The organism is Kitasatospora sp. NPDC127067, assembly GCF_042724755.1.
Lineage (GTDB): Bacteria > Actinomycetota > Actinomycetes > Streptomycetales > Streptomycetaceae > Kitasatospora > Kitasatospora lactacystinica.
Genome location: NZ_JBHXEM010000020.1, coordinates 1 through 102,941, shown reverse-complemented (window position 1 = coordinate 102,941; position 102,941 = coordinate 1). Strand labels below are relative to the sequence as shown.

The 102,941-nt window shown below is 73.1% G+C and carries 96 protein-coding genes; 51 read left to right on the top strand and 45 right to left on the bottom strand.

Annotation, left to right across the window (positions count from 1 at the left end; translation table 11 throughout):
* Positions 1-98: 98 nt before the first annotated feature.
* Positions 99-1,694, bottom strand: a complete 1,596-nt coding sequence (locus ACFWJ4_RS11795) for an MDR family MFS transporter (RefSeq protein WP_380542238.1) — start codon at positions 1,692-1,694, stop codon at positions 99-101.
* A 221-nt stretch (positions 1,695-1,915) separates the two neighbouring features.
* Here ACFWJ4_RS11795 and ACFWJ4_RS11790 point away from each other — a divergent pair, with 221 nt between their 5' ends.
* Positions 1,916-2,548 (top strand): TetR/AcrR family transcriptional regulator, encoded by a 633-nt coding sequence (locus tag ACFWJ4_RS11790; protein WP_380542235.1) that lies wholly within the window; start codon positions 1,916-1,918, stop codon positions 2,546-2,548.
* A 15-nt stretch (positions 2,549-2,563) separates the two neighbouring features.
* Here ACFWJ4_RS11790 and ACFWJ4_RS11785 read toward each other — a convergent pair whose 3' ends face one another.
* Complete coding sequence (locus tag ACFWJ4_RS11785; RefSeq protein ID WP_380542230.1) at positions 2,564-3,589, bottom strand: M23 family metallopeptidase; 1,026 nt, start codon at positions 3,587-3,589, stop codon at positions 2,564-2,566.
* A gap of 357 nt (positions 3,590-3,946) precedes the next feature.
* Between ACFWJ4_RS11785 and ACFWJ4_RS11780 the strand changes: the two genes are divergently transcribed.
* Complete coding sequence (locus ACFWJ4_RS11780; protein ID WP_380542227.1) at positions 3,947-5,173, top strand: threonine aldolase family protein; 1,227 nt, start codon at positions 3,947-3,949, stop codon at positions 5,171-5,173.
* Between the two features lie 100 nt (positions 5,174-5,273).
* Here the strand turns inward: ACFWJ4_RS11780 and ACFWJ4_RS11775 are convergent, their stop codons facing one another.
* The 8 genes from ACFWJ4_RS11775 to ACFWJ4_RS11740 form a co-directional block, all read right to left on the bottom strand.
* Complete coding sequence (locus ACFWJ4_RS11775; protein ID WP_380542224.1) at positions 5,274-7,619, bottom strand: immune inhibitor A domain-containing protein; 2,346 nt, start codon at positions 7,617-7,619, stop codon at positions 5,274-5,276.
* A 344-nt stretch (positions 7,620-7,963) separates the two neighbouring features.
* Positions 7,964-10,483: an ATP-dependent Clp protease ATP-binding subunit gene (locus tag ACFWJ4_RS11770; RefSeq protein ID WP_359910468.1), complete on the bottom strand. Its 2,520-nt coding sequence runs from the start codon at positions 10,481-10,483 to the stop codon at positions 7,964-7,966.
* Positions 10,484-11,120: 637 nt separating this feature from the next.
* Positions 11,121-11,474 (bottom strand): Lsr2 family protein, encoded by a 354-nt coding sequence (locus tag ACFWJ4_RS11765; RefSeq protein ID WP_359910471.1) that lies wholly within the window; start codon positions 11,472-11,474, stop codon positions 11,121-11,123.
* 91 nt (positions 11,475-11,565) lie between these two features.
* Positions 11,566-12,102 (bottom strand): amino-acid N-acetyltransferase, encoded by a 537-nt coding sequence (locus ACFWJ4_RS11760; protein ID WP_359910474.1) that lies wholly within the window; start codon positions 12,100-12,102, stop codon positions 11,566-11,568.
* An 11-nt stretch (positions 12,103-12,113) separates the two neighbouring features.
* Positions 12,114-12,551 carry a BlaI/MecI/CopY family transcriptional regulator gene (locus ACFWJ4_RS11755; protein WP_359910476.1) on the bottom strand — a complete coding sequence of 146 codons (438 nt, stop codon included), beginning with the start codon at positions 12,549-12,551 and terminating at the stop codon, positions 12,114-12,116.
* A gap of 297 nt (positions 12,552-12,848) precedes the next feature.
* Positions 12,849-14,405, bottom strand: a complete 1,557-nt coding sequence (gene lysX, locus ACFWJ4_RS11750; RefSeq protein ID WP_359910479.1) for a bifunctional lysylphosphatidylglycerol synthetase/lysine--tRNA ligase LysX — start codon at positions 14,403-14,405, stop codon at positions 12,849-12,851.
* A 96-nt stretch (positions 14,406-14,501) separates the two neighbouring features.
* A complete protein-coding gene (locus tag ACFWJ4_RS11745) occupies positions 14,502-16,286 on the bottom strand; it encodes a hypothetical protein (protein WP_380542221.1) in 1,785 nt (594 codons plus the stop codon).
* Positions 16,287-16,571: 285 nt separating this feature from the next.
* Positions 16,572-17,318, bottom strand: a complete 747-nt coding sequence (locus ACFWJ4_RS11740; protein WP_380542218.1) for a hypothetical protein — start codon at positions 17,316-17,318, stop codon at positions 16,572-16,574.
* A 162-nt stretch (positions 17,319-17,480) separates the two neighbouring features.
* Here ACFWJ4_RS11740 and ACFWJ4_RS11735 point away from each other — a divergent pair, with 162 nt between their 5' ends.
* Positions 17,481-18,035: a SigE family RNA polymerase sigma factor gene (locus ACFWJ4_RS11735; RefSeq protein WP_380542215.1), complete on the top strand. Its 555-nt coding sequence runs from the start codon at positions 17,481-17,483 to the stop codon at positions 18,033-18,035.
* 72 nt (positions 18,036-18,107) lie between these two features.
* Positions 18,108-19,031, top strand: coding sequence for a hypothetical protein (locus ACFWJ4_RS11730; protein ID WP_380542212.1), 924 nt, complete (start codon positions 18,108-18,110; stop codon positions 19,029-19,031).
* A 7-nt stretch (positions 19,032-19,038) separates the two neighbouring features.
* Here the strand turns inward: ACFWJ4_RS11730 and ACFWJ4_RS11725 are convergent, their stop codons facing one another.
* From ACFWJ4_RS11725 to ACFWJ4_RS11690, 8 genes are all read right to left on the bottom strand, one after another.
* Positions 19,039-19,827: a type III pantothenate kinase gene (locus tag ACFWJ4_RS11725; RefSeq protein WP_359910494.1), complete on the bottom strand. Its 789-nt coding sequence runs from the start codon at positions 19,825-19,827 to the stop codon at positions 19,039-19,041.
* Between the two features lie 46 nt (positions 19,828-19,873).
* Complete coding sequence (nadC, locus tag ACFWJ4_RS11720) at positions 19,874-20,842, bottom strand: carboxylating nicotinate-nucleotide diphosphorylase (protein WP_359910497.1); 969 nt, start codon at positions 20,840-20,842, stop codon at positions 19,874-19,876.
* 4 nt (positions 20,843-20,846) lie between these two features.
* A complete protein-coding gene (locus ACFWJ4_RS11715) occupies positions 20,847-22,517 on the bottom strand; it encodes an L-aspartate oxidase (RefSeq protein WP_380542209.1) in 1,671 nt (556 codons plus the stop codon).
* 15 nt (positions 22,518-22,532) lie between these two features.
* On the bottom strand, positions 22,533-22,982 hold the full coding sequence (panD, locus tag ACFWJ4_RS11710; protein WP_380542206.1) for an aspartate 1-decarboxylase: 450 nt from the start codon (positions 22,980-22,982) through the stop codon (positions 22,533-22,535).
* A 95-nt stretch (positions 22,983-23,077) separates the two neighbouring features.
* Positions 23,078-23,983: a pantoate--beta-alanine ligase gene (panC, locus tag ACFWJ4_RS11705; protein WP_380542203.1), complete on the bottom strand. Its 906-nt coding sequence runs from the start codon at positions 23,981-23,983 to the stop codon at positions 23,078-23,080.
* Complete coding sequence (locus ACFWJ4_RS11700; protein WP_359910508.1) at positions 23,984-24,961, bottom strand: DUF2520 domain-containing protein; 978 nt, start codon at positions 24,959-24,961, stop codon at positions 23,984-23,986.
* A gap of 111 nt (positions 24,962-25,072) precedes the next feature.
* Positions 25,073-25,762, bottom strand: a complete 690-nt coding sequence (locus ACFWJ4_RS11695; protein ID WP_359910511.1) for a response regulator transcription factor — start codon at positions 25,760-25,762, stop codon at positions 25,073-25,075.
* 81 nt (positions 25,763-25,843) lie between these two features.
* Positions 25,844-27,040, bottom strand: a complete 1,197-nt coding sequence (locus tag ACFWJ4_RS11690; protein ID WP_380542249.1) for a sensor histidine kinase — start codon at positions 27,038-27,040, stop codon at positions 25,844-25,846.
* Between the two features lie 165 nt (positions 27,041-27,205).
* On the opposite strand from ACFWJ4_RS11690, the gene ACFWJ4_RS11685 reads away from it, so the two are divergent.
* Together ACFWJ4_RS11685 and ACFWJ4_RS11680 are read left to right on the top strand one after the other, a co-directional pair.
* The gene (locus ACFWJ4_RS11685; protein WP_380542199.1) at positions 27,206-28,222 is read left to right on the top strand and encodes an SAM-dependent methyltransferase; all 1,017 of its coding nucleotides are present in this window, start codon (positions 27,206-27,208) and stop codon (positions 28,220-28,222) included.
* Positions 28,219-29,388, top strand: coding sequence for an NADH-quinone oxidoreductase subunit D (locus tag ACFWJ4_RS11680; RefSeq protein ID WP_380542196.1), 1,170 nt, complete (start codon positions 28,219-28,221; stop codon positions 29,386-29,388). The genes ACFWJ4_RS11685 and ACFWJ4_RS11680 overlap by 4 nt, the downstream gene beginning before the upstream one ends.
* An 80-nt stretch (positions 29,389-29,468) precedes the next feature.
* Here the strand turns inward: ACFWJ4_RS11680 and ACFWJ4_RS11675 are convergent, their stop codons facing one another.
* Entirely contained in the window at positions 29,469-30,380 is a 912-nt protein-coding gene (locus ACFWJ4_RS11675) for a hypothetical protein (RefSeq protein ID WP_380542193.1), read from the bottom strand.
* 227 nt (positions 30,381-30,607) lie between these two features.
* Here ACFWJ4_RS11675 and ACFWJ4_RS11670 point away from each other — a divergent pair, with 227 nt between their 5' ends.
* The 8 genes from ACFWJ4_RS11670 to ACFWJ4_RS11635 all read left to right on the top strand — a co-directional run bounded on the left by ACFWJ4_RS11670 (position 30,608) and on the right by ACFWJ4_RS11635 (position 41,945).
* A complete protein-coding gene (locus tag ACFWJ4_RS11670) occupies positions 30,608-31,126 on the top strand; it encodes a hypothetical protein (RefSeq protein ID WP_380542190.1) in 519 nt (172 codons plus the stop codon).
* A 26-nt stretch (positions 31,127-31,152) separates the two neighbouring features.
* Positions 31,153-33,906, top strand: a complete 2,754-nt coding sequence (locus ACFWJ4_RS11665; RefSeq protein WP_380542187.1) for a toxin glutamine deamidase domain-containing protein — start codon at positions 31,153-31,155, stop codon at positions 33,904-33,906.
* Positions 33,907-34,604: 698 nt separating this feature from the next.
* A complete protein-coding gene (locus ACFWJ4_RS11660) occupies positions 34,605-35,831 on the top strand; it encodes an SUKH-4 family immunity protein (protein ID WP_380542184.1) in 1,227 nt (408 codons plus the stop codon).
* 229 nt (positions 35,832-36,060) lie between these two features.
* A complete protein-coding gene (locus ACFWJ4_RS11655) occupies positions 36,061-37,023 on the top strand; it encodes a Ppx/GppA phosphatase family protein (RefSeq protein ID WP_359902714.1) in 963 nt (320 codons plus the stop codon).
* A gap of 594 nt (positions 37,024-37,617) precedes the next feature.
* Entirely contained in the window at positions 37,618-38,421 is an 804-nt protein-coding gene (locus tag ACFWJ4_RS11650; RefSeq protein ID WP_380542246.1) for a sugar phosphate isomerase/epimerase family protein, read from the top strand.
* Between the two features lie 46 nt (positions 38,422-38,467).
* Positions 38,468-39,274, top strand: a complete 807-nt coding sequence (locus ACFWJ4_RS11645) for a class I SAM-dependent methyltransferase (RefSeq protein WP_380542181.1) — start codon at positions 38,468-38,470, stop codon at positions 39,272-39,274.
* Between the two features lie 140 nt (positions 39,275-39,414).
* A complete protein-coding gene (ilvD, locus tag ACFWJ4_RS11640; protein ID WP_380351269.1) occupies positions 39,415-41,259 on the top strand; it encodes a dihydroxy-acid dehydratase in 1,845 nt (614 codons plus the stop codon).
* Positions 41,260-41,414: 155 nt separating this feature from the next.
* Positions 41,415-41,945, top strand: a complete 531-nt coding sequence (locus ACFWJ4_RS11635) for a hypothetical protein (protein ID WP_359902722.1) — start codon at positions 41,415-41,417, stop codon at positions 41,943-41,945.
* Between the two features lie 19 nt (positions 41,946-41,964).
* Here the strand turns inward: ACFWJ4_RS11635 and ACFWJ4_RS11630 are convergent, their stop codons facing one another.
* Both ACFWJ4_RS11630 and ACFWJ4_RS11625 read right to left on the bottom strand, forming a co-directional pair.
* Positions 41,965-43,254 carry a hypothetical protein gene (locus tag ACFWJ4_RS11630; protein WP_380542178.1) on the bottom strand — a complete coding sequence of 430 codons (1,290 nt, stop codon included), beginning with the start codon at positions 43,252-43,254 and terminating at the stop codon, positions 41,965-41,967.
* A 124-nt stretch (positions 43,255-43,378) separates the two neighbouring features.
* On the bottom strand, positions 43,379-43,828 hold the full coding sequence (locus ACFWJ4_RS11625) for a hypothetical protein (RefSeq protein ID WP_380542175.1): 450 nt from the start codon (positions 43,826-43,828) through the stop codon (positions 43,379-43,381).
* Positions 43,829-43,996: 168 nt separating this feature from the next.
* Here ACFWJ4_RS11625 and proC point away from each other — a divergent pair, with 168 nt between their 5' ends.
* Positions 43,997-44,824: a pyrroline-5-carboxylate reductase gene (gene proC / locus ACFWJ4_RS11620; protein ID WP_359902730.1), complete on the top strand. Its 828-nt coding sequence runs from the start codon at positions 43,997-43,999 to the stop codon at positions 44,822-44,824.
* 154 nt (positions 44,825-44,978) lie between these two features.
* Positions 44,979-46,154, top strand: a complete 1,176-nt coding sequence (locus ACFWJ4_RS11615; protein ID WP_380542243.1) for an MFS transporter — start codon at positions 44,979-44,981, stop codon at positions 46,152-46,154.
* Positions 46,155-46,182: 28 nt separating this feature from the next.
* Here ACFWJ4_RS11615 and ACFWJ4_RS11610 read toward each other — a convergent pair whose 3' ends face one another.
* The gene (locus ACFWJ4_RS11610; protein WP_380542172.1) at positions 46,183-46,644 is read right to left on the bottom strand and encodes a hypothetical protein; all 462 of its coding nucleotides are present in this window, start codon (positions 46,642-46,644) and stop codon (positions 46,183-46,185) included.
* Positions 46,645-46,882: 238 nt separating this feature from the next.
* On the opposite strand from ACFWJ4_RS11610, the gene ACFWJ4_RS11605 reads away from it, so the two are divergent.
* From ACFWJ4_RS11605 to ACFWJ4_RS11585, 5 genes are all read left to right on the top strand, one after another.
* Positions 46,883-48,079, top strand: coding sequence for an acetoin utilization protein AcuC (locus tag ACFWJ4_RS11605; RefSeq protein ID WP_380542169.1), 1,197 nt, complete (start codon positions 46,883-46,885; stop codon positions 48,077-48,079).
* Between the two features lie 214 nt (positions 48,080-48,293).
* Positions 48,294-48,503 (top strand): helix-turn-helix domain-containing protein, encoded by a 210-nt coding sequence (locus tag ACFWJ4_RS11600; RefSeq protein ID WP_045699258.1) that lies wholly within the window; start codon positions 48,294-48,296, stop codon positions 48,501-48,503.
* A gap of 190 nt (positions 48,504-48,693) precedes the next feature.
* A complete protein-coding gene (locus tag ACFWJ4_RS11595; RefSeq protein WP_003948845.1) occupies positions 48,694-48,792 on the top strand; it encodes a 30S ribosomal protein bS22 in 99 nt (32 codons plus the stop codon).
* A gap of 148 nt (positions 48,793-48,940) precedes the next feature.
* A complete protein-coding gene (locus ACFWJ4_RS11590; protein ID WP_380542166.1) occupies positions 48,941-50,071 on the top strand; it encodes an NAD-dependent epimerase/dehydratase family protein in 1,131 nt (376 codons plus the stop codon).
* Positions 50,072-50,078: 7 nt separating this feature from the next.
* Positions 50,079-51,086: a lysophospholipid acyltransferase family protein gene (locus tag ACFWJ4_RS11585; RefSeq protein ID WP_380542162.1), complete on the top strand. Its 1,008-nt coding sequence runs from the start codon at positions 50,079-50,081 to the stop codon at positions 51,084-51,086.
* Positions 51,087-51,231: 145 nt separating this feature from the next.
* Here the strand turns inward: ACFWJ4_RS11585 and ACFWJ4_RS11580 are convergent, their stop codons facing one another.
* The 3 genes from ACFWJ4_RS11580 to ACFWJ4_RS11570 form a co-directional block, all read right to left on the bottom strand.
* Positions 51,232-52,521, bottom strand: a complete 1,290-nt coding sequence (locus ACFWJ4_RS11580; RefSeq protein ID WP_380542159.1) for a DUF5667 domain-containing protein — start codon at positions 52,519-52,521, stop codon at positions 51,232-51,234.
* A gap of 265 nt (positions 52,522-52,786) precedes the next feature.
* The gene (locus ACFWJ4_RS11575; protein WP_380542240.1) at positions 52,787-53,623 is read right to left on the bottom strand and encodes an ECF subfamily RNA polymerase sigma factor, BldN family; all 837 of its coding nucleotides are present in this window, start codon (positions 53,621-53,623) and stop codon (positions 52,787-52,789) included.
* A 646-nt stretch (positions 53,624-54,269) separates the two neighbouring features.
* On the bottom strand, positions 54,270-55,307 hold the full coding sequence (locus ACFWJ4_RS11570; RefSeq protein ID WP_380542156.1) for an HAD family hydrolase: 1,038 nt from the start codon (positions 55,305-55,307) through the stop codon (positions 54,270-54,272).
* A 104-nt stretch (positions 55,308-55,411) separates the two neighbouring features.
* Between ACFWJ4_RS11570 and ACFWJ4_RS11565 the strand changes: the two genes are divergently transcribed.
* The 7 genes from ACFWJ4_RS11565 (at position 55,412) to hemB (ending at position 62,771) form a co-directional block, all read left to right on the top strand.
* Complete coding sequence (locus ACFWJ4_RS11565; protein ID WP_359902750.1) at positions 55,412-55,705, top strand: glutaredoxin family protein; 294 nt, start codon at positions 55,412-55,414, stop codon at positions 55,703-55,705.
* Positions 55,706-55,877: 172 nt separating this feature from the next.
* Positions 55,878-56,633, top strand: coding sequence for an exonuclease domain-containing protein (locus ACFWJ4_RS11560; RefSeq protein WP_380542153.1), 756 nt, complete (start codon positions 55,878-55,880; stop codon positions 56,631-56,633).
* Positions 56,634-56,734: 101 nt separating this feature from the next.
* Positions 56,735-57,637 carry a redox-sensing transcriptional repressor Rex gene (locus ACFWJ4_RS11555; protein ID WP_359902755.1) on the top strand — a complete coding sequence of 301 codons (903 nt, stop codon included), beginning with the start codon at positions 56,735-56,737 and terminating at the stop codon, positions 57,635-57,637.
* Between the two features lie 25 nt (positions 57,638-57,662).
* Positions 57,663-59,027 (top strand): glutamyl-tRNA reductase, encoded by a 1,365-nt coding sequence (locus tag ACFWJ4_RS11550; protein ID WP_359902758.1) that lies wholly within the window; start codon positions 57,663-57,665, stop codon positions 59,025-59,027.
* A gap of 41 nt (positions 59,028-59,068) precedes the next feature.
* Entirely contained in the window at positions 59,069-60,076 is a 1,008-nt protein-coding gene (hemC, locus tag ACFWJ4_RS11545; RefSeq protein ID WP_359902761.1) for a hydroxymethylbilane synthase, read from the top strand.
* Positions 60,073-61,722 (top strand): bifunctional uroporphyrinogen-III C-methyltransferase/uroporphyrinogen-III synthase, encoded by a 1,650-nt coding sequence (locus ACFWJ4_RS11540; protein ID WP_359902764.1) that lies wholly within the window; start codon positions 60,073-60,075, stop codon positions 61,720-61,722. The genes hemC and ACFWJ4_RS11540 overlap by 4 nt, the downstream gene beginning before the upstream one ends.
* Before the next feature lie 68 nt (positions 61,723-61,790).
* A complete protein-coding gene (hemB, locus tag ACFWJ4_RS11535) occupies positions 61,791-62,771 on the top strand; it encodes a porphobilinogen synthase (protein WP_380542150.1) in 981 nt (326 codons plus the stop codon).
* Positions 62,772-62,850: 79 nt separating this feature from the next.
* On the opposite strand, the gene ACFWJ4_RS11530 is transcribed toward hemB, so the two are convergent.
* The 3 genes from ACFWJ4_RS11530 to ACFWJ4_RS11520 form a co-directional block, all read right to left on the bottom strand.
* Positions 62,851-63,120, bottom strand: a complete 270-nt coding sequence (locus tag ACFWJ4_RS11530; protein WP_359902770.1) for a hypothetical protein — start codon at positions 63,118-63,120, stop codon at positions 62,851-62,853.
* Between the two features lie 212 nt (positions 63,121-63,332).
* A complete protein-coding gene (locus tag ACFWJ4_RS11525; RefSeq protein ID WP_380542147.1) occupies positions 63,333-63,677 on the bottom strand; it encodes a rodlet layer protein in 345 nt (114 codons plus the stop codon).
* A gap of 85 nt (positions 63,678-63,762) precedes the next feature.
* On the bottom strand, positions 63,763-64,107 hold the full coding sequence (locus tag ACFWJ4_RS11520) for a rodlet layer protein (protein WP_359902775.1): 345 nt from the start codon (positions 64,105-64,107) through the stop codon (positions 63,763-63,765).
* A gap of 299 nt (positions 64,108-64,406) precedes the next feature.
* On the opposite strand from ACFWJ4_RS11520, the gene ACFWJ4_RS11515 reads away from it, so the two are divergent.
* Positions 64,407-65,072: a hypothetical protein gene (locus ACFWJ4_RS11515; protein ID WP_380542144.1), complete on the top strand. Its 666-nt coding sequence runs from the start codon at positions 64,407-64,409 to the stop codon at positions 65,070-65,072.
* 59 nt (positions 65,073-65,131) lie between these two features.
* On the opposite strand, the gene ACFWJ4_RS11510 is transcribed toward ACFWJ4_RS11515, so the two are convergent.
* The 3 genes from ACFWJ4_RS11510 to ACFWJ4_RS11500 all read right to left on the bottom strand — a co-directional run bounded on the left by ACFWJ4_RS11510 (position 65,132) and on the right by ACFWJ4_RS11500 (position 66,245).
* Positions 65,132-65,509 (bottom strand): hypothetical protein, encoded by a 378-nt coding sequence (locus ACFWJ4_RS11510; RefSeq protein WP_380542141.1) that lies wholly within the window; start codon positions 65,507-65,509, stop codon positions 65,132-65,134.
* 113 nt (positions 65,510-65,622) lie between these two features.
* Positions 65,623-65,892: a chaplin gene (locus ACFWJ4_RS11505; protein WP_380542138.1), complete on the bottom strand. Its 270-nt coding sequence runs from the start codon at positions 65,890-65,892 to the stop codon at positions 65,623-65,625.
* Between the two features lie 110 nt (positions 65,893-66,002).
* Positions 66,003-66,245 (bottom strand): chaplin, encoded by a 243-nt coding sequence (locus tag ACFWJ4_RS11500; protein ID WP_380542136.1) that lies wholly within the window; start codon positions 66,243-66,245, stop codon positions 66,003-66,005.
* A gap of 496 nt (positions 66,246-66,741) precedes the next feature.
* On the opposite strand from ACFWJ4_RS11500, the gene ACFWJ4_RS11495 reads away from it, so the two are divergent.
* The 5 genes from ACFWJ4_RS11495 to ACFWJ4_RS11475 all read left to right on the top strand — a co-directional run bounded on the left by ACFWJ4_RS11495 (position 66,742) and on the right by ACFWJ4_RS11475 (position 72,487).
* Positions 66,742-66,981, top strand: coding sequence for a chaplin (locus ACFWJ4_RS11495; RefSeq protein WP_380542133.1), 240 nt, complete (start codon positions 66,742-66,744; stop codon positions 66,979-66,981).
* A 243-nt stretch (positions 66,982-67,224) separates the two neighbouring features.
* Positions 67,225-68,898: an RICIN domain-containing protein gene (locus tag ACFWJ4_RS11490; RefSeq protein WP_380542130.1), complete on the top strand. Its 1,674-nt coding sequence runs from the start codon at positions 67,225-67,227 to the stop codon at positions 68,896-68,898.
* A 200-nt stretch (positions 68,899-69,098) separates the two neighbouring features.
* Positions 69,099-70,388 carry a glycosyltransferase family 39 protein gene (locus ACFWJ4_RS11485; RefSeq protein ID WP_380542126.1) on the top strand — a complete coding sequence of 430 codons (1,290 nt, stop codon included), beginning with the start codon at positions 69,099-69,101 and terminating at the stop codon, positions 70,386-70,388.
* A 63-nt stretch (positions 70,389-70,451) separates the two neighbouring features.
* The gene (locus tag ACFWJ4_RS11480) at positions 70,452-70,943 is read left to right on the top strand and encodes a MarR family winged helix-turn-helix transcriptional regulator (RefSeq protein WP_380542123.1); all 492 of its coding nucleotides are present in this window, start codon (positions 70,452-70,454) and stop codon (positions 70,941-70,943) included.
* Between the two features lie 95 nt (positions 70,944-71,038).
* Complete coding sequence (locus ACFWJ4_RS11475) at positions 71,039-72,487, top strand: DHA2 family efflux MFS transporter permease subunit (protein WP_380542120.1); 1,449 nt, start codon at positions 71,039-71,041, stop codon at positions 72,485-72,487.
* Positions 72,488-72,545: 58 nt separating this feature from the next.
* Here the strand turns inward: ACFWJ4_RS11475 and ACFWJ4_RS11470 are convergent, their stop codons facing one another.
* Complete coding sequence (locus tag ACFWJ4_RS11470; protein ID WP_380542117.1) at positions 72,546-73,028, bottom strand: hypothetical protein; 483 nt, start codon at positions 73,026-73,028, stop codon at positions 72,546-72,548.
* Between the two features lie 439 nt (positions 73,029-73,467).
* On the opposite strand from ACFWJ4_RS11470, the gene hemL reads away from it, so the two are divergent.
* The 7 genes from hemL (at position 73,468) to ACFWJ4_RS11435 (ending at position 80,501) form a co-directional block, all read left to right on the top strand.
* Positions 73,468-74,796, top strand: coding sequence for a glutamate-1-semialdehyde 2,1-aminomutase (gene hemL / locus ACFWJ4_RS11465; RefSeq protein WP_380542114.1), 1,329 nt, complete (start codon positions 73,468-73,470; stop codon positions 74,794-74,796).
* A 74-nt stretch (positions 74,797-74,870) separates the two neighbouring features.
* Positions 74,871-75,521, top strand: coding sequence for a histidine phosphatase family protein (locus tag ACFWJ4_RS11460; RefSeq protein WP_359902904.1), 651 nt, complete (start codon positions 74,871-74,873; stop codon positions 75,519-75,521).
* A 164-nt stretch (positions 75,522-75,685) separates the two neighbouring features.
* Positions 75,686-76,303 carry a TlpA disulfide reductase family protein gene (locus tag ACFWJ4_RS11455; RefSeq protein ID WP_359902808.1) on the top strand — a complete coding sequence of 206 codons (618 nt, stop codon included), beginning with the start codon at positions 75,686-75,688 and terminating at the stop codon, positions 76,301-76,303.
* 2 nt (positions 76,304-76,305) lie between these two features.
* Positions 76,306-77,076, top strand: coding sequence for a cytochrome c biogenesis protein CcdA (locus tag ACFWJ4_RS11450; protein WP_359902907.1), 771 nt, complete (start codon positions 76,306-76,308; stop codon positions 77,074-77,076).
* A gap of 2 nt (positions 77,077-77,078) precedes the next feature.
* On the top strand, positions 77,079-78,845 hold the full coding sequence (locus ACFWJ4_RS11445) for a cytochrome c biogenesis protein ResB (RefSeq protein WP_380542111.1): 1,767 nt from the start codon (positions 77,079-77,081) through the stop codon (positions 78,843-78,845).
* A gap of 3 nt (positions 78,846-78,848) precedes the next feature.
* Complete coding sequence (gene ccsB / locus ACFWJ4_RS11440) at positions 78,849-79,976, top strand: c-type cytochrome biogenesis protein CcsB (RefSeq protein ID WP_380542108.1); 1,128 nt, start codon at positions 78,849-78,851, stop codon at positions 79,974-79,976.
* 138 nt (positions 79,977-80,114) lie between these two features.
* Complete coding sequence (locus ACFWJ4_RS11435) at positions 80,115-80,501, top strand: hypothetical protein (protein ID WP_380542105.1); 387 nt, start codon at positions 80,115-80,117, stop codon at positions 80,499-80,501.
* Between the two features lie 25 nt (positions 80,502-80,526).
* Here ACFWJ4_RS11435 and ACFWJ4_RS11430 read toward each other — a convergent pair whose 3' ends face one another.
* Positions 80,527-81,636 (bottom strand): ScbA/BarX family gamma-butyrolactone biosynthesis protein, encoded by a 1,110-nt coding sequence (locus tag ACFWJ4_RS11430; protein WP_380542102.1) that lies wholly within the window; start codon positions 81,634-81,636, stop codon positions 80,527-80,529.
* A 349-nt stretch (positions 81,637-81,985) separates the two neighbouring features.
* Between ACFWJ4_RS11430 and ACFWJ4_RS11425 the strand changes: the two genes are divergently transcribed.
* Positions 81,986-82,630, top strand: coding sequence for a ScbR family autoregulator-binding transcription factor (locus ACFWJ4_RS11425; protein WP_380542099.1), 645 nt, complete (start codon positions 81,986-81,988; stop codon positions 82,628-82,630).
* A 60-nt stretch (positions 82,631-82,690) separates the two neighbouring features.
* Here the strand turns inward: ACFWJ4_RS11425 and ACFWJ4_RS11420 are convergent, their stop codons facing one another.
* The 4 genes from ACFWJ4_RS11420 to ACFWJ4_RS11405 all read right to left on the bottom strand — a co-directional run bounded on the left by ACFWJ4_RS11420 (position 82,691) and on the right by ACFWJ4_RS11405 (position 86,314).
* Positions 82,691-83,302, bottom strand: a complete 612-nt coding sequence (locus ACFWJ4_RS11420) for a ScbR family autoregulator-binding transcription factor (protein ID WP_380542096.1) — start codon at positions 83,300-83,302, stop codon at positions 82,691-82,693.
* 221 nt (positions 83,303-83,523) lie between these two features.
* On the bottom strand, positions 83,524-83,733 hold the full coding sequence (locus tag ACFWJ4_RS11415; protein ID WP_359902827.1) for an acyl-CoA carboxylase epsilon subunit: 210 nt from the start codon (positions 83,731-83,733) through the stop codon (positions 83,524-83,526).
* Between the two features lie 104 nt (positions 83,734-83,837).
* Positions 83,838-85,439, bottom strand: a complete 1,602-nt coding sequence (locus ACFWJ4_RS11410; protein WP_359902830.1) for an acyl-CoA carboxylase subunit beta — start codon at positions 85,437-85,439, stop codon at positions 83,838-83,840.
* A gap of 452 nt (positions 85,440-85,891) precedes the next feature.
* The gene (locus tag ACFWJ4_RS11405; RefSeq protein ID WP_380351296.1) at positions 85,892-86,314 is read right to left on the bottom strand and encodes a PLD nuclease N-terminal domain-containing protein; all 423 of its coding nucleotides are present in this window, start codon (positions 86,312-86,314) and stop codon (positions 85,892-85,894) included.
* Between the two features lie 92 nt (positions 86,315-86,406).
* Here ACFWJ4_RS11405 and ACFWJ4_RS11400 point away from each other — a divergent pair, with 92 nt between their 5' ends.
* Positions 86,407-87,864: a menaquinone biosynthesis decarboxylase gene (locus tag ACFWJ4_RS11400; RefSeq protein ID WP_359902835.1), complete on the top strand. Its 1,458-nt coding sequence runs from the start codon at positions 86,407-86,409 to the stop codon at positions 87,862-87,864.
* Positions 87,861-88,757 carry a menaquinone biosynthesis prenyltransferase MqnP gene (mqnP, locus tag ACFWJ4_RS11395; RefSeq protein WP_359902838.1) on the top strand — a complete coding sequence of 299 codons (897 nt, stop codon included), beginning with the start codon at positions 87,861-87,863 and terminating at the stop codon, positions 88,755-88,757. Before ACFWJ4_RS11400 ends, mqnP begins: the two co-directional genes overlap by 4 nt.
* Positions 88,758-88,820: 63 nt before the next feature.
* On the opposite strand, the gene ACFWJ4_RS11390 is transcribed toward mqnP, so the two are convergent.
* The 3 genes from ACFWJ4_RS11390 to ACFWJ4_RS11380 form a co-directional block, all read right to left on the bottom strand.
* A complete protein-coding gene (locus ACFWJ4_RS11390) occupies positions 88,821-89,615 on the bottom strand; it encodes a hypothetical protein (protein WP_380542092.1) in 795 nt (264 codons plus the stop codon).
* Between the two features lie 132 nt (positions 89,616-89,747).
* The gene (locus tag ACFWJ4_RS11385; RefSeq protein WP_380542089.1) at positions 89,748-90,503 is read right to left on the bottom strand and encodes an alpha/beta fold hydrolase; all 756 of its coding nucleotides are present in this window, start codon (positions 90,501-90,503) and stop codon (positions 89,748-89,750) included.
* A gap of 129 nt (positions 90,504-90,632) precedes the next feature.
* A complete protein-coding gene (locus ACFWJ4_RS11380) occupies positions 90,633-91,859 on the bottom strand; it encodes an FAD-dependent oxidoreductase (protein ID WP_380542086.1) in 1,227 nt (408 codons plus the stop codon).
* Positions 91,860-91,960: 101 nt separating this feature from the next.
* On the opposite strand from ACFWJ4_RS11380, the gene ACFWJ4_RS11375 reads away from it, so the two are divergent.
* The gene (locus tag ACFWJ4_RS11375) at positions 91,961-92,779 is read left to right on the top strand and encodes a TetR/AcrR family transcriptional regulator (RefSeq protein ID WP_380542083.1); all 819 of its coding nucleotides are present in this window, start codon (positions 91,961-91,963) and stop codon (positions 92,777-92,779) included.
* 46 nt (positions 92,780-92,825) lie between these two features.
* Here ACFWJ4_RS11375 and ACFWJ4_RS11370 read toward each other — a convergent pair whose 3' ends face one another.
* The 5 genes from ACFWJ4_RS11370 to ACFWJ4_RS11350 all read right to left on the bottom strand — a co-directional run bounded on the left by ACFWJ4_RS11370 (position 92,826) and on the right by ACFWJ4_RS11350 (position 96,725).
* Positions 92,826-93,818 (bottom strand): ABC transporter permease subunit, encoded by a 993-nt coding sequence (locus ACFWJ4_RS11370; protein ID WP_380542080.1) that lies wholly within the window; start codon positions 93,816-93,818, stop codon positions 92,826-92,828.
* Positions 93,815-94,699 (bottom strand): ABC transporter ATP-binding protein, encoded by an 885-nt coding sequence (locus ACFWJ4_RS11365; RefSeq protein ID WP_380542078.1) that lies wholly within the window; start codon positions 94,697-94,699, stop codon positions 93,815-93,817. Before ACFWJ4_RS11365 ends, ACFWJ4_RS11370 begins: the two co-directional genes overlap by 4 nt.
* Positions 94,696-95,043, bottom strand: coding sequence for a GntR family transcriptional regulator (locus ACFWJ4_RS11360; RefSeq protein WP_380351318.1), 348 nt, complete (start codon positions 95,041-95,043; stop codon positions 94,696-94,698). Before ACFWJ4_RS11360 ends, ACFWJ4_RS11365 begins: the two co-directional genes overlap by 4 nt.
* Before the next feature lie 154 nt (positions 95,044-95,197).
* Positions 95,198-95,914, bottom strand: coding sequence for an MOSC domain-containing protein (locus ACFWJ4_RS11355; RefSeq protein WP_380542075.1), 717 nt, complete (start codon positions 95,912-95,914; stop codon positions 95,198-95,200).
* 67 nt (positions 95,915-95,981) lie between these two features.
* Positions 95,982-96,725, bottom strand: a complete 744-nt coding sequence (locus ACFWJ4_RS11350) for a cyclase family protein (RefSeq protein ID WP_359902864.1) — start codon at positions 96,723-96,725, stop codon at positions 95,982-95,984.
* Between the two features lie 91 nt (positions 96,726-96,816).
* On the opposite strand from ACFWJ4_RS11350, the gene ACFWJ4_RS11345 reads away from it, so the two are divergent.
* The 6 genes from ACFWJ4_RS11345 (at position 96,817) to ACFWJ4_RS11320 (ending at position 102,765) form a co-directional block, all read left to right on the top strand.
* Positions 96,817-97,491 (top strand): UbiX family flavin prenyltransferase, encoded by a 675-nt coding sequence (locus ACFWJ4_RS11345; RefSeq protein ID WP_380542072.1) that lies wholly within the window; start codon positions 96,817-96,819, stop codon positions 97,489-97,491.
* A 119-nt stretch (positions 97,492-97,610) separates the two neighbouring features.
* Positions 97,611-98,069 (top strand): Lrp/AsnC family transcriptional regulator, encoded by a 459-nt coding sequence (locus ACFWJ4_RS11340; RefSeq protein WP_030055719.1) that lies wholly within the window; start codon positions 97,611-97,613, stop codon positions 98,067-98,069.
* Positions 98,070-98,072: 3 nt separating this feature from the next.
* A complete protein-coding gene (locus ACFWJ4_RS11335; protein ID WP_359902870.1) occupies positions 98,073-99,035 on the top strand; it encodes a threonine/serine dehydratase in 963 nt (320 codons plus the stop codon).
* Between the two features lie 52 nt (positions 99,036-99,087).
* The gene (gene mqnE, locus ACFWJ4_RS11330; protein WP_380542069.1) at positions 99,088-100,251 is read left to right on the top strand and encodes an aminofutalosine synthase MqnE; all 1,164 of its coding nucleotides are present in this window, start codon (positions 99,088-99,090) and stop codon (positions 100,249-100,251) included.
* A gap of 127 nt (positions 100,252-100,378) precedes the next feature.
* Complete coding sequence (locus tag ACFWJ4_RS11325) at positions 100,379-101,695, top strand: L,D-transpeptidase family protein (RefSeq protein WP_380542066.1); 1,317 nt, start codon at positions 100,379-100,381, stop codon at positions 101,693-101,695.
* Positions 101,696-101,817: 122 nt separating this feature from the next.
* Positions 101,818-102,765: a beta-ketoacyl-ACP synthase III gene (locus tag ACFWJ4_RS11320; protein ID WP_380542063.1), complete on the top strand. Its 948-nt coding sequence runs from the start codon at positions 101,818-101,820 to the stop codon at positions 102,763-102,765.
* The last annotated feature ends 176 nt before the right edge of the window (positions 102,766-102,941 follow it).

The window sequence follows — 102,941 nt, the reverse complement described above, 5'->3', positions numbered from 1 at the left end:
CGAGCTGGGCGTCTCCCGGCTGCCCCAGTAAACGGCGCAACACGCCGGCGCCCCCGGGCGGACGAACCTCCCGGGGGCGCCGTCGTGTGCGGGGGCCGTCAGACGGCCGCCGCCTCCAGCGAGGACTCGGCCGGCTTCTCGCCCTTGCCGGTCCCGCGCAGCGGCACCTCGCGGAGGAACACCGCCGCGGCGATCGCGATCACGGCCACCCCGGCGCCCCACAGGAAGACGGTGTGCATGCCGTTGGACACCGCGTGGTGGTAGGCGTCCTGGATGGCCGGGTCCAGCTTGCGCAGCGCGGCCGGGCTCATCTGGCCCGGGTCCTGCACGCCGCCGCCGGCGGCGGCCTGCTCGCCGAGCCGCTCCTTCATGGTGTCGGTCACCCGGTTGTTGAACAGCGCGCCGAACAGCGCGACACCGAAGGAGCCGCCGATGGTGCGGAACAGGGTGGCGGTGGAGCTGGCCACGCCCATGTCCTTGAGCTCGACGCTGTTCTGCGCGACCAGCATGGTGATCTGCATCAGGAAGCCCATGCCGGCGCCCAGCACGATCATCCAGCAGGCGGAGGTGAAGCTGCTGGTCCCGGTGCCCATGGTGGAGAGCAGGATCAGGCCGGCGGTCATCACGATGGTGCCGATGATCGGGAAGATCCGGTACTTGCCGGTCTTGGTGACGGCCTGGCCGACCACCAGCGATATCACCAGCATGCCGAACATCATCGGCATCAGCAGCAGGCCGGAGTTGGTGGCCGAGGCGCCCTGGACGACCTGCTGGTAGAGCGGCAGGAAGACGGTCGAGCCGAACATCACGAAGCCGACGATGAAGCCGATGATCGAGACCAGGGTGAAGTTCAGGTTGCGGAACAGGCTGAGCGGGAGCATCGGCTCCTCGACCCGCTGCTCCACGTAGCAGAAGGCGATCAGCGAGGCGGCGGCGAGCGCGCCCAGGCCGAGGATCTCCTTGGAGCCCCAGGCGTACTGCTGGCCGCCCCAGGTGGTGATCAGCACCAGCGAGGTGATGCCGGTGGTGAGCAGGACGGCGCCCAGGTAGTCGATCTTGGCGGAGCTGCGGACCTTCGGCAGCTTCAGGGTCACGACGACCACGGCGAGCGCTATCACGCCGAGCGGCAGGTTGATGTAGAAGGTCCAGCGCCAGCTCAGGTGGTCGGTGATGAAGCCGCCGACCAGCGGGCCGCCGACGGTGGCGAGGGCCATCACCGCGGCGAACATGCCCTGGTACTTGCCGCGGTCGCGCGGCGGGACGAGCGCGCCCATGATCGACATGACGCCGACCATCAGACCGCCGGCGCCCAGGCCCTGCACGGCGCGGAAGCCGATCAGCTCGTTCATGTTCTGCGCCAGGCCGGACAGCGCCGAGCCCACCAGGAAGATCACGATCGAGGTGAGGAAGCTGCCCTTGCGGCCGTACATGTCGCCGAGCTTGCCCCAGATCGGGGTGGAGGCGGCGGTGGCCAGGGTGTACGCGGTGACCACCCAGGACAGGTGCTCGGCGCCGCCGAGCTCACCGACGATGGTCGGCATCGCGGTGCCGACGATCAGGTTGTCGAGCATGGCCAGCAGCATGGTGACGACCAGGCCGACCATGACGAGGCGGATCTCGCGGGGCGACCGCGGTTGCTCCTCCTCGGCCGTCCTGTCCTCCGGCGCCGGGCCGGTGGTTTTGGGCTGTGACATGAGAGGGGTCTCCCGGAGGGTGGTTCGGACGGAGCGTCGTGCCGTGCGGCGGCTCACTTACTTGTCGCCCGGCTAGTTTATCGATCGTCGGCACGGTAGGTTGTTTACTAGCCGGTCGTCAAGCCAGTTTCTCGACCGGCCTTCTGGGCAGGGAGAATGAGTCCGGGGCGGCCGCCGTCCCGGGGTCCGCAGTAGTCACCGACGCAGTCATGAGGCAGGCCATGGGCACTCCGCACAGCCCCCGCAGCGACACCCGGGCTCGCATCATCGAGGTGTCGCTGGAGCTCTTCTCCGAGCAGGGCTACGAGCAGACCTCACTGCGCGAGATCGCCGACCGCCTGGGCGTCACCAAGGCCGCGCTCTACTACCACTTCAAGACCAAGGACGACATCGTCCTGGGCATCGTCGAGCGGATGGCCGCGCCGATCGACGAGACCGTCGCGTGGGGCCGCCAGCAGGTCTGGAGCCCGGAGGTGCGCGACGAGCTGATCCGCCGCTTCGCGGACGGGATGGCCGAGCGGGCCCCGCTGCTGCGCTTCTTCCACGAGAACCAGCCCGCGCTGCGCGAGTCCCCGGCCGGGCTGGCCTTCAGGGATCGCATGATCACCATGATGCAGCTGGTGCACGGGCCGGACGCGGACTTCCACGACCGGCTGCGTGCCGCGATGGCGCTGTTCACCGTCCATTCGTCGCTGTTCCTGGTCAAGCAGGACAACGCGGACTGCGGTCACGCCCCGAACGTGTGGGGCGAGCGGCTGCCCCCCGCCGACCTGGACGAGGCGATCGGCGCGGCCCGGGACATCGCGCTGGAGATCGGCGCCCGGATCAGCCACCCCGCGCCCGGCGCCGGCTGAGGGCCGCGGGGCGGCTCAGAAGTTCGTGACGCCGTGCCCCGCGAGGTAGGCGATCGGGTTGACCACCGCGCCGTAGCGGTTGCTGGTGCGGATCTCGAAGTGCAGGTGCGGCCCGGTCGAGTTGCCGGTGCTCCCGGACATGCCGATCCGCTCGCCCGCGGACACCCGCTCGCCCGCCGAGACGGCGACCGAGGACATGTGGGCGTACTGCGCGAAGTGTCCGTCCGCCAGTCGCAGCACGACCTCCTTGCCGTACGCGCCGTCCCAGCCGGCCGACACCACGGTCGCGTCGCCGACCGCCAGCAGCGGCGTGCCCGGGGCGACCGCGAAGTCCACCCCGGTGTGGTACCCGGCCGCGTAGCTGCGGTTGGGCTTCCCGTACGGGTTGCTGGTCGGTGCGTTCGGCACCGGCGCCGACCATCCGGGAGCCGGGGCCGGCCCGGGATCGGGCGCGGGTCCGGGCTCGGGAGCCGGCTCGGCGGCGGCTTCCGGTTCCGGTGCCGGTTCCGGAGCCGGCGGGTCGAACGGCAGCAGGTTGGCCGCCACGGCCACGGACTGCTGCGCGGAGTCGCCGCCGTCGGGCAGCTTGTAGGCGCTGGGTCCGGCCACCTGGACCAGCCCCGCGCTCGGCACGTCCACCTTCGGCACGGTGAAGGCCGAGCTGCCCGGGGTGGTGGGCAGCACGGTCTGCGCCGAGGCCGAGCCCGGGGTGGCGACCAGCAGCACGCCGGCGAGCAGCACGGCGGCCGCTCCGGCCGAGACCAGCGCGTGGTCGTGCTCGGCCCGCTGCCGGCTGCCGGGCAGCGTGGTGTGCCGGGGCGATCCGAGCGTGCGCAGCGGCGCGGCGTGGGTACGGACGGCGTGGCCGAGCCGGGGCTGCCAGGCCGCGGCCCGGGCCGCCGTCCGGGCGGCGAGTGTGTGCAGCGGCACGGCATGGGTACGGACGGCGTGGTCGAGCCGGGGCTGCCAGGCCGCGGCCCGGGCCGCCGCACGGGCGGCGAGCCGGCGCAGGGCCGGCGCCAAGGGCGGGACGTTGGACATCGCTTGCCGTACCTCACGGGTCGTACGAGGGCAGCACGAAGGGCCCGTTCGGGCGCGTGCTGAGCGGGGGACCACTCAGGTGTAACGGTCACCGAGCGGAGTCCCAAACGGGGTGACGTACTACGGCGTGTAGTCGGCGTGGCGCCGGAGATTCAAACCGATGGAGTACCGATCATGAGATCCGATCGTCCAGGTCCGCTCCGGCGCGCCCGCCGGTTCCCCCGGGCGCGCTACTACCGCCGGTCGTACCGGGCCGCGGACCTGTGACCAGCGCCACGCGCGGCCCGGGTTTGGCGGGCTCGAACCGCTTTCGTGCGGACCGCTGACCGGTCCGGCCCGCTGCGGCACCATCGAGCCATGTATGGCAACAGGAGCGAAGACCCCGACGCCAGTGACCGCCCGAGCCTGCCGGACCGCCGCTTCGCCGCCCTGCGCGGCTGCGAGCGGCTGCTGTCCGGCGTCCGGCCGCAGAGCATCCGCGAACGCCTCGCCGACCTGGCCGGCCCGCTCCCGGACGCCGGCCCCGGGCCGGACACCGCTCCCGGGTCGGACGCCGCCGCCGGGCCGCACGCCGTCCCCGACCTGGACGGCCGCCCGGACCAGTACGGCGACGGCGTGGTCCGGACCCTGGAGCACCGGGTCGCCGAGCTGCTCGGCACCGAGGACGCGGCCTTCTTCCCGACCGGCACCATGGCCCAGCAGATCGCCCTGCGGATCCACGCCGAGGCGGCCGGCCCGCGCACCGTGGTCACCCACCCGCTGGCCCACACCGACCGGCACGAGCGGCACGCGCTCGGCGTCCTGTCCGGCCTGCGCAGCCTCTGGCCGACGACCGGGCCGCGCCAGCCCACCGCCGAGGAGCTGCGCGCCCTGGACGAGCCGTACGCCGCGCTCAGCCTGGAGCTGCCGCTGCGCGACGCCGGGTTCGTGCTGCCGGACTGGGCGGAGCTGGTGGAGTTGGCAGCGGTGGTGCGGGAGGAGCACGGTGCGGCGCTGCACCTGGACGGCGCCCGGATCTGGGAGTCCGCGGTCGCCCTCGGCCGGCCGCTGCCGGAGGTCGTCGCCCTGGCCGACTCGGTCTACGTCTCCTTCTACAAGACGCTCGGCGGGATCAGCGGCGCCGCGCTGGCGGGTCCGGGCGGCTTCGTCCGCACCGCCCGGGCCTGGCGGCACCGCTACGGCGGGCAGCTCTACCAGCAGTGGCCGTTCGCGCTGGCCGCGCTGACCGGACTGGAGCGCGAACTGCCGCGGCTGCCCGGGTACGTGGCGCACGCCCGGACGGTCGCTGCGGCGCTGGCCCGGGCGTTCGCCGCCGTCCCCGGCGCCCGGGTGCATCCGGCCCCGCCGCACACCCACCAGTTCCAGCTCTGGCTGCCGTACCCGGTCGGCGAGTTGGAGGAGGCCGGACTGGGGCTGGCCGAGGACACCGGGATCGGGCTGTTCGGCGCCTGGCGCGCGGGCGGGCCGCCCGGGCTGTCGATGACCGAGGTCACGGCCGCGGCGCCCGCCCTCGACTGGACCGCCGCCGACGTCACGGTGGCGGCCGCCGCCTTCCTGGACCGGCTGGCGGCCGGCCGGGCCTGACAAAGCGTCCGGCCCGCCCCCGCGCGCTGCGGGGACGGGCCGGACGTGGAGTTGTCAGAGCTGCCTGGTCACAGGCCGATCGCTACCCGGGGGGTGACGATCAGTTGTCGACCGGGCGGACCCGGATCCAGGTCTCCAGGTAGTTCGAGGACTCGTTCTCGACCTCGATGCTGGTGCCCGTCTTCGGGACGTCGACACCGGCGTACTGGTTGTCCTTGCTCCACCACGACTTCAGGTCGTTGAACTCGTCGACGCCCTTGGCCTTCGGGATGACGGTCTCGACGCCGGCCTTGTGCAGGGTCAGCGGGGAGACGCGACGGGAACCGAAGGTGGAGTCGAAGCCCTGGACGCGCGGCTTCATCAGGGCGCCGTCGGACCACTTCAGCGGGGCCGGGTGCGAGTCGACCGGCAGGACCAGGCCGTGGCCCGGGTGGGCGCTGACGTTGTTGTCGGTCTGCGACTCGTCCCAGAACCAGATCAGCAGGCCGGGCTGGTACGAGTAGTGCTCGACCCAGCCCGGCTTGTCGGCGAAGCCGAAGTTGTACGGGCCGGTCTTCAGGGTCTGGTCGAAGGACACGTACTGCCGGTTCTCCGCGATGTAGTACTGCGCGTAGTCCTTGGTGTACGAGCCGCTGAAGCGGGAGAACCCGTCGGCCACCCAGCCGTTGTCACCGTTCTCGACGTCGTCGCTGAACACGGTGGCGCCGTCGGCGACGACCGCGACGTTGTCCAGGGTCAGGCCGCGGAAGTGCAGGCCGCCGTCGCTGGTGTGGCGGTAGCGGAACTTGATCTTCTGGCCCGCGAAGGCGTCCAGGTTGAACGACAGGTCGCCCCAGGCGGCCACCTGGCCGCTGAGGGCCGGACGGCCGTTCTCGCGCGGCAGGGCGGTGCCGTTCCAGGTGCCGTCCACGACGGTCCAGTTCTTGCCGCCGTCGGTGGAGACCTCGCCGAACGCGTAGTCGAAGTCCTGCTCCAGCTCGTACCAGGCCTTGGCGTTGATGCTGGCCTTGGCCTTGCCGGTCAGGTCGATGTCGCGGGTGAGCGTGACGTTCAGGTTGTCGGCGCTGCCGCTCCACCACTCACCGGTGCCGCCGAACGGCTTGTTGATGTCGGTGGTGATGCTCTTCTTCGGCAGGTCGACGATCAGACCCTGCGGCAGGTTGCTGTTGTACTCCGCCGGGCCGATGTGGTGGGTCGACTCGGTGCCGGCCTTGGCGCGGTCCGCCTTCAGCCAGCCGAGCTGGTACTTGCTCCAGCCGTCGAGGTCGTTCGGCATGTCGCCGATGCTGTTCTTGCCCTCGCCGAGCCAGGAACCGGAGGACATCAGCGACCAGAAGCCGACCGAGTTGTCGATGCCCTTGCCGGCGGTGTCGTAGAGGTCCGGCAGACCGAGGTCGTGGCCGTACTCGTGGGCGAAGACGCCGAGGCCGCCGTTCTCGGGCTGCATCGTGTAGTCGCCGATCCACAGGCCGCTGCTGCCGACCTGGACGCCGCCGAGCTTGTTGCCCTCGGGACCGGCCGAGCCCTGCAGGTTGCCGTAGACGTACGAGCGGTGCGCCCACAGGGCCTTGGTGCCCTGCTTGCCGCCACCGGCCGACTTGTCCTCGCCGGCGTGCACGATCTGGAAGTGGTCGATGTACCCGTCGGGCTGGTTGAAGTTCCCGTCGTGGTGCGAACCGTAGCGGTCCCACTGGTCGTACGAGGCCAGGGTCGCCTTGATCTGGGCCTCGGTCTGACCCTTGGCCTGCTGGTCCTTGTACCAGATGTCCACGGCGTCGCGGATCAGGTCCTGGGCGCTGGCGCAGACGTTGGAGCCGCAGTAGTCGGAGCCGTACCGGGCCTCGTTCCACGGCACCCGGACCCAGTCCTGGACCACGCCGTCGACCGAGTAGCGGCCCGAGGACTGCTTCTCGTAGTAGGTCTTCAGCGAGGGCTTGTCCTTGGCGAAGTACAGGTCCTGGTAGTGCTGCTGGTTGTAGTCGGCCTGCCACTGGGTCGAGTTGTTGGTGGCCGGGTCCGGCTTCTCGATCTCGTTGTGCTTGGGGCCGGCCTCGCCGCCGTACTTGACCTTGCCGTCCGGCGTCTTGGTGGTGTTGTCCACCTGGTCACCGAAGTCGACCAGGATGGTGAAGATCTTGTCCGTGCGCTCGCGGGCGAGCTCCACGTACTTGTCCTTGCCGAGCTTCACGCTGGTGCTGCCGTTGTGCTGCTCGACCTCGGCGGTGCCGTTGAGCAGCTTCTCGGTGGCGGCCTTCTGCTCCGCCTCCACCTTCGCGGTCAGCGGGCCCGGAAGGTTGTGCTCGGTGTTCTGGACGGCTTCGGCCGGGTCCCGCGGGACCGGGGCCGAGCCGGCGGCGACGGCGGTGCCCGGGAACAGGCCCGCGCCGAGCGTGACTATGACCGCTGCGGCCGTGGCAGCCGCAGCGGTTCTCCTGGTGCTCTTCAACGTTGTGACGTCCTCCCCGACCGGGGCCCAGCTCTTGGCCAAAGCCCGGCAAACCAAAATGAAAGACAGGTGGACGTCATTTGATACAAGCGTGCACAGAAAAGATAGACCTTGACCGTGACATGGTCACGGCGCTATCCTCCGCGACTCCCTATCACCTGACCGTCTGTCAACCGTATGTTGGTTAAAGCTCGCTGAGAAACCGAGCGCACCCGTACCAGCCCATGCGGAAGCCGCCGTCCCGGTCCGTACCGGTGCCGACCGCGGAGGGGCCGGAACGCACCGAGCCCCCGGCGCGAACGCCGGGGGCTCGGTGGCTGTGAAGTTGTCTGTTAAAAGTTGGGTTACTTCGTCAGGTCCGGACCGGACGAGGCGACCGCGGCCGGGGTGTCCGCGACGGCCGACTTCTCCTCGCCGCGGAAGGTGAACTTGGCCTCCTTGCCCTCACCGTCGACGTCGACGACGACGATGTGGCCGGCCCGCAGCTCACCGAAGAGGATCTTCTCGGAGAGGTGGTCCTCGATCTCGCGCTGGATGGTGCGGCGCAGCGGACGGGCACCCAGGATCGGGTCGTAGCCGCGCTTGGCCAGCAGCTTCTTGGCCTCGACGCTGAGCTCCAGGCCCATGTCCTTGTCCTTGAGCCGCTCGTCCACCTTGTCGATCATGAGGTCGACGATCTGGATGATGTCGTCCTCGGACAGCTGGTGGAACACCACGATGTCGTCGACGCGGTTCAGGAACTCGGGGCGGAAGTGCTGCTTGAGCTCCTCGCCGACCTTCGCCTTCATCCGCTCGTACCCGGTCTGGGTGTCACCCGTGGCCGCGAAGCCCAGGTTGAAGCCCTTGGAGATGTCCCGGGTGCCGAGGTTGGTCGTCATGATGATGACGGTGTTCTTGAAGTCGACCACGCGGCCCTGGGAGTCGGTCAGGCGACCGTCCTCCAGGATCTGCAGCAGCGAGTTGAAGATGTCCGGGTGGGCCTTCTCGACCTCGTCGAAGAGGACGACGGAGAACGGCTTGCGGCGGACCTTCTCGGTCAGCTGGCCGCCCTCCTCGTAGCCCACGTAGCCGGGCGGGGAGCCGAACAGCCGGGAGACGGTGTGCTTCTCGGAGAACTCGGACATGTCGAGCGCGATCAGCGCGTCCTCGTCACCGAAGAGGAACTCCGCCAGCGTCTTGGACAGCTCGGTCTTACCGACGCCGGACGGGCCGGCGAAGATGAACGAACCGCCGGGGCGCTTCGGGTCCTTGAGGCCCGCACGGGTACGCCGGATGGCCTGGGAGAGCGCCTTGATGGCGTCCTTCTGGCCGATGACGCGCTTGTGCAGCTCGTCCTCCATGCGCAGCAGGCGGGACGTCTCCTCCTCGGTCAGCTTGAAGACCGGGATGCCGGTGGCGGTGGCCAGGACCTCGGCGATGAGCTCCTCGTTGACCTCCGCGACGACGTCCATGTCGCCGGCCTTCCACTCCTTCTCGCGCTTGGCCTTGGCCTGCAGGAGCTGCTTCTCGTCGTCGCGCAGGGACGCGGCCTTCTCGAAGTCCTGCGCGTCGATCGCGCTCTCCTTCTCGCGGCGCACGTCGGCGATCTTCTCGTCGAACTCGCGCAGGTCCGGCGGCGCGGTCATCCGGCGGATGCGCATCCGGGAGCCGGCCTCGTCGATCAGGTCGATCGCCTTGTCCGGCAGGAAGCGGTCCGAGATGTACCGGTCGGCCAGGGTGGCGGCGGCGACCAGGGCGGCGTCCGTGATGGAGACCCGGTGGTGGGCCTCGTAGCGGTCGCGCAGACCCTTGAGGATCTCGATGGTGTGCGGCAGCGAGGGCTCGGCGACCTGGATCGGCTGGAAGCGGCGCTCCAGTGCGGCGTCCTTCTCCAGGTGCTTGCGGTACTCGTCCAGGGTGGTGGCACCGATGGTCTGCAGCTCGCCGCGGGCCAGCATCGGCTTGAGGATGCTGGCGGCGTCGATGGCGCCCTCGGCGGCGCCCGCGCCGACCAGGGTGTGCAGCTCGTCGATGAACAGGATGATGTCGCCGCGGGTGCGGATCTCCTTGAGCACCTTCTTCAGGCGCTCCTCGAAGTCACCGCGGTAGCGCGAGCCGGCCACCAGGGCGCCCAGGTCCAGCGTGTAGAGCTGCTTGTCCTTGAGCGTCTCCGGGACCTCGCCCTTGACGATCGCCTGGGCCAGGCCCTCGACCACGGCGGTCTTGCCGACGCCGGGCTCACCGATCAGCACCGGGTTGTTCTTGGTGCGGCGGGACAGCACCTGCATGACCCGCTCGATCTCCTTCTCGCGCCCGATGACCGGGTCGAGCTTGGCCTCGCGGGCGGCCTGGGTGAGGTTGCGGCCGAACTGGTCCAGGACCAGGGAGGTCGACGGGGTGCCCTCGGCGGGCCCGCCGGCCGTGGCCGACTCCTTGCCGCCGCCGGTCTGGTAGCCGGAGAGCAGCTGGATGACCTGCTGGCGCACCCGGTTGAGGTCGGCGCCCAGCTTCACCAGGACCTGGGCGGCGACGCCCTCGCCCTCGCGGATCAGGCCGAGCAGGATGTGCTCGGTGCCGATGTAGTTGTGGCCGAGCTGAAGGGCCTCGCGGAGCGACAGCTCCAGCACCTTCTTCGCCCGGGGGGTGAAGGGAATGTGACCGGACGGGGCCTGCTGGCCCTGGCCGATGATCTCCTCGACCTGCTGGCGAACGGCCTCAAGAGAAATCCCGAGGCTCTCCAGGGCCTTGGCGGCGACGCCCTCGCCCTCGTGGATCAGACCCAGGAGGATGTGCTCGGTGCCGATGTAGTTGTGGTTGAGCATCCGGGCTTCTTCCTGAGCCAGGACGACAACCCGCCGCGCGCGGTCGGTGAACCTCTCGAACATCGTTTATCGCTCCTCAGAGCGGTCGGGCAGTTCGGGGTCCGTCCCCGCCCTGTCCTTCCGCATGCTAGTCCCGCTCAGCGGCGCGGCCCACGGATTCACTCCCCGGTAGAGGAGCGAGATGCTGCGCGACCAGCCGACACCAATCCCAACCTGATGCTGGGAAACGGTGTTCCCGCAGGCGGGCCGGATGCACCGGATTCCGCTACGCCATCGGCGAACACGCGCCGCCGGGGCGCGGCCGGAACCGTCAGGCCGGTCGCACATACTGCCCCTGGACGGGCCGAAGAACCCGTCCACCTGCATTCATACCCGGTATCGGGGCGGTTCTCGCGCAGTTTCCGCGGTGGCGGTGTTCGCCTGGCGAGAAGTCGGGCCGTGGTGACGGCGGTTCAACGGCGGCCGGGGCCGGGTACGCCGTCCCGGGTGTCCTCGTTACCGCTTCGCCCTTACAGCGTTGCACAGCCCGTGATTGTTCCGCCGCCCGAGCCCGTGCCCCGCAGGCCCCCGGTGCGGCGGCCCCGCGGGCACGCGCCGCGGGGCGCGGAGGAGACTCCTCCGCGCCCCGTGCGTGTGATGGCGGCGCCGCCTCCGGCCGCCGGGGCCCCGCACCCGCTCCGGCGGGCCTGCGGTGCCGGGATCAGGACGCGTTGGCCTTCTCGTAGGCCTCGCGGACGTTGCTCGGAACGCGGCCGCGATCGTTGACCTCCAGGCCCTGCTCCTTGGCCCACGCGCGGATCTTGGCGGTGTCCGGGGCACCGCCGCCGGACGGCCGCGCCGCGGCGCTGCGGCCCGGACGACGGGCACCGGCGAGCCGGCCGCTCTGCTTGCGGCCCTTCTCCACGTACGGCGCCAGCAGACCGCGCAGCTTGTCCGCGTTGGCGCTCTTCAGGTCGATCTCGTAGGCAACGCCGTCGAGCGCGAACGTCACCGTCTCGTCCGCCGAACCGCCGTCGAGATCGTCTTCAAGAATGACCTGCACCCTCTGTGCCACGGGCTTCCCTTTCCGCTAAACGACCCATTGCCTAAGGAAAGGAAAGCGCCTTTCTCCGGAAAACACAAACCCTTGACCCGGGTGGAGCGGCTCAGAGGTGCAGCAGCATGCGCGAGTTGCCCAGTGTGTTGGGCTTCACCCGCTCCAGGTCGAGGAACTCGGCGACGCCTTCATCGTACGAGCGGAGGAGTTCTTCATAGACATCCGTAGCGATCGCCGCCGGGTCTGTCGTACCATCATCGGTTTCCTGGAGCTCGCCGATCTCGACGAAACCGTGTTTCGCGAAGAACGCGACCTCGAACGTCAAGCAGAAAATCCGACGGACGCCCAGCCAGCGTGCCGTCTGCACCAGCTTCTCCAACAGCAGGTGCCCGATCCCGGTGCCCCGGACGACCGGATCCACCGCGAGCGTGCGGACCTCGGCGAGGTCCTCCCACATCACGTGCAGCGCGCCGCAGGCCACCACCACGCCGTTGTCGTCGCGTTCCGCGACCCAGAACTCCTGGACGGATTCGAACAGTGTGACTGTGGGCTTGTCCAGCAGAATGCCGTCGCGCGAGTAGGTGTCGATGAGCCTGCGCACTGCCCGCACGTCCGTGGTCCGCGCCCGGCGGATGGTGACCTCCATGGTCCCGGACGTTATCGCGCCGCTCCCGGTTCCGTCGCACCGGTATCGGGTCCGTCGTCCGCGGAATCCGCCCCGGTCGGATCGGGCGGGAACAGAGCGGCCACCCGCAAGGCGTCCCGGAGCGCTTCGCGTTGCTCGGGGGACATCAGGCCGAAGAAGTGCACCAGGGCCGCCGCCGGATTGTCGCTGGTGGCCCAGGCGTCGTTCATCAGTGCCGCCGTGTACGCCTCACGCGAGGAGACCGGTTCATATCGATAGGCCCGACCGACCCGCTCGCGGCGCAGCCAGCCCTTTCTGTGGAGCTTGTCCAGGACGGTCATCACCGTGGTGTACGCGATTTCGCGTTCCGACCGCAGATCCAGGAGAACCTCGCGAACCGTGACCGGTCGGTTCCACTGCCACACCCGGGTCATGATGGCGTTCTCAAGTTCGCCGAGTTGCCGGACCATAGTGCGGCCAGGATAGGGAGTGAATGGGGCAAATCTTGTGAAGTACGCCAAACCGGCGCGCCGCCACCCCCGGGAATCGGGAATGGCGGCGCGCCGGTCGTTCGGGGCGGCTGACGGCGTCGGTCGCGGGTTCCGCCCGCCGGTCCTCACGGGGCCTGTCGGCCCGCGCGGGATCAGTCGACGTCTTCCTTGGCCCGCTGGGCCCCGCCCTGGCTGCGGACGATGGCCCGCACCAGGAATCCGAAGCCGATCGCCATGACCAGCGGCGGCACGATCGCGCTGACGTAGTCCATCAGGTCACTCCTCCTCGGTCTTCTCCGCCGTCGCGGCGGAAGCCTTCGGCTCCGGCTTCACCAGCGGGAAGAGCACCGTCTCCCGGATGTTCTTGCCGGTCAGCAGCATGATCAGGCGGTCCACGCCGAGGCCGAGGCCACCGGTCGGGGGCATCGCGTACTCCAGGGCGCGCAGGAAGTCCTCGTCCACCTGCATCGCCTCGACGTCGCCGCCGGCCGCCAGCAGCGACTGGGCGGTGAGGCGGGCGCGCTGCTCGACCGGGTCGACCAGCTCGGAGTAGGCGGTGCCGATCTCGGTCCCGAAGATCACCAGGTCCCACTTCTCGGCCACGCCGGGCTGCGAGCGGTGCTGGCGGGTCAGCGGGGAGACCTCGGTCGGGTAGTCCTTGATGAAGGTCGGCCGGACGGCGTTCTCCTCCAGCAGGCGCTCGACCATCTCCAGCACGATCTGGCCGTGGCCCCAGTCCTTCTCGAACGGGATGCCATGCTCGGCGGCCAGCTTGCGCAGCTCCTCGACGCCGGTCTCCGGGGTGACCTCCACGCCCAGGTGGGCGGAGATGCCCGGGTAGACCGCGACCTCCTCCCACGGCTCGGCCAGGTCGATCTCGTGCTCGACGCCGTGCGCGTCCACGCCCTTGATGACCGTGGTGCCCAGTGCGTCCCGGGCCGCGTTGACGATCGTCTCGCGGATCAGCTCGGCCTGGGTGTCGTAGTCGCCGTACGCCTCGTACGACTCCAGCGAGGTGAACTCCGGGTTGTGGGTGGAGTCCGCGCCCTCGTTGCGGAAGTTGCGGTTGATCTCGAAGACCTTCTCGGCGCCGCCGACCACCAGCCGCTTGAGGTACAGCTCGGGGGCGATGCGCATGTAGAGGTCGATGTCGTACGCGTTGATGTGCGTCTTGAACGGACGGGCGTTGGCGCCGCCGTGCACCGGCTGCAGCATCGGGGTCTCGACCTCGATGTAGCCGCGGTCCTCGTAGGTGCGGCGGATCGAGCGGACGACCTTGCTGCGCAGGTGCAGGATCTCGCGGGCCTCGGGGTTGACGATCAGGTCCACGTAGCGCTGGCGGACCCGGGCCTCCGGGTCGGTCAGGCCCTTGTGCTTGTCCGGCAGCGGGCGCAGGCACTTGGCGGTGAGCTCCCAGCGGTCCACCATCACGGACAGCTCGCCGCGCTTGGAGGTGATCACCTCGCCCTCGACGCCGACCTGGTCGCCGAGGTCGATGTCGGTCTTCCAGGCCGCCAGCCGCTCGGCGCCCAGCTTGTCCAGCGAGAACATCACCTGGAGGTCGCCGGTGCCGTCCCGCAGGGTGGCGAAGCAGAGCTTGCCGCCGGTGCGGGAGAGGATCACGCGGCCGGTGACACCGGCCCGTTCGCCGGTCGCGGTGTCCGGCTCCAGGTCCGGGTGCTTGGCACGCAGGTCCGCGATGGTGGTGGTGCGGGGGAATCCGACCGGGTACGGGTCGACGCCGGCCGCCCGGAGCCGGTCCAGCTTCTCGCGCCGGACGCGCATCTGCTCGGGAAGGTCGTCGGTCGCGGGAACAAGGCTCTGATCGCTCACCCCACAAGGGTAGCCAGCCACACACGGTGCTCCGCGCCGGGATTCCCGCGGGGGAGGCCGTGACGGCGGCCTCCCCCGGGGAACGGACCGGTCGGGTCAGCCGTTTCGGCGGGCCCGGAGCCGGCGGGCGGTGACCAGACCGGCGGCGCCGAGCACCACGGCGGCGGCGCTCGTCGCGGCCAGCGGCAGGGCGGCGGAGCTGCCGGTGGCGGCCAGCGGGCCGCCGGAGGTCCGGACGCTCCCGGAGCCACCGGTGCCGGTGCCGCCGGTGCCCGTGCCGGTCTCCCGGACGGGGCTCGCGGAGTCCTTGTCGCTGAGGCCGGCCGGGACGACCGCGGTGGTCGGCGCGGGGGAGGGGTCGGTGACGGGCGCGGTGGTGGGCGTCCCGGTCGGGGTCGGGGCGGGGGTGCCGCCGGTGCCGGGGGTGGTGGCCGGGGCGGCCCGCAGGGAGACCTTCAGCAGGTCGTTGGCGGGGTTGCGGTCCCAGCTCATGACGGCGCTGGGGTGGCCCGGCTCGTAGTCGCTCGCCATGTTCTGCAGCGAGACCGTCGCGGTGAGCTCGTCGGTGCCCGCGGGGACCGAGAGGGTCAGCTTGTGGGAGTTGGTGGCGCCGGCCGGGATGAAGAACCCGCCCAGCCCCTCGCAGTTGAACTTGTTGAGCGGCTTGTCGGACTTCTGGCCGAGGACGTAGTCGTTCGGTCGGCAGGTCGACGGCAGGCCGGTGACGGTGACCCCCTCCGGGAACTGCACCTGGAGTTCGGGCGCGCTCTCGCCGCCGCTGCGGTCCATGATCGAGGCCGGGCCGCCGCTGACGGCGCCGAGGGTGAAGGTGCCGGTGGTGCCGGAGGCGTCCGGTGCCCAGGAGCCGTTCACCGCGAAGTCGGCGCCGTTGTCGGCGAGGACCTCCTGCTCGGTGGAGTAGGCGTTCATGTCGAGGCCGTCCGGGATCCCCTCGCCGGAGGTCGGCACCAGCACGGCGGGAGCGCCGGTGCCGCGCTGGAACGACATCCGCCGGCGCAGGTCCGCGGCGCTGCTGCCGCTCGCTCCCTCGGCGGGGAAGACGGCGTAGTCGGCGAAGGCGTAGCGGGCGTCCGCGCCCACGGTGAGGTCGAGGCCGTTCAGCTTGACGGCCTGGCCGGGGGCGATCTCGCCGTCGATGGTGCAGATGCCGTGCACGGTGGGCATCGGGGAACCGAAGCCGTGGCCCGCCCAGTCGCCCTTGTCCTTCGCGTACTCGCAGTTGGAGGGCCAGGTGGCCACGTCGAGGCCCGGGGTCAGGTAGACCTCGACGACCGCCCGCCGGGCCGCGACCTCGCCGTGGTTGGCGAAGGCGAGAGTCGACGGGAGCGTGCTGCCGACCTTGACGTCACGCTGCTCCGAGGGCTCCTTGGTGCGGAAGCCGGCACCGCCGATCTCCACCGGGATGTCGGCCTCGGCGGTCTCGGCGCCGGGGGCGCTGAGGGTGGCGTGGACGGTGCCGGTGGAGCCGGGGCGGACGCCCGCGACGGCGCTCAGCCACGGGTGGCTGGTGATGTTGATGTTCTCCAGGTCGAGGCGCCAGATGTCGCAGGTGATCACCTTGCCCGCGGTGGCGCAGCCCGGGACGTTGAGCGTGGCGAGCCCGTCGATGCCGGTGGTGTCGAACGCGAGTTTGGCGCCGGTCACGACGTCGGTGCCGGTCCGGCCGATCCGCAGGTGGATGTTCTCGCCGAACTGGGGCTGAGGGGCCGGCTGGGTCGAGATCTGGATCGTGCCGGTCGGGAAGATCCGGAGCTGGGTGCCTGCGGCGTGCGCCGGGACGGTCGCGGTGCCGGCGGCCAGGGCGGCCACGATCGTGGCCGTGCCCGCGCCGAGGATCCGGCGCGTGCGAGTCGAAAGCATGTGAATCCCCCGCGGTTGGAGTGGTGAGGCTCCGCACCCTAGGGATTGTTGAACGGTCGTCAACCCGGTTGATCAGTGGCCAATTCGCCCAGGACGGGATCGAACGGCCTGGTCATCGGGGTGAAGGTTATGAAGACGTGATCGACGGCGGCCGGCGGGATCGCGGCATTGTCGACACATGGACCGGCCTGCGGGCGATGGGCCGGCGTGCCGACGGAGGGCCGGCGCACGAACGGAGGGGAGACCGCGGTGGCGGTCTCCCCTCCGTTCGGCGGATGGGCCGGTTCAGCCGGTGCCGGTGGCGAGTTCGACGTCCTCGGTCTCCTCGGGGGACAGGTCGGCGGGCGGGGCGGGCCGGGCCGGGGGCTTGGGGCGGCGGCCGAACAACTCGGCGGGGGTGGGCATCCGGTGCGGACGGGGCGGGGTCTTCGCGGCGGCGGGCTGCTCCGGGCGGGACTCGGTGCTGCTCATGGTGGTCCGTCCTCCTACGGGGGTGGGGTGACTGTGCGGCGGTGCGGCGGGGCTCGGTACGGCCACCAGGTGGCGGGGCTGCCCGGTGTGGAGGGCGAGCCGTTCGCGGACGGCGGCCTCGGCCAGCGCGTGGCAGCGCCCGGCCAGCCGGGAGCGGCGGGCCCGCTCGCCCTGGCCGCAGGGCTGGCGGCTCAGCCCGCGCAGCGCGGTGAGGTCCTCGGGTCCGGGCAGGTACCCGTCGGACACCGCGTCCTCCAGCCGCTCCAGGTAGCCGGGGGCGCTGCCGGGCAGGGCGGAGCGGTAGCGTCCGAGGTCGGCGAGCAGGAAGGCGCGCAGTCGGCCGCCCTCCTGGACGGCCTCGTCGATCGCCTCGGTCAGGCGCAGGGCGTCCTGGACGTCCTCCGCCCAGAGTTCGGCGCCCGGCCCGGGGAGGGCCGGCCGGTCGGGCCGGAGGTGGACGGGGACGGCGGGGTGCAGGGCTTGGGCGAGGGCTCGGCGCAACACGCGGACTTCGTCGGCGCTGAAGGCCATACCGCCGCGCGATCCGTGTGGCGTAGGCATGGGCTGACACTACGTGAGGAATATCCGATTTGTCGGTAACGTCGCGCCGAACCACCCATGTTCGGCCTGGTGAAAAAACCTTTCGCCGCCACCTGTAACGCCATCCGGGGGCCAGCTGGTCATCCAGATGTCAGGGGAGAACGAGCGAGGGGGCCGGGCAGGATGCAACCGGACGGTCAGGGGAAGGCGTCCCGGAGCGGGCGGCGGGACGAGGACTTCCAGGCCTTCGCGGCCGCCCGCGCCAGACCGCTCTACAGGTCGGCCTGCCTGCTCGCCGGCGGGGACACCCACCTCGCCGAGGACCTGGTGCAGGAGGCGTTCGGGCGGATCTACGTCCAGTGGCACCGCACCTTCCCGTTCGGAGCCAAGCGCCGGATCGACAATCCGGCCGGGTACGCGCACACCGTGCTGGTGCGGGTCTTCCTCTCGCACCGCGGCCGCCGCTCCAGCGGCGAGCGGCCGGTCGACGCGGTGCCGGACGGCGAGGCCCCGCAGGGCGACCCGGAACTGCGGCTGGCCCTGGTGGACGCGCTCGGCCGGCTCGCGCCGCGCGACCGCGCGGTGCTGGTCCTGCGCTACTGGGAGGACCGCAGCGTCGAGGAGACCGCGGCGATCCTCCAGCTCACCCCGGGGGCGGTCAGGACCCAGTCCTTCCGCGCGCTCGGCCGGATCCGCACGTTGCTCGGCGGCAGCCTCGACGAGCTGGCCGAGCGCTGAGCCGGCCGGCACGGCACGGCGACGTCTCCGCACTACTCACGTCAACTCGATTGGTAGAGAGGTTGGTTCAGCATGTCCGCTGAGCACGACGGGCCCGACGAGCGGTTCGAGCAGTCCTTCACCGAGGCCCTCGGCCGGGCGGGCGGGTCCTACGACGCCGAGGCCACCCGGCTGGTCGACACCGGCTGGTCGTACGGGCGCCGGCTGCGCCGCAGGCGGCGGATCGGCACCGTGGCGGGCGTCGCCGCGCTGGCCCTGGTCGGGGTGGGCGCGGCCGGGATCGGCAGCCTGCTGCCCGGGCCCAGCCCGGTGCCGAGCGGCCCGGCGTCCGCCGGCTCGGCCTCCTCCGGTGCGGAGGTGGGCCCGCCGGTCTCCGGTCCGGAGTTCCAGCAGATGCTCACCGAACTGCTCCCGCCGGGGACGGTGCAGGTGGGCGAGGCGCGGGGGACCGAGAGCGACACCCCGCAGCTGCGGCTGGTGCTGGACGACGGGAACGGCCCGGTCCAGTACCTGTTCTGGATCATGCGCCGGGTCGGCGACACCACCTGCCCGCCCACGACGACCCCGGACGACACCTGCACCGAGGCCGACCTCCCGGGCGGTGAGCACCTGCGCATCTACCAGGCCGGGACACGCAGCGGCGAGCCGGCCGGCTCCAAGACCTGGTCCGCCAAGCTGTCCGGGACCGGGTACGAGCTGATGCTCCAGGAGTGGAACCGCAAGCCGCTGGACCAGGGCACGCCGATCACCCGTACCGACCCGCCGCTGACCCCGGACGGGCTCGCCGCGGTGGTGAAGGACCCGCGCTGGAAGAAGGTCGTGGCGGCCATCCCGAAGGACCCGCGGGCGGGCAAGCCGCTCCCGACCCCGCAGCCGGGAGCGACTCGGCTCACCATCCCGACGCCCGCGCCGACCGGCCTGACCACCCTGCTGCCCTCCGACGCGGTGGCGGGGGCCGCGTCGGCCCTGCCGGGCCTCCCGACCCCCGGCCGCTGAGCGCCGCTCAGCTCGCGGGGCGGTTGCGCTCGTACACCAGGCGCAGGCCGATCAGGGTCAGCCAGGGCTCGTGCACGTCGATGGTGGCGGCCTCGCCGAGGACCAGGGAGGCGAGACCGCCGGTGGCGATCACCTGGACGTCGTCCGGGTCCTTGGAGAGCTCCCGGGCCATCCGCTCGACCAGGCCGTCGACCTGCCCGGCGAAGCCGTAGAGGATGCCGGACTGCATGCCCTCGACGGTGTTCTTGCCGATCACGTTGCGCGGGCGGGCCAGCTCGATCTTGCGCAGCTGGGCGCCGCGGACGCCGAGCGCCTCGACCGAGATCTCGATGCCGGGGGCGATCGCGCCGCCGACGTAGTCGCCGCGCGCGTTGACGGCGTCGAAGGTGGTCGCGGTGCCGAAGTCGACCACGATGCACGGGCCGCCGTACAGGTGGTTGGCGGCCAGTGCGTTGACGATCCGGTCGGCGCCGACCTCCTTGGGGTTGTCCATCAGGACGTGCACCCCGGTCTTCACGCCGGGCTCCACGATCACCGCGGGGACGTCGCCGTAGTAGCGGCGGGTCACCTCGCGGAGCTCGTGGAGCACGGCGGGGACGGACGAGCAGATCGCCAGGCCCTCCACCGCGGCCTCCTTGACCGCGGTGTGGTTGCCCATCAACCCCTGCAGCAGCACCGCCAGTTCATCGGCCGTGCGGCGCGGATCGGTGGAGATCCGCCAGTGTTCCACCACGTCCTCGCCGTCGAACAGGCCGAGCGTGGTCTGGGTGTTGCCGACGTCGATGGTGAGGAGCATGGGCCGCTTTCTGCGAGTCGGGACGGGGCTGCGCGGGTCCGGACGGTCAGGCGCGCAGGTCCAGGCCGATGTCCAGGATCGGCGAGGAGTGGGTGAGCGCGCCCACGGCCAGGTAGTCGACACCAGTCTGGGCGACCTCGCGCGCGCTGGCCAGGGTCAGTCCGCCGGAGGCTTCCAGCTTCGCCCGGCCGGCCACCAGCGCGACGGCCTCCTTCAGCTGCCCGACGGTGAAGTTGTCCAGCAGGATCAGGTCGGCCCCGGCCTCCAGCACCGGCGTGATCTGCTCCAGGGTGTCCACCTCGACCTCGACCGGCAGCTCCGGGTACGCGGCCCGGACGGCCCGGAAGGCCTCCGCCACGCCGCCGGCCGCGACCACGTGGTTGTCCTTCACCAGCGCGGCGTCCGAGAGCGCCATCCGGTGGTTGGCGCCGCCGCCGCAGCGCACCGCGAACTTCTCCAGCGCGCGCAGGCCCGGGGTGGTCTTGCGGGTGTCCCGGACCACCGCGCCGGTGCCCTCCAGGGCGTCCGCCCAGGCGCTGGTCGCGGTGGCGATGCCGGACAGGTGGCAGAGCAGGTTGAGCGCGCTGCGCTCGGCGGTCAGCAGGTCGCGGGTGCGGGAGCGGACCGAGAGCAGCACCTGGCCGGCCTCGACCCGGTCGCCGTCCTCGACGTGCCGCTCGACCTCGAACTCCTCCTCGCAGACCAGCGAGACGACCGCCTCGGCGACCCGCAGGCCGGCCACCACGCCGGCCTGACGGGCGGTGAAGTCGGCGGTGGCGACGGCGTCGGCGGGCACGGTCGCCACCGAGGTGACGTCCTCGCCGCCGGCCAGGTCCTCGGCCAGCGCCAGGGTGGCGATGTCCTCGACCTCGACCGGGTCCAGCCCGGCCTGCTCCAGCAGCTCGGCCAGCTGCGGGTCCAGACCGGTCTCGTAGCCCTCGCCGTCGCCACAGGCGCAGCCGTCGCCGCAGCCGCCCTGGTCGGCCAGGGGGAGTTCCTCGTGGGAGTGGGTCATGGTTCTACTGCTCCTCAGGGGTGCTGACGGGACCGCCGGTGGCGGCGAGGGTGGTGATCAGGTGGCGCCGCCAGTGGGCGTCGTCGCGCTCGGGGAAGTCCTCGCGCCAGTGGCAGCCGCGGGTCTCCTCGCGCTGTGCTGCGGCCGCGACCAGGGCGGTGGCGACCAGCAGCAGGTTGGCGGCCTCCCAGGTCTCCACCCGGGGGTCGGCCGGCTTCTCCTCGGCGACGTGGGCGTAGGCCTGTTCGGCGAGGAGTGCGAGCCCGGCGGCGGTGTCGGCCATCGAGGCGGCGGAGCGCAGGATGCCCGCGCCGCGCGACATCAGCCGCTGGATCTCGGCGCGCGCCTCGGACGGGGGCAGCGGGACGGGCTGCGCGGCGCGCGCGGCGGCGACGTCCACCGTACGCTCGGGCAGCTCGCCGGACCGGTTGCGGCCGGCCAGATCGGCGGCGATCCGCTCGGCGAAGACCAGGCCCTCCAGCAGCGAGTTGGACGCCAGCCGGTTGGCGCCGTGCACGCCGGTGCAGGCGACCTCGCCGCACGCGTACAGGCCGGGGACGGTGGTGCGGCCGTGCCGGTCGGTGCGGACGCCGCCGGAGGCGAAGTGCGCGGCCGGGGCGATCGGGATCGGCTCGGTGACCGGGTCGATGCCGTTGGCGCGGCAGAAGGCGAGGATGGTCGGGAAGCGCTGCTCCCACATCTCGGCGCCGAAGTGCCGCCCGTCCAGGAACATGTGCTGGGCGCCCTGCTCCTGCATGCGCCGGGTGATCGCCTTGGCGACGATGTCGCGCGGGGCCAGCTCGGCCAGCTCGTGCTGTCCGACCATGAAGCGGACGCCGTCCGCGTCCACCAGGTGGGCGCCCTCGCCGCGGACCGCCTCGGAGACCAGCGGCTGCTGGCCCTCGGCCTCCGGACCGAGCCAGAGCACGGTGGGGTGGAACTGGACGAACTCCAGGTCGGTGACGGCGGCGCCGGCCCGCAGGGCCAGTGCCACGCCGTCGCCGGTGGAGACCGCCGGGTTGGTGGTGGCGGAGAAGACCTGGCCCATGCCGCCGGTGGCGAGCACCACCGCGCGGGCCCGGACGGCGCCGACACCGTCGCGCTGGCCCTCGCCCATCACGTGCAGGGTCAGTCCGGCGGCGTGGCCCGCCGCGTCGGTCAGCAGGTCGAGGACGAGCGCGTGCTCGATCAGCTCGATGTCCGGGTCGGTGCGGACGGCGGCGACCAGGGCGCGCGATATCTCGGCGCCGGTCGCGTCCCCGCCCGCGTGGACGATCCGGCGGCGGTGGTGGCCGCCCTCGCGGGTCAGCAGGATCTCGCCGTCCTCGCCCCGGTCGAACAGGGCGCCGGCGGCGATCAGCCGGCGGACGGCGTCCGGGCCCTCGGTGACCAGGGTGCGGACGGCCTCCTCGTCACAGACGCCGGCGCCGGCCACCAGGGTGTCGTCCAGGTGCTGTTCGGGGGTGTCCCCCTCGCCCAGGGCGGCTGCGACGCCGCCCTGGGCCCAGCGGGTGGACCCCTCGTCCAGCACGGCCTTGGTGACCACCATGGCCCGCAGGCCGGCCTTGCGGACGTTGAGGGCGACGGTGAGGCCGGCGACCCCGGAACCGACCACGACCACGTCGGTGGTGGCGGTCCAGCCGGGGGCCGGGGCGGTGAGGCGGTGCGTGGACATCGGTGGGTGGCTCCTTCAGCGCGAGGCGGCGTCGGCCGCGCCGTTGCCGCCACCGTACGCCGCGTCGCCGCGCAGCAGTCCGGTGCCCTCCTGGGCTTCGGCCGGGTCCCCGCCCAGGCCGGTGATCCGGTTCCGCTCGTCCACGAAGACGACCTTCGGCTCGTAGCCCTTGGCCTCGGCGGTGCCCATCTGCCCGTAGGCGATGAGGATGACCAGGTCGCCCGGGTGGACCAGACGGGCGGCGGCGCCGTTGATGCCGATCACGCCGGAGCCGCGCGGGCCGGCGATGGTGTACGTCTCCAGCCGGGCGCCGTTGTTGATGTCGACTATGTGGACCAGCTCGCCGGGGAGCAGGTCGGCGGCGTCGAGCAGGTCCTCGTCCACCGTGACGGATCCCACGTAGTGCAGGTCGGCCTGGGTCACGGTGGCCCGGTGGATCTTGGACTTGAGCATGGTGCGGAGCATTGCGGGTCACGCCTCCTGTGAGTGCATGCCGGAAGGGGGGTGGTGCCGGTGGTTCAGCGGTTCAGCGGACGATTCCGTGCTCGATGGTCATCCGCCTAGCGGCAGATGACGTGAACGTTGTCGATCAGGCGGGTGGCGCCCACCTTCGCGGCGACGGCCAGCACCGCCTCGCCCTGGAAGTCGTCCGCCGCCTCCGAGAAGTCGTGCGGGTCGATCAGGGCGAGGTAGTCCAGGGTGACGCCCTCGGCGCCGTCCAGGGCGGCCGAGGCGGCCTCGCGGACGGCCTTCGGGCCCTGCGCGGCGGCGTCCCGGCCGGCGAACAGGGCCTTGGACAGGGCGAGCGCCTGCGCGCGCTCCTGCTCCGAGAGGTAGCGGTTGCGCGAGGACCGCGCCAGGCCGTCCTCCTCGCGGACGGTCGGCACGCCGACGATCTCCACGTCGAAGTCCAGGTCGGCGACCATCCGCCGGATGATCGCCAGCTGCTGGGCGTCCTTCTCGCCGAAGAAGGCGAAGTCCGGGTCGGTGATGTGCAGCAGCTTGGCGACCACGGTCAGCACGCCGTCGAAGTGGCCGGGCCGGGTGGCGCCCTCGTAGCGCTCGCCCATCGGGCCGGCCGCCATGCGCACCTGCGGCTCGCCGTTCGGGTAGACCTCCTCGACGGACGGCGCGAAGACCACGTCGGCGCCGTTCTCCTCGGCCAGCCGCACGTCCTCGTCGAGGCTGCGCGGGTAGCGCTCCAGGTCCTCGCCGGCGCCGAACTGCAGCGGGTTGACGAAGACCGTCACCGCGACCCGGCCGTCCCGGCCGACCTGCTTGCGGGCGGCCCGGATCAGCGCGGCGTGGCCCTCGTGCAGCGCGCCCATGGTCATCACGACGGCGTTGTCCACCGGCTGCTCGTCCGGCCAGAACGCGGCCTCGAATTCGTCCACGGTGCGGGTCACGACGGCCCGGTGGACCTTGGGCGTCCGCTGGGGCTTGTTCGACTGCTTACCGCGTGCCATCTAGCGCTTCTCCTCGTTCAGTACGTCCAGCAGCGCCGCCGCCGACGTTTCGTCGATCGTCCCGTTGGCGAGCGCCCGCTGCGCGGTGGCGCGGGCCATCGCACGGTAGGCCGCCGGGATGTCCGGGGACACCGTACTGAGCTGCGCCAGGTGGCGCCGCACGGTGCCCGAGTCGCCCCGGGCGACCGGGCCGGTGAGGGCCGCGTCGCCGGAGCGCAGGCTGTTGTCCAGGGCGGCGCCGAGCAGCGGGCCGAGCATCCGGCCGGGCTCGGCGACACCGGCCGTGCGCAGCAGGTCCATCGCCTGCGCGACCAGGGTGACCAGGTGGTTCGCGCCGTGGGCGAGGGCGGTGTGGTAGAGCGGGCGGACCTCCTCGGGCACCCACTCGGGCTCGCCGCCCATCTCCACCACCAGCGCCTCGGCGACCGGCCGCAGCTCCTCGGGGGCGGTCACGCCGAACGGGCAGCCGGCCAGCCGGGCCAGGTCCACCGAGGTGCCGCTGAAGGTCATCGCCGGGTGCAGGGCCAGCGGCAGCGCCCCGGCCCGGGTGGCGGGTTCCAGGACGGCGACGCCGTGCGCGCCGGAGGTGTGCACGAGCAGCTGTCCGGGGCGGACCGCGCCGGTGGCCGCCAGCCCGGTCACCAGATCGGCCAGCGCGTCGTCCGGCACGGTCAGCAGCACCAGGTCGGCGGCGGCCAGCACCTGCGGCGGGGTGACGATCCGCACGCCCGGCAGCAGCGCCTCGGCGCGGCGGCGGGAGGTGGCGGACACCCCGGAGGCGGCGACCACGGTGTGCCCGGCGAGCTGCAGCGCCGCGCCCAGCGCGGGCCCGACCCGGCCGGTGCCGACCACGCCGACGGCCAGCCGGGCCGGGCGGTTGCCGGGATCGCCGGGAGCACCGAAGACCTGGTCGCCGAGACCGTCGGCGAGCGGGGCGAACTCGCCGGAGTCGGCGAAGCCGGACGGATTCACGTCCACCCTTGTCCTGCCTTGTCCTGAATGACCGTTCCAGTCCACTCGACGGGTACCGGACGTACCGCCCCAGTCTACGGGCGCGCCCGAACGCCGGAGCGGATACGCCTCGGCGGCTCAGTCGGTGGCCCCGGCCCGGATCAGCCCGGCCTCGTACGCCAGCACCACGGCCTGGACCCGGTCGCGCAGGCCCAGCTTGGCCAGGATCCGGCCGACATGGGTCTTCACGGTCGCCTCGGAGAGCACCAGCCGGGCCGCGATCTCGCCGTTCGACAGCCCCTGGGCGACCAGCAGGAACACCTCCCGCTCGCGCTCGGTCAGCGGGCCGAGGACGTCCGAGCCGGGCGCGCTCTGCGGAGTGGGCAGCACCTCGGCGAAGCGGTCGATCATCCGGCGGGTGGTGGTCGGGGCGACCACCGCGTCCCCGCCGTGCACCGCGCGGATCGCGGCCACCAGCTCGGTCGGCGGGACGTCCTTGAGCAGGAAGCCGCTGGCGCCGGCCTTGAGCGCGGCGAAGGCGTACTCGTCCAGGTCGAAGGTGGTGAGGATGAGCACGTGCGGGGCGTTCGGCAGCGGGCTGCCGTCCTCGGCCAGGCAGATCCGGCGGGTCGCCTGCACGCCGTCCAGCCGCGGCATGCGGACGTCCATCAGGATCACGTCCACCTCGGTGCGCCGCAGCTGCTCCAGGGCCTGCGCGCCGTCGCCCGCCTCGGCGGCGATCTCGATGTCGCCCTGCGACTGGAGGATCATCCGGAAGCCGGTGCGCAGCAGTTCCTGGTCGTCGACGAGCATCACGCGGATGGTCAAGGTGGGACTCCTTGGGGGGACGGACGGCGGACGGGGGGCTGGGGACTGGACGGGGCTGGGGGCGGGGGCTGGACGGAGGGGCTAGTGGGCCGTTCTGAGCGGCAGGACGGCGCGGATCCGGAAGCCGCCGCCGGGGCGGGGGCCCACGTCGAGGCTGCCGCTGACCATGCCGACGCGCTCGCGCATGCCGATCAGGCCGTGGCCGAGACCGTCCACGCCGCCGGCGGCCAACTGCTCGTCGGTGCTGCCACGCCCGTCGTCCTCCACCAGGACGGCCAGCTCGCGCTCGCCGAAGTCGACCGCGACCCGGGCGTGGACGTCGGGGCCGCCGTGCTTGCGGACGTTGGTGAGCGCCTCCTGGACGATCCGGTAGACGGTCAGCTCGACGCCGCGCGGCAGCTCGCGCGGCTGCCCGGAGGTGGCGTAGTCCACGTCGAGTCCGGCCGTGCGGACCTGCTCCAGCAGCTCCGGCAGCTCCTCGACGCCCGGCTGCGGCACGTACTCCTCGGCCTTGGTGTCGGAGGTGCGCAGCACGCCCAGCAGGCGGCGCATCTCGACCAGCGCCTGGCGGCCGGTGGAGGCGATCGTGCCGAGCGCCTCCTTCGCCTGCTGCGGGGAGTTGTCCAGGACGTACGCGGCGCCGTCGGCCTGGACGATCATCACCGAGACGTTGTGCGCGACCACGTCGTGCAGCTCGCGGGCGATCCGGGCCCGCTCGGCGGCGACCGCCACCTTGGACTGGGCGTCCCGCTCGCGCTCCAGCCGGGCGGCGCGGTCCTCCAGCTCGGTCAGGTAGGCGCGGCGCACCCTGGTCAGCCGGCCCCAGGCCCAGCAGAGGATGAACGGCGTGCTCATCAGCAGCGTGATCAGCGCCGCCTCGCCGAAGGTGTACGGGCGGGTGTGCGCGTCGCCCGCCCGGTCGAAGACCGTCTTCACCGGCTTCATCTGCCAGAACACCAGCGGCCCGGCGGCCAGGCCGGCCACCAGGGCCAGCCGGGAGGTCCACTTCTGGCCGAAGGCGGCGCCGGTGTAGGCGAAGACCAGGTAGGCGATCGAGGAGCCGCCCGGCGACACGTTCGCGACCACCTGGCCGACACCGATGCCCGCGGCGGCGGCCACCGTGAGGTCGGGGTAGCGCCGCCGGAAGACCATCAGCAGCGGCAGCAGCACCGCGACCAGGATCGAGGCGTCGAAGCGCCAGCCCTCGTCGAGGGAGGCGTCGTTCGGCAGCAGGCCGAAGAACAGCACCATCGACGCCCAGGCGGCGTCGACCACCATGGGGTGACGGCGGAGCCAGGCGTTGAGTCGATGCACGTGTCCAGCGTAGGCAGTCGCCCGGTGTGTCCAGGTCCGCCGGTAGGGCGATCCGTCCTACTCCGTAGGTCGGAGAAGCACCTGATCCGATGGGGAGGGGCGGTCCGGCGCCGGGTAGCGTCCCACCCCATGACTTGGATGCGGTGGGCGCCCGCCATGGAACAGGCCCTGTACGACCCCGGGCGGGGCTTCTACCGCAGGCCGGAGGGCCCCGCAGGGCACTTCCGCACCTCCGTGCACGCCTCGCCGAGGTTCGCCCGTGCGGTGGCCCGGCTGCTGCTGGAGGTTGACGCGGCCCTCGGTCGTCCGGAGGAGCTGGCCCTGGTCGATCTGGGGGCCGGGCGGGGCGAACTGCTCACCGGCGTCCTGGCCGAGCTGCCCGCGCAGGTGCTGGCGCGGCTGCGCCCGTACGGCGTGGAGATCGCCGACCGCCCGGCCGGACTGCCGTCCACAGCCCTGTGGACGGACGAGCCGCCGCGCGGGGTGACCGGGCTGCTGTTCGCCAACGAGTGGCTGGACAACGTCCCGCTGGACGCCGGCGAGGTCGACGGGGACGGGGTGCTGCGCTACGTCGAGGTGGACACCGCGACCGGGGAGCAGCGGCTCGGCGAGCCGGTGTCGGAGGCCGACGCGGCCTGGGCCGCCCGCTGGTGGCCGGTCGCGGAGCCCGGCGAGGTGGTGGAGTTCGGCGGCCCCCGGGACGCCGCCTGGGCGCGGGCCGTGGCCGGGCTGGAGCGCGGCCTGGCCGTCGCCGTCGACTACGGGCACACCGCCGGGCGGCGGCCGCCGTTCGGCACGTACGCCGGCTTCCGGGACGGCCGGGAGGTGGCCCCGGTGCCGGACGGCTCCTGCGACGTCACCGCGCACGTCGCGCTGGACGCCGTCGCCGCGCCCGCCCTCCACAGCCTGTGGACAACTCAGCGCGAGGCCCTGCGCGCGCTCGGCGTGAGCGGCGGGCGCCCGGCGCTCGCGCTGGCCACCAGCGACCCGGCCGGCTACCTGCGGGCGCTGAGCGGGGCGGGGGAGGGGGCCGAACTGACCGACCCGGGCGGGCTGGGCGGGTTCGGGTGGCTGGTACAGGCCGTCCGAATGTCGGAACCTGCGAGCCTGGCGCCCCTGCCGGGATGGCAGACTCTGGGGGCATGAGGGAGACCACGGTCGGCATCGGGGCGGGAGCCGAGAACTTCACCGGCGCGGCGGGCACCACCGACATGGTGCTCAACATCGGCCCGCAGCACCCGGCCACCCACGGCGTGCTGCGGCTTCGGATGCTGCTCGACGGCGAGCGCATCGTGAGCGCCGAGCCGGTGATCGGCTACATGCACCGGGGCGCCGAGAAGCTGTTCGAGGCCCGGGACTACCGGCAGATCATCATGCTGGCCAACCGGCACGACTGGCTCTCCGCCTTCTCCAACGAGCTCGGCGTCGTCATGGCCGTCGAGCGGATGCTCGGCATGGAGGTCCCCGAGCGGGCGGTGTGGATCCGCACCCTGCTCGCCGAGCTCAACCGGGTGCTCAACCACCTGATGTTCCTCGGCTCGTACCCGCTGGAGCTCGGCGGGATCACCCCGGTCTTCCACGCCTTCAACGGCCGCGAGGACCTCCAGCACGTGCTGGAGGAGGCCTCCGGCGGCCGGATGCACTACATGTTCAACCGGGTCGGCGGCCTCAAGGAGGACCTGCCGGCCGGCTGGCTCGGCCGGGTCCGCACCGCCGTCGCCACCGTGCGCTCGCAGCTGCCGGTCTTCGAGGACCTCGTCCTCGGCAACGAGATCTTCCGCGCCCGCACCGCCGGCGTCGGCATCCTCACCCGGGCACAGGCCGAGGCGTACGGCGTCAGCGGCCCGATCGCCCGGGCCAGCGGCCTCGACCTCGACCTGCGCCGCGACGAGCCGTACCTCGCGTACGGCTCCGAGGAACTGCGCCAGGTGCTCACCGTGGTCACCCGCGAGGAGGGCGACTGCCTGGCCCGCTTCGAGTGCCTGCTGGAGCAGACCCTCAACTCGCTGGACCTCGCCGACGCCTGCCTCGACAAGCTCGCCACGCTGTCGCCCGGCCCGGTCAACCAGCGGCTGCCCAAGGTGCTCAAGGCGCCCGAGGGCAGCACCTACGCGTGGACCGAGAACCCGCTCGGGATCAACGGCTACTACCTGGTCTCGCGCGGCGACAAGACGCCGTGGCGGCTCAAGCTGCGCTCGGCGTCCTTCAACAACGTCCAGGTGCTGACCGAGCTGCTGCCGGGGACGCTGGTCGCGGACATGGTGGCGATCCTGGGGTCGATGTTCTTCGTGGTCGGCGACATCGACAAGTAGGGCGGTGCCGGTGGGCGAGGGCGGTGCCGGCGGGCGGGTCGGTGCCGACCGGGTGGGCCGGTGCCGACCGGTGGGGCCGGTCAGTCCTTCGCCGGTCGGTCCTTCTTGGACTTCCTGACCGGGTCAGCCGGGTGCGGGGCCACCCTGCGGTCGCCCTTGGTGGCGATCCGCTCCTCGCACAGCCGGGCCAGCACCTCGTACCCCTTCCGTCCCATCAGCTCGGTGAGCTCGGGGCGGTAGCTGACGTACACCGCCTCCGCGCCCTGGTGCGCCGCCGGGGCACCGGTGCACCACCAGTGCAGGTCGTGGCCGCCCGGGCCCCAGCCGCGGCGGTCGTACTCGCCGATCGTGACCTGGAGGTAGCGGGTGTCGTCGGGGCGGTCGATCCAGTCGTAGGTGCGGCGGACCGGCAGCTGCCAGCAGACGTCCGGCTTGGTCTCCAGCGGCTCGCGGCCCTCCTTGAGCGCGAGCGCGTGCAGCGCGCAGCCGGCCCCGCCCGCGAAGTCCGGGCTGTTCACGAAGATGCAGGCGCCGCCGACCCGGCGGGTCTGGCGGTCGCCGTCCTCGTCCAGCATGGTGATGCCGCCGTCGGACGTGATCCGGCCCTCGGCGTCGGTGCCCTCGGCGAAGTTCTCCCACAGCTCGGGGGTCAGCCGGGCCGCGTGCCCCAGGACGCGCTTCTCGTCGTCCTCGTCCGAGTAGTGCGCGCCGAGCGTGCAGCAGCCGTCCGACTCGCCGCGGCCCTCGCGGATGCCGTGGCAGCCCTGGCCGAAGACGCAGGACCAGCGGGAGGTCAGCCAGGTGAGGTCGCAGCGGAAGACCTGCTCCTCGTCGGCGGGGTCGGCGAACTCGACCCAGGCGCGGGGGAAGTCGAGCGGGACCTCGTCGCGCGGGATCTCGCGCCGCAGGGTCGGCATCGCGAGATCGACGGGGGCGGGGGCGGCCTCGGGCTTCGCCTTGGACTTCTTCTTGGACGTTTCTGCTGGTGCCACCCGGCAAGGGTAGAGCTTTCGGCGGCGGGAGCGCGGTGGCGGGACCGGTGACGGGGCCCGAAGCGGGGCCGAAACGGGGCCGAAGCGGCGGGACCGACCGGCGTGAAGGCGGGGTGAAGAGGTCCGGCGGGCCCTGCGGGCGGGTCCGGAGGCGGGCCTACGATGGCGGCCGGTCCGCCACGGGCCGCTACGGGGCCGCTACCGGCCCGTGACGGGGAGGTACGGGGATGGCAGGCGGCAGCACCGGGGCGTCCGGCCGCACGGGCGGGGAGTTCGTCCTCAAGCCATGGGAACTGCACGGCGAGGGGCGGGAGTTCGAGAAGCTCGGCGGCGAGCTGGCGAAAGCCGTCACAGCCCTGGAGCAGGGCCTCGCCGCGCTCGGCGCGCCCTGGGGGACGGACCGGCCGGGCAGCGGCTTCGCCGCCGTGTACGGGCAGGCGCGCGGTGAACTCGTCGGCGGGCTGCGCGGGTTGGCCGGGAGGGTGACCGGGGTCGGGGCCGGGCTGCACACCATGGCCGCGCGGACGGCCGACGCGGACAGCTCGGCGGCGAGCGGGTTCGGGGCGACGGCGGTGCCGGGGGCGGCAGGTTCGGCGGCGCCAGGGCCGGCAGGCTCGGCGGTGTCGGGGCCGGCGGCGGTTCCAGGGGCGCCGGGGGCCTCGCCGGTGGCGCCCGCGGTGTACTCCGCGGCGCCGGGGGCAACCCCGGGGGCGGCTCCCGCCGTCCCCAAGGACATGTCGGTCTGACGGACCCGGCTCGAAGGGGGAAGCGCGTGTCCCGGAAACTGCCCGAGGAACTGGTCCCGGTGCTGGCCCGGACCGGCCAGCAGTGGCCGCAGGCCGACGAGGAGGGCCTGCGCAGGGCCGCCGGGGTCTGGCGCGAGTTCGGCAAGGAGGCCGACCGGCTCACCCGCCGCTGCGGCGAGTCCGTCCGGCGGGTCACCGCCGACAACTCCGGCCACGCGGTCGAGGCCTTCGGCACGTACTGGCAGAGCTTCAGCGCCGGCAACAAGGGCCACCTGGACGACGCGCACAGCGCGGTCGGGCTGGTCGCCGGGGCCTTCGACACCGCCGCGCGCGCCGTGGACACCTGCAAGGCCGAGATCGTCGCGACCCTGCAGCAGCTCGCCGCCGACCTCCAGCACGCCGAGGAGCAGGCGGCCAAGGCCAAGCAGACGGCCGCCGAGGTCGCCGCGGCGGCCGACAGCGACCCGGCGCGGAGCGGGGTGGTCGGCGGACTGGAGAAGGCCGTCGGCGGCTTCGCGTCCAAGCTGAGGAACACCGCCACCGAGCAGGTCGCGGCAGGCGTGGCGGCCGTCGCCGTCGAGGCCGCCGGGCTGAAGATCGGCGGACTGCTCGCCGAACTCGGCCGCGCCATGAAGGACGCCCTGTCCGGCGTGCTCAAGGAACCGGCCGCCGTCGCCCTGCTGAAGCTCGGCACCGCGCAGGGGACGGGGATCACCGCCGCCTCGTACCGCGGCGGCGCGTTCGACCCGCTCGCCGCCGGGCTGCCCGTCGCCCTCGGCGAACCGGGCGTGCTCGGCGCGGACGGCTCCGGGCTGGTCCTGCTCGCCGGGAAGGACGGCAAGCCGCTGGTCGGCGTGCCCGGGCTGACGGTCAAGGTGGACGAGCACGGCACGCCCGTCCTCGGCCAGGACGGGCAGCCGGTCATCCTCCGCGCCGACGGCACACCGGTGGCCGACGCCACCGGGCTGCTGGTCGTCCCCGGGGCGGACGGCAAGCCGGTGGTCGGGGTGGCGGACCTCGCCGTCCGGCTCGACGAGCACGGGCAGCCGGTGCTCACCGACGAGAACGGCAAGGCGGTCCGCGGGGTGCCGCTCGCCGGGCTGACGCCGGGGACGGGCGGGCCGGAAGGACCGGGGAGACCGGACGGGCCGGGTGTGGGTGGGACGCCCGGCGGGCCGGCGGACCCGAGGACGCCGGGCGTGGTGACGGTGGCCTCGGTCGCGGTGGCGGATCCGGGGGCGGTCGTCGGTGGGCCGGACGCGGCGGTCGCGGCGAACGTGACGGCCGGGGCGTCGGCCGGGGCGTCGGCCGGGGCGTCGGCGGGCGGGGCCGGGGGCGGGTACGCCGCCGCCGGGGGCCCGCCGGGGCAGCACCGGGCGACGGGGAGCGGGGGCGGTGACTGGTCGCCACCGGCGCCGTCCGCGGTCGCGCCGGTCCGGCAGGGCGGCGGGCCGGCGGTCCGGGCGGACGGGGACTACCCGCTCCAGGCGCCCGCGGCCTCCGCGCGCGGCGGTGGCGGTGGCGGTGGCGGTGCGGGTGGTGCGGGTGGAGGTGGGCCGGTGACCGTGCGGACGGACTCGGTGAGTGCGCCGGCCGCGCCCGTCACCGCGCCGTCCGCCGGTGGACCCGCGTCCGGTCCCGCGTACGGCCCGGCGTACGGACCGGCGCCGGACGCTCCGCCGCCGGTCCGGCCGGTCGCAGTGCCCGGGCAGTTCGGGACTCCGGTGTACGGCGGGTACCAGCCGGCCGGACCGGCCGGGCCCGTCGGCACCGTCGGGCCCGGGCCGCTGGCGGGCGCCGCCGGCGGGCCCGTGAACGTGGCGGCGCCGTTCGGCAGCGGTGTCGGGGCGGGCGGTGGGCCGGCCGTCGGCGGACCGCAGCCCGGCGCTCCAGTGGCCCGGACCCCGGCCGGTGCGGCACCGCACCCGGTCGTCGGACCGCCGCCCGTCCACGCCGCGCCGCCACCCCCGGCCGCACCACCGATCGTCGGGACCACCCCGGTGAGCGGCCGGCCCGAAACCCACCCGGTGGAGGCCCGGAGGCGGGAGAACGCGGCGGGACTCGCCGACCCGACCCTCGCCTGGGGCGCGGTCCCGGTCGCGACCGCCCACGCGATGGCCCTCCAACTCGCCCTGCGCGCACGGCGCGGAGCCCGGCCGGACGACCCGGCGGTCCGGCTGCGCAGCATCGCCGACAGCCGTCCGTACGGCCTGCCGGGCGGGCTCGCGCCGGTCGACCCGCAGCACCAAGCCGAACTCGAACGCCGCGCGCCCCGGGACGAGGACGGCCTGCCCGTCCGTCACCCCGACCCGGCGGCCGGCGGCTGGGCGGAGGCCGTCAACGACGGCGGCTACCGCGAACCGGGCCGGGCCAACAACAGCCTGGAGATCGCCCTCTCGGCGGTCGAGTGCCACACCGGCCGCCCGACCTGCGCGGCCCCGCGCATCCCCACCGACGGCGACGCCGGCGAACGCGGCGGCCGGGACCGCGCCGAACGCGAACTCGGCTCCCCCTTCCGGGACCTGGGCGACGGCGGCCGGGCCTTCGACCGCCTCGCCGACGACCTCCGCCGCGCCGGCCACGGCTCCCAGGCGCTACTCCTCACCCTCGACGCCTACGGCCGCCCGCACGCCTGGAACGCCGTCAACCACCAGGACACCGTCACCTACCTCGACCACCAGCTCGCCCGCCGGGCCCTCACCCCCCTCCACCCCGCCACCCACGGCCTCTGGGCCATCGCCCTCAACCCCGAAGGCCGCCCCCTCACCCCCACCCCCTGACCCCCCAGCGCAGGAAGTCGGCCCGTCCGACTTCCTGCGGAGAGGAGCCAGGGTGCCCCTCGGAAGGGGAGGAAGCGCGGAACTGGGAGCGGCGCGCAGGAAGTCGACCAAGCCGACTTCCTGCGCGGCCCGCCACGCTGCCCCTCAGCGGTGGAATGCGCGGTAACGGGAGGGGCCCGCGCGAGAAGTCGACCCCGCCGACTTCTCGCGCAGTTGGCCATGGTGCCCTTGCGGAAAGTGGGAGCCGCGTGGGAAGTCGGCCCCGCCGACTTTCTGTGTGCATTCGGGGTGGCTGGGTTCGGGGCTGGGAGAAATATGTAGACCGACCGACATATTCACCGGGGTGATGCGCGGGAAGTCGGTTGGGTCGACTTTTCGCGTTCGCGTGCTTGGGGTGTGGGGAGTGGCTGGGGCCCGTGCAGTTCGCCGTGGTGGCCCTGGAGGGGAGGGGGTGCGTGGGAAGTCGGCCCGGCCGACTTCTCGTGCATGAGGGGGGGCGCTTCAGGTGCTTGGTGCTTGGTGCTTGGTGCTTGGTGCGGGCGTGGGGCGCGGGCGTAGGGTCGCGGGTCGGGCCGGGATGGGCGGCGGGGAGTGGACGGGACGGGGGTGGCCGGGTGATTTCGCGGGCGCAGGCGGTGGAGGCGGGGCACCGGTGGGTCAATGGGGATCTGCCGCAGGGTGCCGGGGCGGTGCGGCGGGTGTGCACCCACGAGTTCGAGCTCGGCTGGGTGGTGTGGGCGGAGCCCGCCCGGGTGGTGGTCGACCCGCGGACGGGCGAGCGGCGGGCGCCCGAGGAGGTGGGGGCGGCCTGTGCCGTGGTGGACCGGGAGAGCGGACGGTTCACGGTGTGGCCCTCGGTGCCGGTGGACGAAGTGGTCGGGCTGTACCGGGACTTCGTGGGCGCCGGCGGCTACGATCCGACCCTCCCGCCGGCGACCGGCCGGGGTGCCCGGGCCGAGCTGACCTACCGGGACGGCACGGGTGAGGAGCGGTCGTTGGCCCTGCGCTCCGCGGCGGGCCTGCCGCACCCGGCGCTGCGCGGCTGGTGGTGGCTGCGCGAGCAGGGTGTGGCGGCCGAGGACGTGCTCGCCGTCCGGACCGACCTGCGGATGAGCGCCCTGCCCGGCGGCTACTGGTCGTACGCGCTGACCGCCGAACTGCCCCATGCCCGGATCGACTTCGAGCTGCCGTACGGCCCGCGCTTCGACCACCGGGCCGCCGCCGTACGGGCGCTGCCCGCGTCGCCGGACGGTCCGGCCCGCAACCGGGTGCCCTTCCCCCGCGCACCGGGCGGGGCACATCCGGCGGGCGAGGCGGCCGACGAGTCCGACACCGCGCTCGCCGCCCGGCTCGCGGAGCGGTTCGGCCCGGCAGGCGTCCAGCGCTTCGAGCCGGTGGACGTCGCCCGCGCCGAACTGCCCGGGGACGCGGCAGCGTTGCTGCTGGCGGTGGGCGTCCCGGTGGCCGTGCCTGGCTTCTTCGCGCTGCACCACCCGGGCACGGAGGCGATCGCCGACGGCACCCGCCAGGGCACCGTCCTGCCCCAGCTCGCCGCGCGGCTGGCCGAGTCCGGGCGCGGCACCCGGGCGGCCGAGCGGGAGCGCCTGGCGCTCGCCGGGCAGTTGGTGCTGGGGACGGACGGCTGGGCGCTGCTGGCCCTCGGCCTGGTGGACGGCGCCGTCCGGGCGGTGGACCCGGACTACGCGACCGTCCGTCACTGCAATGAGAGCCTGCGCGCCTTCGTCCGCTGCCTGGAGGTGTTCGCCGGCTGGTGGCCCGCTCTGCGCGGGCTCGACCCGGTGGCCGCGGGCGGGGCGGTGGACGCCCTGCAGCGCGCGCTGGCGGAGGTGGACGGCACGGTGTTCGCCGACCCGGAGAACTGGTGGGCCGTCATCGTGGAGCAGCTGTGGGACGGCCTGTTGTGACGGTCGGCCGTCACAACAGGTCGGCCGTCACCGGTACCGTCGCCCACCCACCCCGCCGGCACCCCGTCCGCCCGCGCGGCCACTGAGCGCCCGGACGGTCCGGGCGCGGACGACCCGGACCGCCGGATCGCCGCCGGATCGCCGTCGGCCCCGCCGCCCGGTCCCGGACCAGCGCGAATACCGTCACACCCCCTCTCACCAGGGTCCGCATCGCGTAGCGTGGAGAGTTATGCGACTCGGTGTGCTCGACGTAGGTTCCAACACGGTCCACTTCCTCGTGGTGGACGCCCATCCGGGCGCTGCCCCGCTGCCGGCCTACTCGCACAAGGCCGAGCTGCGCCTGGCCGAGCTGCTGGACGCGGACGGCGCGATCAGCGCGGCCGGCGTCGAGCGGCTGGTCGGCCATGTCGCCTCCTCGCTGCGGGTCGCCGAGGACAAGGGCGTCGTCGACATCCTCCCGTTCGCCACCTCGGCCGTGCGCGAGGCGGCGAACGGTGAGGAGGTGCTGCGCCGGGTGGCCGCCGAGACCGGCGTCGAGCTGCGCGTGCTCTCCGGGCAGGACGAGGCCCGGCTCACCTTCCTGGCCGTCCGCCGCTGGTTCGGCTGGTCCTCGGGCCGGCTGCTCAACCTGGACATCGGCGGCGGATCGCTGGAGATCGCCTGCGGCCTGGACGAGCAGCCGGACGTCGCCTGCTCGCTGCCGCTGGGCGCCGGCCGGCTGACCGCCCGCTGGCTGCCGGGCGACGTCGCCGACCCGGAGGTGCTGCGCGAGCTGAGGCGACACATCCGGGCCGAGCTGGCCGCCGTGGTCGGCGAGATCAACCGTCTCGGCCCGCCGCGGCACGCGGTCGCCACCTCCAAGACCTTCAAGCAGCTGGCCCGGATGACGGGCGCCGCCCCCGCCGACGCGGGCCCGTACGCCGACCGCCGGCTCACCCGCAGCGGGCTGGCCTCCTGGCTGCCCCGGCTGTCCGCGATGACCGTCGCCGAGCGCGCCCAGATCCCCGGCGTCTCCGAGGGCCGGGCCAAGCAGCTGCTGGCCGGGGCGCTGGTCGCCGACGCCGCGATGGACCTGTTCGGCCTGCAGGAGCTGGACGTCTGTCCGTGGGCGCTGCGCGAGGGCATCATCCTGCGCCGCCTGGACGCCATGGACAGCCCGGCCGACCGCCGCCGCCCGGCGCTCACCCCGTAGCCCGGCCGCGCCCGGGCGCCGGGCGCGGCGGAACGCCGGCCGTCGATCGACGGCGGCCGGGTCAACGTGCCGATGGTCACTGCGCCGGTCATCCCGCCCCGTTCGCAGCGTGCTCCGCTTACGCTGTCTCCCGTGGTGCAACCAGCGGGCGAGGACGGAACGCAGGAGGGCCGCACTCCCGGGAGCGGGCAGTCGCGGTCGGACGGTCCGCGCCGCCGGCTCGGCAAGGCGGTCACGGGCGCCACCGCCGCCCAGGCCGCCCAGCGCACCGCGAAGACGGCAGCGGCGAAGACCGCGAAGCCGACCGCGGCGGGTCCGGCGAACACGGCGGACACGGCGGACACGGCGAAGACGGCCATCGCACGGAAGCGCACCGCACAGCAGCAGACCGCACAGCAGCCCGCCACCGGGAAGAACACCCCGAACAGAGCCGCCGCGAAGCCCGTCCCGAAGGAGACCCGCACCGCCCGGGCCGCCGGCGCCGCCAAGGCCGCCGTCCAGTCCGTCCGCTCGGTCAAGGCCGCCAAGCGCGACGCCGCCCGCCCGCCGCTGCTGCGCACCACCGACCGGCTGGTGCTGCCCCGGCACCCGGCCCTGCACATCCCCGACACCAAGGTGGTGCTGTCCACCGCCTCGGTGTACCCGGCAAGCACCGCCGTGGCCTTCGAGCTGGCCGCCAAGCTCGGCTACGACGGGGTCGAGGTGATGGTGTGGAACGACCCGGTCAGCCAGGACATCGACGCCCTGCGACGGCTCTCCGACGCCCACCGGCTGCCCATCCTGGCCGTGCACGCGCCGTGCCTGTTGATCACCCAGCGGGTGTGGACCACCGACCCGTGGACCAAGCTGGTCCGGGCCCGGGCGGCGGCCGAGAAGCTGGGCGCGAGCGCGGTGGTCGTCCACCCGCCGTTCCGCTGGCAGCGCCAGTACGCCAAGGAGTTCGTCGAGGGCATCAACCGGATGGCGGGCGAGACGGACGTCCGCTTCGCCGTCGAGAACATGTACCCGTGGCGCTACCGCGACCGCGAGATGCTCGCGTACGCGCCGGGCTGGGACGTCACCGACGAGGACTACCGGCACTTCACGATCGACCTCTCGCACGCCGCCACCTCCCGGATCGACACCTTCGCGATGGTCGAGCGGATGGGCGACCGGCTCGCCCACGTCCACCTGGCCGACGGCAGCGGTTCCGGCAAGGACGAGCACCTGATCCCCGGCCGCGGCAAGCAGCCCTGCGCCGAGCTGCTGGAGCATCTCGCCCGCACCGGTTTCGACGGCCACGTGGTGCTGGAGGTCAACACCCGGCGCTCGGCCTCCCCCGCCGAACGCGAGGCCGATCTGGCCGAGGCCCTCGCTTTTACCCGCTTGCACCTGGCCACCCCCTCGCGCGTACGCTGAGCCGTCCGGCCGGATCGGGCGCGAACCGCCCTACCGAGGGGGAGAAGTGACGAACGATCAGAACGCCGGCGGGGCCGGCGGCTTCAGTGAGGTCCGCAACTTCCGCGAGCTGGCCGGGAGCTTCGGCGCGGTGGCCGCCGCGTACGACCGCGGCCGCCCCGGCTACCCGGAGGGGCTGTTCGACGAGCTGGAGCGGTTCTGGGGCCGCGGGCTCAAGGGCGCCCGGGTCCTGGACGTCGGCGCCGGCACCGGCATCGCCACCCGTCTGCTGGCCGCCCGCGGCGCGGACGTCGTCGCGGTCGAGCCCTCCGCCGGGATGGCCGCGCAGTTCCAGTCCGTCTCGCCGGACCTGCCGCTGGTCCGCGGCGTCGGCGACGACCTGCCGTTCCACGACGGTTCCGCCGACCTGGTCACCTACGCCCAGGCCTTCCACTGGACGCACCCCGAGAAGTCCGTCCCCGAGGTGCTGCGGGTGCTTCGGCCGGGCGGCGCCGTCGCGGCCTGGTGGAACGTCTTCGACGAGAGCGTCCCGTGGGTGCGCGCCCGGGACGAGCGGCTGTGGGCGGCGCTGTCGGGCCGCTACCACGGCTACCGCCGGATCGCCGAGCTGACGGTGCCCTTCGCCGCCGCCGGGCTGGAGGTCTCCCGTGCCGAGCTGCGCTGGCAGCGGCAGGTGCCGGTCGAGCAGGTGGTCGACAACCTCACCTCGCGCTCCTACTTCGCCTCGCTGGACCCGGAGCGGCGCGAACCGCTGCTCGCCGCCGAGCGCGCGGCGCTGCTGGCCGAGTTCCCGGACGGGCAGGTGGTCGAGCCGTACGTCCTGGACCTCACCGTGGCCGTCAAGCGGGACTGACCGGGGAGGCCCGCCGCCTGCCCGCATCGCGGACGGAGCGTCCGCCGGCCGGACGGCGGGCGTAGGCTCGGTACCCACAGCGGCCCCCGGACCCTCCCAGCAGCGGGGTGCCCGCGAGAGCCCCGAAGGAGTGGAGCACAGTGCCCGAGCTGAGGTCCCGTACGGTCACCCACGGTCGCAACATGGCAGGCGCCCGGGCGCTTCTCCGGGCGGCCGGTGTAGCCCGCGAGGACTTCGGCAAGCCGATCATCGCGGTCGCCAACTCCTTCACCGAGTTCGTGCCCGGGCACACCCACCTCCAGCCGGTCGGCCGGATCGTCTCCGAGGCGATCAAGCGGGCGGGCGGCATCCCGCGCGAGTTCAACACGATCGCCGTGGACGACGGCATCGCGATGGGCCACGGCGGCATGCTCTACTCGCTGCCCTCGCGGGACCTGATCGCCGACTCGGTCGAGTACATGGTGAACGCGCACTGCGCCGACGCCCTGATCTGCATCTCGAACTGCGACAAGATCACCCCGGGCATGCTGATGGCCGCGCTGCGCCTGAACATCCCGACCGTCTTCGTCTCCGGCGGCCCGATGGAGGCCGGCAAGGCCACCCTGGTCGACGGCACGGTGCGCAAGCTCGACCTGGTCGACGCGATCTCCCAGGCGGTCAACGAGAACGTCTCCGACGAGGACATCGCGATCATCGAGGAGAACGCCTGTCCCACCTGCGGTTCGTGCTCCGGCATGTTCACCGCCAACTCGATGAACTGCCTGACCGAGGCGATCGGCCTCTCGCTGCCGGGCAACGGTTCGGTGCTCGCCACCCACACCGCCCGCCGCGCCCTCTACGAGGACGCCGGCCGGACCGTCGTCGAGATCACCAACCGCCACTACGGCCAGGACGACGCCTCGGTGCTGCCCCGGGCGATCGCCACCCGCGCCGCCTTCGAGAACGCCATGGCCCTGGACATCGCCATGGGCGGCTCGACCAACACCATCCTGCACCTGCTCGCCGCCGCCCAGGAGGCCGAGCTGGACTTCGACCAGCGGGCCATCGACGCGATCTCCCGCAAGGTGCCCTGCCTGTCCAAGGTCGCGCCGAACGGCTCGTACTACATGGAGGACGTGCACCGGGCCGGCGGCATCCCGGCCATCCTCGGCGAGCTGTACCGGGGCGGGCTGCTCAACGAGGACGTCCACACCGTGCACGCCGACTCGCTCGCCGAGTGGCTCAAGACCTGGGACGTGCGCGGCGGTTCGCCCTCCGCGGAGGCCGTCGAGCTGTGGCACGCCGCCCCCGGCTGCGTCCGCTCCGCCGAGGCCTTCTCGCAGTCCGAGCGCTGGGAGTCGCTGGACACCGACTCCGCCAAGGGCTGCATCCGCAGCGTCGAGCACGCCTACTCGGTCGAGGGCGGCCTGGCCGTGCTGTACGGCAACCTCGCCGAGGACGGCTGCATCGTGAAGACCGCCGGCGTGGACGAGTCGATCTGGACCTTCAGCGGTCCGGCCGTCGTGGTCGAGTCCCAGGAGGACGCGGTCGAGGCGATCCTCGCCAAGCGGGTCAAGGAGGGCGACGTCGTCGTCATCCGCTACGAGGGTCCCAAGGGCGGCCCGGGCATGCAGGAGATGCTCTACCCGACCTCCTTCCTCAAGGGCCGGGGTCTGGGCAAGGCCTGCGCGCTGGTCACCGACGGCCGCTTCTCCGGCGGCACCTCGGGCCTGTCCATCGGCCACGCCTCCCCGGAGGCGGCCTCCGGCGGCACCATCGCGCTGGTCGAGGACGGCGACACCATCGCCATCGACATCCCCGGCCGCCGGATCTCCCTGGAGGTCCCGGACGAGGTCCTGGCGGAGCGCCGCCGGGCTCTGGAGGCCGCGGGCGGCTACCGGCCGAAGAACCGCGACCGGCAGGTCAGCCAGGCCCTGCGCGCCTACGCCGCGATGGCCACCTCCGCCGACAGGGGCGCCGTCCGCGACGTGTCCAAGCTCGGCTGATCCGGCCGGGCCCGCACGGAACGGCACCGGGGCCGTACAGAGCGGCACCGGGCCCGCACGGAACGCGGCCGGGCCCGCACGGAACGAGGAGGAGCCGTCCCACCGGCCGGGACGGCTCCTCCGCCGTGTGCGGCGGTCGGGTGATAATCGACGGCGTGAGCGAGCAGCCCCCCACCCCCGCCCCCACTCCCGTCGGCGCCCCCGAGCCGGAGCCGATCCGCTGGTTCGGCACCAGCTGGCTGAACCGGGACAACGGCTACTGGCCGCGCCGGGTCGCCGTGTCGATCGGCGCCCTGGTCGCGGCGGCCGCCGTGGTGCTGCTGCTGCGCTTCGGCATCGAGGGCATCGCCCTCTCCGACAACGGCACGTTCCTCAACGGGCTGCTGACCGCCGCCATCGCGGTCTGCTCGATGATGGCCGTGCGGCGCACCTGGAAGGTGCTCACGGAGGGCAAGGACCAGCTGACCGGCTGGATGGCCGAGGAGAAGTCGCTCGGCGCGGTCTGGCTGATCGGCGGGGCCGGCTCGCTGCTCGCCTACTTCGCCCGCAGCCTGGTCGAGGCCCCCGGCGAGGCGGTCCGGCGGGCCGCCTACGAGCGGGCCGTCGCCCAGTACGAGAAGCGCCAGGCGGGCCGCAGCCGCCGGCCCGACGCCAAGGCGCCGGGCCGGGCCAAGCGCAAGCGCTGACGCCTCCTGCCACCGGACCCTAGGTCCGGCTGACGCTGCCGCACTGGTCGGCCGGGGTGATGTCCTTGCTCCGGTCGTACGGGTCGGTGGTCGGGCCGCTCGGTGCCGGGTCGTGGCTGGTGAACTGCTGGAACTGCGGGTGCAGGAAGCCGTCGTAGACGTCGCAGGCGCTGTTGCCCGCGTCCCACTGGGTCTTGGCGAACACCAGCTTCTTCGCGTCGACCTTGTAGTGCTTCGGGTCGTAGAAGCGGACGTCGTCGACCTTGCGCACGATGGTGCGGGTCGTCCAGGTGTCGCCGTTGTCGGTGGCGGCGGCCCGGGTGACCAGGCCGACCGGCTTGGCGGTGCCGCCCGGCGCGGTGTCCGGGGTGCGGCGGCGGGACGATGCCAGCTTCTCCGCGTCCGGGCCCGGCTGCAGCGGGTAGACGAAGGTGAAGTCGGTGTGCACCAGCACGCCGCCGTCACCGTCCTCCTCGAAGCTGATCCGGCCCTGGACCTTGACGGTGGTGCCCACCAGGGCGGCCTCGCGCGGGTCGAAGCGGGTGAACCAGCTGGTCGGGTCGGTCTCCTTGGCGGGGTGGTCGAGGGCGGCGACGGCGTTGGCCCGTTCCTGGCGGTCGAGCATCGCCAGGGCGGCGTCCGGACGGGCCCCCGCGATCACCCGGGGGTCGAGGTTGGAGGCCGTCAGGTAGTCCTTGACCGACTGGAGCTGGGCGGCGACCTCGTCGGCCGAGAAGACGCCGACGGCCTTGGCCTCGGGCAGCACGAAGGCCTCCGGGCCGTTCGGCCAGCCCTCGGCGGGGGAGCCCTTCCAGGGGTGGTCCACGGTCGGCTGGTCGTCGGGGGTGGCCGGCGGTGCCGAGGTCGGCCTGGCGGTCTCCGGGGCGACGGTGGGTACCGGGGCGGCGGAGGAGTTCTTCCAGACGTGGTCCGAGAACCATGTGCGCAGCCCGTCGACGTTCAGGACGGAGAGCACCACCGCGACGGTCAGCGCCACGAGCACCGGTGCGCGCCAGCCGCGCCGGCGCGGGCGGGGGTTGCCCCACGGGTCGAGCGCGGCGGGCTTCGGCTTGCGCCCGAACCGGCCCTTGGGCGCGGACGGGCCGTCGTTGACCGAGCGGCGGCCGCCCGGGTCGACCGGCGGGGTGTGCTTCCACCGGGCGGACAGCATGCGGGTGCGCCCGCTCTGCTCCTTGACGGTGGCCCCGCGGACGAATTCCTCGTCCAGGACGAGGTCGGCGAACGGGTCCTTCCCGCCCGCCTCGCGGCCCGTCTCGGGGCGCGGTTCCGGATCTTCGGCTGTCGGCATCGCGCCAGTATGCCGACAGGGTGTGACGGTCCGTTGATCGGGGGCACACTTCATGGTGAACGCGTGTGCGTGATCCGTGGGATCGGTGTCGTTTGTCCGGAAACGGGCAGGTCGCGGGTGGCCGTCAGCCCTTGCCGCGGGCCTGCTTGACCGACCCGACCACCCCGGCGATCGCCAGCAGGAGGCCGGCCGGCAGCAGCGAGAGGAAGAAGGCGCCGAACAGGCCCTCGTCGCCGAGGAACAGCTGGGCCAGCGTGTTCAGCGCCAGCAGGCCGCCGGCCGCCGGGAGCGCGGACTGCCACGGGTGCTCGTTCGCCCAGCGGCGCAGTCGCCGGTCGGTGGTGTCGCGCCGCAGTCGGCCGCCGACGGTGCCGACCAGGAAGAAGAAGAACAGGCCCCAGCCGGCCGGTGAGGCCAGCATGCTCAGCGACCAGTTCCCGGAGATCGCCTCGATCCCCAGGGCCGTCGCCCCCACCACCGCACCGACCCCCGCGGCGGTCCGCCACGGGCCCACGGTCGCCGAGGCGACGGCGAGTTGCCGGTTCTCACGTCGGGACATTTCGTCGTGTGCCATGACTCCACGGTGCGCTCCCCGGAGCCGGGAGGCCATAGGGGAAACCCCCGAGTTCTCTCCCTAGGGGCAAGGGTCGTTCGGGTCCGTGGCGACCACGGGTCGGACGGTCCCCGCGTGTGCCGGTGGGCGGTGCGAGGATGGCCGCAGTACCGAGGCAAGGAGCGGACGATGGGCAGCAGCGCAGCACACGGACAGAAGATCGCCTTCCTGGGCACCGGCAAGATCGGGGAGGCCCTGCTCTCCGGTCTGCTGCGGGCGGGCAAGGATCCGGCCGATGTCCTGGTGACCGCCCGCCGCCCGGAGCGGGCGGCCGAACTCGCGGCCCGCTACGGCGTGGTGGCCGTCTCCAACGCCGAGGCCGCCAAGCTCGCCGACACCCTGATCCTGGCGGTCAAGCCGCAGGACATGGGCGCCCTGCTGGAGGAGCTGGCCCCGCACGTCGGCGCGGACCGGCTGGTGATCTCGGCCGCGGCCGGTGTCCCCACCGCCTGGTTCGAGGAGCGACTGGCGGCCGGCACCCCGGTGGTCCGGGTGATGCCCAACACCCCGGTCCTGGTGGACGAGGGGATGAGCGTCATCTCGGCCGGTTCGCACGCGGGGGAGGAGCACCTGGTGCGCGCCGAGGAGATCTTCAGCTCGGTCGGCAAGGCGCTGCGGCTGCCCGAGTCCCAGCAGGACGCGGCCACCGCGCTCTCCGGCTCCGGTCCGGCCTACTTCTACTTCCTGGTCGAGGCGATGACCGACGCCGGCATCCTGCTCGGGCTGCCCCGGCAGGTGGCGCACGACCTGATCGTGCAGTCCGCGATCGGTGCCTCGGTGATGCTGCGCGACTCCGGCGAGCACCCGGTGAAGCTGCGCGAGGCGGTCACCTCCCCGGCCGGCACCACCATCGCGGCGATCCGCGAGCTGGAGAACCACGGGGTGCGGGCCGCGCTGCTCGGCGCCCTGGAGGCGGCGCGGGACCGCTCCCGGGAGTTGGCCTCCGGCGGGAAATGACCGCTGCGCGACCCCTCCCGTAATCGCGGCGCGCCCCCTACGCTCTCGCCAACATCGTCCTACCGGGCGGTAGCGAGGTCTGCGAGGTCCGTGTGGAGTCCGCCTGGAGGTCCGCTTGAGTGCCGCACCGTCCGCAGGGCCCGTCCCGTCCGCCATGGCGCCCGGTCTGCGCGTCGGGCGGGCGGCGCTCGCCGTCAGCTTCCTGCTCCAGGGCGTCACCTTCGCCCTGCTGGTCACCTGCATCCCGGAGATCCAGCACCGGTACGGGCTGAGCGACGGGCTACTGCCGGTCTTCCTGGCCGCGGTGCCGGTCCTGGCCGGGGTCGGTTCGATCGTCTCCGAGCAGTTGGTGAAGCGCACCGGCGCACGGACCGTGCTGCGGGTGGTCCAGCCCGCCGTCTGCCTCAGCCTGGCGGCCGCCGGACTGGGCGGCACGCTGTGGCAACTCGCCCTGGCCCTCGGCGCGTTCGGGCTGCTGGTGGGCGCGCTGGACGCGAGTGTGAACATGCTCGGGGTGGGGCTCCAGCACCGCTACGGCCGCTCGATCATGATCGGCTTCCATGCGGCGTTCAGCCTCGGCGGCATCCTCGGCGCGGCCCTGGCGGGCCTCGGCTCGCACTACGACCTCGGGCTGCCGGTGCTGTTCGGCACGGCCGCCGCGGTGATCGCCCCGCTCGCCCTGCTGACCGGCGGCCTCCTCGCCGGCCCGGCCGAACTCGGCGACGCCGTCCGGGAGGCCGCGGAGGCCGCCGCCCGGTCCGTCCCCTGGCGTCCGCTGCTGCCGCTCTGCCTGGCGATGGCCTTCGCGTACATCGCGGACGCCTCGGTCTCCAACTACAGCGTCAAGTACCTCACCGACGGGCTGGGCAGCCGGGAGGACCTCGCCAAGCTCTCCTACCTGGGCTACATGGTCGCGATGCTGCTCGGCCGGGCACTGGGCGACCGCGCGGTGCAGCGCTTCGGCGCCGTCCCGGTGGTCCGTACCGGTGCCGCGCTGGCCGCGCTCGGCTTCGGGCTGGCCGCGGTCGCGCCCGACGCCTGGGCGGGCATCGCCGCCTTCACCGTGCTGGGCTTCGGCATCTGCGCGATCATCCCGCAGGTGTTCGCGGCCGGCGGCCGGCTCCTCCCGGCCGACTCCGACGCCGCGGTGGCCCGGCTCAACCTCTTCAACTACGTGGGGTTCCTGCTGGGTTCGCCGCTGGTCGGGGCGATCGCGGACGCCGCTTCGTACCGCTGGGCGCTGCTCGCCCCGATGCTGCTGGTGCTCGCCGTCCTGCCGCTGGCCGACCGCTTCGCCCCGGAACCCGCCCCGGCCCCCGCCGTCGGGTGACGGCGGGGGCGGTCGACGGGACGTGGGGTCAGCTGATCACGGTCTGGAGCTCGGGCACTCCGTAGGTCCAGCCCTGGTCCTTGGCCGTGCCGTTGCCGACCTGGCCGAACTCGTAGTAGACGTACGGCGCCCAGTTCAGCGTGTACGGCGCGGTGCCCCACGCCGGGGTGTCGGTGATCTTGACGGTGAGCGTGACGCTCTTCGTCGCCCCGGGCGCGATCGGCGCGTTGAAGTGGAAGTTGGCGCTGTTCCCGTTGATCGCGCAGTCGGAGGTGTCACCGGTGCAGCTGAGGACGGTGAACGCTCCGGCCTGCGTGTTGGCCGGCCAGGTCGGCTGGACGGCCTCGTAGGCGAAGTAGATGGGACTGGTCTCACTGTTGGTGAGCGACAGCGTCAGGGTCAGCTGGTCTCCCGCCTTCGCCGTCGACTTGTCGACCGCGAAGGTGGTGCCGCTGACCGCGGCGGAGGCCGGCTGGGCGGCGAAGAACACGCCAAAACCCAGTATTGCAGCGAGAATTACCCCAAGGCGTTGCACGCTGAATGGCTTCATGGCGGAGAGGATATGGAGTCGCAAAGCGTTTGTCTGCACCGCCTCAACACCCGCCTCCACAGCTGCCCCACAACTTCCGTAGTTTCATTGCGCACCCCACGCCCGGCGGCTCCCGCGAGTGCCGCCCGGGCGCGCCCTGACGGCGGTCCGGCCACCGCCACCCGCTACGGTGGAGGCCATGCCCGAAGCCGAGCGTGACACCCCCTGCGGCCTGCACCTCTTCTGGGACGAGGCCGTCACCGCCTACGACTTCGGCCCCGGCCACCCGATGGACCCGACCCGGCTGGCCCTCACCATGCGCCTGGTCGAGGCCCTCGGACTGAGCACCGCACCCGGGGTGACCGTCCGCTCCGCGCCGCCCGCCGGCGAGTCCACCCTCCGGCTGGTGCACACCCGGGAGTACGTCGAGGCGGTCCGGAACGCCGCCGCCCATCCCGAGCGCTCCGACCCGCTGCACGGACTGGGCACCGACGACAACTGGTCCTTCCCGGCGATCCACTCGGCCTCGGCACTGATCGCCGGCCAGTCCGTGGCCGCCGCCGAGGCGGTCTGGCGCGGCGAGACCCCGCACGCCGTCAACTTCAGCGGCGGGCTGCACCACGCGATGCCCGGCAAGGCCTCCGGCTTCTGCGTCTACAACGACCCGGCGCTGGCCATCGCCCGGCTGCTCGAACTCGGCGCCGAGCGGGTCGCCTACGTCGACGTGGACGTCCACCACGGCGACGGCGTCCAGGCGGCCTTCTGGAACGACCCCCGGGTGCTCACCGTCTCGCTGCACGAGCACCCCGCCACGCTCTTCCCGCAGACCGGCTGGTCGATCGAGACCGGCGGCGAGGACGCCCCCGGCTCCGCCGCCAACCTGCCGCTGCCCGCGGGCACCGGCGACGCCGGCTGGCTGCGCGCCTTCCACGCCCTGGTGCCCGAACTGCTCGACGCGTTCCGGCCACAGGTCCTGGTCACCCAGCACGGCGCCGACACCCACCTGGAGGACCCGCTCGCCCACCTCGCCGTCACCGTGGACGCCCAGCGGCTGATCGCCGAGGCGCTGCACGACCTCGCCCACCAGTACGCCGGCGGTCGCTGGGTGGCCACCGGCGGGGGCGGCTACGCCGTGGTGGACGTCGTCCCGCGCACCTGGACCCACCTGGTCGCCACCGCCGCCGCCCGGCCCGTCGACCCGGCCACCGAGACCCCCGAGTCCTGGCGCGCCGAGGTCTACCGCCGCACCCGCCGCCCGGCCCCGCTGCGGATGACCGACGGCGCCCGCCCCGCCTGGCGCGACTTCGACTCGGGTTACGATCCGGCCGACCGGCTCGATCAGGCCATCCTCGCCGCCCGGCGGGCGGTGTTCCCCCAGCACGGACTGCTGGCCTGAACCCGCCGCCCTGGTCAGGCCGTGCGTACGCCGGGCGGTGCCATCGGCCGATCGGCTACGTACTGCAACGGTCCTATCTCTCACCGTACGAGGACTGCACTTCCCCTCTTCCCACTGGTACCACCCATAACTACTCTGGGGATACACGTGTGCCGGTGGAGTCACCGGAGGGGAAGCCGGTGCCTTGCACACGGGTAAGGGTCGGGTGATGGTCATGAGTTCCGTCGAGCGCCCCCTTCAGGAAGTCGTCTTCCTGACCGTGGCGGAGGTCGCCGCGGTCATGCGGGTGTCCAAGATGACGGTGTACCGACTGGTGCACAGCGGAGAGCTGCCGGCCATCCGGGTCGGACGGTCCTTCCGGGTGCCCCAGCAGGCGGTGCACGAGTACCTCAAGGAGTCCTACGTGCGGCTCGAGAGCGCGTAGCGGCGGCGCGCGGGTGCGGGGTCCACACCGGTGGGCGCCGCACCCGTTCGCCGGGGATTTCCCCCGAGTTTCCCGGTATCGGGGAGCACGATTACGGCCTTAGCACCGTGGACGGTAGGCTAGGCCCTCACGTCAGTCGTATGGACTCCGTCTCTCACGGGCGAGAGTCTCAGTGAGCGAGGGTTGTTCCGTGGGCTCTGTCATCAAGAAGCGTCGCAAGCGTATGGCCAAGAAGAAGCACCGCAAGCTTCTGAAGAGGACCCGCGTTCAGCGTCGCAACAAGAAGTAAGCGCCCCCGGCCGCGCCTAGCGCGCCCAGCGCTTCCACCGCCCGCCCAGCCCCTCGTGGTCTGGGCGGGCGGTGTCATTTCACGGCCCGGCGGGGCGGCGCGGTACGGTGCACGCAGGCCGCTCGGGCCGGGGAACGGGGGCAACACCGTGGGCGTGGTCGTGCTCGTCACCGGCGTGGCGCGCCATCTCGGTGCCCGCTTCGTCGCCGAGGTCCGCCGCCGGCCGGGCGTGGACCTGGTGGTCGGCGTGGACGTGCAGCCGCCCCGACTGCCGCCCGAGGAGCCGGCCGGTCCGGCCGCCCCGGCCGCCCCGTACCGCTTCCACCAGCTCGACCTGCGCCGCCCTGCGCTCTCCCGGGTGCTCGCCGAGCACCGGGTGGACACCGTGGTGCACCTCAGCGTCAGCGCCACCGGCCTGGGCTCCACCAACCGCTCCGCGGTGAAGGAGTCCAACGTGATCGGCACCATGCAGCTGCTCGGCGCCTGCCAGAAGGCCCCCGGGGTGCGCCGGCTGGTGGTGAAGTCCACCACCGGCGTCTACGGATCCGCGCCCCGCGACCCGGCGGTGTTCAGCGAGCGGATGCAGCCCAAGGACCCGCCCGGCGGCGGCTTCGCCAAGGACGCGGCGGAGGTCGAGGGCTATGTGCGCGGCTTCGCCCGGCGCCGCCCGGACGTCGCGGTGACGGTGCTGCGCTTCGCCAACATCGTCGGCCCGGACGCGGACACCCCGCTCAGCGAGTACTTCGCGCTGCCCGTGCTGCCGACCGTGCTCGGCTACGACCCGCGGCTGCAGTTCGTGCACGAGGACGACGCCGTCGCGGTGCTCTGCCGGGCCGCCGACGAGCCCGCGCCGGGCACCGTCAACACCGGGACCTTCAACGTGGCGGGGGAGGGCGTCCTGCTGCTCTCCCAGTGCGCCCGCCGGCTCGGCCGGCCCACCCTGCCGCTGCTGCTGCCCGCGGTCAGCTGGATGGCCGTGCTGGCCCGGCAGACCCGGCTGGTCGACGTCTCGCCCGAGCAGCTCCGGCTGCTCACCCACGGCCGGGTGGTGGACACCGCGCGGCTGCGCGACACCTTCGGCTACCGCCCGGCGTTCGGCACCCCGGAGGCCTTCGCCGACTTCGCCGCCGCGCAGGGGCCGGGTCTGCTGCCGCCCGAGCGGCTGGCCGCCGTCACCGACCGGCTGACGGCCCTGCTCGGCCCGGAAGGGGCCGCCCCCGCGGGGCCGGCCGCCGGACCGGACGCCGTACCGAACCGCCCCCGCCCACCGAGGAGCTGAACCCGCGATGAGTGCCGCAGCCGAGAACGTGCCGGGCGAGGCCAAGGTCATCCCGATCGAGTCCGCCCCCAGCTGGACCTCGCCCGAGGGGCCGAAACTGGCCGACCGGCTCGCCGAGGCCGTCGGCGGCGTGCTGTCCGGGCCGCTCGGCCCGGCCGCCACCGGGTTGTTCGGCAAGGGCTGGGAGGGCCGTGCCGCCGAGCGGCTGGCCTTCCTGCGCCGCCGGGTGACCGGCGACTACGAGGTGGACGAGTTCGGCTTCGACCGGGAGCTCACCGAGGAGGTGCTGCTCTCGCTGCTGCGCCCGCTGGCCGAGAAGTACTTCCGGATCGACGTCCAGGGCGTGGAGCACATCCCGGCCGAGGGCGGCGCGCTGATCGTCGCCAACCACTCCGGCACGATCCCGCTGGACGCCCTGATGACCCAGGTGGTCATCCACGACCACCACCCCGCCCGGCGGCACCTGCGGATGCTCGCCGCCGACCTGGTCTTCGTGCTGCCCGGCGTCAACGAGGTGGCCCGCAAGGCCGGCCACACGCTGGCCTGCAACGAGGACGCCCAGGCCCTGCTGGAGCGCGGCGAGGTCGTCGGGGTCTGGCCGGAGGGCTTCAAGGGGATCGGCAAGCCGTTCTCCGAGCGCTACAAGCTCCAGCGGTTCGGCCGCGGCGGCTTCGTCGCCTCGGCGCTGCGGGCGCGGGTGCCGATCGTGCCCTGCTCGATCGTCGGGGCCGAGGAGACCTACCCGATGATCGGCAACGTGAAGACCCTGGCCCGGCTGCTGGGCCTGCCGTACGTGCCGGTCACCCCGACCTTCCCGTGGCTGGGCCCGCTCGGGGTGCTGCCGCTGCCGACCAAGTGGACGATCCGCTTCGGCGAGCCGATCGCCACCGACAGCTACCCGGCGGAGGCGGCGGACGACCCGATGCTGGTCTTCGACCTGGCCGACGAGGTGCGCGAGACCATCCAGCACACCCTTTACCAGCTGCTGGTGCAGCGGCGTTCGGTGTTCTTCTGACGGTGTTCTGCCGGCGGTGTTCTTCCGGCGGTGTTCGGCCTAGGAGGCCCGGGTCCTTCCGTGGAGCCGGGGCGCCAGGGAAGGACCCGGGTACGGCGGGGGCCCGGCGGATATCGCACTCCGCCGGGCCCCCACCGCCCTGCCGTCAGCCGCCCAGGATGCGCAGCCCGGGCAACAGGTCCGGGAGCAGCGGGGGCACCTCGACGCCCTGCGGCTGGGCCGCGTTCGGGGCGCCGGGCGTGGCCTGCTGCGGTGCCTGCTGCGGGGCCGCGTCGGCGCTCGGCGAGGGCTTGGTGCCGGTGAGGCCGCTGGTGAGGCCGCCGACCAGGCCGTTGACGGCGTCGGGGGCGCTGCTGGGCAGGGGGTCCGGCAGGACGCCGCCCCTGCCCCCGGTGCCGGAGGCGCCGGAGCCGGGGTTGGCCGGGGCGTGCTCGGGGGCGCCGGGGCGGTTGCCGGCGGAGCCCGGTGCCCGGTCGGCGCCGGCCGTGGTGCCGGATCCGGCCGCGGGGGAGCCGGCCGGGGAGCCGTCGGTGGAGTGGGAGGAGCCGTCGCCCGCTCCGGAGCCGGCCGCGCCACCGCTCTGAGCGGGGGGCAGGACCAGGCGCAGGGGCGCGACGTCCTCGCTTATGTCGTCGAAGAGGCGGTTCACCAGGTCGGCCTGCTGGGTGAGCTGGACGGGCAGTCGGCCCTGCAGCTCGCTCCACCGGCCGTCCTCGTCGTGGGCGAAGCCGGCCAGCGCCCGCATCGGGTCGAGCGAGCCGTTGCTGCGGTAGACCGAGCGCAGCAGCTCGCGGCCCCTGAGGGCGTCGGCGTGCATGTCGTCCAGGGCGCGGCGGACCTGTTCGACGGTGGCCGGGCTGAGGCCGCCGGCCGGGCCGGTGCGGCCGACCAGGGTCTTGGCCTCGCCGAGTCGGGTGGCCGCGTTGTCGAGCAGCAGTTCGCCGCGCTCGGAGTCGGAACCGGCGAAGTCGAGCCGGAGTCCCTCCAGCCCGCGCTTGAGGCCGTACAGCGTGTCCCCGGGGAGGGCGTTGGCGCTGGCCGCGGCGGCGCCGGTCAGGCTGCCGACGGCGAGCCCGGCGACCAGCCCGCCGATCGCGAACCGGCGGCTCCAGCGGCCGCGCGGCGCCGTCCGGATCGCCCGGTGGCGGCGCTGCCGGGGCACCGGGGTGCCCGTCCCGCCGGCGAAGGCCTGCTCGAACGCGGCCATCAGCTGGGCGCGTTGGACCGTGCGGACCTCCCGGTCCAGCACCGGCCCGGGCAGCGCCCCCAGCGCGTCGGTCAGACCGACCAGTTCGGCCATCGCGACCGGGCCGGCGCCGGTGGCGGCGGCGTTGTCCGATTCGGCGTTGGCCGCAGCGCGTTGCTCTGCCTGGTGGGCCTCCAGCGCCTCGGCGAAGGCCTTCGCCCGCCGGTGCTCCAGCACGTTTGCCGTCACGGGCCACACCTCCCTTCGTCGTTGTCGACACCCTGGCCTGCCGGACGGTTGCCCTGGCTGGCCAAAGCCACTCCATCGGGTGATAGGCCGCAATTCGACTTGACCGTACGCCTGGTGGGGGCTTGCACGTTGGCCAACGAGTGGTGCGGGCGGTCGGTTACGCACGGCTGATCATCGGACCGACCGTTCACCCTGACGTGTCGGCCGGGCGCGAACGGTGACGGCCGGCCGTGCCGTATGGCACCGGGGCCGTCCTCGGCACGGTTCATCGCGCGTCGGGCGGGAGCAGCCGGGCCAGGGTGCGGACGGCGCGGTACTGGAGGGTCTTGATGGCGCCCTCGTTCTTGCCCATGATCCGGGCCGTCTCGGCCACCGAGAGCCCCTGCAGGAAGCGCAGGGTGACGCACTCCTGCTGCTGCGGGTTGAGCCGGCGCACGGCGTCCAGCAGGGCGGCGTTGGAGAGCGACTCCAGCACCGACTCCTCCGGGCTGCGCTCGCACTCGTTGGAGTCCAGCATCTCGCCGGTGGTGACCTCCAGCCGGAAGCGGCTGGACTTGAAGTGGTCGGCGACCAGGTTGCGGGCGATGGTGACCAGCCAGGCGCCGAAGTCCCGGCCCTGCCAGGTGAAGGTGCCGATCCGGCGCAGGGCGCGCAGGAAGGTCTCGCTGGTGAGGTCCTCGGCGGTGGCCCGGCTGCCGACCCGGTAGTAGATGTAGCGGTAGACGGTGTCCGCGTAGTGGTCGTAGAGCCGCCCGAAGGCCTCGCTCTCGCCGGCCTGGGCCCGCTCGACCAGCTCCATGATCGGGTTGTGCTCGGTCTCGTAGCCGGGGTTGGGCGCCGTCCGGGCGCGGCCCCGGCCGGCGCCGGTGCTGCCGGTGCTGCCGGTGCGGCCGCGCGAGCCGGTGCCGGCCGAGCCGGCGGCGGTGGTGCGCAGCGCCGGGCCGGGCGGCTGGGGCTGGGGCTGGACGAACGATCCTCCAGCCGGCGCGAGTTGGGGCAGGACGGCGAACTGGCTGCGGAGCAGGGTGCGCAACAGGGTCAGGCCGGTGGAGATCTGCCGCTCGGCGGTCGGCCGACCGCGCAGGCCGGTGCGGGGGCGCAGGGACGCGGACGACGGGCGGGAGGGTGCAGGCGCGTCGTTCCGGACGGGTGGGTACACGGGACTCCCAGAGGCAGAACTGTGGACGGATCACCTCCGCCTGCGCGGAGAGCACTCCCCGAAGCGTCCGTTCGAGCGGGACGCGTGGTGACGTGCATCCAGGAGAGAATAACGCTTTGTGCAATGACAGCTACACCGTGTGGTCGAAGTGGTCGTTTGGGATCCATTTGTTGTGCATATTCGGCTGACACTGACCGGAGCTGTCATCGTTCATCCGGCTCAACGTGATCGAACAGGCGCTCAGGGTGACCAATTCGGCGGCCTGAGGGGCGGTTTCCCAGCCTTGGGGCTCGGCAACCCCTGACTTTCCCGGCCTGGCGAACGATCAGAACCGGTCACCGGGCGACAGGTTCGTGCAGGTGACTCGGACCACCCTGCGGTGCAGGGGAGTTCGCCCGTAAGAGGGGCCAGGTCAGAGGCCCTGTTGACGCCCGCTCACCCGCCGGGGCGAGCCCGTCCGGACGGCGTCCCGACGGCGTTCCGACGATCCGCCGACGACCTCCCGACCGTCTTCGGGCGGCCCTCGGGCGGCCCTCGGGCGCGCCCCCGGCGGCCTTCGGGAGCCCGCGCGACCCCCGGCGCGGGAGGTTCAGGAGCGGCGCCTGCGCCGGTTCAGCGCCACCCCGGCCGCCGTCGCGCCGGCCAGCACCCCGAGCGCGGCCGCGGCCGGCAGCCCCACCCGGGCCGCCTTGCGCCCGGTCCGGAAGTCCCGCACCCGCCAGCCCTGGGTCCGGGCGTGGCGCCGCAGCGCGCCGTCCGGGTTCACCACGTACGGGTGGCCGACCAGCGAGAGCATCGGGATGTCGTTGGCCGAGTCGCTGTAGGCGGCGCAGCGGTCGAGGTCGAGGCGTTCGCGCCGGGCCAGCGCGCGGACGGCGGCGGCCTTTGCCGGGCCGTGCAGCAGGTCGCCGACCAGCCGGCCGGTGTACAGGCCGTCCCGGGCCTCGGCGACGGTGCCCAGCGCGCCGGTCATGCCGAGCCGCCGGGCGATGATCCTGGCCACTTCCAGCGGGGCGGCGGTGACCAGCCAGACCCGCTGGCCGGCGTCCAGGTGCATCTGGACCAGGGCGCGGGTGCCGGGCCAGATCTTGTCCGCCACGACCTCCTCGAAGATCTCCTCGCAGATCGCCTCCAGGTCGGCGGTGGGCTTGCCGGCCACGATGCCGAGGGCGGACTGCTTGGCGTCGGAGATGTGGTCCGGGTCCTCGGTGCCGTGCAGCCGGAACCAGGCCTGCTGCCAGGCGAAGCGGGCGATGTCGCGGCGGGTGAGGAAGCCGCGGCGGTAGAGGCCGACGCCGAGGTAGAAGATCGCGGCGCCGCGCAGGATGGTGTTGTCGCAGTCGAAGAAGGCGGCGGCGCGGGGGTCGTCCGGGTCCGGGGTGTGGTTCTCGGTCGAGGCCTTGGGGGTCTTGGGGGCCTTGCCGGGCTTCGCCGCGGCCGGCGCGGTGCCGCCGTCCGTTCCGGTGCCGCCGTCCGGCTCGGTCCCGCCGTCCCGCCCCGCGGTGCCGTCCGGTCCGGGCTCGGCCCGCAGCGCGGCCTCGGCCGCCTCGGCCGCGGCTTCGCCGGCCAGGGCGCTCCGCTCGCTGCTGGAACGCCTTGCCTGGGTGAGCCTTCTGAGCACGGCCATGTCATCGAGGATAGCCAGCCGGGCGCGCGGCGACCGTGACGGAGCCGTGCCCGCGAGGTGAACAGCTCCACCGGGTGCCGGGCGCCCCCGGGCGGGCGGGTGCCATGGCGGAGAATGGGGTGGTGAGCCCACTGCTGCGACGTAAGAGCCCCGAGCCCGCGGACCGGACCGTGACCCTGGTCGGCAAGCCGGGCTGCCACCTGTGCGACGAGGCCCGCGAGGTGATCCTCCGGGTGACGGGCGAGCTGGGGGCGTCCTTCGAGGAGCGGGACATCACCCAGGACGAGGAGCTGTACCGCCGCTACTGGGAGCAGATTCCGGTCACCCTGATCGACGGTCGCCAGCACGACTTCTGGCGGGTCGACGAGCGCCGTCTGCGCACTGCCCTCGGCGGCTGAGCGGGGCCTGACCCGGCGTTCGTCCGTGTACCGACCCCCCGCCGATCGGCGGGGGAGGTTCGCCGAATCGTTGCCAAAGACACTCCGTTCCGGCGTGGGGCGGGGCGGGTTGGTCGGCTTACGATCGAACGCGTTTGCGCCCGTGGGGGGCTGAGCACACGAGGAGTGCGCCATGCTTCCCGGTCCTGCCCTCGGGGTGTCCGGAGCCCCGGAGCCCCGGACGGTCCCCCGGGGCTTCGCCGTGGTGGACGTGGAGGCGACCGGCCGCAGCCCGTGGCGGCACCGGGTGGTCGAGGTGGCCGTGGTGCTGCTCGACGAGCGGCTGCGTCCCGAGGGCGAGTTCGCCACCCTGCTGGATCCGCTGGGCCCGGTCGGTCCGACCCATGTGCACCGGATACGCCAGTGCGACGTGGAGGGCGCCCCGCGCTTCCGGGAGATCGCCCCGCGGCTGCTGGAGCTGCTGGCCGGCCGGGTGCTGGTGGGGCACCACGTCAGCTGCGACCACGCCTTCCTGGATCGCGAGTTCGCCCGGATCGGGGTGCCGCTGCCGCCCGTGCCGCTGCTGTGCACGATGCGGCTGGCCCGCGCGCACCTGCCGCAGGCCCGCGGCCAGGGCCTGGCGGCCTGCGCGGAGGCGGCGGACCTCGGCTGGTACCCGGCGCACACCGCGCTGGGCGACGCCCGGGTGACCGCCGAGCTGCTGCGGCACTGCCTGGGCGCCCCGTCCTGCCCGCCGGGCGACTGGACCGGCCCGCTGCGCGAGGCCGCCGAGGTGCCCTGGCCCCGGTTGGGGCGGGCCCGTTCCCACCCGTCCGGCGCCGGCGTCCCGCTGCTGCGCAGGGAGGCCCCGTACGGCCCCTGGCTGCCCGGTTCGCGAGCCCCGGAGGTCGTGCTGACCCGGGCCGGTGCTATGCGGTCGATGGCGTGATGCGCATCACTGTGTAGGGACAAAACGGACACCATCTTTGTGCACACGTTCACAAACGCATAGCCTGGCTGCCAAAGCCCAGCTTCACCCACAGGAGCACCGTGGCAATCGGCCGATCACCACAGAGCAGTTCGCAGACGCCCGACCAGGGCGCCGCGCGCCGACCGTCGCGTGCCCGGGGCATCCCGGAGGCGACAGTCGCCCGCCTGCCCCTCTATCTGCGGGCCCTCACCGCGCTCTCCGAGCGCTCGGTGCCGACCGTCTCCTCCGAGGAGCTGGCCGCCGCGGCCGGCGTGAACTCGGCCAAGCTGCGCAAGGACTTCTCCTACCTCGGCTCCTACGGCACCCGCGGCGTCGGCTACGACGTCGAGTACCTCGTCTACCAGATCTCCCGCGAGCTCGGCCTGACCCAGGACTGGCCGGTCGTCATCGTCGGCATCGGGAACCTCGGCCACGCGCTCGCCAACTACGGCGGGTTCGCCTCCCGCGGCTTCCGGGTGGCCGCCCTGTTGGACGCCGACCCCAACGTGGTCGGTTCCACCGCGGCCGGACTGCCGGTGCGGCACATGGACGAGCTGGAGTCGATCGTCGAGAGCCAGCACGTCTCCATCGGCGTGATCACCACCCCGCCCGGCGCCGCCCAGCAGGTGTGCGACCGGCTGGTGGAGGCCGGCGTCACCAGCATCCTGAACTTCGCCCCGACCGTGCTGACCGTCCCGGACGGCGTGGACGTGCGCAAGGTGGACCTCTCCATCGAGCTCCAGATCCTCGCCTTCCACGAGCAGCGCAAGGCCGGCGAGGAGCCGGACGACCGTGCCGAGTCGGTGCTGGACCGCGCCCCCGGTCCGGTCCGGGCGGCCGCCGCCAAGCTGCGCCGCGCGGCCGGCGGCAGCGGCAAGCCCCGGGGCACCGTCGAGTCGGCGGCCAAGGACCAGGCCGAGCAGGCCAAGGGAAAGTCCGCCAAGGGCGGCGACGGGGATCTCTCCGCGGTGATGCCCGCATGAACACCGAGAGCTGTGGGGGGCGGGCATGAGCCTTCTCGTCGTAGGGCTGAGCCATCGCACCGCCCCGGTCGGGGTGCTGGAGCGCGCCGCGCTGACGGGTGACGTACCGACCCGGCTGCTGCACGACGCGGCCGCCACCGCGACGGTCGGCGAGGCCGCGCTGCTGAACACCTGCAACCGGATCGAGCTGTACGCGGACGTGGACAAGTTCCACGCCGGCGTCGCCGAGCTGTCGCTGCTGCTGGCCCACCACAGCGGGGTGGACCTGGAGGAGCTGACCTCCCACCTGTACGTCCACTACGAGGACCGCGCCGTCCACCACCTCTTCTCGGTGGCCTGCGGCCTGGACTCGATGGTCGTCGGCGAGGGCCAGATCCTCGGCCAGCTGCGCGACGCGCTGGCCAAGGCCCAGGAGGAGCACACCGCCGGGCGCGGCCTGAACGAGCTGTTCCAGCAGGCCCTGCGGGTCGGCAAGCGCGCGCACAGCGAGACCGGCATCGACAAGGCCGGCCAGTCGCTGGTCACCTTCGGCCTGGAGCAGGTCGCGGCGGGCGCGGGCGAGATCGCCGGCAAGCGCGCGCTGGTGGTCGGCGCCGGCTCGATGAGCTCGCTGGCCGCCGCCACCCTGGTCCGCTCCGGCGTGACCGACCTGCTGATCGCCAACCGGACCCCGGCCCGCGCCGAGCGGCTGGTCGAGATCCTCGGCCCGGACGTGGCCTCGGTCCTGGACCTGGCCAAGGTGCCGGAGGCGCTCGCCGAGGTGGACCTGGTGATCTCCTGCACCGGCGCGGCCGGTGTGGTGATCAAGGCCGAGGACGTGGCCGCCGCGGTCGCCTCCCGGCGGGACGCCCAGCGGCTCCGCCACGGGGCGTCCGAGCCGCTCGCCCTGCTCGACCTGGCCATGCCGCGCGACGTCGACCACACCGTGCACGAGCTGCCCGGCGCCCTGCTGGTCGACCTGGAGAGCCTCTCCCACGCGCACGCCGCCAGCCCCGGCGCCGGCGACGTCGACCAGGTCACCCGGATCGTCTCCGACGAGGTGACCGCCTTCGGCGCCGCCCAGCGGGCCGCCAGGATCGCGCCGACCGTGGTCGCGCTGCGCTCGATGGCCTCCGACGTGGTCGCCGCCGAGCTCGGCCGGCTGGACTCCCGGCTGCCCGACCTGGACGAGCGCTCGCGCGCCGAGATCACCCAGACCGTCCGCCGCGTCGTCGACAAGCTGCTGCACGCCCCGACCGTCCGGGTGAAGCAGCTGGCCGCCGAGCCGGGCGGCGCCTCCTACGCGGAGGCGCTGCGCGAACTGTTCGACCTCGACCCGGCGGCCGTGCACGCCGTGTCGGGCACGCCCGTCGGCGGGGCGCCCCAGCCCTCGGCCGGGGGCACCAGATGAACCGTCAGCCATCCCACGAGTACCACCGGGACGATCACCTCATGAATGGTCAACCGATCACGGAGCAGCCCTCGGCCACCGCGGCCCTGCGGCTCGGCACCCGGCGCAGCGCCCTCGCCATGGCGCAGTCGGGCATGGTGGCCCGCGAGGTGACCAGGGTCACCGGGCGCGCCGTCGAGCTGGTCGAGATCACCACCTACGGCGACACCTCCCGGGAGTCGCTGGCGCAGATCGGCGGCACCGGGGTGTTCGTCTCCGCGCTGCGCGACGCGCTGCTGGAGGGCCGGATCGACTTCGCCGTGCACTCGCTCAAGGACCTGCCCACCGCCGCCCCGCAGGGGCTGGCGCTGGCCGCCGTCCCCGAGCGCGAGGACGTCCGGGACGCCCTGGTCGCGACCGAGGGCCTGGCCCTGGAGGAGCTGGTGGAGAAGCTGGCCGGCGCCGGCCGCCCGGCCCGGATCGGCACCGGCTCGCCCCGCCGGATGGCGCAGCTGAACGCCTGGGCCAACGCCCGCGGCGCGCAGCTGGAGACCGTCGCGATCCGCGGCAACGTGGACACCCGGATCGGCTTCGTGACCAGCGGCGAGCTGGACGCGGTGGTGCTGGCGACGGCCGGCCTGAACCGGCTCGGCCGCAGCGCCGAGATATCCCAGCACCTCGACACCGAGGTGATGGTCCCCGCCCCCGGTCAGGGCGCGCTCGCGATCGAGTGCACCACCGCCGACACCGGGCTGACCGCCGCGCTCGCGGCGCTGGACCACGCCCCCACCCGGGTCGCCGTGGCCGCCGAGCGCGCCCTGCTGGCCACCCTGGAGGCCGGCTGCTCGGCGCCGGTGGCCGCGCTGGCCACCTGGGGCCGGGAGAACGAACTGCGGCTGGACGGCGTGGTCGGCGACCCCGACGGAACCGCCCTGCTGAAGATGTCCGCCAACGGTCCGATCGTCCTCGACGAGACCGCCGAGCAGCAGGCGGTGGCCCTCGGCCGCGCGCTGGCTGACCGGCTGCTCGCCGCGGGCGCGGCCGCCCTGATGGGGGAGCGAGCCCGATGAGCCCCACCACCGCCACCGATGCCCTGTTCCCGGTGGGACAGCCCGCCACCGGACGGTGCACCTTCCTGGGCGCGGGCCCCGGGGACCCGGGCCTGCTGACCCTGCGCGCGGTCGAGGTGCTGTCCACCGCCGACGTGCTGGTCGCCGACCCGCTGACCGCCGCCGCCGTGCGCAGCCACTGTCCGGCCGGCGTGCAGGTGCACGCCCCCGCCGCCGAGGGCACCGACTTCGACCTGGCCAAGCTGGTCGCCGAGGCCGTCCGCTCCGGCAAGCACGTGGTCCGCACCGTCGACGGCGACCCCGGCCTGGACGGCTGCGCCGCCGAGGAGATGCTCAGCTGCGCGGGCGACGGGATCCCGTTCGAGGTGATCCCGGGCGTCGCCCAGTCGGTCGGCGTCCCGGCGTACGCGGGCGTCCCGCTGCGCGCCGGGTCCGGCACCGACGTGCGTTTCGTGGACGGCGCCGCGCTGCTGGCCGGCAGCCCGGTGGACCTGGGCGCGCCGGAGACCACCCTGGTGGTCCGCACCACCCTGGGCCAGCTGCCCGCCACCGCCACCGCCCTGGTCGCGTGCGGCCGCAAGCCGGAGTCGGCGCTGAGCGCCACGCTCTCCGGCACCACCACCCGCCAGCGGACCTTCACCTCCACCCTGTCCGGCATCGCGGCCGACCTGAAGGCCGCCCGGGTGCTGCCCTCGCCGGTCTCCGCCCCGGTCGACCCGGCCACCTCGGTGATAGCCGTGGTGGGCGAGCAGGTCGCCCACCGGGCCTCGCACTCGTGGTTCGAGACCAAGCCGCTGTTCGGCTGGAACGTCCTCGTGCCGCGCACCAAGGAGCAGGCCACCGGCCTGTCCGAGCAGCTGCGCTCGTACGGCGCGGTGCCGCAGGAGGTGCCGACCATCGCGGTCGAGCCGCCGCGCACCCCGCAGCAGATGGAGCGGGCCATCAAGGGCCTGGTCACCGGTCGCTACGAGTGGATCGCCTTCACCTCGGTGAACGCGGTGCGCGCCGTCCGGGAGAAGTTCGAGGAGTACGGCCTGGACGCCCGCGCGTTCGCCGGGATCAAGGTCGCGGCGGTCGGCGAGACCACCGCGCAGGCCCTGGTGGACTTCGGCGTGAAGCCGGACCTGGTGCCCTCCGGCGAGCAGTCCGCGGCCGGCCTGCTGGAGGACTGGCCGCCGTACGACCCGGTCTTCGACCCGATCGACCGGGTGCTGCTGCCGCGCGCCGACATCGCCACCGAGACCCTGGTGGCCGGCCTGGTCGAGCTCGGCTGGGAGGTCGACGACGTGACGGCGTACCGGACGGTGCGCGCCTCGCCGCCGCCGGCCGAGACCCGTGAGGCGATCAAGGGCGGCGGTTTCGACGCGGTGCTGTTCACCTCGTCCTCGACCGTCCGGAACCTGGTCGGCATCGCGGGCAAGCCGCACAACGTGACCGTCATCGCCTGCATCGGCCCGGCCACCGCCAAGACCGCCGAGGAGCACGGCCTGCGGGTCGACGTGATGGCCCCGGCGCCGTCGGCGGCCGCGCTGGCCCAGGCGCTGGCAGACTTCGGGGCCAAGCGCCGCGACACCGCGACGGCCGCCGGTGAGCCGGTCTACCGGCCCAGCGAGCGCCGTCCCGGCTCGCGCCGCAAGGCCCGCTGACACCCCTCATGGCCGGGGGCGGCCGACCGTCGCCCCCGGCACTGCACAACCGTTCGGAGAGAGAAGCCGTGTCCGCTGAATTCCCGTACGTACGCCCGCGCCGACTGCGCCGGAGCCCGGCGATGCGCCGCCTGGTGGCCGAGACCCGGCTGCACCCGGCGGAGCTGATCCTGCCGCTGTTCGTCCGCGAGGGCGTCAGCGAGCCCGTCCCGGTGAGTTCGATGCCGGGCGTGGTCCAGCACACCCGGGACACCCTGCGCAAGACCGCGGTGGAGGCGGCCGAGGCGGGCCTGGGCGGCCTCATGCTGTTCGGCGTCCCGCAGGTGCAGGACGCGACCGGCAGCGAGGGCACCAACCCGGACGGCATCCTCCAGCAGGCGATCCGGGACGTGGTCTCCGAGGTCGGCGACTCCCTGGTGGTCATGTCGGACCTCTGCCTGGACGAGTACACGGACCACGGCCACTGCGGCGTGCTGGCCGCGGACGGCAGCGTCGACAACGACGCCACCCTGGAGCGCTACGCCGAGATGGCCCGGGTGCAGGCCGACGCCGGCGTCCACCTGGTCGGCCCGTCCGGCATGATGGACGGCCAGATCGCCGTGATCCGGCGGGCGCTGGACGAGGCCGGGCACCAGGACGTGGGCATCCTCGCCTACACCGCCAAGTACGCCTCGGCCTTCTACGGCCCGTTCCGCGAGGCCGTCGGCTCCTCGCTCAAGGGCGACCGCAAGACCTACCAGCAGGACCCGGCCAACGCCCGCGAGTCGCTGCGCGAGCTGGCGCAGGACCTCGCCGAGGGCGCGGACATGGTGATGGTCAAGCCGGCCATGGCCTACCTGGACATCCTGCGCCAGGTCGCCGACGCCTCCCCGGTGCCGGTCTCCGCGTACCAGGTGTCCGGCGAGTACGCGATGGTCGAGGCGGCCGCCGCGAACGGCTGGATCGACCGGGAGCGGATGATCATGGAGACGCTCACCTCGATCCGCCGCGCGGGCGCCGAGCAGATCCTCACCTACTGGGCCCTCGAAGCCGCCGCGATGCTCAAGTAGCGGACCCCGTACGGCGGAAGGCCGGGCCGCTCCCGCGGGGGAGCGACCCGGCCTTCCGGGTTTCCGTCGGGCCGTGGACTCAGATGCCCACGTCGCCGGCGTGCGCGAAGCCCGCGCCGCCGCCGATCACGTCGGTGGAGGTGGCGGCACCGCCGCCGAAGCCTCCGGCGACGACGTCACCGGCGTGGGCGACGCCGAAGCCCCCGCCGGCCACGAACGGCTGGTCGGCGGAGGCGACGAACTCGCCGCCGCCGGCCAGGCCGACGTGGGCGAAGGCCGGGGTGGCGGCACCCGCGAGCGCCAGTGCGGCGGCGGCGGTCAGGGCGGCCTTGGCCAGCTTGCTCTTCATGGAACTGCCCTCTCTCTGGGAGCGCCCCGCGGGCGCTCTGACACGTGATCACAACCGGCGGTCCTGATCGGCGATCCACGCGCCGGACCGGCCCGCCGCTCACCCGTCCGGACCGCGCTGCGGCGCGGCCGGCCGGACACTTCGCCCGCACAGCCCGGAGGGCCCGGGGAGGTGTTCCTCCCCGGGCCCTCCGACCGTGCTGTGCCCCTTGATCAGCCGATCAGGTGCGAGACACCCGCGTCGCCCGTGGACTGGGTGTTCTGGCCGACGTTGCAGATCTGCTTCGGCTGGTTGTTCAGGACCGGAACCTCGACCGGGACCGCGATGCCGATGACGGCGACGGCGACGTTGTGGATCTCCGGCAGGCAGATGTTCGGGTTGTCCAGAACGTGGTTGTTCGGGCTGCCGTTGCCGGCGGTGCCGGTGTGGTTGGTGCCGCCGTTGCCCTGGACGGAGGTGGCGGCGCCGTCCGAGTCGACGATGGCGGAGGCCGAGCCGGCGGACATCGCGAAGGCGGCGGCGGCCAGGCCGGCGGCGGCGAGGGACTTCTTGATCATCTCTGGTTTTCCTCTCGGGGTGAATCGGGGAGCGATTCGTAGGTGGATCGTGAGGGTGGTGCAGGGAGAACGGAGCGGCGACCGATCAGCCGATCAGGTGGGACACGCCGCCGTCGCCCTGGCTCTGGGTGCCCTGGCCGACGGTGCAGTACTGCCTGCCGCCGTTGTTGGCGATCGGGACCTCGACCGGGACGGCCACGCCGAGCACGCCGACCGCGATGTTGTGGATCTCCGGCAGGCAGATGTTCGGGTTGTCCAGGAAGTGGAAGTTCGGGCTGTTGTTCCCGACCGTGCCCGTGAAGTTGGTACCGCCGTTGCCCTCGATGGAGGCGGCGGCGCCGTCCGCGTCACCGATGGCGGAGGCGGGCGCGGCGGCACCGGCCAGCGCGGCGACGGCCAGGCCGGCGGCGGCGAAGGACTTCTGGATCATGGCGAGATCCCTCTCTGAAATGCTCTTTGGATTCCGTGCGTACAACGCTGAGAACGCTCAGACCCGGTCTGCAGTCACTGACGTCCAGATCAAAGAACGACGGCACGGAAGGTTACGGGGATTTTTGAAAAGAGTCCCGGAGGCACGACGGCGGAGGGAATCCGATCGGATTATTACTCCGAACCGGTTAACGGCCGCAATCCGCACTCCCGGTCACTCGTTGAGCAGATCGCTTTCCGGTTGCGGCCCCGCAGCCCTTCCCAGTGATCCCCAGTACGGACAGCAGAACGGTGAAAAGCATGAAGTTCTCCCAGCGGGCCGGCGCGATGCTGCTGGCGGTCGGTGCCGGTGTGCTCGCCTCCCAAGGAGCGGCCGGTGCCGCCACCCCGATCGGCCCCGACCAGGTCGGCGCGCTGGAGGACGCGCTGGCCACCCAGCAGGTCCCGGCGGACATCCCGCTCGCCCCGCTGGGCAGCCGGCTCACGGCCGGCATCCCGACCTCGCTCCTGATGCCGCCGGCGCCCGACCGGACCACCAGCGGCGGCGGCGCGCTGCTCCCGGAGCAGATCCTTCCCCAGCTGACCACCGGCAAGGTCGGCCCGAGCGCCAAGGCCGATCTGCCGATCCCGCTGGTCGACCAGGGCGCCGACCTCGGCAAGGTACTGCTGGACGCCCCGGCCGCGCCGCTGCACGCCAAGACCCCGGGGCTCACCCTCGGCAAGCCGCTCTCGCTCGCCCAGGACGGCGCCGGCCAGCTCGCCGACGGCCGGCTGAAGGTGGACGAGATCGACCCGCGCCTGGTCTCCGGCGCGGTGCAGGTGGTCCCCGGGGCCAAGGCCAGCCTCGGGGGCGAGGACAGCCGGCTCTCCCTCACCGACACGGCGGCCGCCCTGGCCGGGACCACCACCGGGACCGCCACCGGCGTGGTGCAGACGACCGGGCTGACGGGCCTGACCCAGCTCTGACCCGGCTCCGACCCGGGCACCGCGCCCGGGACGGGAGCCCGGGACGGGAGCCCGGGGGCTCAGCCCGGCAGGAGGCCGGTCAGCCCGCCGACCAGCGGGAGGTCCTTGACGCCGCCGCCGGCGCTCAGCGGGCCGGTCAGCGTCCCGGTGCCGACGGCGGGCAGGCCCTGGTCGGGCTGGAGGGCCGCGCCGTTGTTGAGGAAGTCGGCCGAGGAGTTCGCCCACGGGTCCAGCCGCAGGCTCTTGATCGGCGCGATGCCGTAGCCGAGGCCGGTGGTCGTCCCGCCCAGCGCCTGGCCGAGGTCGGTCTTGGTCAGCGTGGCCGGGCCGGCCGGGGCCTCGCCCGGGGCGGTGGCGGCCTGCGCCGAACCGGCGCCGAGCAGCACCGCGGCACCCACGGCGGCGGCCAGTCCGGCCGCGCTCTTCTTCGAAACCATCGTGATCACCCTTCGGTGGATCGGGGATCCCGGACGGCTGTCCGGGGACGCCGAACTGCCCCCCGGCCGACTGGTCGGGGGGCAGGACGGCCGGAACACGTGCCGATCGGGGATCAGCAGTCGTCGGCGGACGGCGGGGGCAGCTCCACGTTGGCGCAGGCGTTGCCGAAGGCCGGGTTCAGCAGGCCGACGATGTTGATGGAGTTGCCGCACAGGTTGATCGGCACGTGCACCGGGACCTGGATCTGGTTGCCGGAGATGACACCGGGGGAACCGACGGCCGCGCCCTCGGCGCCCGCGCTGGCGGCGGCGGAGCCCGCCGCGCCCAGCACCAGGCCGGCAGCGGCGGCGGAGAGGACGGCGGCCTTCTTCATGTTCTGCATGGGGGGTTGATCTCCTCGATCACACACGGGTGGAGCGTGCCGCGCCCCGGCGCTGCGGGGCGCGGCACGGGCTCGGTGAATCGGCTGTCGCCGGTGCGGCGACCGCGGGTTCAGCCGGCGTTGACGCAGGCGTTGCCGAAGGCCGGGTTCAGCAGGCCGATGATGTCGATGCTGTTGCCGCACAGGTTGATCGGGATGTGGATCGGCACCTGGATCTGGTTGCCGGAGAGCACGCCGGGGGAACCGGCGGCGACGCCCTCGGCGCCCGAGCTGGCGACCGCACCGCCGGCGGCACCGAGCACCAGGCCGCTGGCGGCCAGGGACAGGACGGCGGCCTTCTTGAAGTTGCGCATGTCATTCCTCCGATTTCTGCCCGACGGAATGGGAATGTCGGGAGTCGGGCGAGCGCGAATACTCACCCGAAGGCTTCAGGGATTGCCGTGATTGTCACTCGGTCGGCGCATATCGGCGTGTTCCGCCCATGGCTCGGGCGTGGCCGTGACTGCCGGGTCGCAGTGCCCCCCGAAACGATTCCCGCACGGCCGGGAAAGGCTTCGGACAAAGGCGCGACCAGGTGGAATTCCGGTCGGGCGTTCCGGCACGGGTTGCCGGACGCCGGGTTCTGGGAGGCCCGCCGCGCGGGGGCCGGTGGAGACCGGGTTCCGTCAGGGAGAACGAGGCACCGCGCGGGGGGAAACGGTCCGACCCTCCGATCACCCGAATGCCCGGTCCGCGGCGCCGTTGCGCCGGATGGGTGACAGTGCCGGGACCGTCGCAACCGGTCCGGTGGGGTCTCGTTCTAGATGTCGCACTCCCCGTGCATATCTGTCGAACAGTCAGGAGGCTCGTATGAGCATCAAGAAGACCGCCGCCGTCGGCGCGGCCGTGGTGGGCATCGTGGCCACCGGCGCCGGTTCCGCGATGGCCAGCTCCGGCGCCCAGGGCGTCGCCGCCGGTTCCCCCGGTGTCGTCTCCGGCAACCAGATCCAGATCCCGGTGCACGTTCCGGTCAACGTCTGCGGCAACACCATCGACATCATCGGCCTGCTGAACCCGGCGTTCGGCAACAAGTGCGCCAACGTGGGCTGAGCCCGCACCCGGTTCGGCCGGTGCGAGCCGCCGTTCCGCGCCTCCCTCCTGGGGCGCGGGGCGGCGGCTCTTCGTTGTGCCGTGAACGTGTCGGTCCGTCGGTTCCCGGCGGTGTCACGAGTCTTGTTGCGTTACTTGTCAGTACCTAGAATGCGAGACCTGCTCACCTTTCCTGCTCCTCTCTTGCTCCGCACCGCTCGGCTCCCCGCCAGGGCGGTCCCCCACCCCCGCAAGGAGTCGCGTGTGATCAGGTCACCCCTGCCGGCTGCACGGCGAACGCGTACGGGTGCGTCCCGGTGCGCCGCACTGCTCGCCACCGGAGCCCTCCTCGCCACCCTCGGCCTGGCCGGCGCCCCCGCCGCCCTGGCCGACCCCGCCCCGGCCGCGCCCGCGGCCACCCGTCCGGCCGCGATCGTCGCCCTCGGCGACAGCGCCATCTCCGGGGAGGGCGCCGGCACCGACACCAACGACGGCTACTTCCCGGAGACGGACAGCCCCACCAACTACTGCCACCGCCACCCCAAGTCGGAGATCTTCGTCACCGACATCCCCGGGGTCACCCCGATCGACCTGGCCTGCTCCGGCGCCCAGACCGGCGACCTGGTCAGCGACCCGGAACTGGCCAAGGTCACCGGCCCCGGCAGCGGCGACTTCGGCGAGCCCAAGCAGGACGTCAAACTGGCCGACACGGCGGCCAAGTACGACGTCAAGATGGTCGTCGTCACCATCGGCGCCAACGACGACTTCGACTTCAGCGGGATCATGATGCACTGCCTGGCGCAGTACTTCCCGATCCCCAAGGACCAGGGCTGCCGGGACACCATCGGCAGCGACGAGATCCGCCGGCGCGCCAAGGGCGTCCAGCCCAAGGTGGTCGCCGCGCTCCAGAACATCCGTCAGACCATGCGCAAGGCCGGCTACGCCGACTCCTCGTACCAGCTGGTCTACCAGTCGTACTTCAACCCGATCACCCCGGACATCCGGCGCAACGACTACCTCGGCAAGGTCGCCGACGGCTGCCCGGCCTTCCCCGAGGACCTCGCCTGGGGCCACAACTGGGTGGTGCCGACACTCAGTGACGCGCTGCGCGGCGCGGCCGAGCAGGTGCCCGGCGTCCGGTACCTGGACCAGCGGCGGGTCGCCTTCGGGCACGAGGTCTGCGCGGAGTGGACGTCCTCCCCGTACGAGTACTCCAACGGGGACGTCATCAACCTCTCCGAGTGGGTGCGCAACGGCTGCGACTCGCAGATCGGCATCCCCGGGCTGTGCATGAACATGGTCCGCCAGTCGTACCACCTGCGGGTGGCCGGCTACCGCGGCGAGGGCGTCTGCCTCGGCCAGTTCTACGCCCGGACCGAGCTGGCGCAGGCGTACTGCACGCTCAACCAGCAGAACACCACCTCGATCCAGCCGCTCACGCCCGGACAGCCGTTCGGGGACGTCCCCGAGGACGGCGCCTGGTACCAGCTGACCAACGCCGCCAGCGGCAACGCGCTCGACCTCACCGGCGGCGGCAGCTACGGCGACTCCACCAACGGGCGGCCCGCGATCACCTATCCGGCCACCGGCGGGCTCAACCAGTCCTTCGTCCTGGAGGCCAAGGCGGGCGGCAGCTACGAGCTCGACTTCAGCGGCAACCGGAACATGTGCCTGGACGCCAACGCCGGCTCCACCGCCCCCGGCACCCGGATCCAGCAGTGGGGCTGCAACGGCGGCGGCAACCAGCACTGGGTGTTCACGCCGGCCGGCGACGGCCGCTACAAGATCGCCGACTCCCAGGACCGCGGCAAGGTCCTGGCCGCCGGCAGCACCCTCGACGCCAAGGGCAACCCGTACGTCGAACTCGCCACCGACACCGGCGCCGCCAACCAGCTCTGGCAGCTCACCAAGCTCGGCATCGTCTACGTCCACGGCTGATCCACCCCGCACGCGCCCAGGCCGTCGCCGCCCCCCACCGGGCGGCGACGGCGTGGTTTTCGGCACGGGTCGCACGGTGCCGGACGCGGGCTCCGGGGGCACCAGGGGGCCTCGGTTCGGGGGCGTGCCGTAGGCTCACGGGAAAATCGTTGCGCCGGAGCCGCGCGGACCACGAGCGGGGCGGGGAGTACCCAGACCAGATGAGCACGGCATCGAGCACTGAGTCGTCCAGCACCCAGTCCGGAGCGCCCGCGGCGCCCGGAGCGGAGCCGGTGGAGACCCCCGAGGAACGGACCGGCCGGGAGCCCGGCCGGTTCGGGGCACTGGTGGACCGCTTCGCGCCCGCGCTGGGCGCGTACGCGGTGGTCAAGGCCATCGGCGTGACCGTCTTCATGCTGCTGCTCTCGCACACCGGCGACTACCTGAACAAGCAGCCGGGCCGCGGCGGCGGCGCCAATCCCTGGGACGTGCTGGGCACCTGGGACGGCGTCTGGTACCAGCGGATCGCCGAGAACGGGTACAACCCGCAGCTGATCCCGCTGCACGGCTTCCCGCTGGCGACCTACTACGAGAACTCGGCCGCCTTCTTCCCGCTCTACCCCTGGCTGATGCGGCTGGTCGGCGCGGTCACCGGGCTCGGCCCGTACGGCTCCGGGATCGTCGTCTCGGTGCTGGCCTCGCTGGTCGCGGCGGCGGGGATCTTCGCGATCGCCGAGCGGCTCGGCGGCTTCCGGGCGGGCGTGATCGCGGCGGTGCTCTGGGGCCTGTTCCCGGGCTCCGGCGTGGAGTGGGCGGTCTACTCGGACTCGCTGTTCGTCGCGCTGTCCGCCTGGGCCTGCTACTGCGTGATGACCCGCCGCTGGCTCGCGGCCGGTGTGCTGACGCTGGTGGCGGGCCTCAACCGGCCGACCGCCGCCGTGCTGATCGCCGCCGTCTCGATCGCCGCGCTGGTCGCGCTGGTCCGCCGCACCGACGGGGTGGCCCGTCCGCTGACCGCGATGCTGATCACGCCCTGGGGCCTGCTCGGCTACGTCGCCTGGGTCGGCTGGAAGATGGGCGACTGGGGCGGCTACTTCAAGCTCCAGCAGGGCGCCTGGAACCGCTACTTCGACGGCGGCTCCTCCACCCTGCGCACGATCAGGGACGTGATCACCGGCCACTGGACCTACTGGCAGGCCAATCCCGTCCCGGACCTGATCGCGATCGGCCTGCTGATCGCCCTGCCCGGGCTGGTGCTGCTGCTGTGGCGCACCCGGCCGCCGCTGGTGCTGTGGGTCTACACCGGGCTCACCATCTTCACCGCGCTGAGCACCAACCAGATCTTCGGCAACATCTCGCGCTACCTGCTGCCCGCCTTCCCGCTCTGCATCGGCCTGGCGGTGGCGCTGCGCCGGGTGCGGCTCTCCTCGCTGGCCTGGCTGCTGGCGATGCCCGTCCTCGCGGCGGGCTGGTACGCGGGCTATGCGCTGTTCGAGTTGGGCATCCCGTAGACCCGGCGTTGGTTGGCTACGGGATCATCCGGGAGCAGACGGGCCGTTGCTAACCTCGGACGTATGACGACGACCCCGCCGCCCGTGCGCCAGATCCGCGACATCTCCGGGCTGATGGACCACGCGAGCCACGTGCTGGCCACCCGGATGGCGGCCGCCTTCACCGAGCTCGGGATCACCCCGCGCGCCTACTGCGTGCTGTTCCACGCGCAGGAGTCCGAACGCACCCAGATCCAGCTGGCCGAGCTGGCGGACCTGGACAAGACGACCATGGTGGTCACCGTCGACGAGCTGGAGAAGGCGGGCCTGGCCGAGCGCCGCCCGTCCGCGACCGACCGGCGGGCCCGGATCGTCTCGGTCACCGAGGCGGGCGAGCGGGCCGTGGTGCGGGGCACCGCGATCGCCGACCGGGTGCACCGCGAACTGCTGGAGGCGCTGCCGCAGCCGGAGCGCGAGGTGTTCGTCTCGGCCCTGACCCGCCTGGTGGAGGGCCACCTCGCGGAACCGGTCGAGGTCGAGCGCACCGTCCGCCGTGCCCGCCGCTCCCGGGGCTGACCGCCCCGGCAGCAAGCTGCTCCCGAGATAGATAGTCCCGAACAAAACGATCTGATAGCGTCCTACCCGGTACTCGACGAACCGGGAGAACCGCCATGACCACGCACGCCCCGGCCGCGCCCACGCCGGCCTCCGCAGCCCCCGCCGCCGCCCGCTCCCGCACCCTCGCCCTCGCGGTGCTCTGCGCGGGAATGCTGATGATCGTCCTGGACGGCTCGATCGTCACCGTGGCGCTGCCCGCGATCCAGGGCGACCTGCACTTCTCGCCCGCCGGCCTCACCTGGACGGTCAACGCCTACCTGATCGCCTTCGGCGGCCTGCTCCTGCTGGCCGGCCGGCTCGGCGACCTGATCGGCCGCAGGCGGATGTTCGTCGCCGGGCTCACCCTCTTCACCGCCGCCTCGCTGCTCTGCGCCGTCGCCACCGGGCAGCAGGCGCTGATCGCCGCCCGCTTCCTCCAGGGCGTCGGCGGCGCGATGGCCTCCGCCGTCAGCCTCGGCATGATCGTCACGCTCTTCCCCGAGCCGGCCGAGCGCGGCCGGGCGATCGGCGCGTTCAGCTTCGTCGGCGCGGCCGGCGCCTCGATCGGCCAGGTCCTCGGCGGGGTGCTCACCCAGGCGCTCAACTGGCACTGGATCTTCCTGATCAACCTGCCGCTCGGCCTGGCCGCCGTCCTGCTCTCCCTGCGGCTGCTGGAGTCCGACCGCGGCCCCGGCCTGCGGGCCGGCGCCGACGTGCTCGGCGCCGTGCTGATCACCGCCGCCCTGATGCTCGGCATCTACACCATCGTCGGCACCGGCCAGCACGGCTGGACCTCGGCCCGCACCCTGGGCCTCGGCGCGCTCTCGCTCGCGCTGCTGGCCGGCTTCCTGCTCCGGCAGGCCCGGGCCGCCCAACCCCTGCTCCCGCTGCGGATGTTCCGCTCGCGCAACGTCTCCGGCGCCAACGCCGTGCAGGTGCTGACCATCTCCGGGATGTTCGGTTTCCAGATCATGGTCGCGCTCTACCTGCAGCAGGTCCTCGGCTACGGCGCCGCCGCCACCGGCCTGGCGATGCTGCCGGCGGCGGCCGCCATCGGCGCGGTGTCGCTGCTGCTCTCGGCCCGGCTGAGCGCCCGGTTCGGCGAGCGCGCCGTGCTGCTCGCGGGGCTCGCCATGCTGCTCGCCGCGCTCGCACTGCTGGTCCGGCTGCCCGCCGACGCCGACTACGTCGTCCACCTGCTGCCGACCATGCTGCTGATCGCGGGCGGCGGCCTGGTGCTGTCCACGCTCGCGGTCCTCGGCATGTCGGGCGCCGGACCGCAGGACGCGGGCACCGCCTCCGGCCTGTTCAACACCACCCAGCAGGTCGGCGGCGCGCTCGGGGTCGCCGTCCTCGGCACCCTCGCGAGCGGCCGCACCGCCGCCCTGACCGCGGCCGGGCACCCCGCCGCGGACGCCCTGGCCGGCGGCTTCCGCCTCGCCTTCGCGGTCGCCGCCGGACTCCTCGCGGTGGCCCTGCTGCTCGCCGCCACCGTCCTGCGGCCGACCGGGCGTCAGAACTGACGGTCCGCCAACCCGCCCTGCCCCGGCCCGCGTTCGAACAGCGTGCCGGGGCCGGGCGTCACGGCCAGACCAGGCAGTACAGCTGGTGCCCGGCCTCGTGCAGCCGGTTGGCGAAGTCCTGCCACTCGTGCAGCATGCTGTAGATCACGAACGCGTCCCGCGGTCCGCGCCGGTCCGGCACGGTGGACCAGATGAAGGCGGCGGCGCCGAGCTCCGTCTCGTCGGCCTTGCGCAACGGCTCGACGACGTTGTGGGGCAGCTGGACGACGGCGTAGTCGGGGTGCAGCACGACCAGCTCCAGCGGCGGCACCTGGTGCAGCGGCACGCCCTGGATGCCGGTGAGCACCATGGCGCTCATCGTCTCCGGCTTGATCTTGGTGGAGAGGTGGCCGGTGGGGGAGCCGCTGGTCTCCATCAGGTCGCCGAGCCGCCCCAGCGAGCCCAGCTCGCCGGCCTCCAGGCCGAGTCCGCCCGGGCCGAGGGCGGTGGGAACTCTGGCGGCGGTCGCGCGGTCCGGGGCCCCGAAGTACTTGTAGGTCACCCCCACGCGTCCCTCACCCCGCCTCTCACCGCCGCGACGACCACGACCCGTACCCGCTCCCGTACCCCCGCGTGCGGTTTCGGCGGGCCTGCGGGAGCCCCCCGCAGCCTCGTCGTAGCCGTCCTGCGCCTCGGACACTCGGACCATCCTCACCGGAATTCGCCGGAATCGACAGACCCCCGCACATCCGGCGCCCACCGGACGTGCTCCTTACCCGTCATGCGCCGCCGTACCCACTCGCGGTACGCGGCAGTCCTCTCCACACCCCTGCACACAAACCGGAACGCCCGTGCACTCTGTGTACACAGTCTGACTGGTCCCCGGTCCGGTGCAGTCAGCGGCCCCTGCTGTACGGACAACCGTACAGACAACGGTGCCCGGATCATCGTTCCAGATGATCGGGTCGGACATGCAGAGCGTGAGGACACGATTTGAGACCATGTCTTTTGTGAGCTACCCCTACGAAGCCCCCCAGTCCCAGTCGCTGTTCGACCGCGCCTCCGTGGTGACGCCCGGCGGCGTCAACTCCCCGGTGCGCGCCTTCCGCGCGGTCGGCGGCACGCCGCGCTTCATGGTGTCCGGCACCGGCCCCTACCTGACCGACGCCGACGGCCGCGAGTACGTCGACCTGGTGTGCTCGTGGGGTCCGATGATCCTCGGCCACGCGCACCCCGCGGTGATCGACGCCGTCCAGCAGGCCGTCTCCAAGGGCACCTCCTTCGGCACCCCCGGCCAGGGCGAGGTCGAGCTGGCCGAGGAGATCGTCGGCCGGGTCGCCCCGGTCGAGCAGGTCCGCCTGGTCTCCTCCGGCACCGAGGCCACCATGTCCGCGATCCGGCTGGCCCGCGGCTTCACCGGCCGGGCGAAGGTGGTCAAGTTCGCCGGCTGCTACCACGGTCACGTGGACGCGCTGCTGGCCGCCGCCGGTTCCGGCGTGGCCACCTTCGGCCTGCCGGACACCCCGGGCGTCACCGGCGCCCAGGCCGGCGACACCATCGTGCTGCCGTACAACGACCTGGCCGCCGTCGAGCAGGCCTTCGCCGCCCACCCGGGCGAGATCGCCTGCGTGATCACCGAGGCCTCGCCCGGCAACATGGGCGTCGTCCCGCCGCTGCCCGGCTTCAACGGAGGCCTGGCCCGGCTCTGCCGGGAGAACGGCGCGCTGTTCATCTCCGACGAGGTGATGACCGGCTTCCGCGTCTCCAGGGCCGGCTGGTACGGCCTGGAGGCGGCGAACGAGGGCTGGGCGCCGGACCTGCTGACCTTCGGCAAGGTCATGGGCGGCGGCTTCCCGGCCGCGGCCTTCGGCGGCCGCGCCGACGTGATGGCGCACCTGGCCCCGGCCGGCCCGGTCTACCAGGCGGGCACCCTGTCCGGGAACCCGATCGCCACCGCGGCCGGCCTGGCCCAGCTGCGCGGCTGCACCGACGAGGTGTACGCGACGGTGGACAAGGTCGCCGCCGAGGTCTCCGGCCTGGTCACCGACGCGCTCGCCAAGGAGGGCGTGGCCCACCGGCTGCAGACCGCCGGGAACATGTTCTCGGTGTTCTTCACCGAGGCCCCGGTCACCGACTACGACGAGGCCAGGACCCAGGAGGCGTACCGTTTCACCGCCTTCTTCCACGCGATGCTGGCCGCGGGCGTCTACCTGCCGCCGTCCGCCTTCGAGTCCTGGTTCGTCTCGGCGGCCCACGACGAGCGGGCGGTCGAGCGGATCGCCGCCGCCCTGCCGGCCGCCGCGCGCGCCGCTGCCGCCGCCACGGCCTGACCCGTCGCGGCCCGAACCCGATTCCCAGGAGTAGTCGAGAAGTGAGCGCCAAAGAGATCACCGTCGTCCACGTGATGCGGCACGGCGAGGTGCACAACCCGGAGGGCGTCCTGTACGGGCGCCTGCCGGACTACCACCTGTCCGAGCTGGGCCGGAAGATGGCCGAGCGGGTCGCCGAGGACCTGGCCGGCCGGGACATCACCCACGTGGTGGCCTCCCCGCTGGAGCGGGCCCAGGAGACCGCCGCGCCGATCGCCGAGGCGCACGGCCTGGACGTCGCGGCGGACGGGCGGCTGATCGAGGCGGAGAACGTCTTCGAGGGCAAGACCTTCGGGGTCGGCGACGGTTCGCTGCGGAACCCGGGCTACTGGAAGTACCTCACCAACCCGTTCAAGCCCTCGTGGGGCGAGCCGTACCTCGACCAGGCGGTGCGGATGATGGGTGCGCTCGGCGCGGCCCGGGACGCCGCGCGCGGGCACGAGGCGGTTTGCGTCAGCCACCAGCTGCCGATCTGGACCCTGCGCTCCTTCGTGGAGCGCCGCCGGCTCTGGCACGACCCGCGCAACCGGCAGTGCTCGCTGGCCTCGCTGACCAGCTTCACCTTCGAGGGCGACCGGATCGTCTCGGTCGGCTACCGCGAGCCGGCCCGCGACCTGCTGCCCGCGCACCTGGTGGGCAAGGGCCGCAAGGGCGACAAGCCGGTGGGCAAGAGCTTCGGCGCCTAGCCTCCGCACCTTCGCCGCCCCGCCTCCGTAAGCGGCGTGTAAGTATGACTTCGGGTCACCTGGCAGATGCCGGGTGACCCGATTTCGTCGCAGGTCAGAGGGGGTGCGACGCGCAAGGCAGGACCCCGGCGAACCGGCCCGGAACTCCATGCGAAACTTTTCACATGTCTGCCATGACGCGCCCCCGTCCCCGTGTCGCCGCAGCAGCCGCCGCCACCGTCGCCGCCGCTGCGCTCGCCCTCACCGGCTGCTCCTCCTCGGGCTCGTCGGGCGGCGGCGAGGGCCAGGTCGGCTTCGTCACGGTCAAGGGCACCAACCTGTCGAAGGCGGAGGCCGGCAAGCGCGGGGACGCGCCGGACATCTCCGGCGAGACGCTGGAGGGCACCGCGGCCAAGCTCTCCGACTACCGGGGCAAGGTCGTCGTGCTGAACGTCTGGGGCTCCTGGTGCGGCCCGTGCCGGGCCGAGGCCAAGAGCCTCCAGAACGTCTCGGAGAAGTACAAGGACCAGGGCGTCCAGTTCCTCGGCATCAACACCCGGGACACCGAGAAGCAGAACGCCGTCCGCTTCGAGCAGGAGCAGGGCGTCACCTACCCGAGCCTCTTCGACCCCGCCGGCACCCAGCTGCTCAAGTTCCCCAAGGGCAGCCTCAACCCGCAGTCCATCCCGACCACCCTGATCGTCGACCGGGACGGCAAGCTGGCCGCCCGCGCCGTCGGCGGCACCACCGAGGACGCGCTGGAGTCGATCCTCCAGCCGGTGGTCGCGGAGCAGAAGCAGTGAGTCTGCCGCCCCTGCACCTCGCCGACGCCACCTCGACCGTCCAGAGCGGCGCGCTGCTGGCCGCCGCCCCGGTCGCGCTGGTGGCGGGGCTGGCGTCGTTCTTCTCGCCGTGCGTGCTGCCGCTGGTCCCCGGCTACCTGTCGTACGTGACCGGCTTCTCCGCCGCCGACCTCGCGGACGCCCGCGGTTCGCGGCGCGGCCGGATGCTGCTCGGCGTGGTGCTGTTCATCCTCGGCTTCACCGCGGTGTTCGTCTCCACCGGCGCCCTGTTCGGCTACTTCGGCCAAGAGCTCCAGGACTACAAGCGGATCATCAGCATCGTGCTGGGCTCGCTCACCGTGGTGATGGGCCTGGCGTTCATGGGCCTGGTGCCCGGGCTGAGCATGCGCGAGGTCCGCTCGCACCGCCGCCCGGCGGTCGGCCTGCTGGGCGCCCCGATGCTCGGGGTGGTGTTCGGCGTCGGCTGGACCCCGTGCATGGGCCCGACCCTGACCGCCGTGCAGAACCTGGCCCTCAACCAGGCCGACGCCCAGCGTGGCGCGCTGCTGACCACCTTCTACTGCCTGGGCCTCGGCGTACCGTTCATCCTGGCCGCGGTGGCCTTCCGCCGGGCGCTGGGCGCCTTCGGCTGGGTCAAGCGGCACTACCCGCTCGTCATGAGGATCGGCGGCGGCATGCTCGTCGCGGTCGGTCTGCTGCTCGTCACCGGGATCTGGGACTCGATGATGAGCCAGCTGCAGTCCTGGACCGCCGACTTCCAGATCGGAATCTGACCGTGAGCAACACCACGACCGAGACCGAGCAGCCGCCGGCGCCGGACGACAGTGCCGCCGAGCGGCTCAGCACCGCCCCGGTCGAGTCCGAAGGCCCGACCGGCATAGGGCCGTTCGGCTGGGCCCGCTGGATGTGGCGCCAGCTGACCTCGATGCGGGTCGCCCTGATCCTGCTGTTCCTGCTGTCGCTGGCCGCCATCCCCGGCTCGCTGATCCCGCAGAACGGGCAGAACCAGTTCAAGGTGCAGACCTGGAAGGCGCAGCACACCACGGTCGCGCCGATCTACGAGAAGCTCCAGCTGTTCGACGTCTACAGCTCGGTCTGGTTCTCCGCGATCTACATCCTGCTGTTCGTCTCGCTGGCCGGCTGCATCGTCCCGCGCACCTGGCAGTTCGTCGGCGTGCTGCGCTCCCGGCCGCCGGCCGCGCCGCGCAACCTGACCCGGATGCCGGTGCACGCGGTCTGGCGCACCGAGGCGGACGCCGACGAGGTGAACGCCGCCGCGCACCGGCTGCTGCGCAAGCGCGGCTTCCGCGCCCACCTGTCCGGCGGCGCGGTCGCGGCCGAGAAGGGCTACCTGCGCGAGGTCGGCAACCTGCTGTTCCACCTGTCGCTGTTCGCGCTGCTCGGCGGCTTCGCCTGGTCCAGCCTGGCCGCCGGCACCGGCGGCAAGCTGATGATCGAGGGCGAGGCCTACTCCAACACCATCACCCAGCTCGACGACTTCACCGGCACCCGGTTCTACGGCAGCCAGGACCTCGACCCCTTCTACCTGAAGCTGGACGGCTTCACCTCGAAGTTCCAGGAGAAGGGCGACCAGATCGGCGCCGCCCGGCAGTTCACCGCGCACGTCCAGTACTCCGAGGGCGGCGACCCGTCCGCGCTGAAGAAGTCGACGATCGAGGTGAACCACCCGCTGGAGGTCGGCGGCAGCAAGGTCTACCTGATCGGCCACGGCTACGCCCCGGTGATCACCCTCAAGAACGGCAAGGGCGACGTCGTCTACCAGGGCGCCGTCCCGTTCCTGCCGCAGGACGGCAACCTGACCTCCACCGGCGTGGTGAAGGCCTCCGACTACGGCGTGGGTCCCGACGGCAACAAGACCCAGATGGGCTTCTCCGGGTTCTTCCTGCCGACCGCCCCGCTGAGCTTCGAGGGCACCGGCCCGGTCTCGCTGTTCCCCGGTGACGCCGCCCCCGAACTGGTGCTGAACGCCTTCGCGGGCGACCTGGGCACCGACTCCGGCCTGCCGCAGAACGTCTACCAGCTCAACACCCGCAAGCTCACCCAGCTGACCCAGGACGGCCAGCCGGCCAAGGCCAGGCTCAAGCCGGGTCAGGGCTGGACCCTCCCCGACGGCTACGGCTCCATCACCTTCGACGGCTACAAGCAGTGGGCCAGCTTCAACATCACGCACCGCCCGGGCAATGAGATCGCCCTGGTCGGCGGCGTGCTGGCGATCCTCGGTCTGATCGGCTCGCTGTTCATCCAGCGCCGCCGGATCTGGGTGCGGGCGGTCGCCCTGCCGGGCGGCGGCACCCAGGTCGAGCTGGCCGGTCTGGCCCGCAGCGAGTCGGCGAAGATCGCCGAGGAGCTGGCGGAGCTCGCGGTCGACCTCCAGGACGACGCCCCGGCCTCCGAGGACGACTCCCCGGCCTCCGAGGACGGTGCCGGGGAAGCCGGCACCGCGTCCGACGCGACACCCCACGACCCCGAGGCCGAGGCCTCAGCCCCCGCAGTCCCTGCCGACCAGAACTCCAAGGAGTAGACGGTGCAACTCGCCTCGGCGGTCGACCCACAGCTGGCCGACCTCTCCAACAAGCTGATCTATTCGGCGATGGTGGTCTACACGCTCGCCATGTTCGCCCACATGATCGAGTGGACCTTCGGCAGCAAGGGCGCCGTCGCCGTCCGCTCGAAGGTCCAGGCCGGCACCCTCGGCGAGCGCGTCGCCACGGCCGAGAAGAAGGCCAGGAAGGTCACCGTCACCGTGGCGGGGGCCGGCGGCGGCACCACCACGCTCACCCGCACCGCGGTCGCGGGCGAGGGCGCGACGGTGGTCACCAGCGGGCGCGGCGTCGAGGAGGAGGACGGCCCGGGCGCGGCCGGCACCAACGAGCGGGCCGACCTGGCCGGCCGGATCGCCGTCTCGCTCACCGTGCTCGGCGCGGCGCTGCACGCGGGCGGGATCGTCGCCCGCGGCCTCTCGGTCTCGCGCTGGCCGTGGGGCAACATGTACGAGTTCTCCTGCGCCTTCGCCTTCGCCATGACGGCGGCGTACCTGGTGCTGCTGGCCGCGAAGAAGAACGTCCGCTGGCTCGGCCTGCCGGTCGTCCTCGCGGGGCTGCTGACCCTCGGCATCGCCACCACGGTGCTGTACACCGACTCCGAGCAGCTCGTCCCGGCGCTGCACTCGCCGTGGCTGGCGATCCACGTGTCCACCGCGATCTTCTGCGGCGGCGCCTTCTACGCGGCGTTCATCGCGACGCTGCTGTACCTCGGCAAGGACTCCTTCGACAAGCGCATGGCGGCCGGCCTGACCACCGGTCCGCTGGGCACCTCGGCCTCGATCTGGCGCCGGCTGCCCGCCGCGTCGACCTTCGACAAGCTGTCCTACCGGATCAACGCCCTGGTCTTCCCGCTGTGGACCTTCACCATCATCGCGGGCGCGATCTGGGCCGAGGCGGCCTGGGGCAAGTACTGGGAGTGGGACCCGAAGGAGACCTGGTCGTTCATCACCTGGGTCGCCTACGCCTGCTACCTGCACGCCCGCGCGACGGCCGGCTGGAAGGGCCGCAAGGCCGCCTACCTGGCGCTGGCGGCGTTCGCCTGCTGGCTCTTCAACTACTACGGCGTGAACATCTTCGTCACCGGAAAGCACTCCTACGCGGGGATCTGACCGGGGCACACGATGACCCACCGGCCCGGCTCTCTCCCACAGGTAGCCGGGCCGATGTGCAGGGGTAGTGCGTGCCGGCCGCCGGTCGGTGCGAGAGGGAATTGAGGAGGAAATCGCGCAATGGAGTGCGACGAGGTCATGCTGACCGTCCGAATCACCGCCGCCGAGCGCATGCTGCTCCGCAGGCTCGCCCAGGGACACCGGAGCGACGTGTCCGAGGTGGTGTCCGACGCGCTGCTGGACATCATCCCCACGCTCAGCGCACCGGGGGACGCCTACCGGCTGCTGGGGGCGCTGGCCATGCCCGCGCCGTGCGCCCTGACGGTCTGGCTGCCGACCGCGCTGGCCGACCTGCTGGTGCCGGGCGCGGCCCGGATCGCGCAGATCACCGACGTCCGGGTCGAGTCGGCCAGTGCCGCCCTGGGCGCGGCGCTGCGGCTGTGGCTGGCCCAGGACCCGGTCCGGCTGGCGACCAATCTCAGCGTGATGCACGCGGGCCGGCCGGCCGCACTGGCGGCCGCCTGACGGGGACGAGCCGCCCGTCGGGGGATCAGCTCGCCAGCGGCAGCCGGGTGCCGCCGAGGCCCGGCGCGGCGGGGCGGCCCTCGTAGGCCTCCCGCCGGGCCGGCACCCTCGGGCCCTCGGCCGGCCCGTCCAGGGGCGCGGTGAGCAGCAGGCACTCGGCGGCCGGCCGGCCGTCCTGGAGCAGCTGGACCCGTACCGCCAGCCGGCCGTCCGCCGCGGCCGGCCCGGCGGTCGGTTCGGGGACCGCCCGGACGAAGCAGGGCCGGTCCAGCTCGATGTAGCGGTCGAAGGAGGTCACCAGCTCGACCGGCACCACCGGTTCGGGGTGGCGCAGCCGCTGGGCGGCCTGCCGGGCGGCCTCCAGCACCAGCATGCCGGGCACGTGGTCCAGCTCGTGGTCGAACAGCACCGGGTGGGTGGCGTCGGCCCGCAGCAGCCAGGTGTCCGGGGCCAGGGTCGGGCCGAGCACCACGTCGGCGGGCTGCGCGCGGCCGACCAGCTCGGGCGCGGCGGGCGCCGGCAGGAGCGGCGGGGCGGTGCGCCTCGCGGGCCCGCGCAGCCGGGCGTACGAGGCGGGGGAGAGCACCCGCAGTCGGCCGCTGCCGTGGCCGATCGGCCGGCCGTCCCGGGTGACGTCGACGCGGACCCGTAGGGAGACCAGTTCGCCGTGCCGCATCCGGACGTCCTCGCAGCCGACGGTCAGCATCAGCGAGGCGGGGCCGGCGGTGACGGCCAGGCCCGGCAGTCCGGGTTCGTGGAGCGCGTAGGAGAGGTCCTCCATCACGAAGTGGTGGCCGCGCGGCACCCCGAACCCGGCGTGGCCGATCAGCAGTCCGGTCTGCCGGATCGTTTCGGCGAGCAGCACCGGGTCGTGGTAGCGGTCCCCGGGCAGCCGGTAGAAGCCGTGCAGCCGGGGCCACTGGGCGCCGAGCAGGAAGTCGTACGGGCCGGTGGCCTGCCAGCCGGTGAGGAACACCTCGGACACCGAGGCGCGGTGCACCAGGTGCCGGGAGACGGTCCGGTCGTGGAAGTCGTAGCCGGTCGCGGGGCCGTCGTGGAAGTCGAAGCCGCCACCGCTGCCCGGGCCGGGGCGGGCGTTCGGGCCGTGCGGGTCCGGCTCTACGATCGATGGCATGACGGGCCCCCGCTTCAGGGTGTCGGTCGGAGCGGCCGCCACGGCCGTCCGAGCAAAACATACATACCACCCGGTTTGTGTTTTGCGACTGGGGGTGCCCGGGCCGCATTCTCCGGCCCGATCACGCTACCTGCCCCGTGGGCTGGGGGAATACCCGTTGAGGGGGTCCCGGACCATCGATGGGGGTCCGTCCCCGCTGGACGGCGGGGGCGAAGCAGGCGCTAGATTAGATACCAACCATGCGGTTTCGGAGGGTGCCGTCCGCATGCGAGCGCCGCCTCCGCAGGGGCCGCGCCGACAGCAGCCGGGTGGGGCGGGGATCGCGCCCGGCCGAGTCCGGAGGGGGCCAGTGGTCAAGCAGGAACGGGCTGGGCGGACCCGGCAGGCCGTACTGCTCGCCGCCGCGGAGACCTTCGCGCGCGTGGGCTTCGAGGCCGCCAGCCTGGTCGACATCAGCCGGCGGGCCGGGGTGAGCAAGGGGGCCCTCTACTTCCACTTCGTGTCCAAGCAGGCCCTCGCCGACGGGGTGCGCTGCGCCTCCGGACGGGAGGTCGGCTCCGCCGCGCTGCGCGCGCTGCGGGCCGACGGCCCGGCGCTCCAGGGCCTGATCGACTTCACGCACGAGCTGGCCCGGATGCTGCGCGAGGACGTGGTGGTGCGGGCCGGCGTCCGGCTCGGCCGGCCGGGGCCGCGCCGGGACGGTGCCCAGGAGGGGCCGGAGGGCCGGCCCGTTCCGGTGGCCCCCGACGTCGCCTGGCGCAGCCTCACCGCCGTCGTGCACCGGCTGCTGGACCGTGCCGCCGAGGCTGGCGAGCTGAGCCCCGGGGTGGACCGGCGGGCCGCCGCCGAACTGCTCACCGCGGTGGCGGCCGGCCAGGTGCTGCTCGCGGGCGAGGAGACCGGCCGGCCCGGGCCGGAGGCCGTGAGCAGGCTCTGGACGGCGGCGCTGCCGGCCCTGGTGGCGGCGGAGCGGCGGGTGGGCTACCGGGTCTGATCCGGCCGCCGTGGCCGCCCGGCCCCGGCGGCCCGGTCGCGCCCGGTCGAGCCCGGCGGCTCAGGCGCGCTCGGCGACGCTCAGCCGGGCGAGCGCGTGCGGCTGGACCAGGCCGGGCAGCAGCAGCGTCCAGAGGTCGGACAGCCGCTGGACCAGGTCCTGCCGGTCGGCCAGCACCTGGGAGCTCAGCTGGATGCCGGTGACGGCCCCGGTGATCACCCCGGCGGCCGCGGTCAGGTCGACGCCCGGGTGGAGGTCGCCGGCCTCCCGGGCGTGCTCCAGCAGTTCGCGGACCGTGTCCATCCAGCCCTGGTAGGCCGCGAGCTGCGGCTGGGTGAAGCTGCCGTGCTCGATCGTCAGCCGGATGCTGCCGCGCACCAGCGGGTCGGTCTGGAGCGCGCGGGCGAAGGCGTAGCCGAGGTCGATCAGGTTCTGCACCGGGCTGTCCGAGGCCGGTGTCCAGCCGGAGATGAAGACGCCCTGTCCCTCGATGACGGCGAGCGCCAGCTCCTCCTTGGAGTGGAAGTGGAAGTACAGCGCGCCCTTGGTGACGCCGGCCCGGTCCAGGATCTCGGACATCGTGGCGGCGGCGTAGCCCCGCTCGTCGAACACCTCGGCCGCGGCGACGAGTACCGCCTGGCGGGTCGCCAGTGCGCGGGCCTGCCTGGCCATCGCAGCCTCCCTGGAGTGTTCTGGTCTCGGCAGCGGCCGATCCTATGGGGGCGGACGGGGCGGCGGACGCATACCGTCCAGTAGGCATCCTACCGAGCCCTCCGCGGGCCCTTCCGGCCCCGGGCGACCGGGCGGGGGCCGCTCCGGCGCGGCCCCGGGGCAATGCCGGACGGCCGGTCACCCGGGCGGGGTGACCGGCCGTCGGCTCGGGCCGTGGGCCGTCAGGCGGCCTGCTGCCAGCTGAACGGCGAGTAGTACGCCGGGCGGCGCTCCAGGCGCTGCCAGTTGGCGATCGGCTCGATCGGTGCGGCGGCGGCGGCCTGCTGCGCGGCGGCGGCGCGCGCGGCGAGGACGGCGGTCAGGGCGGCGAGTTCCTCGTCGGTGAGACTGCCGCGGACGATGCGGACGAGGGGTTCGGCGGAAGCGGTCATGTCCTGGTTTCTCCCCCGGTGGCTGCGGTCTGAGGTGGGTGCCCGGTGCGTACGGGCGGTTGCTGCGGGGCGCGTGCGGTGCGCACGCGCGGCGGAGCGCGCCGCTACATCGGCGGGTTGCCGTGCTTGCGGCTGGGCAGGTCGGCGTGCTTGGTGCGGAGCATGGCCAGGGCGGAAGAGATCACCTGGCGGGTCTCGGCCGGGTCGATGACGTCGTCCACGAGGCCGCGCTCGGCCGCGTAGTACGGGTGCATCAGCTCGTTCTTGTATTCCTTGATCTTCTGGGCGCGCATGGCGTCCGGGTCCTCGGCGGCGTTGATCTCGCGCCGGAAGATGACGTTGGCCGCGCCCTCGGCGCCCATGACGGCGATCTCGTTGGTGGGCCAGGCGTAGGACAGGTCGGCGCCGATGGAGCGGGAGTCCATGACGATGTAGGCGCCGCCGTAGGCCTTGCGCAGGATCAGCGAGATGCGCGGCACGGTGGCGTTGCAGTACGCGTACAGCAGCTTGGCGCCGTGCCGGATGATGCCGCCGTGCTCCTGGTCGACGCCGGGCAGGAAGCCGGGGACGTCGAGCAGGGTGACCAGCGGGATGTTGAAGGCGTCGCACATCTGGACGAAGCGGGCGGCCTTCTCGCTCGCGTTGATGTCCAGCACGCCGGCCAGCGACTGCGGCTGGTTGGCGATGATGCCGACGACGTGGCCGTCGATCCGGGCGAGCACGCAGAGCACGTTGGTGGCCCAGCGCTCGTGGACCTCCAGGTACTCGCCGTGGTCGACGATCTCCTCGATGACCTTGCGCATGTCGTACGGGCGGTTGCCGTCGGCGGGCACCAGGTCCAGCAGGCTGTCGTTGCGCCGCTCGACCGGGTCCTCGCTCATCACGGACGGCGGCATCTCGCGGTTGTTCTGCGGCAGCAGCGACAGGAGGTAGCGGACCTCCTCGATGCAGGACTGCTCGTCGTCGTAGATGAAGTGGGCGACACCGGAGACGCCGGCGTGCACGTCCGCACCGCCGAGGCCGTTCTGGGTGATCTTCTCGCCGGTCACCGCCTGGACCACGTCCGGGCCGGTGATGAACATCTGCGAGGTCTCGCGGACCATGAAGACGAAGTCGGTCAGCGCGGGGGAGTACGCGGCGCCGCCGGCGCACGGGCCGAGCATCACCGAGATCTGCGGGATGACGCCGGAGGCCTTGGTGTTGCGCTGGAAGATGCCGCCGTAGCCGGCCAGGGCGGTGACGCCCTCCTGGATGCGGGCGCCGGCGCCGTCGTTCAGCGAGACCAGCGGGGCGCCGGCCGCGATGGCCATGTCCATGATCTTGTGGATCTTCTGCGCGTGGGCCTCGCCCAGCGCGCCGCCGAAGATCCGGAAGTCGTGCGCGTAGGTGAAGACGGTGCGCCCGTGCACGGTGCCCCAGCCGACGATCACGCCGTCGGTGTGCGGCTTCTTGGCCTCCAGGCCGAAGCCCTGGGCGCGGTGCCGGCGCAGCGGCTCGACCTCCTGGAAGGAGCCCTCGTCCAGCAGCAGCTCGATGCGCTCGCGAGCGGTCAGCTTGCCCTTGGCGTGCTGGGCCTCGGTGGCCTTGTCGCTGGGGCCGCGGCGGACCTTCTCGCGCAGCTCGTGCAGCTCGGCGACCCGCCCGCGGGCGTCGGCCGGGACCTCGGGGACCTCGCCGTCGACCGGCGCCTCATGCACAACCGTCATCTCGAACCACTCCAAGGGTGAGGGAACTGTCCGACAGCCAACGTCTGCTGTGCCCCCGGCTGCGAATCACTTTCTTCACTTATGACTGTACGAGGGGCCGCGCGCTGGTTTCGGCGTCGATTCCGTACAAGGTCGGGTTCGTTTAGCTGTCAGGCCTGTACAGAAGCTGTCGGTTCGGTCACTGAGCGCTCGGTGTTCGGTTGGATACCGGGGGTTGTCGGACAGATGATGGTCCGATGATCTGAGCATGAAGAAAGGCGCAGGTCAGGGCCGTCTTCCAGTAATGTAAGCCGGCCCTCTTGGGCCCCGCTCAAGGTCCGCTCAAGCCCGGCGGGCAGGGGGGCGCCATCCGGGTTAGGGGTTGCGCAGTCGTAGGGAAGCGCCAAAAATGCCGCAGCCCACCCCGCGCGGTGGGGGTGGGCTGTCCGAGCGAGCGGGCGGACCTGCGCCGATCAGCCCTTGCGGCCGTCCTCGGGCTCGTCGCCGTCGCGCAGCTCGCGCTCGCGGCGGCGCAGGTCGGCCTCCCACTGCTTGAGCATGTCCTCGTGGTCTTTGTTGCTCTTCTTCAACGAGGCGAGGAACTCGGGGTCGTCGTCCGGAGCCAGCGGGCGCCCGCCGCGCGGGGCGGGACGGCCCGGGCGGTCGTCTGCCGGGTAGCCCGGCCCGGCCCCGGCGGGCGCGGTCCGCAGGAAGCCGCGCTGCTTGCCGGCGATCAGCCAGGCGATCGGGCCCAGTGGCGGGAAGAGCAGCACGATCAGCACCCAGACCACCTTGGGCAGGTGTTTCACCTCGTCCTCGGGCGTGGTCAGGCAGTCCACGAACGCCCAGACCCAGAGCGCGAGCGGAAGGACGATGGTCAGAAGAATCCTCGGCACGGCTGGGATCTCCCCCCGGGCGACGACAGCGGCGGGCGCCTTCCAGGGGCCCTTGACCGGGCCAGGCTATCGGGTGGCGGATACTGACAGGCATGGCATACGACGATCTCCGCTCGTTTCTCCGGGCCCTCGACCGCGAGGGCGACCTCAAGCGCATCAAGGCGGAGGTGGACCCGCACCTGGAGATCGGCGAGATCGTCGACCGGGTGCAGAAGGCCAAGGGCCCGGCCCTGCTCTTCGAGAACGTCAAGGGCTCGTCGATGCCGCTGGCGATGAACGTCTTCGGCACCGAGCGGCGACTGGCCAAGGCGCTCGGCCTCAAGGGCCCGGACGACATCTCCGAGAAGATCGCCGGCCTGCTCAAGCCCGAGCTGCCGCAGGGCTTCACCGGCTTCCGGGACGCCTTCGGCAAGCTCGCCTCGATGGCGCACGTCCCGCCCCGGCACGTGAAGTCCGGTGACGCCCCGGTGCAGGAGGTCGTGCTCACCGGCGACGACGTCGACCTGGACGCGCTGCCCGCCCTGTTCACCTGGCCGCTGGACGGCGGGTCCTTCTTCAACCTGGGCCTGACCCACACCAAGGACCCGGACAGCGGCATCCGCAACCTGGGCCTCTACCGGCTCCAGCGGCACGACCGCCGCACCATCGGCATGCACTGGCAGATCCACAAGGACAGCCGCAACCACTACGCGGTGGCGGCCAAGCGGGGCGAGCGCCTCCCGGTCGCGATCGCCTTCGGCTGCCCGCCGGCCGTCACCTACGCGGCCACCGCGCCGCTTCCCGGGGACATCGACGAGTACCTCTTCGCGGGCTTCATCGCCGGGGAGCGGGTCCGGATGGTCGACTGCAAGACGGTGCCGCTCCAGGTCCCGGCCGACGCCGAGGTGGTCGTGGAGGGCTGGCTGGAGCCCGGCGAGATGCTGCCCGAGGGCCCGTTCGGCGACCACACCGGCTTCTACACCCCGCAGGAGCCGTTCCCGGCGCTGAAGATCGACTGCGTGACGATGCGCCGCCGCCCGATCCTCCAGTCCATCGTGGTCGGCCGCCCGCCGACGGAGGACGGCCCGCTGGGCAAGTTCACCGAGCGGTTCTTCCTGCCGCTGCTGAAGATCATCATCCCGGACATCGTCGACTACGACCTGCCCGAGGCCGGCGGCTTCCACAACTGCGTGATCGTCTCGATCGACAAGAAGTACCCCAAGCACGCCCAGAAGACGATGCACGCGATCTGGGGCGCGCACATGATGTCGCTGACCAAGCTGATCATCGTGGTGGACTCCGACTGCGACGTGCACGACTACCAGGAAGTCGCCTGGCGGGCCTTCGGCAACGTCGACTACAGCCGCGACCTCACCGTGGTCGAAGGCCCGGTCGACCACCTGGACCACGCCTCGTACCAGCAGTTCTGGGGTGGCAAGGCCGGCATCGACGCGACCCGAAAGCTGCCCGAGGAGGGCTACACCCGCGACGGCGGCTGGCCGGAGATGGTCTCCTCGGACCCGGCCACGGCCGAGCTGGTGTCGCGCCGCTGGAAGGAGTACGGACTGTGAGCACGGCCGCCGCCGAGACCCCCGGGCGCACCAAGGCGTTCCTGCGCCTGGTGGCGTTCGAGCACTCGGTCTTCGCGCTCCCGTTCGCGTACATCGCCGCGCTGACGGCCATGTTCCTCGCCGACGGGCGGGTGCACTGGGGCGAACTGTTCGTCGTCACGGTCTGCATGGTCGGGCTGCGGACCTTCGCCATGGCGGCGAACCGGATCATCGACCGCGAGATCGACGCCCGGAACCCGCGCACCGCCACGCGCGAACTCGTCACCGGCGCGGTGTCGTTGAAGACCGCGTACGTCGGCTCGGCCGTCGCGCTGGTGGTCTTCCTCGGCGCGGCCGCGATGCTCAACCCGCTCTGCCTGGCGCTCGCGCCGATCGCCGTGGTGCCGATGGTGGTCTACCCGTACGGCAAGCGGTTCACGAACTTCCCGCAGGCGATCCTCGGCCTGGCCCAGGCGATGGGGCCGGTCGGCGCCTGGCTGGCGGTGACGGGCAGTTGGTCCTGGGACGCGGTCGTCCTCGGTGTGGCGGTCGGCATCTGGATCGGCGGCTTCGACCTGATCTACGCCTGCCAGGACGTCGAGTCCGACCGCGAGAACGGGGTCCGCTCGGTGCCCGCGCGCTACGGCGTCCCGGCGGCCATCCGCGGCGCGCGGGTGTGCCACCTCCTGACCACCCTCCTGCTGGGCTGGTTCGGGTTCCTGACGGACGCCGGCGTGGCCTTCTGGCTCGGCCTCGTGGTCGTCGCGGGCGCGTTCGTCTACGAGCACACCATCGTGAAGCCGAACGACCTGTCCAAGCTCAACCGGGCGTTCTTCCAGACCAACAGCTTCGTGGGGATCTCGCTGTTCTTCTTCGCCCTGGTGGACCTGGCCGTCCGCGGCCTCGGGATCTGACACCCGGGCAACCGCCGCGACGCGTACCGGCGTTACTGAACCGCCGGGCCGGGCGGGGGCGGTTCAGCGGAACAGGGCGGCGTGGTCCGTCGCCCAGGCGTGGAAGCTGCGGGCGGGGTGGCCGGTGACGTCCCGGACCGTGGTGGTGGCCGGTTCGGGGGCGGAGAGGCGGGCGTGCACGAGGTCCAGGGCGCCGTCGACGGCGGCGGGGGCCCGGCCGGTGGCGGACAGCCGGCGGCGGGCGGTCTCGCGGGGGACCTCCTGCCAGGCGGCCGGGCGGCCCGCGGCCGCGCCGATGATCTCCACCTGCTCCGCCTGGGTGGGTGACTCCGGGCCGGTGAGGACGTACCGGGCCCCGTCGTGGCCGTCCTCGACCAGGGTGCGGACGGCGACCGCCGCGATGTCCCGCTCGTCCACCGGGTTCAGCCCGGCCGCGCCGCCGTAGCCCCGCACCACGCCCCCGGCCCTGATCTCCTCCGCCCACTGCAGCGCGGCGGCGAAGCCGTGCGCCCGCAGCACCGTGTGCCGCACCCCGCTGCCGGTGAGCAGCGCCTCGACCCCGCCCGCCGGCCGGCCGGGTCCGGCCGGCGACAGGAGCACCACCCGCCCGACCTCCCGGGCCAGCACGCCCACCGCCTCCGTGGCCCCGTCCGCCGTCGGGAACGGCCACCCCAGCAGGACGGCCCCGGCGCCCCGCACCGCCGCCTCCAGCGACACCGGGGCGAGCAGGTCCCGCGGGGGCAGCGTCCGCACCCGTACTCCGGAGGCCGCGAGCTGCAGCCCGACGTGCCGTCCGACCGCCCCGGAGACGCCGATCACCAGGGCCCGGGACGTGCCGTCAACTCGCTCATCTGTCATGCATCGAACGTAAGCGAGAAGGATGAGACGCCCAATGCGTGCGGGTCTAGGGTCCATGCGTCAGCGTCTACCCGGCGCGTTCACCCGGCGCGTCCACCCGGGGGCGCGCCGACCCGGTGCGCCGGGCCGGGCTCAGTTGTGCAGGAAGCCCTCCAGCGACACCGCCAGGGCCACCGGGGCCTCGTACATCGGGTAGTGCCCGCTGCCGCCGAGCTCCTCCAGCTCGGCGTTGGGGTAGTGGGAGAGGAAGGTGCCGCGCATCACCTCGGCGGTGAGGGCGAGGTCGTGCTCGCCGACGATCACCTTGACCGGCACCGGGTTGCCGTCGATCCGGCGCTGGAGGTCGGCCGTCGCCCAGTCGCGGACGTAGCCGCCGAAGGCCTCCGGGGTGGACAGCCGCAGGGACTGGTCGACCATGCGGTCGAGCCAGACCCGGCCGGCCCGCTGTCCGGTGACCAGGTCCAGGATGGCGAAGCGCTTCTCCCGGTCCTCGGCGGCGCCGTAGAACAGCGCCTCGCCCGCTTCGTCCAGGGGGTACGCCCCGGCCGGCACCGGGGCCAGGCCGACCAGCTTGCGCACCCGCAGCGGCGCCTCGGCGAGCACCTGCTGGGCCGCCTTGCCGCCCATCGAGTGGCCCACCAGCGAGAAGCGGTCCCAGCCGAGCTGGTCGGCCAGGGCGAGCGCGTCGGAGGCGATCTCGGCGAGGGTGTACGCGCCGGGGACGTCCTTGCGCTGCCCGTAGCCGCGGTAGTCGAGGAAGGCGTAGCTGAAGGCGTCGCCGTCGAGGTAGTCGAGGAACGGGCCCCAGCCCTCGCTGGTGCCGAACCAGTCGTGCAGGACCAGGACGTGGTGGTCGCCGGTGCCGGTCGAGCGGTGAGGGATCGTCATGCCAACGGTCGTTCCCCGCGAACCGCCCGCCCGAACGGACGGTGCGCGGGGGCGGGCGGCCGCTGCTCGCCGAGAGGTCCTGGTGCCGGGCGGCGCCCCGCACCGTGGGTCTCACCCGGTCGAGTGAACTCAGGCGTCGCGCCGGGCGAAGGCCGGGGCGTGCTCGGGGAGCGGGCCGAAGGCGATCAGGCGGGACAGCAGCAGCGGGAAGCCGGGAACGTACCGGGCGAGCCGCACCAGCCGGGTGGGCGGGCCGGCCTGCCGGCCGGTGAGGACCGGCTCGAACATCACGTGGTGCAGGACCTGCTGCACCGCCTGCATGATCACGGTCGGCCGCCACCGGCGGTGCTGGACCCGGGCCAGGGCCGCCACGGTCGGGCGTCCGCGCCGCAGCGGTCCGGCGAGCAGGGTGGCGGCCGCGACGGCGTCCTGGATCGCGAGGTTGATGCCCACCCCACCGGCCGGGGACATCGCGTGGGCGGCGTCGCCGATCAGCAGCAGCCCGTCCCGGTGCCAGCGGTTCAGCCGGTTGAGCCTGACGTCGAGCAGGTGGACGTCGTCGAGGCCGGCCAGCCGGTCGACCCGGTCGGCGTACTGGGGCAGCAGTTCGGCGATCCGGGCGCGGAACCGTTCGATGCCCTCGGCGCGCAGCTGCGGGTCGGCGCCCTTGGCGCGGAAGTAGGCGATCTGGAAGTAGTCGGCCCGGGCGAAGCTCAACGCCAGGTCGCCGTGGCCGAAGCCGGGGACGAGGCTGGGCGGCAGGGCCTGCTCGTGGGTGTGCCGGGGCAGCCGGAACCACCAGGTGTCGAAGGGCACCGGGAACTCCTCGGGCACCAGGCCGGCCGCCCGGCGCAGGGTGGAGTGCCGGCCGTCGGCGGCGACGGTGAGGTCGGCGTGGAGCTCGCCCTCCTCGCCGTCCCGGGTGCGGTACCGGACGCCGGTCACCCGGCCGGCGCCGTCCCGGAGCAGGCCGGTCGCCTCGGTGTTCATCCGCAGGGTGAAGGCGGGTTCCCGCCCGGCCTCCTCGACCAGGAAGTTCAGCAGGTCCCACTGCGGGATCATGGCGATGTAGTTGTACGGGGGCCGCAGCCGCTCGTAGGCGCTCAGTGCGACGGGGCCGGCGTCGGGCGTCCGGACGATCAGGTTGCCGAGGCGGCTCTGCGGCAGGGCGGCGAACTTCCGGCCGAGGCCGAGTTCGTCCATCAGTCGCACGGTGGAGGCGTGGACGGTGTCGCCGCGGAAGTCGCGCAGGAAGTCCCGGTGCTTCTCCAGCACGGTCACCTCGACGCCGGCGCGTGCCAGCAGCAGACCCAGCATCATTCCGGCCGGCCCGCCCCCGGAGATCACGACGCTCATGGCTCTCCCCTTTCAGTGCTCGATCGATCACTGTCCGTGTGGAACCTGCCTTTACAGAGTCTCTGGAACCGTTCCAGATGTCAAGTAGTACGATGCTCCACATGAAGGAGCTGGTGACGGCCGCCCTCACGGCGGCGAAGGAGCGGGGCCAGGACGTCGCGGACGTCCCGCTGACGGCGATCGCCACGACGGCCGGGATCTCCCGCAGCACGCTGCTGCGCCGGCTCGGCGGCTCCCGGGCCGCACTGGACGAGGCGGTCCGGGAGGCGGGGGTCGACCCGGGCGGACGGCCGCCGGTGCGCGAGCGCGCGATCGAGGCGGCGGCGCTGCTGGTGGCCGAGCGGGGCCTGGCCGGGGTCACCCTGGACGCGGTGGCGGACCGGGCGGACTGCTCACTGCCCAGCCTGCACACCGTCTTCGAGGGGCGGGACGGCCTGCTCGCCGCCGTCTTCGAGCGGCACTCCGCGCTGCCCGGCCTGGAGGCCCTCGCCGCCGACCCGCCGGAGCGCCTGGAGGACACCGTCCGGGCGCTGCACGCCACCTTCGTCGCGGCCTTCGCGCACGAGCCGCGGATCGTCCCGGCGGTCTTCGCCGACCTGCTCGGCCGGCCGGACGGCCCCGCCGCCCGGGTGGTGGCCGCCAACCTGCCGCGGACGCTCGACAGCCTCGACCGGCTGCTGCGGCCGCACGTGCGGGCCGGCCGGCTGAGACCGCTGCCCACCCCGGTGCTGATCCAGCTGCTGCTCGGCCCGCTGCTCAACCACGTCCTGATGCGGCCGGTGCTGGAGCCCGCCCTGGGGGCCGGGCTGCCCTCGATGGACGAGATCGTCGACATCTTCGTCGACGCCTACCTGCGGGCGGTCGCCGTCCCCGCGGCAGCATCCGGGAGCGACGGCGACGCCGCCCGAGGGGGGCCGTGATCGGCGGGCCGCGGCGCCCGGTCCGCGGCCACCCGGCCCAACCCGCCTAGGAGATCCGCCGGATCCGCCGCACCGCGAGGAACACCAGCAGCGCGGTCAGGGCGAGGAACAGCCCCGACTCGATCCCCTGGAAGGTCCAGTACCGGTCGGCGGGCTGGTACTCCATCGCGTTGGTGTACGGCCCGGCGCCGAAGCCGTGCTCGGCCATGTTCCTGGCGCAGTCGGCGGCCCCCGGGTCCGTGGCCGGCGGGCAGCCGATCTGCCCGTCGTGCAGCACGGTCTCGCCGGCGCCGTTGCGCACCACCTGGTCGAAGACCCAGTCCCCGGCGTAGCGGTTGGGGAGCAGTCCGCTCTCCGCCGCGTACGTGGCCGTCTTCGCCGGGAGGAGGTACGGGCGGACCGCCGTCTCGACCAGGACGCGCACCGCGGCGAACGCGGCGAGCGAGATCCCCATCGCGGGCAGCACCTTGCGGGCCGCCGTGCCGGTGTACACACCGAGCGCCACCGCGAACAGGGTGTACGCGATCGGGGCGACGCCCTGGACGTCGAAGCTCAGGTAGCCCAGCCGGCCCTGGCCGGTGGCCGCGAAGGGGCCGAACCACCAGGCCACGCCCAGCGCGTACGCGACCGCGAGCAGCACCGCGGCGCCGCCCACCAGGCCGAACTTGGCGAGCACCCAGTGCCGCCGGCTGATCCCCTGGGTCCACACCAGGCGGTGGGTGCCGTTCTCCACCTCGCGGGCGACCAGCGGCGCGCCGAAGAACAGTCCGACCAGCACCGGCAGCAGGACGAACAGGACGGCGACGTAGAGGAGTCCGCCGTACTGGTTCTGGAAGCGCTGGTTGAGGCCCTCGCAGCCGCCGGCCCCGGTCAGCAGGCTCTCGTGGCCGAGCTTGGCGAGGCAGGAGCCGAGGCCGCTGCGGTCGAGGGCGCCGCGCATCGCGAGGCCGGTGGGCACCATCACGGCGGCCAGCGCGGCCAGCGCGGCGAGCGTCCAGAACAGTTGCTTGCGGTGCTGGCGCCAGATCAGCCAGGTCATGCCGCCACCTCCGGGGAGAACCGGGTGTCGCCCGCGCCCAGGTAGGCGAGGACGAGGTCCTCCAGGGTCACCGGGTGGACGGTCCAGACGTTCTCGTCCACCGGCCCGTCGGTGCGCACCAGCAGGGTGGACTGGCGCTCGGTGTGGCTGGCCTGGATGACGGCGGCCACTCCCGGTACGGACTCCGTGTCGGTCCGGGGGCCGGTGATCCGGCAGTGCTCGGCGAGCAAGTCGTCCACCGCACCCGTCAGTTGGACCTGTGCGGTGTTCAGGACGACCAGGTGGTCGCAGACCCGTTCCAGGTCGGCGAGCAGGTGCGAGGAGAGCAGCACGGTGGTGCCGCTCTCGGCGACGGCGCCCATCAGTTCCTGCATGAACGCGTGCCGGGCCAGGGGGTCGAGGGCGGCGACCGGCTCGTCCAGCAGCAGCAGTCGGGGCTGCTTGGCGAGCGCCAGTGCCAGGGCCACCTGGGCGCGTTGGCCGCCGGACAGCCGGCCGACCGGCTTGTCGAGGGGGATGCCGAGGCGGGTCAGCCGGTCGCGGGCGGGGGCGGCCTCCCAGCGTCGGTTGAGCTTGCCGCCCATGGTGATCAGCTCGTCCCCGGTGAAGTCCGGGTAGAGCGGGGTGTCCTGGGCGACGAATCCGATCCCGGCCAGCGCCGCGACGCCCTGCCGGGGGTCGCGGCCGAACACCCGGACCTCGCCGGCGTCCGGTTCGAGCAGTCCGACGGCCAGGTGCAGCAGGGTGGACTTGCCCGCCCCGTTCGGGCCGACCAGTGCGGCGATCCGTCCGGCCGGGAGCTGCAGCGAGCAGCCCTCCAGTGCCCAGGCCTTGCCGTACCGCTTGCCCAATTCGCGTGCTTCCAGCGCGACTTCCGTCATGTCTTCCCCCTGTTGAGTGTTGCCCGCATCGTGGTGTCGATCAGCGCGGCGATGTCCTCGTGGGCGAGTCCGGCGGTCTCGGCCTTGCGCAGCCAGGCCACCAGGTCCTCGCGCAACTCGGCCTGGTTGGCCAGCGCGGGGCCGGCCAGCGTGCCGACCAGGAAGGTCCCCACGCCGGGCCGGCCCTCGGCGAGCCCCTCCAACTCCAGTTCCCGGTAGGCCTTGAGGACGGTGTTGGGGTTGATCGCCAGGGTGCGCGCCACCTCGCGGACCTTCGGCAGTTGGTCGCCGGGCCGGGCCAGTCCGACCCGCAGGGCCTGCTTCACCTGGAGCACGAGTTGCATGTAGGTGGCGACCCGCGAGCGGCTGTCGAGGACGAACTCGATCACTAGTTGTTCTCCTGTCTTATGACAGTAAGACAGGATGGGCGAGCGAAGGTCAAGTCGTCAATCGGAGAAAGGTGTTGACGAACAGTAGGTTGTACGCGAAAGGCCGTGATCAGCCCAGGAGCAGCCGGTCGCCGACCCGCAGGCGACCCGGGGCGGCGACCTCGGCGAGCGCGTCCAGCCGCCCGTCGTGGGCGTGCACGACGGCCTTGAGGATCTCGGGTGCGTGCGGAAGTCCGGGCTGCGAGGCACCCGTCATCGCGCAGCGCTCGCTGGAGGCGACGAAGGAGAGCCGGGCACTGCCGGGGGCCTCGCCGGACGCCTGGCGGCCGAGCCAGGCGTCCTCGACGAACGGCGGGGTGCCGGGCGGGGTGCGCAGTACGATGTTGGGGCGGAACCGGCGCTCGTCGATCACGGCGAAGGGGACGGCCTCGCGGACCCAGTCCAGGGTGGCGGTGCTGAGCACGCTGACCGGCAGCCGGTCGAAGTGCGACACGGCGTCCTCGCGGGCGAGTTCGACGTCCTCGCGCTGGAGGTAGGCGCGCAGGAAGGCGTTCGGCCGGTCGACCGGGCGGCCGAGCGGATCGAACAGTTCGGGGCCGTCGATCCGGTGGCCGAGTCGGGCGGAGAGGCGGAGCAGGCCGTCCATCCGGCGGAAGCGGCGGGTGTTCTTGCCCGAGCCGAGCTTCCCGGCCGTGTCGCGGACGGCGTAGAGGCGGTCGCCGGCCAGGCCGCGTCCGTCCACCTCGACGGAGTCGAGCCGCTCGCCGCCGGTGGACTTCACGGGGTAGCGCCAGAGTCGCTCGATCACTCCGATGATCTCAGCCATGGCCGGAAAGCGTACTGGCGTTGACGGGGGATGGTCTAGACCAAGTCCCGGGAGTCCACTCGCCGGTTCAGCCCAGCCGGGCCACCGCCCGCACGGGTGCGCCGTCCGCCGCGACCAGCCGCAGCGGGAACAGCGAGACCTCCACCGGCAGGCCGGCCTCCTGGGCCGCCAGCAGCGGCCGCAGGTCGGTCAGGTTCTCGGCGATCACCCCGCCGCCGGACGCCCCCAGCAGCACCCGGTGGGCGGCCAGCGTCGGTTCCTCGGCGGTGCCGTGGTCGTGCTCGTCGGTGAGGTCGGCGAGCAGGGCGGCCACCGTGGGATCGCCCGGGCCCGGGTCGGGGGTCGGGTCGACGCTGAGCGCGTCCACCCCGACCGTCCGCACCCCGGCGGCGACGATCGCCTCGGCGGCGGCGGGGGTCAGGCTGGGGTGGGCGAGGTAGGCGTCGGTGCCCCAGTGCCGGGCCCAGCCGGTGGCCAGCAGCAGGACGGTCCCCTCGGCGGCCCGCTCCAGCGCGGGCGCCAGCAACTCGGGGGTGACGGCCGTCCGGGGCTCCAGTCCGCGCAGGTCGGCGACCACGGCCGGGCCGGTGAACCGCTCCAGCGGCAGCCCGTCCAGGGTCGGCCAGGTGACGTCCACGTGGTACGGCGCGTCCACGTGCGTCCCGGACTGCGAGCCGAGGTGCAGGGCCAGCACGTTCACCCCGGCGGTGGCGGTGGTGAGCGCGGGCTCCAGCAGGACGGCCGGGTCGCCGGGGTAGACGGGCATCGCGGTGGTCACCTGATGGGTGAGGTCGACGAGGGTCGCTGCCATGCGGCCCATCCTTCCAGGGGTCGGGGCTCCTGGACCCCCTCCCGGCCGGCCCGGGCCGAACACGCAGGTCGAGGCGGGTCAGAATTGCCCCATGGGAACTGCGAAGCGTCAGCCGTGGGTGGTCGGGGTCTCGGGCGCGTCGGGGACGCCGTACGCGGCCTCGGTGATCCGCGCGCTGCTGGCCGCCGGCGAGGCGGTGGACCTGATCGTCAGCCGCGCCGCCCGGCTCACCATCCTGGACGAGACCGGCATCTCCTTCCGGGACGCCCACTGGCGCGCCGACCTGGCCGCCTGGCTCGGGAGCGACCGGGGCCTGTACGACGTCCGCTACTGGCCCGCCGGGGACTTCGCGGCCGGCCCGTCCAGCGGCTCCTACCCGGCCAAGGGCATGCTCGTGGTGCCCGCGACCACCGGCGCGGTGGCCGGGATCGCGCTCGGCCTGAGCAAGGACCTGCTGCAGCGCGTGGCCAGCGTCACCCTCAAGGAGCGCCGCCCGCTCGTCGTCTGCGTGCGCGAGACACCACTCAACGGGGTGACGTTGAAGCACCTGGTGGAGCTCGACGCGCAGGGGGCGGTCGTCCTGCCCGCTTCGCCCGGTTTCTACGCCGGCGGCTCCACCGTGCGCGAGCTCGTGGATTTCGTGGCCGGACGGGTGCTGGACGCCGTCGACGTGCCGCATTCCCTGTACCTGCGCTGGGAAGGGGAGTTGGGCGCGGCCGCCCGCAGGACGGCCGGCGGCGACGGCGCTCCGGCTGAGGGGGAGTAAGGAGACCGGGGGCGGGAGAGTATCTTCTCTGCGATATCCGGGTCGGTCGGCGCAGGGCGCCTTTGAATCCGGATAATGATCTGTGGGTCTGGCGAGGTTCGGAAGGACGCGGACGGTATATGGACACGGTGGACAGACAGCTCATCCAGGCGCTCCGGGAGAACGGCCGCGCGTCCTACGCCGAGTTGGGCCGCCTGGTCGGGCTCTCCGGCCCGAGCGTCACGGACCGGATCAACCGCCTGGAGCAGGCCGGGGTCATCACCGGCTACCGGGCGACGGTCAACCCGGCCTCGCTCGGCTTCGGCGTGACGGCCCTGATCGGCCTTCAGCTCACCGACGCCGCGGACCACGAGGACGTGGCGTTCCGGCTGAAGGACCTCAACGAGGTCGAGGACTGCTGGTTCATCGCCGGTGACGACTCGTACATGCTGAAGGTCCGGGTGGCCGACGTGGCCGGCCTGGAATCGGTGGTCAAGCGGATCTCGGGCACGAAGGGCGTGGCCCGGACCCGCACCACCGTCGTACTCTCCACGAAGTGGGAAAACCGGGTGAGTGAACTTCCTCCTGTAGGAGAGTGACGCATGGCGCTGGTCGGTCTGGAGGAGCTGCGGGCGGCTCGGCAGCGGATCGCGGGGGTCGCCGTGCGCACCCCACTGGTTCCCGCCCCCTGGGCGGCCGAGGGGGAACGGCGGCTCTGGCTGAAGCCCGAGAACCTCCAGCCGACCGGGGCGTTCAAGACCCGCGGCGCCTACAACCGGCTGGCCGCGCTCACCGAGGACGAGCGCGCCCGGGGCGTGGTCGCCCAGTCCAGCGGCAACCACGCGCAGGCGGTGGCGTACGCGGCCCGGACGCTCGGCATCAAGGCCGTGATCGTGATGCCGGACACCTCGCCCGCGGTGAAGGTGGAGGCCACCCGCTCGTTCGGCGCCGAGGTGATCCTGGTCGCGCCGGAGGAGCGGGACACCCTGCCCGCCGAGCTGGCCGGGAAGCACGGCTACGTCTGGGTCCCGCCGTACGACGACCCGTTCATCATCGCGGGCCAGGGCACGGTCGGCCTGGAGATCGCCGAGGACGCCCCGGCCGAGCTGGACACCGTCCTGGTGCCGGTCAGCGGCGGCGGCCTGATCGGCGGGACGGCGGCCGCGCTCAAGCTCACCCGCCCCGGCATCCGGGTGATCGGCGTGGAGCCCGAGCTGGCCGCCGACGCCCGGGCCAGCCTGCGGGCCGGCCGCCGGGTCGAGTGGCCGGTCGCCGACACCTACCGGACCATCGCGGACGGGCTGCGCACCCCGTCGCTCGGCGTGCTGCCGTTCGAGCACGTCACCGCCTACGTGGACGACATCGTCACCGTCACCGAGGACGAGATCCGCGCCACCGTGGCCGTGCTGGCCCGCCGCGGCCGGCTGGTCGCCGAGCCCTCCGGGGCGGTCGCCCCGGCCGCCTACTTCCACCGCGCCGCCGAGACCGGGGGCCAGGCGGTGGCGGCCGTGGTCAGCGGCGGCAACATCGACCCGACACTGCTCGCCGAGCTGCTCTCGGCATAGGCGTACGCTCATTCCGGCAAGGAATCGAATGTCGGAGGAGGCGGGTCACCGCATGGACGCAGGGCTCAAGCGCGAGCTGGAGGCGAAGGTCTACGCGGGTGAGCGGCTGACCCGCGAGGACGGGATCGCGCTCTACGAGAGCGACGACCTGGCCTGGCTGGGCGGGCTGGCCCACCACGTGCGGACGCGGAAGAACGGCGACGTCGTCCACTTCAACGTCAACCGCCACCTCAACATGACCAACGTGTGCAACGCGTCCTGCGCGTACTGCTCGTTCCAGCGCAAGCCGGGCGAGAAGGACGCGTACACGATGCGCATCGAGGAGGCCGTCCGCCTCGCCAAGGCGATGGAGGTCGACTCCCTCACCGAGCTGCACATCGTGAACGGCCTGCACCCGACCCTGCCGTGGCGCTACTACCCGCGCTCGCTGCGGGAGCTGAAGGCGGCGCTGCCGAACGTCTCGCTGAAGGCCTTCACCGCCACCGAGATCCACTGGTTCGAGAAGATCAGCGGCCTGTCCGCCGACGAGATCATGGACGAGCTGATCGACGCCGGCCTGGAGTCGCTGACCGGCGGCGGCGCGGAGATCTTCGACTGGGAGGTCCGCCAGCACATCGTCGACCACGACACCCACTGGGAGGACTGGTCGCGGATCCACCGCCTCGCGCACAGCAAGGGCCTCAAGACGCCGGCCACCATGCTGTACGGCCACATCGAGGAGCCCCGCCACCGGGTGGACCACGTGCTGCGGCTGCGCGAGCTCCAGGACGAGACCGGCGGCTTCCAGGTCTTCATCCCGCTGCGCTACCAGCACGACTTCCACGACTCCAAGGACGGCGTCGTGCGCAACAAGCTGATGGCCCGCACCGAGATGGCCACCGGCGCCGAGGCGCTGAAGACCTTCGCGGTCTCCCGGCTGCTCTTCGACAACGTCCCGCACGTCAAGGTCTTCTGGGTGATGCACGGCGTCGCCACCGCCCAGCTGGCGCTCAGCCACGGCGCGGACGACATGGACGGCTCGGTGGTCGAGTACAAGATCACCCACGACGCGGACAACTTCGGCACCCCGAACAAGCTCGGCCGCGACGACCTGCTCGGGCTGATCCGCGACGCGGGCTTCCGCCCGGTGGAGCGCAACACCCGCTACGAGGTCATCCGCGAGTACGACGGCCCGGACCCGATGCGCCGTGAGTCCCCGCAGGCGATGCGCCTCTGACCCCGTTCCGGTCCTCGAAGTCCTCCGCCGCCCCGGCCGTCCGTCGGCCCGGGCGGCGGTTGTCTTCACGGCCTCCGCACGGGGCCCGGGTTTACCAACGGGTACGGCGTTTGGCAGGATCGACGGCATGTCCGGTTCTGATCGCGCCACCGCGTACCCGCCGCACCAGCCGACGCAGGAGCCGGTCGACCTGATGCCGCAGCAGCAGTACGAGAGCTTCCAGCCGTACCAGCAGCCGGTTCAGCAGGACGCCTACCACGGCCAGTACCAGCCGTACGAGCAGGCCCCTGACGGGTACTACGAGGCGTACCGGCAGCCGTTCCAGCCGTACGAGGCCGAACCCGTCCAGTACCCGGCCGAGCCCGGCTACGAGGCCGAGCCCGTCCAGTACCCGGCCGAGCCCGGCTACGAGGCCGAGTCCGTCTACCGGGCCGAGCCCGTTCACGAGGCCGCGTCCGAGGCCCGCTACGAGCCCGTCCACGAACCCGCGCCCGAGGCCCGCTACGAGGCCGCGTCCGAGGCCCGCTACGAGGCCGCGCCCGTGGTGCTCGCCGCCGCGCCCGTGGCGGGTGGCCGGACGGCCGCGCGGGGACGGCGGCGCAAGGCCAAGCAGAAACGTCACGGCAAGGCCGTGATGGCCGGCACCGCGCTGCTGGTCGCCGCCACCGCCGGCTGGTACGCCGTCGGCCAGGACGGCGCCAAGCCCGGCATCACCGCCGCCGACGGCCCCGGCCCGGAGGGCGTCAGCAAGCCCGACCAGCCGGGCCCGGCCCCCGCGGCCGCCCAGGCCGCCTCCGACCGGCAGGCCGCGGCCCCGGCCGCCGACCGCAGCCAGACCCGTACGGACGGCTCGGTCGCCGCGATACCCGGCCTCGGCGCGAAGTTCACCGCGCAGATACCCGCCGAGACCACCCAGGTCGTGGTCGCCTCCGGCCAGGACAAGAACACCGACAAGAACGCCGTCACCCTCTGGACCCGCACCTCCGAGGGCCGCTGGCTGGCCGGCGAGACCTGGCAGGGCCACAACGGCAAGAACGGCTGGACCACCGACCACAACGAGGGCGACCTGCGCAGCCCGATCGGCGTGTTCAACCTCACCGACGCGGGCGGCCGCAAGGCGGACCCGGGCAGCAAGCTCCCGTACGACAAGGACCCGAGCTTCGTGGTCTCCGGCACGGGCTTCTTCGGGGACCAGCTGGCCGGCTCCTTCGACTACGTGGTCGCGATCAACTACAACCGCGTCGCCGGCAACTCCCCGCTCGACACGCGCCGCCCGATGGGCTCCAAGAAGGGCGGCGGCATCTGGCTCCACGTGGACCACGACGGCCCGACCCACGGCTGCGTGTCGATCCCCGAGGACAAGATGGCCCAGCTGATCCGCACCCTGGACCCGGCGGCCCACCCGGTCATCGTGATGGGCGACACCGCCGCGCTGGCCGCCTGACCTCGGCGTACGCGGAACCCGGGCCCCCCAAGGCCCCTTGTCCACCTCCTACAGATCGAGGGGGCGGATCCTGTCGCCGGTCATACCATGCTGACCAGCGGGTAACCCGGTTCCATGGCAGTATGAGCGGTTCTCGCATTGTGGCACTCGGGCACTACCAGCCCCCCAAGGTCCTCTCCAACGCCGACCTGGCGGGGCTCGTCGACACCGACGACGAGTGGATCCGCACCCGTGTGGGCATCCGCACCCGGCACATCGCCGAGGAGGAGAGCCTGGTCGACCTCGCCACCGAGGCCGCGCAGAAGGCCCTCGCCAACAGCGGCCGGACCGCCGCGGAGATCGACCTCGTCGTGGTCGCCACCTGCACCGCGATCGAGCGCAGCCCCAACACCGCCGCCGCGGTGGCCGCCCGGCTGGGCGTGCGCTCGCCCGCCGCGTACGACATCAACACGGTCTGCTCCGGCTTCTCGTACGCCCTGGCCACCGCCGACCACGCGATCCGGGCCGGCTCGGCCCGCCGCGCCCTGGTGATCGGCGCCGAGCGGATGTCCGACACGCTCGACTGGACCGACCGCTCCACCTGCGTGATCTTCGGCGACGGCGCCGGCGCCGCGGTGATCGAGGCCCAGGAGGAGGGCGGCGAGCCCGGCATCGGGCCGGTGGTCTGGGGCTCCGAGCCGGAGCGGGGCGACGCCGTGGTGATCACCGGCTGGGACCCGGTGATCAGCCAGCAGGGCCAGGCGGTCTTCCGCTGGGCCACCACCCAGCTCGCCCCGCTGGCCCGCCAGGCCTGCGAGCGGGCCGGGATCGACCCGTCCGAGCTGAAGGGCTTCGTCCCGCACCAGGCCAACCTGCGGATCATCGACACGATCGCCCGCAAGCTGGGGCTCGGCGAGGACGCGGTGGTGGCCCGGGACGTGGTCCACTCGGGCAACACCTCGGCCGCCTCCATCCCGCTGGCCTTCTCCAAGCTGGTCGAGCGCGGCGAGCTCTCGCCCGGCGACCCGGTCCTGCTCTTCGGCTTCGGCGGGGGCCTGGCCTACGCCGGCCAGGTCGTGCGCTGCCCCTGACCCCACGGCCGCACGGCCGCCGAACGGCGCCGCACGGCCCCCTGAACGGCTCCGCAAGGGCCCCGGAACGGCAGCACGGCGCCGTCCCGGGGTCGCACCCCGTCCGAACCCCGGACATGCCGGTGGGGGGGGCCCCCGGGCCCGGGGGGCCCCCCCCCGGCTGGGTTGGGGGCGGG

Coding starts and splice junctions, on each gene's coding strand:
- panD (WP_380542206.1), bottom strand. CDS start 22,982: ATGCTCCGCACCATGCTCAAGTCCAAGATCCACCGGGCCACCGTGACC.
- ACFWJ4_RS11340 (WP_030055719.1), top strand. CDS start 97,611: ATGGACACGGTGGACAGACAGCTCATCCAGGCGCTCCGGGAGAACGGC.
- panC (WP_380542203.1), bottom strand. CDS start 23,983: ATGGCACGCGGTAAGCAGTCGAACAAGCCCCAGCGGACGCCCAAGGTC.
- ACFWJ4_RS11525 (WP_380542147.1), bottom strand. CDS start 63,677: ATGATCAAGAAGTCCCTCGCCGCCGCCGGCCTGGCCGCCGCCGCCTTC.
- nadC (WP_359910497.1), bottom strand. CDS start 20,842: ATGACCCACTCCCACGAGGAACTCCCCCTGGCCGACCAGGGCGGCTGC.
- proC (WP_359902730.1), top strand. CDS start 43,997: ATGGGCAGCAGCGCAGCACACGGACAGAAGATCGCCTTCCTGGGCACC.
- ACFWJ4_RS11600 (WP_045699258.1), top strand. CDS start 48,294: ATGAGTTCCGTCGAGCGCCCCCTTCAGGAAGTCGTCTTCCTGACCGTG.
- ACFWJ4_RS11795 (WP_380542238.1), bottom strand. CDS start 1,694: ATGTCACAGCCCAAAACCACCGGCCCGGCGCCGGAGGACAGGACGGCC.
- ACFWJ4_RS11670 (WP_380542190.1), top strand. CDS start 30,608: ATGGCAGGCGGCAGCACCGGGGCGTCCGGCCGCACGGGCGGGGAGTTC.
- ACFWJ4_RS11345 (WP_380542072.1), top strand. CDS start 96,817: ATGGGAACTGCGAAGCGTCAGCCGTGGGTGGTCGGGGTCTCGGGCGCG.
- ACFWJ4_RS11410 (WP_359902830.1), bottom strand. CDS start 85,439: ATGACGGTTGTGCATGAGGCGCCGGTCGACGGCGAGGTCCCCGAGGTC.
- ACFWJ4_RS11760 (WP_359910474.1), bottom strand. CDS start 12,102: ATGGAGGTCACCATCCGCCGGGCGCGGACCACGGACGTGCGGGCAGTG.
- ACFWJ4_RS11375 (WP_380542083.1), top strand. CDS start 91,961: ATGAAGGAGCTGGTGACGGCCGCCCTCACGGCGGCGAAGGAGCGGGGC.
- ACFWJ4_RS11730 (WP_380542212.1), top strand. CDS start 18,108: ATGTCCGCTGAGCACGACGGGCCCGACGAGCGGTTCGAGCAGTCCTTC.
- ACFWJ4_RS11740 (WP_380542218.1), bottom strand. CDS start 17,318: ATGCCTACGCCACACGGATCGCGCGGCGGTATGGCCTTCAGCGCCGAC.
- ACFWJ4_RS11565 (WP_359902750.1), top strand. CDS start 55,412: ATGGCGGAGAATGGGGTGGTGAGCCCACTGCTGCGACGTAAGAGCCCC.
- ACFWJ4_RS11685 (WP_380542199.1), top strand. CDS start 27,206: ATGACTTGGATGCGGTGGGCGCCCGCCATGGAACAGGCCCTGTACGAC.
- ACFWJ4_RS11495 (WP_380542133.1), top strand. CDS start 66,742: ATGAGCATCAAGAAGACCGCCGCCGTCGGCGCGGCCGTGGTGGGCATC.
- ACFWJ4_RS11680 (WP_380542196.1), top strand. CDS start 28,219: ATGAGGGAGACCACGGTCGGCATCGGGGCGGGAGCCGAGAACTTCACC.
- ACFWJ4_RS11505 (WP_380542138.1), bottom strand. CDS start 65,892: ATGCAGAACATGAAGAAGGCCGCCGTCCTCTCCGCCGCCGCTGCCGGC.
- ACFWJ4_RS11325 (WP_380542066.1), top strand. CDS start 100,379: ATGTCCGGTTCTGATCGCGCCACCGCGTACCCGCCGCACCAGCCGACG.
- ACFWJ4_RS11625 (WP_380542175.1), bottom strand. CDS start 43,828: ATGGCACACGACGAAATGTCCCGACGTGAGAACCGGCAACTCGCCGTC.
- ACFWJ4_RS11500 (WP_380542136.1), bottom strand. CDS start 66,245: ATGCGCAACTTCAAGAAGGCCGCCGTCCTGTCCCTGGCCGCCAGCGGC.
- hemC (WP_359902761.1), top strand. CDS start 59,069: ATGAATGGTCAACCGATCACGGAGCAGCCCTCGGCCACCGCGGCCCTG.
- ACFWJ4_RS11655 (WP_359902714.1), top strand. CDS start 36,061: ATGCGACTCGGTGTGCTCGACGTAGGTTCCAACACGGTCCACTTCCTC.
- ACFWJ4_RS11400 (WP_359902835.1), top strand. CDS start 86,407: ATGGCATACGACGATCTCCGCTCGTTTCTCCGGGCCCTCGACCGCGAG.
- ACFWJ4_RS11550 (WP_359902758.1), top strand. CDS start 57,663: ATGAGCCTTCTCGTCGTAGGGCTGAGCCATCGCACCGCCCCGGTCGGG.
- ACFWJ4_RS11540 (WP_359902764.1), top strand. CDS start 60,073: ATGAGCCCCACCACCGCCACCGATGCCCTGTTCCCGGTGGGACAGCCC.
- ACFWJ4_RS11380 (WP_380542086.1), bottom strand. CDS start 91,859: ATGAGCGTCGTGATCTCCGGGGGCGGGCCGGCCGGAATGATGCTGGGT.
- ACFWJ4_RS11530 (WP_359902770.1), bottom strand. CDS start 63,120: ATGAAGAGCAAGCTGGCCAAGGCCGCCCTGACCGCCGCCGCCGCACTG.
- ACFWJ4_RS11715 (WP_380542209.1), bottom strand. CDS start 22,517: ATGTCCACGCACCGCCTCACCGCCCCGGCCCCCGGCTGGACCGCCACC.
- ACFWJ4_RS11485 (WP_380542126.1), top strand. CDS start 69,099: ATGAGCACGGCATCGAGCACTGAGTCGTCCAGCACCCAGTCCGGAGCG.
- ACFWJ4_RS11735 (WP_380542215.1), top strand. CDS start 17,481: ATGCAACCGGACGGTCAGGGGAAGGCGTCCCGGAGCGGGCGGCGGGAC.
- ACFWJ4_RS11690 (WP_380542249.1), bottom strand. CDS start 27,040: ATGGTGGTCGACGCCGCCTGGGCGTCGATGGTGCTGTTCTTCGGCCTG.
- ACFWJ4_RS11335 (WP_359902870.1), top strand. CDS start 98,073: ATGGCGCTGGTCGGTCTGGAGGAGCTGCGGGCGGCTCGGCAGCGGATC.
- ACFWJ4_RS11320 (WP_380542063.1), top strand. CDS start 101,818: ATGAGCGGTTCTCGCATTGTGGCACTCGGGCACTACCAGCCCCCCAAG.
- ACFWJ4_RS11365 (WP_380542078.1), bottom strand. CDS start 94,699: ATGACGGAAGTCGCGCTGGAAGCACGCGAATTGGGCAAGCGGTACGGC.
- ACFWJ4_RS11355 (WP_380542075.1), bottom strand. CDS start 95,914: ATGGCTGAGATCATCGGAGTGATCGAGCGACTCTGGCGCTACCCCGTG.
- ACFWJ4_RS11570 (WP_380542156.1), bottom strand. CDS start 55,307: ATGGCCGTGCTCAGAAGGCTCACCCAGGCAAGGCGTTCCAGCAGCGAG.
- ACFWJ4_RS11435 (WP_380542105.1), top strand. CDS start 80,115: ATGCTGACCGTCCGAATCACCGCCGCCGAGCGCATGCTGCTCCGCAGG.
- hemL (WP_380542114.1), top strand. CDS start 73,468: ATGTCTTTTGTGAGCTACCCCTACGAAGCCCCCCAGTCCCAGTCGCTG.
- ACFWJ4_RS11770 (WP_359910468.1), bottom strand. CDS start 10,483: ATGTTCGAGAGGTTCACCGACCGCGCGCGGCGGGTTGTCGTCCTGGCT.
- ACFWJ4_RS11585 (WP_380542162.1), top strand. CDS start 50,079: ATGAGTGCCGCAGCCGAGAACGTGCCGGGCGAGGCCAAGGTCATCCCG.
- ACFWJ4_RS11745 (WP_380542221.1), bottom strand. CDS start 16,286: ATGCTTTCGACTCGCACGCGCCGGATCCTCGGCGCGGGCACGGCCACG.
- ACFWJ4_RS11515 (WP_380542144.1), top strand. CDS start 64,407: ATGAAGTTCTCCCAGCGGGCCGGCGCGATGCTGCTGGCGGTCGGTGCC.
- ACFWJ4_RS11615 (WP_380542243.1), top strand. CDS start 44,979: ATGGCGCCCGGTCTGCGCGTCGGGCGGGCGGCGCTCGCCGTCAGCTTC.
- ACFWJ4_RS11510 (WP_380542141.1), bottom strand. CDS start 65,509: ATGGTTTCGAAGAAGAGCGCGGCCGGACTGGCCGCCGCCGTGGGTGCC.
- ACFWJ4_RS11475 (WP_380542120.1), top strand. CDS start 71,039: ATGACCACGCACGCCCCGGCCGCGCCCACGCCGGCCTCCGCAGCCCCC.
- ACFWJ4_RS11350 (WP_359902864.1), bottom strand. CDS start 96,725: ATGGCAGCGACCCTCGTCGACCTCACCCATCAGGTGACCACCGCGATG.
- ACFWJ4_RS11785 (WP_380542230.1), bottom strand. CDS start 3,589: ATGTCCAACGTCCCGCCCTTGGCGCCGGCCCTGCGCCGGCTCGCCGCC.
- ACFWJ4_RS11605 (WP_380542169.1), top strand. CDS start 46,883: ATGCCCGAAGCCGAGCGTGACACCCCCTGCGGCCTGCACCTCTTCTGG.
- ACFWJ4_RS11630 (WP_380542178.1), bottom strand. CDS start 43,254: ATGCCGACAGCCGAAGATCCGGAACCGCGCCCCGAGACGGGCCGCGAG.
- ACFWJ4_RS11520 (WP_359902775.1), bottom strand. CDS start 64,107: ATGATCCAGAAGTCCTTCGCCGCCGCCGGCCTGGCCGTCGCCGCGCTG.
- ACFWJ4_RS11480 (WP_380542123.1), top strand. CDS start 70,452: ATGACGACGACCCCGCCGCCCGTGCGCCAGATCCGCGACATCTCCGGG.
- ACFWJ4_RS11790 (WP_380542235.1), top strand. CDS start 1,916: ATGGGCACTCCGCACAGCCCCCGCAGCGACACCCGGGCTCGCATCATC.
- ACFWJ4_RS11390 (WP_380542092.1), bottom strand. CDS start 89,615: ATGACAGATGAGCGAGTTGACGGCACGTCCCGGGCCCTGGTGATCGGC.
- ACFWJ4_RS11415 (WP_359902827.1), bottom strand. CDS start 83,733: ATGACCGCTTCCGCCGAACCCCTCGTCCGCATCGTCCGCGGCAGTCTC.
- ACFWJ4_RS11370 (WP_380542080.1), bottom strand. CDS start 93,818: ATGACCTGGCTGATCTGGCGCCAGCACCGCAAGCAACTGTTCTGGACG.
- ACFWJ4_RS11455 (WP_359902808.1), top strand. CDS start 75,686: ATGTCTGCCATGACGCGCCCCCGTCCCCGTGTCGCCGCAGCAGCCGCC.
- ACFWJ4_RS11780 (WP_380542227.1), top strand. CDS start 3,947: ATGTATGGCAACAGGAGCGAAGACCCCGACGCCAGTGACCGCCCGAGC.
- ACFWJ4_RS11385 (WP_380542089.1), bottom strand. CDS start 90,503: ATGACGATCCCTCACCGCTCGACCGGCACCGGCGACCACCACGTCCTG.
- ACFWJ4_RS11725 (WP_359910494.1), bottom strand. CDS start 19,827: ATGCTCCTCACCATCGACGTCGGCAACACCCAGACCACGCTCGGCCTG.
- ACFWJ4_RS11430 (WP_380542102.1), bottom strand. CDS start 81,636: ATGCCATCGATCGTAGAGCCGGACCCGCACGGCCCGAACGCCCGCCCC.
- ACFWJ4_RS11420 (WP_380542096.1), bottom strand. CDS start 83,302: ATGGCCAGGCAGGCCCGCGCACTGGCGACCCGCCAGGCGGTACTCGTC.
- mqnE (WP_380542069.1), top strand. CDS start 99,088: ATGGACGCAGGGCTCAAGCGCGAGCTGGAGGCGAAGGTCTACGCGGGT.
- ACFWJ4_RS11560 (WP_380542153.1), top strand. CDS start 55,878: ATGCTTCCCGGTCCTGCCCTCGGGGTGTCCGGAGCCCCGGAGCCCCGG.
- ACFWJ4_RS11460 (WP_359902904.1), top strand. CDS start 74,871: ATGCGGCACGGCGAGGTGCACAACCCGGAGGGCGTCCTGTACGGGCGC.
- ACFWJ4_RS11755 (WP_359910476.1), bottom strand. CDS start 12,551: ATGGTCCGGCAACTCGGCGAACTTGAGAACGCCATCATGACCCGGGTG.
- ACFWJ4_RS11360 (WP_380351318.1), bottom strand. CDS start 95,043: ATGCAACTCGTGCTCCAGGTGAAGCAGGCCCTGCGGGTCGGACTGGCC.